The organism is Mesorhizobium sp. M0051 (genome assembly GCF_040323235.1).
Taxonomy (GTDB): domain Bacteria; phylum Pseudomonadota; class Alphaproteobacteria; order Rhizobiales; family Rhizobiaceae; genus Mesorhizobium.
The window spans coordinates 220,996-332,724 of the sequence record NZ_JAMYUT010000003.1; the positions used below are offsets into that span (position 1 = coordinate 220,996).

General features: G+C 62.1%; 112 protein-coding genes, 2 tRNA genes and 1 pseudogene (2 of these 115 cut by a window edge). 50 read left to right on the top strand and 65 right to left on the bottom strand.

Going from position 1 to position 111,729, the window contains the following annotated elements; all coding sequences use genetic code 11:
• On the top strand, positions 1-514 hold the 3' portion of the coding sequence (locus NKJ90_RS04885) for an AraC family transcriptional regulator (protein WP_352485745.1). 371 nt of this gene lie to the left of the window's left edge; the window shows 514 of its 885 coding nt (coding positions 372-885); its start codon lies beyond the left edge, outside the window; its stop codon occupies positions 512-514.
• A gap of 178 nt (positions 515-692) precedes the next feature.
• Here NKJ90_RS04885 and NKJ90_RS04890 read toward each other — a convergent pair whose 3' ends face one another.
• From NKJ90_RS04890 to NKJ90_RS04915, 6 genes are all read right to left on the bottom strand, one after another.
• A complete protein-coding gene (locus tag NKJ90_RS04890; RefSeq protein ID WP_023759845.1) occupies positions 693-1,040 on the bottom strand; it encodes a cupin domain-containing protein in 348 nt (115 codons plus the stop codon).
• Between the two features lie 95 nt (positions 1,041-1,135).
• Entirely contained in the window at positions 1,136-2,416 is a 1,281-nt protein-coding gene (locus tag NKJ90_RS04895) for an O-acetylhomoserine aminocarboxypropyltransferase (protein ID WP_352485747.1), read from the bottom strand.
• Positions 2,417-2,575: 159 nt separating this feature from the next.
• Positions 2,576-3,097 (bottom strand): CoA-binding protein, encoded by a 522-nt coding sequence (locus tag NKJ90_RS04900; RefSeq protein ID WP_023759847.1) that lies wholly within the window; start codon positions 3,095-3,097, stop codon positions 2,576-2,578.
• Positions 3,094-3,876 (bottom strand): AAA family ATPase, encoded by a 783-nt coding sequence (locus NKJ90_RS04905; protein WP_023759848.1) that lies wholly within the window; start codon positions 3,874-3,876, stop codon positions 3,094-3,096. The genes NKJ90_RS04900 and NKJ90_RS04905 overlap by 4 nt, the downstream gene beginning before the upstream one ends.
• Positions 3,876-4,298 (bottom strand): VOC family protein, encoded by a 423-nt coding sequence (locus NKJ90_RS04910; RefSeq protein WP_023759849.1) that lies wholly within the window; start codon positions 4,296-4,298, stop codon positions 3,876-3,878. The genes NKJ90_RS04905 and NKJ90_RS04910 overlap by 1 nt, the downstream gene beginning before the upstream one ends.
• Positions 4,299-4,308: 10 nt before the next feature.
• Positions 4,309-5,130 (bottom strand): enoyl-CoA hydratase, encoded by an 822-nt coding sequence (locus tag NKJ90_RS04915; protein ID WP_023759850.1) that lies wholly within the window; start codon positions 5,128-5,130, stop codon positions 4,309-4,311.
• A 154-nt stretch (positions 5,131-5,284) separates the two neighbouring features.
• On the opposite strand from NKJ90_RS04915, the gene NKJ90_RS04920 reads away from it, so the two are divergent.
• The 4 genes from NKJ90_RS04920 to rpsI all read left to right on the top strand — a co-directional run bounded on the left by NKJ90_RS04920 (position 5,285) and on the right by rpsI (position 8,011).
• The gene (locus NKJ90_RS04920) at positions 5,285-5,737 is read left to right on the top strand and encodes a PaaI family thioesterase (RefSeq protein ID WP_023759851.1); all 453 of its coding nucleotides are present in this window, start codon (positions 5,285-5,287) and stop codon (positions 5,735-5,737) included.
• A 146-nt stretch (positions 5,738-5,883) separates the two neighbouring features.
• Complete coding sequence (locus NKJ90_RS04925; protein ID WP_023759852.1) at positions 5,884-6,717, top strand: class I SAM-dependent methyltransferase; 834 nt, start codon at positions 5,884-5,886, stop codon at positions 6,715-6,717.
• Positions 6,718-7,062: 345 nt separating this feature from the next.
• The gene (rplM, locus tag NKJ90_RS04930; RefSeq protein ID WP_023759853.1) at positions 7,063-7,527 is read left to right on the top strand and encodes a 50S ribosomal protein L13; all 465 of its coding nucleotides are present in this window, start codon (positions 7,063-7,065) and stop codon (positions 7,525-7,527) included.
• A 1-nt stretch (position 7,528) separates the two neighbouring features.
• Complete coding sequence (rpsI, locus tag NKJ90_RS04935; RefSeq protein ID WP_023759854.1) at positions 7,529-8,011, top strand: 30S ribosomal protein S9; 483 nt, start codon at positions 7,529-7,531, stop codon at positions 8,009-8,011.
• A 99-nt stretch (positions 8,012-8,110) separates the two neighbouring features.
• On the opposite strand, the gene NKJ90_RS04940 is transcribed toward rpsI, so the two are convergent.
• Positions 8,111-9,010, bottom strand: coding sequence for a LysR family transcriptional regulator (locus tag NKJ90_RS04940; protein ID WP_023759855.1), 900 nt, complete (start codon positions 9,008-9,010; stop codon positions 8,111-8,113).
• A gap of 91 nt (positions 9,011-9,101) precedes the next feature.
• Here NKJ90_RS04940 and NKJ90_RS04945 point away from each other — a divergent pair, with 91 nt between their 5' ends.
• Positions 9,102-9,974: an aldo/keto reductase family oxidoreductase gene (locus NKJ90_RS04945; RefSeq protein WP_023759856.1), complete on the top strand. Its 873-nt coding sequence runs from the start codon at positions 9,102-9,104 to the stop codon at positions 9,972-9,974.
• A gap of 225 nt (positions 9,975-10,199) precedes the next feature.
• Here NKJ90_RS04945 and NKJ90_RS04950 read toward each other — a convergent pair whose 3' ends face one another.
• The 3 genes from NKJ90_RS04950 to NKJ90_RS04960 form a co-directional block, all read right to left on the bottom strand.
• Positions 10,200-11,258, bottom strand: coding sequence for a glycerophosphodiester phosphodiesterase family protein (locus tag NKJ90_RS04950; RefSeq protein ID WP_023759857.1), 1,059 nt, complete (start codon positions 11,256-11,258; stop codon positions 10,200-10,202).
• A gap of 353 nt (positions 11,259-11,611) precedes the next feature.
• Positions 11,612-12,250 carry an FMN-binding negative transcriptional regulator gene (locus NKJ90_RS04955; protein ID WP_023759858.1) on the bottom strand — a complete coding sequence of 213 codons (639 nt, stop codon included), beginning with the start codon at positions 12,248-12,250 and terminating at the stop codon, positions 11,612-11,614.
• Between the two features lie 48 nt (positions 12,251-12,298).
• Entirely contained in the window at positions 12,299-12,943 is a 645-nt protein-coding gene (locus NKJ90_RS04960; RefSeq protein ID WP_023759859.1) for a helix-turn-helix domain-containing protein, read from the bottom strand.
• Between the two features lie 543 nt (positions 12,944-13,486).
• Here NKJ90_RS04960 and speB point away from each other — a divergent pair.
• Both speB and argC read left to right on the top strand, forming a co-directional pair.
• Positions 13,487-14,497, top strand: a complete 1,011-nt coding sequence (speB, locus tag NKJ90_RS04965) for an agmatinase (RefSeq protein WP_023759860.1) — start codon at positions 13,487-13,489, stop codon at positions 14,495-14,497.
• A 30-nt stretch (positions 14,498-14,527) separates the two neighbouring features.
• Complete coding sequence (gene argC, locus NKJ90_RS04970; RefSeq protein WP_023759861.1) at positions 14,528-15,457, top strand: N-acetyl-gamma-glutamyl-phosphate reductase; 930 nt, start codon at positions 14,528-14,530, stop codon at positions 15,455-15,457.
• Between the two features lie 18 nt (positions 15,458-15,475).
• On the opposite strand, the gene NKJ90_RS04975 is transcribed toward argC, so the two are convergent.
• Positions 15,476-16,720, bottom strand: a complete 1,245-nt coding sequence (locus NKJ90_RS04975) for a serine/threonine-protein kinase (RefSeq protein ID WP_023759862.1) — start codon at positions 16,718-16,720, stop codon at positions 15,476-15,478.
• Between the two features lie 244 nt (positions 16,721-16,964).
• On the opposite strand from NKJ90_RS04975, the gene NKJ90_RS04980 reads away from it, so the two are divergent.
• A complete protein-coding gene (locus tag NKJ90_RS04980; protein WP_023759863.1) occupies positions 16,965-17,282 on the top strand; it encodes a hypothetical protein in 318 nt (105 codons plus the stop codon).
• Between the two features lie 91 nt (positions 17,283-17,373).
• On the opposite strand, the gene NKJ90_RS04985 is transcribed toward NKJ90_RS04980, so the two are convergent.
• Positions 17,374-18,465: a COX15/CtaA family protein gene (locus NKJ90_RS04985; RefSeq protein ID WP_023759864.1), complete on the bottom strand. Its 1,092-nt coding sequence runs from the start codon at positions 18,463-18,465 to the stop codon at positions 17,374-17,376.
• Positions 18,466-18,665: 200 nt separating this feature from the next.
• Here NKJ90_RS04985 and NKJ90_RS04990 point away from each other — a divergent pair, with 200 nt between their 5' ends.
• Positions 18,666-18,881 (top strand): DUF2842 domain-containing protein, encoded by a 216-nt coding sequence (locus NKJ90_RS04990; protein ID WP_023759866.1) that lies wholly within the window; start codon positions 18,666-18,668, stop codon positions 18,879-18,881.
• 23 nt (positions 18,882-18,904) lie between these two features.
• Here NKJ90_RS04990 and NKJ90_RS04995 read toward each other — a convergent pair whose 3' ends face one another.
• Positions 18,905-19,963: a polysaccharide deacetylase family protein gene (locus NKJ90_RS04995; RefSeq protein WP_023759867.1), complete on the bottom strand. Its 1,059-nt coding sequence runs from the start codon at positions 19,961-19,963 to the stop codon at positions 18,905-18,907.
• A 91-nt stretch (positions 19,964-20,054) separates the two neighbouring features.
• Here NKJ90_RS04995 and NKJ90_RS05000 point away from each other — a divergent pair, with 91 nt between their 5' ends.
• The gene (locus NKJ90_RS05000) at positions 20,055-21,284 is read left to right on the top strand and encodes a GNAT family N-acetyltransferase (protein WP_352485752.1); all 1,230 of its coding nucleotides are present in this window, start codon (positions 20,055-20,057) and stop codon (positions 21,282-21,284) included.
• A 3-nt stretch (positions 21,285-21,287) separates the two neighbouring features.
• Here the strand turns inward: NKJ90_RS05000 and NKJ90_RS05005 are convergent, their stop codons facing one another.
• Positions 21,288-22,001 (bottom strand): GntR family transcriptional regulator, encoded by a 714-nt coding sequence (locus NKJ90_RS05005; RefSeq protein ID WP_023759869.1) that lies wholly within the window; start codon positions 21,999-22,001, stop codon positions 21,288-21,290.
• A 262-nt stretch (positions 22,002-22,263) separates the two neighbouring features.
• Here NKJ90_RS05005 and NKJ90_RS05010 point away from each other — a divergent pair, with 262 nt between their 5' ends.
• The 6 genes and pseudogenes from NKJ90_RS05010 to NKJ90_RS05035 all read left to right on the top strand — a co-directional run bounded on the left by NKJ90_RS05010 (position 22,264) and on the right by NKJ90_RS05035 (position 28,095).
• Positions 22,264-23,352, top strand: a complete 1,089-nt coding sequence (locus NKJ90_RS05010) for an ABC transporter ATP-binding protein (protein WP_023759870.1) — start codon at positions 22,264-22,266, stop codon at positions 23,350-23,352.
• Positions 23,353-23,385: 33 nt separating this feature from the next.
• Complete coding sequence (locus NKJ90_RS05015) at positions 23,386-24,675, top strand: ABC transporter substrate-binding protein (RefSeq protein WP_023759871.1); 1,290 nt, start codon at positions 23,386-23,388, stop codon at positions 24,673-24,675.
• A gap of 181 nt (positions 24,676-24,856) precedes the next feature.
• Positions 24,857-25,684: pseudogene (locus NKJ90_RS05020) on the top strand (ABC transporter permease); the annotation flags it as partial.
• A 1-nt stretch (position 25,685) separates the two neighbouring features.
• A complete protein-coding gene (locus tag NKJ90_RS05025) occupies positions 25,686-26,504 on the top strand; it encodes an ABC transporter permease (protein WP_023759873.1) in 819 nt (272 codons plus the stop codon).
• 2 nt (positions 26,505-26,506) lie between these two features.
• Positions 26,507-27,253 (top strand): aspartate/glutamate racemase family protein, encoded by a 747-nt coding sequence (locus NKJ90_RS05030; RefSeq protein WP_023759874.1) that lies wholly within the window; start codon positions 26,507-26,509, stop codon positions 27,251-27,253.
• 5 nt (positions 27,254-27,258) lie between these two features.
• Positions 27,259-28,095: a GNAT family N-acetyltransferase gene (locus tag NKJ90_RS05035; protein ID WP_023759875.1), complete on the top strand. Its 837-nt coding sequence runs from the start codon at positions 27,259-27,261 to the stop codon at positions 28,093-28,095.
• Between the two features lie 42 nt (positions 28,096-28,137).
• Here NKJ90_RS05035 and NKJ90_RS05040 read toward each other — a convergent pair whose 3' ends face one another.
• Complete coding sequence (locus NKJ90_RS05040) at positions 28,138-30,408, bottom strand: GumC family protein (RefSeq protein ID WP_023759876.1); 2,271 nt, start codon at positions 30,406-30,408, stop codon at positions 28,138-28,140.
• 258 nt (positions 30,409-30,666) lie between these two features.
• Between NKJ90_RS05040 and NKJ90_RS05045 the strand changes: the two genes are divergently transcribed.
• The 4 genes from NKJ90_RS05045 to NKJ90_RS05060 all read left to right on the top strand — a co-directional run bounded on the left by NKJ90_RS05045 (position 30,667) and on the right by NKJ90_RS05060 (position 35,233).
• Positions 30,667-31,230 (top strand): polysaccharide biosynthesis/export family protein, encoded by a 564-nt coding sequence (locus NKJ90_RS05045; protein WP_023759877.1) that lies wholly within the window; start codon positions 30,667-30,669, stop codon positions 31,228-31,230.
• A gap of 8 nt (positions 31,231-31,238) precedes the next feature.
• Positions 31,239-32,369 carry a glycosyltransferase family 4 protein gene (locus NKJ90_RS05050; protein WP_352485753.1) on the top strand — a complete coding sequence of 377 codons (1,131 nt, stop codon included), beginning with the start codon at positions 31,239-31,241 and terminating at the stop codon, positions 32,367-32,369.
• 81 nt (positions 32,370-32,450) lie between these two features.
• Complete coding sequence (locus NKJ90_RS05055) at positions 32,451-33,986, top strand: undecaprenyl-phosphate glucose phosphotransferase (RefSeq protein ID WP_023759878.1); 1,536 nt, start codon at positions 32,451-32,453, stop codon at positions 33,984-33,986.
• Positions 33,983-35,233 carry an O-antigen ligase family protein gene (locus NKJ90_RS05060; RefSeq protein WP_023759879.1) on the top strand — a complete coding sequence of 417 codons (1,251 nt, stop codon included), beginning with the start codon at positions 33,983-33,985 and terminating at the stop codon, positions 35,231-35,233. Before NKJ90_RS05055 ends, NKJ90_RS05060 begins: the two co-directional genes overlap by 4 nt.
• Positions 35,234-35,298: 65 nt before the next feature.
• Here the strand turns inward: NKJ90_RS05060 and NKJ90_RS05065 are convergent.
• From NKJ90_RS05065 to NKJ90_RS05075, 3 genes are all read right to left on the bottom strand, one after another.
• Positions 35,299-35,375 (bottom strand) — tRNA-Pro (locus NKJ90_RS05065).
• A 109-nt stretch (positions 35,376-35,484) separates the two neighbouring features.
• Positions 35,485-35,946: a YbaK/EbsC family protein gene (locus tag NKJ90_RS05070; RefSeq protein ID WP_023759880.1), complete on the bottom strand. Its 462-nt coding sequence runs from the start codon at positions 35,944-35,946 to the stop codon at positions 35,485-35,487.
• Positions 35,947-36,129: 183 nt separating this feature from the next.
• A complete protein-coding gene (locus NKJ90_RS05075; protein ID WP_023759881.1) occupies positions 36,130-36,414 on the bottom strand; it encodes a helix-turn-helix domain-containing protein in 285 nt (94 codons plus the stop codon).
• 306 nt (positions 36,415-36,720) lie between these two features.
• On the opposite strand from NKJ90_RS05075, the gene NKJ90_RS05080 reads away from it, so the two are divergent.
• Positions 36,721-36,924, top strand: coding sequence for a hypothetical protein (locus NKJ90_RS05080; protein ID WP_031260354.1), 204 nt, complete (start codon positions 36,721-36,723; stop codon positions 36,922-36,924).
• A gap of 143 nt (positions 36,925-37,067) precedes the next feature.
• On the opposite strand, the gene NKJ90_RS05085 is transcribed toward NKJ90_RS05080, so the two are convergent.
• The 7 genes from NKJ90_RS05085 to NKJ90_RS05115 form a co-directional block, all read right to left on the bottom strand.
• On the bottom strand, positions 37,068-37,370 hold the full coding sequence (locus tag NKJ90_RS05085; RefSeq protein WP_023759883.1) for a hypothetical protein: 303 nt from the start codon (positions 37,368-37,370) through the stop codon (positions 37,068-37,070).
• A 179-nt stretch (positions 37,371-37,549) separates the two neighbouring features.
• The gene (locus tag NKJ90_RS05090; protein ID WP_023759884.1) at positions 37,550-38,089 is read right to left on the bottom strand and encodes a MerR family transcriptional regulator; all 540 of its coding nucleotides are present in this window, start codon (positions 38,087-38,089) and stop codon (positions 37,550-37,552) included.
• A gap of 126 nt (positions 38,090-38,215) precedes the next feature.
• The gene (locus tag NKJ90_RS05095) at positions 38,216-38,539 is read right to left on the bottom strand and encodes an integration host factor subunit alpha (protein ID WP_023759885.1); all 324 of its coding nucleotides are present in this window, start codon (positions 38,537-38,539) and stop codon (positions 38,216-38,218) included.
• A gap of 103 nt (positions 38,540-38,642) precedes the next feature.
• Positions 38,643-39,614 carry a beta-ketoacyl-ACP synthase III gene (locus tag NKJ90_RS05100; protein WP_352485755.1) on the bottom strand — a complete coding sequence of 324 codons (972 nt, stop codon included), beginning with the start codon at positions 39,612-39,614 and terminating at the stop codon, positions 38,643-38,645.
• Positions 39,615-39,623: 9 nt separating this feature from the next.
• On the bottom strand, positions 39,624-40,694 hold the full coding sequence (plsX, locus tag NKJ90_RS05105) for a phosphate acyltransferase PlsX (protein WP_023759887.1): 1,071 nt from the start codon (positions 40,692-40,694) through the stop codon (positions 39,624-39,626).
• A gap of 113 nt (positions 40,695-40,807) precedes the next feature.
• On the bottom strand, positions 40,808-41,356 hold the full coding sequence (locus tag NKJ90_RS05110) for a YceD family protein (protein WP_023759888.1): 549 nt from the start codon (positions 41,354-41,356) through the stop codon (positions 40,808-40,810).
• A gap of 3 nt (positions 41,357-41,359) precedes the next feature.
• A complete protein-coding gene (locus NKJ90_RS05115; RefSeq protein ID WP_023759889.1) occupies positions 41,360-41,902 on the bottom strand; it encodes a ubiquinol-cytochrome C chaperone family protein in 543 nt (180 codons plus the stop codon).
• Positions 41,903-42,016: 114 nt separating this feature from the next.
• Here NKJ90_RS05115 and NKJ90_RS05120 point away from each other — a divergent pair, with 114 nt between their 5' ends.
• Complete coding sequence (locus NKJ90_RS05120) at positions 42,017-42,532, top strand: outer membrane protein assembly factor BamE (protein WP_023759890.1); 516 nt, start codon at positions 42,017-42,019, stop codon at positions 42,530-42,532.
• A gap of 290 nt (positions 42,533-42,822) precedes the next feature.
• On the opposite strand, the gene NKJ90_RS05125 is transcribed toward NKJ90_RS05120, so the two are convergent.
• Complete coding sequence (locus NKJ90_RS05125) at positions 42,823-44,964, bottom strand: sodium-translocating pyrophosphatase (RefSeq protein ID WP_023759891.1); 2,142 nt, start codon at positions 44,962-44,964, stop codon at positions 42,823-42,825.
• On the opposite strand from NKJ90_RS05125, the gene NKJ90_RS05130 reads away from it, so the two are divergent.
• The 3 genes from NKJ90_RS05130 to NKJ90_RS05140 are packed head-to-tail and all read left to right on the top strand — an operon-like array spanning position 44,942 to position 45,731.
• Positions 44,942-45,328, top strand: coding sequence for a hypothetical protein (locus NKJ90_RS05130; protein WP_156938563.1), 387 nt, complete (start codon positions 44,942-44,944; stop codon positions 45,326-45,328). The two genes, NKJ90_RS05125 and NKJ90_RS05130, sit on opposite strands and share 23 nt — an antisense overlap.
• Positions 45,325-45,528 carry a type II toxin-antitoxin system HicB family antitoxin gene (locus tag NKJ90_RS05135; protein ID WP_023759892.1) on the top strand — a complete coding sequence of 68 codons (204 nt, stop codon included), beginning with the start codon at positions 45,325-45,327 and terminating at the stop codon, positions 45,526-45,528. The genes NKJ90_RS05130 and NKJ90_RS05135 overlap by 4 nt, the downstream gene beginning before the upstream one ends.
• Positions 45,525-45,731, top strand: a complete 207-nt coding sequence (locus tag NKJ90_RS05140; RefSeq protein ID WP_023759893.1) for a type II toxin-antitoxin system HicA family toxin — start codon at positions 45,525-45,527, stop codon at positions 45,729-45,731. Before NKJ90_RS05135 ends, NKJ90_RS05140 begins: the two co-directional genes overlap by 4 nt.
• A 6-nt stretch (positions 45,732-45,737) precedes the next feature.
• Here NKJ90_RS05140 and NKJ90_RS05145 read toward each other — a convergent pair whose 3' ends face one another.
• The 18 genes from NKJ90_RS05145 to NKJ90_RS05225 form a co-directional block, all read right to left on the bottom strand.
• Positions 45,738-46,487 (bottom strand): ABC transporter permease, encoded by a 750-nt coding sequence (locus NKJ90_RS05145; RefSeq protein WP_023759894.1) that lies wholly within the window; start codon positions 46,485-46,487, stop codon positions 45,738-45,740.
• Positions 46,484-47,422: an ABC transporter ATP-binding protein gene (locus NKJ90_RS05150; protein ID WP_023759895.1), complete on the bottom strand. Its 939-nt coding sequence runs from the start codon at positions 47,420-47,422 to the stop codon at positions 46,484-46,486. Before NKJ90_RS05150 ends, NKJ90_RS05145 begins: the two co-directional genes overlap by 4 nt.
• On the bottom strand, positions 47,419-48,582 hold the full coding sequence (locus NKJ90_RS05155) for an ABC transporter permease (protein WP_023759896.1): 1,164 nt from the start codon (positions 48,580-48,582) through the stop codon (positions 47,419-47,421). The genes NKJ90_RS05150 and NKJ90_RS05155 overlap by 4 nt, the downstream gene beginning before the upstream one ends.
• A 313-nt stretch (positions 48,583-48,895) precedes the next feature.
• Positions 48,896-49,807 (bottom strand): glycine betaine ABC transporter substrate-binding protein OsmF, encoded by a 912-nt coding sequence (osmF, locus tag NKJ90_RS05160; protein WP_023759897.1) that lies wholly within the window; start codon positions 49,805-49,807, stop codon positions 48,896-48,898.
• A gap of 178 nt (positions 49,808-49,985) precedes the next feature.
• Positions 49,986-51,203: an MFS transporter gene (locus tag NKJ90_RS05165; protein ID WP_023759898.1), complete on the bottom strand. Its 1,218-nt coding sequence runs from the start codon at positions 51,201-51,203 to the stop codon at positions 49,986-49,988.
• Positions 51,200-51,700 (bottom strand): transcription antitermination factor NusB, encoded by a 501-nt coding sequence (nusB, locus tag NKJ90_RS05170; RefSeq protein ID WP_023759899.1) that lies wholly within the window; start codon positions 51,698-51,700, stop codon positions 51,200-51,202. The genes NKJ90_RS05165 and nusB overlap by 4 nt, the downstream gene beginning before the upstream one ends.
• Positions 51,697-52,191 (bottom strand): 6,7-dimethyl-8-ribityllumazine synthase, encoded by a 495-nt coding sequence (locus NKJ90_RS05175; protein WP_023759900.1) that lies wholly within the window; start codon positions 52,189-52,191, stop codon positions 51,697-51,699. Before NKJ90_RS05175 ends, nusB begins: the two co-directional genes overlap by 4 nt.
• An 80-nt stretch (positions 52,192-52,271) precedes the next feature.
• The gene (locus NKJ90_RS33470) at positions 52,272-52,493 is read right to left on the bottom strand and encodes a hypothetical protein (protein ID WP_502904887.1); all 222 of its coding nucleotides are present in this window, start codon (positions 52,491-52,493) and stop codon (positions 52,272-52,274) included.
• A 10-nt stretch (positions 52,494-52,503) separates the two neighbouring features.
• Positions 52,504-53,121: a riboflavin synthase gene (locus NKJ90_RS05180; protein ID WP_023759901.1), complete on the bottom strand. Its 618-nt coding sequence runs from the start codon at positions 53,119-53,121 to the stop codon at positions 52,504-52,506.
• Between the two features lie 11 nt (positions 53,122-53,132).
• Positions 53,133-54,248 carry a bifunctional diaminohydroxyphosphoribosylaminopyrimidine deaminase/5-amino-6-(5-phosphoribosylamino)uracil reductase RibD gene (gene ribD, locus NKJ90_RS05185; RefSeq protein WP_023759902.1) on the bottom strand — a complete coding sequence of 372 codons (1,116 nt, stop codon included), beginning with the start codon at positions 54,246-54,248 and terminating at the stop codon, positions 53,133-53,135.
• A gap of 2 nt (positions 54,249-54,250) precedes the next feature.
• Positions 54,251-54,730 carry a transcriptional regulator NrdR gene (gene nrdR, locus NKJ90_RS05190; protein ID WP_023759903.1) on the bottom strand — a complete coding sequence of 160 codons (480 nt, stop codon included), beginning with the start codon at positions 54,728-54,730 and terminating at the stop codon, positions 54,251-54,253.
• Positions 54,731-55,201: 471 nt separating this feature from the next.
• Entirely contained in the window at positions 55,202-55,792 is a 591-nt protein-coding gene (locus NKJ90_RS05195) for an invasion associated locus B family protein (RefSeq protein ID WP_023759905.1), read from the bottom strand.
• 81 nt (positions 55,793-55,873) lie between these two features.
• Positions 55,874-57,187: a serine hydroxymethyltransferase gene (gene glyA / locus NKJ90_RS05200; RefSeq protein ID WP_023759906.1), complete on the bottom strand. Its 1,314-nt coding sequence runs from the start codon at positions 57,185-57,187 to the stop codon at positions 55,874-55,876.
• Between the two features lie 177 nt (positions 57,188-57,364).
• The gene (locus tag NKJ90_RS05205; protein WP_352485758.1) at positions 57,365-59,011 is read right to left on the bottom strand and encodes a Na+/H+ antiporter; all 1,647 of its coding nucleotides are present in this window, start codon (positions 59,009-59,011) and stop codon (positions 57,365-57,367) included.
• Positions 59,012-59,150: 139 nt separating this feature from the next.
• The gene (locus tag NKJ90_RS05210; protein ID WP_023759908.1) at positions 59,151-60,404 is read right to left on the bottom strand and encodes a L,D-transpeptidase family protein; all 1,254 of its coding nucleotides are present in this window, start codon (positions 60,402-60,404) and stop codon (positions 59,151-59,153) included.
• 350 nt (positions 60,405-60,754) lie between these two features.
• A complete protein-coding gene (ldtR, locus tag NKJ90_RS05215) occupies positions 60,755-61,270 on the bottom strand; it encodes a transcriptional regulator LdtR (RefSeq protein ID WP_008875359.1) in 516 nt (171 codons plus the stop codon).
• A gap of 238 nt (positions 61,271-61,508) precedes the next feature.
• On the bottom strand, positions 61,509-61,931 hold the full coding sequence (locus NKJ90_RS05220) for a DUF6163 family protein (protein WP_023759909.1): 423 nt from the start codon (positions 61,929-61,931) through the stop codon (positions 61,509-61,511).
• The gene (locus NKJ90_RS05225; protein ID WP_023759910.1) at positions 61,928-62,971 is read right to left on the bottom strand and encodes an enoyl-CoA hydratase/isomerase family protein; all 1,044 of its coding nucleotides are present in this window, start codon (positions 62,969-62,971) and stop codon (positions 61,928-61,930) included. Before NKJ90_RS05225 ends, NKJ90_RS05220 begins: the two co-directional genes overlap by 4 nt.
• A gap of 310 nt (positions 62,972-63,281) precedes the next feature.
• Here NKJ90_RS05225 and NKJ90_RS05230 point away from each other — a divergent pair, with 310 nt between their 5' ends.
• From NKJ90_RS05230 to NKJ90_RS05245, 4 genes are all read left to right on the top strand, one after another.
• Complete coding sequence (locus NKJ90_RS05230) at positions 63,282-64,109, top strand: DUF2066 domain-containing protein (RefSeq protein ID WP_023759911.1); 828 nt, start codon at positions 63,282-63,284, stop codon at positions 64,107-64,109.
• Between the two features lie 99 nt (positions 64,110-64,208).
• Complete coding sequence (gene hemB / locus NKJ90_RS05235) at positions 64,209-65,240, top strand: porphobilinogen synthase (protein ID WP_023759912.1); 1,032 nt, start codon at positions 64,209-64,211, stop codon at positions 65,238-65,240.
• 48 nt (positions 65,241-65,288) lie between these two features.
• A complete protein-coding gene (locus NKJ90_RS05240; RefSeq protein ID WP_352485760.1) occupies positions 65,289-65,585 on the top strand; it encodes a nucleotidyltransferase family protein in 297 nt (98 codons plus the stop codon).
• 513 nt (positions 65,586-66,098) lie between these two features.
• Positions 66,099-66,746, top strand: coding sequence for a dihydrofolate reductase family protein (locus tag NKJ90_RS05245; protein WP_023759914.1), 648 nt, complete (start codon positions 66,099-66,101; stop codon positions 66,744-66,746).
• 24 nt (positions 66,747-66,770) lie between these two features.
• Here NKJ90_RS05245 and ppk2 read toward each other — a convergent pair whose 3' ends face one another.
• On the bottom strand, positions 66,771-67,691 hold the full coding sequence (gene ppk2, locus NKJ90_RS05250; RefSeq protein WP_023759915.1) for a polyphosphate kinase 2: 921 nt from the start codon (positions 67,689-67,691) through the stop codon (positions 66,771-66,773).
• Between the two features lie 279 nt (positions 67,692-67,970).
• Here ppk2 and NKJ90_RS05255 point away from each other — a divergent pair, with 279 nt between their 5' ends.
• Entirely contained in the window at positions 67,971-69,014 is a 1,044-nt protein-coding gene (locus tag NKJ90_RS05255) for an aldo/keto reductase (RefSeq protein WP_023759916.1), read from the top strand.
• A 33-nt stretch (positions 69,015-69,047) separates the two neighbouring features.
• On the opposite strand, the gene NKJ90_RS05260 is transcribed toward NKJ90_RS05255, so the two are convergent.
• On the bottom strand, positions 69,048-70,019 hold the full coding sequence (locus NKJ90_RS05260) for a glycosyl transferase family 90 (RefSeq protein ID WP_023759917.1): 972 nt from the start codon (positions 70,017-70,019) through the stop codon (positions 69,048-69,050).
• A gap of 349 nt (positions 70,020-70,368) precedes the next feature.
• On the opposite strand from NKJ90_RS05260, the gene NKJ90_RS05265 reads away from it, so the two are divergent.
• The gene (locus NKJ90_RS05265; protein ID WP_023759918.1) at positions 70,369-70,521 is read left to right on the top strand and encodes a hypothetical protein; all 153 of its coding nucleotides are present in this window, start codon (positions 70,369-70,371) and stop codon (positions 70,519-70,521) included.
• An 85-nt stretch (positions 70,522-70,606) separates the two neighbouring features.
• On the opposite strand, the gene NKJ90_RS05270 is transcribed toward NKJ90_RS05265, so the two are convergent.
• Both NKJ90_RS05270 and NKJ90_RS05275 read right to left on the bottom strand, forming a co-directional pair.
• Positions 70,607-70,867 (bottom strand): DUF982 domain-containing protein, encoded by a 261-nt coding sequence (locus NKJ90_RS05270; RefSeq protein WP_023759919.1) that lies wholly within the window; start codon positions 70,865-70,867, stop codon positions 70,607-70,609.
• Positions 70,868-70,957: 90 nt separating this feature from the next.
• A complete protein-coding gene (locus tag NKJ90_RS05275) occupies positions 70,958-71,623 on the bottom strand; it encodes a GntR family transcriptional regulator (RefSeq protein WP_023759920.1) in 666 nt (221 codons plus the stop codon).
• A gap of 176 nt (positions 71,624-71,799) precedes the next feature.
• Here NKJ90_RS05275 and NKJ90_RS05280 point away from each other — a divergent pair, with 176 nt between their 5' ends.
• On the top strand, positions 71,800-73,059 hold the full coding sequence (locus NKJ90_RS05280; RefSeq protein ID WP_023759921.1) for a multidrug efflux MFS transporter: 1,260 nt from the start codon (positions 71,800-71,802) through the stop codon (positions 73,057-73,059).
• Positions 73,060-73,088: 29 nt separating this feature from the next.
• Entirely contained in the window at positions 73,089-73,460 is a 372-nt protein-coding gene (locus tag NKJ90_RS05285) for a DUF423 domain-containing protein (RefSeq protein ID WP_031260359.1), read from the top strand.
• A 51-nt stretch (positions 73,461-73,511) separates the two neighbouring features.
• On the opposite strand, the gene NKJ90_RS05290 is transcribed toward NKJ90_RS05285, so the two are convergent.
• Complete coding sequence (locus NKJ90_RS05290; protein ID WP_023759923.1) at positions 73,512-73,661, bottom strand: hypothetical protein; 150 nt, start codon at positions 73,659-73,661, stop codon at positions 73,512-73,514.
• Positions 73,662-74,016: 355 nt separating this feature from the next.
• Here NKJ90_RS05290 and NKJ90_RS05295 point away from each other — a divergent pair, with 355 nt between their 5' ends.
• The gene (locus NKJ90_RS05295) at positions 74,017-75,096 is read left to right on the top strand and encodes a LacI family DNA-binding transcriptional regulator (RefSeq protein ID WP_023759925.1); all 1,080 of its coding nucleotides are present in this window, start codon (positions 74,017-74,019) and stop codon (positions 75,094-75,096) included.
• 14 nt (positions 75,097-75,110) lie between these two features.
• On the opposite strand, the gene NKJ90_RS05300 is transcribed toward NKJ90_RS05295, so the two are convergent.
• Positions 75,111-76,301, bottom strand: a complete 1,191-nt coding sequence (locus NKJ90_RS05300; RefSeq protein ID WP_245266659.1) for an OpgC family protein — start codon at positions 76,299-76,301, stop codon at positions 75,111-75,113.
• A gap of 253 nt (positions 76,302-76,554) precedes the next feature.
• Here NKJ90_RS05300 and NKJ90_RS05305 point away from each other — a divergent pair, with 253 nt between their 5' ends.
• Positions 76,555-77,223, top strand: a complete 669-nt coding sequence (locus NKJ90_RS05305; RefSeq protein WP_023759927.1) for an alpha/beta hydrolase — start codon at positions 76,555-76,557, stop codon at positions 77,221-77,223.
• A 26-nt stretch (positions 77,224-77,249) separates the two neighbouring features.
• Here the strand turns inward: NKJ90_RS05305 and sthA are convergent, their stop codons facing one another.
• Complete coding sequence (sthA, locus tag NKJ90_RS05310; protein ID WP_023759928.1) at positions 77,250-78,638, bottom strand: Si-specific NAD(P)(+) transhydrogenase; 1,389 nt, start codon at positions 78,636-78,638, stop codon at positions 77,250-77,252.
• Positions 78,639-78,840: 202 nt separating this feature from the next.
• Here sthA and NKJ90_RS05315 point away from each other — a divergent pair, with 202 nt between their 5' ends.
• The 3 genes from NKJ90_RS05315 (at position 78,841) to NKJ90_RS05325 (ending at position 81,240) form a co-directional block, all read left to right on the top strand.
• Complete coding sequence (locus NKJ90_RS05315) at positions 78,841-79,311, top strand: RDD family protein (RefSeq protein WP_023759929.1); 471 nt, start codon at positions 78,841-78,843, stop codon at positions 79,309-79,311.
• 140 nt (positions 79,312-79,451) lie between these two features.
• Entirely contained in the window at positions 79,452-80,216 is a 765-nt protein-coding gene (locus NKJ90_RS05320; protein WP_023759930.1) for an arginyltransferase, read from the top strand.
• A gap of 127 nt (positions 80,217-80,343) precedes the next feature.
• The gene (locus NKJ90_RS05325; protein WP_352485763.1) at positions 80,344-81,240 is read left to right on the top strand and encodes a DMT family transporter; all 897 of its coding nucleotides are present in this window, start codon (positions 80,344-80,346) and stop codon (positions 81,238-81,240) included.
• A gap of 120 nt (positions 81,241-81,360) precedes the next feature.
• Here the strand turns inward: NKJ90_RS05325 and NKJ90_RS05330 are convergent, their stop codons facing one another.
• From NKJ90_RS05330 to parC, 3 genes are all read right to left on the bottom strand, one after another.
• Positions 81,361-81,762, bottom strand: a complete 402-nt coding sequence (locus NKJ90_RS05330) for a hypothetical protein (protein WP_023759932.1) — start codon at positions 81,760-81,762, stop codon at positions 81,361-81,363.
• Positions 81,763-81,856: 94 nt separating this feature from the next.
• The gene (locus NKJ90_RS05335) at positions 81,857-83,062 is read right to left on the bottom strand and encodes an AI-2E family transporter (RefSeq protein WP_023759933.1); all 1,206 of its coding nucleotides are present in this window, start codon (positions 83,060-83,062) and stop codon (positions 81,857-81,859) included.
• A 319-nt stretch (positions 83,063-83,381) separates the two neighbouring features.
• Positions 83,382-85,634: a DNA topoisomerase IV subunit A gene (parC, locus tag NKJ90_RS05340; RefSeq protein WP_023762214.1), complete on the bottom strand. Its 2,253-nt coding sequence runs from the start codon at positions 85,632-85,634 to the stop codon at positions 83,382-83,384.
• 327 nt (positions 85,635-85,961) lie between these two features.
• On the opposite strand from parC, the gene NKJ90_RS05345 reads away from it, so the two are divergent.
• A complete protein-coding gene (locus NKJ90_RS05345) occupies positions 85,962-87,152 on the top strand; it encodes an aq_1923 C-terminal domain (RefSeq protein ID WP_023762212.1) in 1,191 nt (396 codons plus the stop codon).
• Between the two features lie 114 nt (positions 87,153-87,266).
• On the opposite strand, the gene aspS is transcribed toward NKJ90_RS05345, so the two are convergent.
• Positions 87,267-89,057 carry an aspartate--tRNA ligase gene (aspS, locus tag NKJ90_RS05350; protein ID WP_023762211.1) on the bottom strand — a complete coding sequence of 597 codons (1,791 nt, stop codon included), beginning with the start codon at positions 89,055-89,057 and terminating at the stop codon, positions 87,267-87,269.
• 84 nt (positions 89,058-89,141) lie between these two features.
• Between aspS and NKJ90_RS05355 the strand changes: the two genes are divergently transcribed.
• From NKJ90_RS05355 to rnd, 3 genes are all read left to right on the top strand, one after another.
• Positions 89,142-89,693, top strand: coding sequence for a hemin receptor (locus NKJ90_RS05355; protein WP_245266831.1), 552 nt, complete (start codon positions 89,142-89,144; stop codon positions 89,691-89,693).
• Between the two features lie 113 nt (positions 89,694-89,806).
• Positions 89,807-91,051, top strand: coding sequence for an MFS transporter (locus NKJ90_RS05360; RefSeq protein WP_352485765.1), 1,245 nt, complete (start codon positions 89,807-89,809; stop codon positions 91,049-91,051).
• Positions 91,052-91,126: 75 nt separating this feature from the next.
• Positions 91,127-92,278, top strand: coding sequence for a ribonuclease D (rnd, locus tag NKJ90_RS05365; protein WP_023762208.1), 1,152 nt, complete (start codon positions 91,127-91,129; stop codon positions 92,276-92,278).
• 49 nt (positions 92,279-92,327) lie between these two features.
• Here the strand turns inward: rnd and NKJ90_RS05370 are convergent, their stop codons facing one another.
• The 3 genes from NKJ90_RS05370 to guaB are packed head-to-tail and all read right to left on the bottom strand — an operon-like array spanning position 92,328 to position 94,849.
• On the bottom strand, positions 92,328-92,747 hold the full coding sequence (locus tag NKJ90_RS05370) for an MAPEG family protein (protein ID WP_023762207.1): 420 nt from the start codon (positions 92,745-92,747) through the stop codon (positions 92,328-92,330).
• Between the two features lie 25 nt (positions 92,748-92,772).
• A complete protein-coding gene (locus NKJ90_RS05375; RefSeq protein ID WP_084025682.1) occupies positions 92,773-93,396 on the bottom strand; it encodes a hypothetical protein in 624 nt (207 codons plus the stop codon).
• Positions 93,347-94,849, bottom strand: a complete 1,503-nt coding sequence (gene guaB, locus NKJ90_RS05380) for an IMP dehydrogenase (RefSeq protein WP_023762205.1) — start codon at positions 94,847-94,849, stop codon at positions 93,347-93,349. The genes NKJ90_RS05375 and guaB overlap by 50 nt, the downstream gene beginning before the upstream one ends.
• A 546-nt stretch (positions 94,850-95,395) precedes the next feature.
• Here guaB and NKJ90_RS05385 point away from each other — a divergent pair.
• Positions 95,396-96,817, top strand: coding sequence for an MFS transporter (locus NKJ90_RS05385; RefSeq protein WP_352485766.1), 1,422 nt, complete (start codon positions 95,396-95,398; stop codon positions 96,815-96,817).
• A 5-nt stretch (positions 96,818-96,822) separates the two neighbouring features.
• Here the strand turns inward: NKJ90_RS05385 and NKJ90_RS05390 are convergent, their stop codons facing one another.
• Positions 96,823-97,569, bottom strand: coding sequence for an RlmE family RNA methyltransferase (locus NKJ90_RS05390; RefSeq protein WP_023762204.1), 747 nt, complete (start codon positions 97,567-97,569; stop codon positions 96,823-96,825).
• A 31-nt stretch (positions 97,570-97,600) separates the two neighbouring features.
• Positions 97,601-98,956 (bottom strand): Ppx/GppA phosphatase family protein, encoded by a 1,356-nt coding sequence (locus tag NKJ90_RS05395; protein ID WP_023762203.1) that lies wholly within the window; start codon positions 98,954-98,956, stop codon positions 97,601-97,603.
• Between the two features lie 402 nt (positions 98,957-99,358).
• Between NKJ90_RS05395 and NKJ90_RS05400 the strand changes: the two genes are divergently transcribed.
• The 3 genes from NKJ90_RS05400 (at position 99,359) to NKJ90_RS05410 (ending at position 101,330) form a co-directional block, all read left to right on the top strand.
• Positions 99,359-100,291 (top strand): lysylphosphatidylglycerol synthase domain-containing protein, encoded by a 933-nt coding sequence (locus tag NKJ90_RS05400; protein ID WP_023762202.1) that lies wholly within the window; start codon positions 99,359-99,361, stop codon positions 100,289-100,291.
• Between the two features lie 167 nt (positions 100,292-100,458).
• Positions 100,459-100,532 (top strand) — tRNA-Gln (locus NKJ90_RS05405).
• Positions 100,533-100,655: 123 nt separating this feature from the next.
• Positions 100,656-101,330, top strand: a complete 675-nt coding sequence (locus tag NKJ90_RS05410; RefSeq protein WP_156938621.1) for a hypothetical protein — start codon at positions 100,656-100,658, stop codon at positions 101,328-101,330.
• Positions 101,331-101,484: 154 nt separating this feature from the next.
• Here NKJ90_RS05410 and NKJ90_RS05415 read toward each other — a convergent pair whose 3' ends face one another.
• Positions 101,485-101,778 carry a hypothetical protein gene (locus NKJ90_RS05415; protein WP_023762200.1) on the bottom strand — a complete coding sequence of 98 codons (294 nt, stop codon included), beginning with the start codon at positions 101,776-101,778 and terminating at the stop codon, positions 101,485-101,487.
• A gap of 165 nt (positions 101,779-101,943) precedes the next feature.
• Between NKJ90_RS05415 and NKJ90_RS05420 the strand changes: the two genes are divergently transcribed.
• Complete coding sequence (locus NKJ90_RS05420; RefSeq protein WP_023762199.1) at positions 101,944-102,564, top strand: hypothetical protein; 621 nt, start codon at positions 101,944-101,946, stop codon at positions 102,562-102,564.
• A gap of 33 nt (positions 102,565-102,597) precedes the next feature.
• Here NKJ90_RS05420 and NKJ90_RS05425 read toward each other — a convergent pair whose 3' ends face one another.
• Positions 102,598-103,284, bottom strand: a complete 687-nt coding sequence (locus NKJ90_RS05425) for a D-lyxose/D-mannose family sugar isomerase (protein WP_023762198.1) — start codon at positions 103,282-103,284, stop codon at positions 102,598-102,600.
• Positions 103,285-103,563: 279 nt separating this feature from the next.
• Here NKJ90_RS05425 and NKJ90_RS05430 point away from each other — a divergent pair, with 279 nt between their 5' ends.
• Positions 103,564-104,622, top strand: coding sequence for a D-TA family PLP-dependent enzyme (locus tag NKJ90_RS05430; RefSeq protein WP_352485768.1), 1,059 nt, complete (start codon positions 103,564-103,566; stop codon positions 104,620-104,622).
• A 147-nt stretch (positions 104,623-104,769) separates the two neighbouring features.
• Positions 104,770-105,060 carry a hypothetical protein gene (locus NKJ90_RS05435; RefSeq protein ID WP_023762197.1) on the top strand — a complete coding sequence of 97 codons (291 nt, stop codon included), beginning with the start codon at positions 104,770-104,772 and terminating at the stop codon, positions 105,058-105,060.
• A 57-nt stretch (positions 105,061-105,117) separates the two neighbouring features.
• Here NKJ90_RS05435 and NKJ90_RS05440 read toward each other — a convergent pair whose 3' ends face one another.
• The 3 genes from NKJ90_RS05440 to NKJ90_RS05450 all read right to left on the bottom strand — a co-directional run.
• Positions 105,118-105,876: a heme ABC transporter permease gene (locus NKJ90_RS05440; protein WP_023762196.1), complete on the bottom strand. Its 759-nt coding sequence runs from the start codon at positions 105,874-105,876 to the stop codon at positions 105,118-105,120.
• A 185-nt stretch (positions 105,877-106,061) separates the two neighbouring features.
• Positions 106,062-107,843 carry a glucan ABC transporter ATP-binding protein/ permease gene (locus tag NKJ90_RS05445; protein ID WP_023762195.1) on the bottom strand — a complete coding sequence of 594 codons (1,782 nt, stop codon included), beginning with the start codon at positions 107,841-107,843 and terminating at the stop codon, positions 106,062-106,064.
• Between the two features lie 510 nt (positions 107,844-108,353).
• A protein-coding gene (locus NKJ90_RS05450) for a glycoside hydrolase family 94 protein (RefSeq protein WP_352485769.1) crosses the window boundary here: on the bottom strand, positions 108,354-111,729 show its final stretch. It continues 5,228 nt past the right edge of the window; 3,376 of the gene's 8,604 nt are visible here — the last part of the coding sequence; the start codon falls outside the window, past its right edge — the gene reads right to left on this strand; it ends in the stop codon at positions 108,354-108,356.

The window sequence follows — 111,729 nt, forward strand, 5'->3', positions numbered from 1 at the left end:
CCTCGAAAAAGCAAGGAACACGCTCATGCAGATAATCTTTGAACACGACGACGTGACGATCCGCAATGTGCCTCCGACGCCGGTGGCGATCATGGAGCATCGCGGAGACCGGGCGACGCTCCAGGACACCATCCAGCGGTTCATCGCCTGGCGTAAGGCCGCGGGCTTGTCGCCCGAGACAAGCCCGACCTTCAACGTCTTCCGTTCCGAACGGGAGCCCGCTGTCCCGGCTGACTATAGCATGGACATTTGTGCCGGGACCGACCAGCCGATCGAGGCGAATGACGCGCAGATGAAGGCTGGCGTGATCCCCGGCGGGCGCTGTGCGGTGCTGCGCTACCCCGGCAACACCAACAATCTCGAGCCCGCAGCACTTTACCTTTATCGTGAATGGCTTCCGGCGAGCGGCGAGGAAGCACGCGACTTTCCGATCTATTGCCAACGGCATCTGTCCCATTTCCCGGAGGGGCCGCTACGCGAAGTGGTCGTTGAACTCTTTCTGCCTTTGAAATAACTCGGCAGGACAGCGGCTTGTCCCTTCCGCTCGCGAGAAGCGGACAGGTTGCTGTCCATCACTCCCGTCATGCCGCATTGATGAGTTCACGGCCCGCTCGGTCGGCAGGCCGCCAATGTCTGCTGTACCGCGGCGCGGAACCGCACCGGCATTTCACCAGAATCGTTGCGACGCGAGATCAGAGCTTGATCACATACTCCTTGCGCGTCGTTTCAAGCACTTCCCAGCTGCCATTGAAGCCGGGCCTCAGCACAAAGCTGTCGCCAGTCTTGACGGTGCGCGCCTGCCCACCGTCCTCCGCGATCACCGAAACGCCGGACAAGATGTGGCAGAACTCCCACTCGTCATAGACGATGCGCCACTTGCCGGGGGTCGATTCCCAGATGCCGGCATAGAGCCCGCCGTCGCGCTCCTCGACGTTCCAGGTGCGGAATTTGGGATCGCCCGAGATCAGCCGATCCGGTGCCGGCGAGCCAGGCTCGGCCTCGACGCTGTCCGTCGATATTGTCAGGTAATGCGCCGACAAGACTTGCCTCCATGAAAAGAGCCGGCGCTGCGCCCGGCTCACCCCCACCCCGGCGCTGCGCGCCGACCCTCCCCACAAGGGGGAGGGTAAAAAGATCAGACCTTGGCAAGCGCCTGTTCGAGGTCGGCGACGATGTCGTTGACGTCCTCGATGCCTATGGAAAGCCGCACCGTGTCCGGTCCCGCGCCGGCCTTGACCTTCTGCTCGTCGGAAAGCTGGCGGTGCGTGGTCGAAGCCGGATGGATGACCAGCGACTTGGTGTCGCCGACATTGGCCAGGTGCGAGAACAGTTCGAGCGCCTCGACGAATTTGACGCCGGCGTCATAGCCACCCTTCAGTGCGAAGGTGAACACGGCGCCGGCGCCCTGCGGCGAGTATTTCTTCTGCAGCGCGTTGTTCTTGTCGCTGGGAAGGCCGGGGTAGTTCACAGACGCGACCTTGGGGTGGTTGGACAGCCAGGCTGCGATCGTCACGGCGTTGTCGCAGTGGCGCTGCATGCGCAGCGGCAAGGTTTCCAGGCCGGTCAGGATGAGGAAGGCGTTGAACGGCGAGATCGCCGGGCCGAGATCGCGCAGGCCGAGCACACGCGCGGCAATGGCGAACGCGAAATTGCCGAAGGTTTCGTGCAGGACGAGGCCGCCATATTCAGGGCGCGGTTCCGACAGCATCGGGTATTTGCCGGACTTCGACCAGTCGAAGGTGCCGCCATCGACGATGGCGCCGCCGATCGAATTGCCGTGGCCGCCGATGAATTTGGTCAGCGAATGCACGACGATGTCGGCGCCATGCTCGATCGGCCGGATCAGGTAGGGCGAGGCCAGCGTGTTGTCGACGATGAGCGGCAGACCATGCTTGCGCGCAATGTCGCCGATCTTCTCGATATCGACGAAGGTGCCGCCCGGATTGGCGAGGCTCTCGATGAAGATCGCCTTGGTCCTGTCGTCGATCTGGCTTTCGAAGGTCGAGATGTCGTTGGTGTCGGCCCAGCGCACCTCCCAGCCATAATTCTTGAAGGCATGGCCGAACTGGTTGATCGAACCGCCATAAAGCTTGTTGACGGCAACGAAATTGTCGCCCGGCTGCATCAGATTGTGGAACACGATCACCTGCGCGGCGTGGCCGGAGGCGACCGCAAGAGCCGCCGTGCCGCCTTCGAGTGCCGCCATGCGCTCTTCCAGCACCGCCTGCGTCGGATTCATGATGCGGGTGTAGATGTTGCCGAAAGCCTTCAGTCCGAACAGTGAGGCGGCATGGTCGGCGTCGTCGAAGACGAAGGAGGTCGTCTGGTAGATCGGCGTGGCACGAGCGCCGGTCGCCGGGTCGGGCTTGGCCCCGGCGTGGACGGCGAGCGTATTGAAACCTGGCGTGCGGGTCACTGAAAACCTCCCTGAAAAACCTTCTGAAATTCGCCGGGCATTCTTGGCGAAGCCCGGCCTCGAATGCAAAGAAGAAAATACCCTTCCGTGCGGGACCTTCTATCAAGTGGCTGGAAAATATGGCGTTTGCCGGAATAATTTTGCGCTGTTGCCCCTCGCCTACTTCTGGCGCACGCCGAAACTCTGGAATCCCGACCGCATCAGCGGCTTCTTCGACGACAGCACGCCGGAGTTGACGCCGGTCCAGCCGATCTCGCCGGACAGTTTGCCGTATTCGATCTTGGGGCAGCGGTTCATCACCACCTTGATGCCGGCGGCCTCGGCGCGGGCGGCTGCCTCGTCGTGGCGCACGCCAAGCTGCATCCAGATCACTTTCGGCAAGGGGTCGAGCCGCAACACCTCGTCGATGATGCCGGGCACCGCTGCTGGCGCGCGAAAGATGTCGACCATGTCGATCGGCTCCGGAATGTCGGCCAGCCTGGCATAGGTCATCCGGCCGAGGATCTCCTTGCCGGCCTGGCCGGGATTGATCGGAAACACCGAAAACCCCTTGGCCAGCAGATATTTCAGCACGAAATAGCTAGGCCGCACATCATTGGCGGATGCGCCGACCATGGCGACGGTCTTCACCGAGTTGAGGATGCCGGCGATGTAGGTGTTGTCGTAGCTATCGTGGTTCATGGCTCGTCCTCATACAACGCCTCGTCGAGAAAGCCATCCGGGTCATTGCTGAAATCGCGCATCATGCGGAAATGGTCGGTATCGCGAAAATCGGAGGGTTCCAGCCCGAAGCGGCTGATGCGGAACAGCCGCGCCCCGGGACAGGCCATCAGCAACGGCGAATGCGTCGCCATGACCACCTGCGCGGTGCCCGACTGGTCCATGCGCCGCAGCATCTTGAGCAGCTCGATCTGGCGCGATGGCGAAAGCGCGCTCTCCGGCTCGTCGAGGATGTAGATGCCTTGCCTGCGGCAGCGTTCCTCGAAAAAGCGGATGAAACCCTCGCCATGCGACCAGGACAGGAAGTCCGGCGGCGGCGGCTTGAACGGATCTTCCAGCGCCGCCTGGTCGAGATAACGAGCCACGGAGTAGAAGGATTCGGCACGAAAGAACCAGCCGGCGGTGACCTTCGGCAGCCAGTGGCCGCGGAATGTGTTTGCCAATGCTGAGCCACTCTTGTCGATGGCGCTGGAATGGTCGACCGGCCGGTAGCCCTTGCCGCCGCCGGCTTCGTCATAGCCGGCCAATGCGCCGATCGCCGCGAGCAGCGTCGATTTGCCGGTGCCGTTCTCGCCGACGATAATGGTGATCGGCGTGGTGAATTCGAGTTCGAAGTCGTGGCCGCGAAACAGCGGCAGGTTCCAGGGGTATTTTTCCCAATCCTCGACCCGTGCGGGGTCGAGCAGGATGCGCTTGAGATAAGGTGCCTTGAGCCGCGTCAGCTGCTTGCGGTAGGCCATCAATCGGGCAGCGAGATCGTGCCGTCTTCCGCGATCGGAAAGGCCGGATTGTGCGCCACTTCCCAGACATGCCCGTCGGCGTCGGCGAAATAGCCATACCAGCCGCCCCAGAAGGCGCGCCCGGCCGGCTTGACGATGCGGCCGCCGGCTTTCTCGGCCCTGGCGAGGACTTCATCGACCTCCGTGTCGGAACGGGTGTTGTAGGCGAGATAGACAGCGGACGGTGCGCCGGAAAAGGCAACACCCGAATCCTCCTCGGCGCTGGCGCGCGGGAACAGGCCGAGAATAACGCCGCCCATCTGGAAAAAGGCGACACCCTCGGTGATCCCGGTATGACGGGTCAGGCCCATCGCTTCGTAGAAGCGAACGGCGCGGTCGAGATCGTCTGTGGCGATGGTGACAATGGAGATGCGCGGTTCCATGGTGCTGCCCCTATTCGTCCGTCCATTCCGGTTTGCGCTTGCCGATGAAGGCGCCGATGCCTTCCTCGGCGTCACGTGCCAGCATGTTCTCGACCATGACGCGGCCGGTAAGGGCATAGGCATCCGCCAGTCCCATTTCGGCCTGCGCGTAAAAGGCTTCCTTGCCGGTCTTGACCACCAAAGATGATTTGGCAGCAATGGTTTGCGCGTATTTGGTGACAATCTGATTCAGATACTCACGCGGCACGACGCGGTTGACCAGGCCGAATTCTTTGGCGGTCGCGGCATCGATCGTTTCGCCAGTCAGCAGCATCTCCATCGCATGCTTGCGCGAAACGTTGCGCGACAGCGCCACCATCGGCGTCGAGCAGAACAGACCGATGTTGACGCCTGGCGTGCAGAAAGTCGCCTCATGCGAGGCAATCGCCAGATCGCAACTGGCGACCAGTTGCAGCCCGGCGGCGGTGGCGAGGCCGTCGACTTCGGCAATCACGGGCAGCGGATGACGCACAATCGCCTGCATCAGCGCGGCACAAGCCGCAAACGTCTCTTCGAAGAAGGCCCTGCCACGGTCGGCATCGGAGCGCCTCGCGGTCATTTCCTTGAGATCATGGCCGGCGCAGAACACCTTGCCGGACGCCGACAGAACGATGACGCGAACGGCCTTGTCGGCCTTGGCGCGTTCGAGTTCCGCCGTCAGCGCCGCCATCACCGCCAGCGACAGGGCGTTAGCGGGCGGATTGGCAAGCGTCAGGCGCAGCACGCCCTTGTCCAGCCTTGCGGCAACCGGACCGTCAACGGCAACAGGCTTGATGGCAAGGATTTCGGCCATGGATATAGTCTCCGCGATTCCGCTCGGGGCTGGCAGAGTATCTAATACCGGATCGGGTTTCGTCCAACACCGATCGCTTGCGCCAACGGACGAAGGTGTTGCTAGAAACGCCGTGCTGCGCTCATACAGGCCTGGCCCGAAACGAGAGGCCGATATGCCCGCCCAGACCAACCTCAAGCCGGTGCTGACCGCGGCACAGGTCAATGTGCTGATGGAAACTGTCTATCCGCAGCTCAACGAGCAGTTCAGATATTACGAGGCGATCGAGGTGTTTCCGGGCGGTTGCACCGTGCGGCTCAATGCAGGCGAGCGGCATCTGCGTCCCGGCGGCACGGTATCCGGCCCCTCGCTGTTCACGCTGGCCGACATTGGTGGGTATGTCTGCGTGCTGTCGCATGCCGGACCGGATGCGCTCTCGGTGACCACCAATCTCAACATCAATTTCGTCCGCAAGGCCGAGGCCGGACCGATCGATGGTCACTGCCGCATCCTGAAGCTCGGAAAGAGCCTGATGGTGTTCGACATCGACATGGTTGCCGGCCCGGAAGCCCACACGGTGGCTCACGCCACCGGTACCTATTCGATCCCGCCGAAGCGTAACACATAGTGCCGGACAAGGCGCAGCAGGATGACATGATGGTCCTTGGTTTGGGCAAGAGCAGTCGGACCGGGGCAACAAGAAAGCTTTCCGCCGGACAAGCAACCGACTAATCTTGGCCAGCATCCACGGTCGGAACCAGAGAGACTGAGCCCTTGGCAACGAACTCCACCTCTACGGGACACGAAGCCAGCGATGCGGGGTGGCTTGACTTGCACTTCGAGTCGTCGCGTCCTGAATATGAACAGGCGCTGCGTGCGATAGGCATTCAGCCGGGTTGGGCGGTTCTGGACGCTGGCTGCGGCAGCGGCAGCTTCTTGCCTGTCCTGCGTGACTTGGTAGGGCCGAGCGGAACGATCGATGTGATCGACATGGCACCCGAGAACATCGCGCGGGTGAAGGGCTGGATACCGGACCTTGGGCAGGAGCCGACAATCCACGCCCAAACTGGCAACGTTCTGGAATTGCCCTTTATCGACGCTTCCTTCGACTGCGTCTGGTCGGCCAACGTCATGCAATACCTGACCCCGGCCGAGTTCGCCCAAGCGGTCCGGGAAGCTTGCCGTGTCCTGAAGCCCGGCGGGATGCTTGCCATCAAGGACTTCGACTCGACTCTGTTGCATATCCTGCCGATCGACCGGGGCGTTCTCTCGCGTTTCATGGCGATCCGCCTGCAGGCATTCCGCGACAAGGGGGTATTGGGAACGGATTGCGGATCGACGCTGCCCGCTCGCCTTCGAGCCGTCGGCATCACACCTTTGTGGCGTAAGGGTTGGCTCGTGGAGCGCTGGGCGCCCGTTTCGTCTTTCACGCGCGCTTATGTCGCCGATCTCCTGGCTTACTTCGCATCCGTTTCAACCACTTACGACCTCAGCCAGGCCGACCGGAGCTATTGGCAGCGCCTGGGCCAAAATCCGGGCGAGCTGCTCGACCAGCCCGACTTCTGTTACCGAGAACTTTTTGTCCTTACGGTCTGTCGTACGACGTAGAGGCGTCACATTGGACCGGGATAGGCGACGCGCTACCGAGTCGATCCCAATTCACCGCCGCCTTGGCAGAAGGCAGCCACCTTGTCTCGGTTCCGTTCCTGTCGAACCATTTCGATGTGGTAAAATAATACCTTTTTGCTAAGCGATTGTTTTTGCTGCTTTTTTGCGTACAAACCTGCTTTTCCTATGCCTTGACGCCACAACCACCCTCGCCTATAAGCCCCTCACGAAGCAGCGGCCCGCAAAGGCCGCCGTTTTGTTATTGGCGGCGGGCAAGCGCTTTTCGCCAATCCAAGCAACAAGAAACGCCTTCCCTCGTGAAGGTCAGAACCGAGAGCAGAAAACATGACAACCTTTTCGCAGAAGCCTGCGGATGTGGTGAAGAAGTGGATCCTGATCGACGCCGAAGGTCTCGTCGTCGGTCGTCTCGCCACTGTCATCGCCAATCATCTTCGCGGCAAGCACAAGCCGACCTTCACCCCGCATGTCGACGACGGCGACAATGTCATCGTCATCAATGCCGACAAGGTGGTGTTCACCGGCAAGAAGTTCACCGACAAGGTCTATTACTGGCACACCGGCCACCCCGGCGGCATCAAGGAGCGCACCGCGCGCCAGCTGCTCGAGGGCCGTTTCCCCGAGCGTGTCGTCGAGAAGGCCGTTGAGCGCATGGTGCCGCGTGGCCCGCTCGGCCGTCGCCAGATGAAGAACCTGCGCGTCTATGCAGGCGCCGAGCATCCGCATGTCGCCCAGCAGCCCCAGGTTCTCGACGTGGCCAAGCTGAATTCCAAGAACAAGAAGGTCGCATAAGATGGCTGAGCTTTCCTCGCTCGCAGAACTGGGCGCCGCCACCGGCAACACCAATACGCAAGCCGCGGCCCCCGTCCACGTCCAGAAGCTCGACAAGTCGGGCCGCGCCTATGCCACCGGCAAGCGCAAGAACGCCATTGCGCGTGTCTGGGTGAAGCCCGGCTCGGGCAAGATCATCGTCAACGACAAGGAATTCGCGACCTATTTCGCGCGCCCGGTCCTGCAGATGATCCTCAACCAGCCGATCATCGCCTCGAACCGTTCGGGCCAGTACGACATCGTCGCCACCGTCGTCGGCGGCGGCCTCTCCGGCCAGGCCGGCGCCGTGCGCCACGGCATCTCCAAGGCGCTGACCTACTACGAGCCGACGCTGCGCGCCGTGCTCAAGAAGGGCGGCTTCCTGACCCGCGACAGCCGCGTCGTCGAGCGCAAGAAGTACGGCAAGGCGAAGGCCCGCCGCAGCTTCCAGTTCTCGAAGCGCTAATCGCACCGCCGCTTCAGACAATCGAAAGGCCGCCTCCGGGCGGCCTTTTTGTTTGCGGCTCACCAATCACTCCATCCATGCCTTTGGCGTCACGACAGCTCAGGACTTGCCGGACCTGATGAAATCGATGAACGCCCGCAGCGGGGCCGGCACCAGGCGCCGGCCGGGATAATACAGAAACGGTCCGGGAAAACTCGGCCACCACGGTTCGAGAATGGGCTCAAGCGCGCCGCTGTCGAAGTAAGGGCGTAGCCAGCCCTCGAAGAGGCCGATGATGCCGGTGCCGGCGATGGCCGCATCGACGGCAAGGTCAGTCGCCCCGCCGATCCGCACGATCAAAGGCCCCGTTGGATCGACCCGGACCACCTCCCCGTCGCGCTCGAATTCCCATGGCAGCATCGCACCGCTGGCAAAGCGGCCGCGCACGCAGGAATGTCCAAGCAGGTCGCTCGGGTGTTCCGGCCGTCCATGGCGATCGAGATAGGCAGGGCTGGCGGCGGTGGCGAAATGCTGCACGCGCGGCCCGATAGGCACCGCGATCATGTCCTGCTCCAGCCGCTCGTCGTAGCGGATACCGGCGTCGCACCCGGCCGCCAGCACGTCGACAAAGTTCTCGTCGGCGATCACCTCCAGCCGGATACCGGGATAGGCGGCAAGAAAACCCGGGACGATGTCGGGCAATATCAGCCGCGCCGCGCTTACCGGCACGTTGAGCCGCAACGAGCCCGCCGGCCTGTCGCGAAAGCCATTCACCACGTCCAGCGCCGCCTCCACCTCCGACAGCGCCGGGCCAAGCCGTTCCAGCAAGCTGAGGCCGGCCTCGGTCGGCACAACGCTGCGCGTGGTTCGGTTGAACAGCCTGACACCCAGCTGTGTCTCGAGGCGACGCACCGCCTCGCTCAAACCGGAGGCGCTGCCGCCGCTGGCTCGCGCCCCGTCGCGGAAACCGCCGGCGCGCGCCACAGCCACGAAGGCGTTCAGATCACTGAGGTCCATCATTGTTCGCCATTCCGCACAGCCTGTGTGGATTGTACCTGATTATCACGAGGTTGAGCAGCGTCTATCTCTGCCTCATCAAAGGAGATCAATCATGTCCGATATTCAACAGGCCGGCACTTTCACCCTTGGCAGCCATACCGTGAAGCGGCTCGGCTACGGCGCCATGCAGCTCGCCGGACCCGGCGTGTTCGGGCCGCCCAAGGATCATGACGCGGCATTGGCCGTGCTGCGCGAAGCGGTTGCACAAGGCGTCGACCACATCGACACCAGCGACTTCTATGGTCCGCACGTCACCAACCGGCTGATCCGCGAGGCGCTGGCACCCTACCCCGACGATCTCGTCATCGTCACCAAGATCGGCGCACGCCGCGGTGCGGATGGTTCATGGCTGCCGGCCTTTTCTCGCGAAGCCCTGACCCAGGCGGTACACGACAATCTAAGCAATCTCGGGCTCGAAGTGCTCGACGTGGTCAATTTGCGCGTCATGTTCGACACCCATGGCCCCGCCGAAGGGTCGATCGAAGCGCCGCTCACCGTGCTGGCCGAGCTTCAACGAAAGGGCTTGGTCAGGCATATCGGACTGAGCAACGTGACGGCTGCGCAGATCGCGCAAGGACGCCGGATCGCCGAGATCGTCTGTGTGCAGAACCAGTACAATCTGGCGCATCGCGGCGACGACTCCCTGATCGACGACCTCGCCCGCGACGGCATCGCCTATGTACCGTTCTTTCCGCTCGGCGGCTTCAACCCGCTGCAGTCGTCGACGCTGTCCGATGTGGCCCAGCGCCTCGGCGCCACCTCGATGCAGGTCGCGCTCGCCTGGCTGCTGCGTCGCGCCCCCAATATCCTGCTGATCCCCGGCACATCGTCTGTCGGGCATCTCAGGGAGAACCTAGCGGCTGGCGAACTGGTGCTTTCGGACAACGTGCTGAGCGAATTGGATGGCATAGCGATGGCTGCTTGAGGGTGGGACCCACTGGGGAGCAAGGCCTTCCAGTTAGGGCTCGGCAGTCACCCACCCGGCGCTTCGCGCCGACCTCCCCATCAAGGGGAGGTAGGGTGGCGCGCTCCAGCACTTGCCAGGCCTTGCGAGACACTCGATGGGTGGGAATCTGCCGTGACCTTCTACCTCCCTCGATGGGGAGGTCGGCGCGGAGCGCCGGGTGGGGTGCGGCGCCAGCGTTCCTAACTAATTGATACTCGCCGTGTTCGCCGGCTCAACCGGCCGCGCCTCGATGGCATAAGGCACGCGAAAACCGTTCGCCGCCAGCCAGCCGATGGCTGCCTTCGGCTCATCGGTCTGGATGATAGTGGCGCCGCGATCGGCCCAGAAGCCCCAGGCTTCGCGCGGCAGGCTGGCCTGGACTGCCAGTTCATCGCCGCGGCCGCCGGCAAGGAAGCCGCCCGGCTTGTTGACGATGGCGTAGGTGTCGGCCCAGATGTGCCAGTTGCCACGTACGGCAGCCGCGCGCATTCGCGTGCTGAATAGCGGCCCGCCGGTCTCGGTCAGCGTCTCAGCGCCCGCCCGCCAGTTGATCAGTTCGATCGCGCGCGGCGACAAGGCACGGTCGACCGTTTCGGCGAAACCGGCATTATGCACCGCGTCGTCGGCGATGATCGGCATGAACTGAAAGCCGCCGTTGATGGCGCTCATGGCGGCCTTGACCGTGGAAATCCTGTTCTGGTTCCACAGGTTCTCCTTGACGATGACCTGCTCGGCCATGCCGAGATCGCGAGCGACAGCGATCATGCCCGAGAGATCGCCGACGTCGAGCTTGTTATCGAGATTGATGAGAATCCTGTCTCGCGTTGCCGTCAGCATCTCGCGCAGCGTCGAGACCGTCTCATCGGTAACGATGCGGGTACCTTCGATCACCAGCCTACAGGTCCTGAGTTCCGCCAGCGTGTATTTGACCACCTCGCCCTTGCAGGTCGTGGTGCGATCAAGCCAGCTGTCATGCATGACGACGAACTCACCATCCTTCGAACGCCGGATGTCGACCTCGACGATCTCAGCGCCCATGGCGATCGAGCCTTCGACCGCGGCAATCGAGTTTTCCGCATAAAGCGTCTTGCCGGCCTGCATGCTGCCGGCGCGATGCGCGGCCACCATCACGTGGTCGCGCCACTGGTTGGCATGGTCGAAGCGGTCGAGAATCTGGCTGGCGCGGGTCTCACCGGCCAACGACTGGCCAGAGAAGACCGCAAGTGCCGAGGAAAAGAATAGGCTGAGCCAGATGGTCCGCATCGAGAATCGCTCCTTGCCGGGACGAAATCGAGATAAGCGATGCCCGTGACAGGGAGGTGAACGCAGCCGGCTAGGATGCGTGGACACTTGTCTGAATCCAGAGGACGGTTGCCGCGATGTGACGGCAAGATAGTTTCTCGAATTGTGTGGCGAGGGCGTAGGAACTGCTTGAGCCTGGGAAAAGCGACATTCGATCAGGTGACGTTGGGCATAGCGGCGCTTGTCGATCGGGTATTTGCGGCGCAACAGATCGGCATCTTAGCCCGCGTCGGCCATGACGACGAATGCAGGTCGCGTTCCCCGCGAGCCGAAGCATTTGTCTCTCAGGGCCACCTGTCGGGACAAGACTGATGCTATTGGGATTTGGCCGCCGCAGCCGCGAGCATCGCTTCTCCTATCCCATTGACGCCTTGGGCATTCAGCATTTCACCAGCGTTCTGAATATCGCGCACCTCTTTGTTCTGGCTGAGTTTTGATTTCCCAACCAGGCCGGTGATCTCGATCTCCAGGGCGACGATCGCCTTAACCATCGTGTCTATGAAGTCCCTCGGCGCGTCGCCCATCTTCCACGGGGCAAGCTGCGAGGCTTCTTGTATATGAGTGAGCTTCGCCACGTTACGGCGTACATATCGCTCATCATCCCGGACAGTGATGCGTCCGTGGGCGTGGACGACGAGATAGTTCCACGTCGGCACCTGCTTGTGGAGTTCGTGCTTGCTTGGATACCAGTTCGGCGAGATGTAAGCGTCGGCCGCACGGAAGATAACGAGGACTTCATCGCCATTGGCGACTTCCTGCCAGACTGGATTCTTGCGGGCAACATGACAATTGAGGACGCCCTTGTCTCCCTTCGAGCGGTCGAGCTCAAAGGGGACGTGGTTCGCGTCGAGGATGCCTTTGCTTTGGGTGACCAGGATACCGAGCGGGTGTCTCTCGATAAGGTCGAACTGGGCGTTCTGATCGGGAACGGCAAAATGGGGCGGAACGTACAACGGTATTTCTCCTGTCGTGAGTGGCGGCTGTTAGTGATCGGCGAAATCTTACGGAACGGGCCCGGGCATCTTCGTTGCGGTCGACGAGCGCCCCGCATCTCGCTGTCCACCACGCTCAAGGACGGCCATCGAGAAGTGGGCGGGCACATCAGATACCGCCGCGTATGTGTGCGGTTGATCAGTGACAAGCCGCGCACTCTCGCCCTGGCTCAAAATTACTGCATGGGTACCCACCAGGACACTCAGGGACCCCTGAGTCACCGAGATCAGCTCGCGCGTATCCGGACTATGAGCATCTGCGGAAAACACGTCGCCCGGCATAATGACCCAGCTCCACAATTCGAACATCGTGCGTCCCGAGGTCGATGAATGAAGTTGTGCAAAGCTTCCTTTGGCGCTTGTCCAAAGCGTCCTCGTCTCTGTCCGCTCAATGGGAAGGCGAACTGTGGAAGGATCGTCATTCAGCAAATCGGCCACGGAGAGCGAAAACGCCGCCGCCAGTCGGCAAAGTATGCCGATACTGGGGTTCGCCTTGCCTTGCTCAAGCGAGACGACGGTTCCCTTGGACAACCCGCTCAGTTTTGCCAGTCGATCCAGGGTCAGATTTTGGTCGCGCCTCAAGTCTCGGATTCGAACCGCTATCGCTTTGCCAAGCATCTGCTCGGAATCCATCGCTGTCGTAACATCGGTCATTATATTGACTTAGTGCCTCGGCTCATCTATTGCGGTCAATATAATGACCGACGCGAATTTGCAACTGCGCCGTAGCGAGGAAATCATCGATGCGCCAAGGCGCCAGCCGGATTGCTACGAATGTCCGTGGGACTTGAGCATCCTCAGGACATTATCAACGAACTGATGCAGGCCCTAGGATGAGTGGACACTTGTCGATCGGGTATTTGGCATCGTAGGCCGCGTCGGCCATGACGACCTTTGCGGGCAACCCCTCGATCGAGGTGACCCAGCGGTGCCGCGATACCGAAATCATTGTCGCCCGCCAGGCAGACGAAAAGCACGATAACCGCCCTCATCACGATCTCGGCGAGGGTCCAGTCGGTCCTGGCGAGGACCTGTCGCGCCCCTGCAATGGAATCATGCTGAAATCAGGCCCGCAAGGCGACAAATCCTGCCTTGGAGTGGCACTCGCGCAGCACCATTCCGTCTCGCCAAGCTGTGACTGGTATCTTCCCTGCCGCTTCTGTAGTTGTTGCACCCCGATGAAAACGAGGATCCGCAATGGCGAACAACAACATCGACAACGCCTTCACCGCCCGTTCCAAAATGGGCGCCGCGTTCGAGCCGACCTATTCCGGCGCGCTGTCGTTCATGCGGCGTAAATACACCAAGGACGTGAAGGGCGCTGACGCGGTGGTGTGGGGCATTCCGTTCGACGCCGCCGTGACCAACCGGCCTGGCGCTCGTTTCGGGCCGCAGGCTATACGCCGCGCCTCGGCGATCCTCGACAACGACCCGCAATACCCGTTTTCACGTGATCTATTCGAGCATCTGGCGGTCGTCGACTATGGCGATTGCCTGCTCGACTCAGGCAACCACCAGAAGACGCCCGGCACGATCGAGCGTGAGGCGGCGAAGATACTCAAATCAGGCGCCTTCCTGCTGACGCTCGGCGGCGACCATTTCGTCACCTGGCCATTGCTCAAGGCGCATGCCGCCATCCACGGTCCCCTCGCCCTGGTGCAGTTCGACGCGCATCAGGACACCTGGCCGGATGATGGCAAGCGCATCGACCACGGATCCTTCGTCGGCCGCGCCGTCAAGGAGGGCATCATCGATCCAGATCGCTCGATCCAGATCGGGATCCGCACCCACGCGCCCGACACGTTCGGCATCAAGATCCTCCACGGCCATGAAATCGAGGAAATGCGGGCATCCGATATCGCCTACGCCATCGTCGACCGCACCGGCGGCAAGAAGACCTATCTCACCTTCGACATCGACTGCCTCGATCCGGCCTATGCGCCGGGAACAGGCACGCCGGTAGCCGGCGGACCGTCCTCGGCGAAGATCCTTTCGACGCTGCGTCAGCTCAACCAGATCGACATTGTCGGCGCCGATGTCGTAGAGGTTGCGCCGGCCTATGATCACGCCGATATAACGGCGATCGCCGGCTCGATGGTGGCCATGCAATATCTCGGCCTGCTGGCGGAGCGAAAGGCACGGCTCGAAGAGCTGAGCAACAACGGCAGCCACCAGGGTGCCGCAGTGAATCAAGGACAGGACATATAGTCCTGAATTAACAGGGAATTTGATCAGTCCATGAAACCGAAAATCTTCATCGACGGCGAACACGGCACTACCGGTCTGCAGATCCGGGCGCTGCTTGCCGAGCGCGGCGACCTGGAAATCATCTCGGTTCCCGCCGAGCGTCGCAAGGAAACAGCTGCGCGCGCCGAGTTCCTCAATGCCGCCGATGTCGCGATCCTGTGCCTGCCCGACGATGCGGCGAAGGAGAGCGTGTCGCTTATCGCCAACGACACCACCAAGGTCATCGATGCGTCGACCGCGCATCGCGTGGCGGAAGGCTGGGCGTATGGTTTCGCCGAGATGGACAAGACGCAGGCGAAGACAATTGCCTCGGCAAAACGCGTTGCCAACCCCGGCTGCTGGCCGCAGGGACCGATCGCCACGCTGCGGCCGCTGGTCACCGCCGGCCTGCTACCCGCCGATTTCCCGATCACCGTCAACGGTATTTCGGGCTATTCGGGCGGCGGACGGCCGATGATCGAGGACTATGTCGCCAAGGGCGAGGACGCCTCGGAATTCCTCCCTTACGGCCTCACCTTGCAGCACAAGCACGTGCCGGAACTCAGGGCCTATGCCAAGCTATCGCATGATCCGATCATGCAGCCGGCGGTCGGCAATTTCGCGCAAGGCATGATCACGGTCGTGCCATTGCAACTGGGCGGTCTCGACCATGTGCCGACGGGTGCGGAGCTGCATGCGGCGATTGCCGACCATTTCGCTGCCATCAAGGGCGGCGTGGTCGAGGTGGCGCCCTATGCGCATTCGGAGCGCATGCCGGAGATCGATCCGGAGGTCTACAATGGCACCAACCGGATGAAGGTCTACGTCTTTGCCAACGACAAACGCGCGCAGGCCCTGCTGCTGGCGGTCTATGACAATCTCGGCAAGGGTGCCTCGGGTGCCGCCGTCCAGAACATGGACTTGATGCTCGGGCTGACCTAGGTCACCTTCACACCGGGTTTATATTCTTAAACTCCCGTTGACGCGGAGGCGCCTTTCTTCCGCCTCCCTTTCTCGCTTAAGTTGTTCGATCTGCTGCATTTCCTTTTGGCGCGCCTTCGCTGTAAGCCGCTCCCTCAAAATAAGGGTCGTTCTCGGAAGCCACTGTTTAAAATGATCTATTGCAGCTTGGGCAGAGTGCTCTGGAACTGAAGCGGACGCTTCCGCCCCTATGAACCGAAACGAATGAGGTTCTACCCCCATAATCGAGCTATAACTTCCCATATTGTTAAGCGCCTCAATCCATTCTGGCGTTACAGGACGATCAAGCGTCAGCCGGAGTATCCCGTCATCCCAATTTGCACCAATTAACTTTGGTGGCTCATGGGCGAGAGGATCATCGATCTCTCCCATTTTCACCACGGTATTTGTGATCGCGCTCAGTTTCTGCAACGAAACCGACTCGGCATGATACTTCTGAACAAGCATCTTAATCGCCGCTATGGATTCCGGCCTGTCACTAGGATTTTGCTTGATCATACTTGCCACAACACGGTCCAAGTATGCGAATTCTGTCGCAATACCTTCTATAGAGCTGTAGTCGGTCCCATGGGGTACGCTGCCGGTAAACATCTCATTCAACATTAGGCCCAACGCGTAGATATCGGCAGATGGTAGGACTTTCTTGCCAAAACCGCGCTGCTCGGGTGCAGCGTAAATGAAATTTGCCATCCGTTGAGTTGGCCCAGTCTCTACCATCGTGGCCAAGGTATCTTCTGAAAAGTTTGCAATGCCAAAATCTGCAATAGCTGGGACATCCGTTCTGTTGTCGAATAGTATGTTTTCTGGTTTCAAATCGCGATGTGTTACTCCGAGAAGATGCGCCGCTTCGACGCCATCTAAAATTTGGGAAAATAGTTTTAATACGTTGCTGGGTTGAATGCCTTTGCTTAATTCGTCGCGAAGGCTACCGCTATATAGACGCATCACGTAAAATGGACCATTGAACTTTTCTGTAGCAGCAATTCCAAAATCGATTACGGTTACTATATTTTTATGCTTATTTCGCATCAGGAAAGCAATTTCGTTTTTAAATCTTCTTCTTTTGTCCGATGAGGATTGAGTAAGAACTTTTACTGCTACCGATTCGCCAGCATTATCTTTCCCGGCGTAGACACGACCGGCGCCACCTTCACCTATCTGCTCGTCTATGGTGTAGTCGTTGAACGCCGTATTTAGCGAGATCGGCTGCTTGAGTTTCGACATTGGATCACTGTGGCCCTTCTCACTCCGGAACTCCGCAACTTAAACGTTGTGCATTTGGCTTTCATCAAAAATTGGAACCAACGCACAGATATCGAAGGGTCGAAGTGCTAGCTGGGACAGATGCCGTTTTGACAAGCAGGCGCATCTTCTGAACGGCGAATGAACTATGCAAGGGCAGCGCAAGTAACCGCCTGTTCACCACGATGGGCTACTGACTGGTCCCGGCTCCATTCTGGGATTTGTCATGGTCAGCGCGATTTCGGGGCCCTCCCAGGTAACCCAGTATTCCTCGTCCAGCTCGTCGAGCAATGCAGCCCAGGAGGCCGCGCTCGAGAAGCAGATCCAGGATCTGGAAGATCAGGCCAAGGCGATCACGGATCAGGTCAAGGCCGCGCATGTGCAGCAAGATATCGCCGTGGCCCAAGCCAGACTTGATGCACTCAAGGCCGCCGACAAGGCTGCCAAGGCCGATCAGGGCCAATCCGCGCCATCAGCCGCCGCGTTGCGTCAGGCGGAATTCGACGGCGAGAAGACGACATCTTCAAACGAATTCTGGATGTAACTGGCCGATCCATCTTTTTGTTGTGACGCAATTCCCTAAGGGAAAGCGCTATGCGCGTTCCCGGGAAAACCGTTTCACACTTTTCCTGGGATCAGCTCCTGAGCGCGATTTCGTGCGGCAAGGGATAGGCGCCCTTGGTGCCGCGCCAATGCGCCGCGGCAAAGCCCAGCACGATGAGTGCAAAACCCTGATGCGTCAGCGCCATGTGCAGCGGCACATGCATCAGCAGCGTGCCGATGCCGATCGAGGCCTGCACCAGCACCAGCAGAAACAGCAGCGTCGCACGGCGAGCGTGCGTTGAGCCTGGCAGCCGCCGGCGCGTGGCGATCATGTGCCACAAGGCCACGATGAACACCGTATAGGCGCCGAGCCGGTGGACGAATTGCACCGTCTTCGGACTTTCGAAGAAGTTGCGCCACGCCGGCTCGAGCAGCAAGAGATCGCCCGGGATGATCTTGCCGTCCATCAGCGGCCAGGTGTTGTAGCTCAGGCCCGCGTCGAGCCCAGCGACCAGGCCGCCGAGATAGATCTGGACCAGCGCCAGAAGCACGATGAAACCGGCCAGCCTCTGCGTCGACCGATCGGCGGCAGGCTCGGAATGCGGCGCCAGCCCGCGTGCCACGACCATGGTCGCGGTGAAGATCAGTGCGGCGAGTGTCAGGTGGGTCGCCAGCCGGTACTGACTGACGGAGACCCGATCGACCAGGCCGGAGGCCACCATCCACCAGCCTATGGCGCCCTGCAGGCCGCCGAGCAAAAGGATGCCCACGAGTTTCAGCCCCAGACCGTGCTCGATGCGGCGTGTCGCCCAGAAGAACAGCAACGGCAAGGCAAAGACCAGGCCGACGCTACGCGCCAGGATGCGGTGCGCCCATTCCCACCAAAAGATCGACTTGAACGCCTCGATGCTCATGCCCTTGTTGAGCTCGGCATATTGCGGGATCTGCTGATAGAGCTGGAATTCCTCTTGCCACTCGGCGTCGTTGAGCGGCGGGATCACGCCATGGATAGGCTTCCACTGCGTGATCGACAGGCCGGACTCGGTAAGCCTGGTGGCGCCGCCGACCAACACCAACGCAAACAGCACCAGCACCACCATATAGAGCCAGCCGCGCAACAGCGCCCGGTTGCGCAGGTCGCGGTCGCGGGCCACAAATGGTGCGGCAGCTGATATGGCAGCCATGGTCTTGTCCCGGCAGGTTGGTTTGGCGGATTGGTGGACCATCGCACCCGCGCTGGCAAGGCCATGCAGCGCGGCACGCCGTCGCGCCGCGTCTCATCGGTTGCACAGCTTCGCGCCAAGGCCTATGCGAGGCCAACACTCTGAGTTTGCCCGGTGGTCCCCTGTCCGAGTTGCCGGCATCCTCGACCAGGAGACCAACCATGCCCCTGCGCCTGAAAAAGCTGATCGGAATGTTCCTGCTGATCGCGCTGGTCATCATCTATGCGCTCGTCGCATCGATCTTCGCGGTCGCCCAGCTGTCGGAGTCGGGCCCGTGGGTGCATTTCCTGTTCTTCCTGCTCAGCGGCCTGCTCTGGGTGCTGCCGGCAATGGGCATCATCAAATGGCTGATGCTGGAGCCGCGGGCGAAGCGCTAAGCGGAATCCGGGCCCCGCCGCCATCAAATCGTAACGAGCATCTTGCCGGCGTTAGCGAGCGGCGTCGTCACGCCCGACAGCATGGTGCGGATATGGGCGAGGCTCTGGTAGCGGCCGTTGACTGAAATGCGCGGCAAGGCATGCAGGAAACCGGCATGTTCGGCGCGCAGCACACCGTGGCGCGTCGTTACAGCGGATGCATAGCCCGAGTCGCGGGCAAAGCGGACTTCGCGGCAGCCAACAGCACTTGCATAGCCATAGGGGTAGGCGAAATGGCCGGGCTTTTCGCCCAGCTCCGCCTGCAACATGGCGCGCACGGCGCCGGTCTCCTGACGGGCGTCGGCTTCTGAAAGCCGCTTCAGATTGCTGTGGTTGATCGTATGAGCGCCGATCGTCACCAGCGGATGCGCGGCGATGCTGCGGATTTCGTCCCAGTTCATCAATGTCCGCAAGCGCGGGCCGTCGGCGTCAACGCCATTTGAGCGAGCCAGTTCGCGCAGCACCGCTTGCAGATTCTCCTCGCGGACTTCGGAGGTTAGATAGGCATGCAGGCGTGCATTGGCCTGCAGTTTCTTCGCAGGTGTCGAGCAATCGATCGTCAATGGACCGTTCGGTCGCGTCAGAGTGAGGCTGTCGCGCGCGTTGACGATGTCCTCGACCACATCCCACCACAGGTCGGCGGTGCCGTTGATAAGCCCGGGCGCGACATAGATGGTGATCGGTGCACCGTGCTTCTCCAGCAACGGCAGCGCCTCGGTCATGTTGTCGCGATAGGCGTCGTCGGCGGTGATGGTGGCGAACTGGCCACCTTTGCCGCCCACCTTGATGCGCTCGACGGCTTCGTCCATGGCGACGAAGGCATAGCCGCTCGCCTTCATGTCGGCGATCATGGCATCGAGGAAGCCGGGTGCTATGTTCAAATGGCGGTTGACGCTGTGCGGCTTTTCCGGCGTCGCGGTGACGCGGTGCAGCATCAGTATGGCGCCAATGCCGCCGATGAACGGCTTGGCCAGCGGTGCAAGGCCGGTATAGCGGGCGACGTTCAGCGCCAGTTTCCGGATTGCCTCCCCGCCGTCGATCATTCATTCACCTTTTGCGCCTAGGCTGATCCAAGCACGGAACGCGCCTGCGCGAAGCCCCAAATCGCGATCAATATGCCCTAAGGATTGAGGTATGGTTGACGCAACCGCGTCATTTGACGGCAATCGGCTTGCGGCGACCGAGGCGTCGCCGCGCGCCTTGCCGCAGGACCATGCCGGCCTGTTCATTTCAGTGGTGTCGGCGGACGGGCTCGCGGCCTATGCCGAGTTCTGCCGCTCGGCCCTGTTTGCGCCGGCGCAAAGTGCTGGCTGGGTCTTGAACTGGGCTGCACAGGTCAGGCCGGATTTGCTCGTCGCGACATTGAGCGCCGACGGCAAGCCGGTTTTTTCGCTGGCGCTGGAGGTCACCGCCAGCGGTCCGTTCCGCGTCGCCCGCTTCATGGGAGGTCGCCACGCCAATGGCAACTTCGTCGCCGCGGACCCTGGCTGGCTGGCCAAAGCGGATATCCGGGCCGTCCGATCGATGCTGGCGGCCATCGCCAAGGAACGTCCGGACATCGATCTCGTCGCGTTGGAACGATTGCTGCCCAATCTGGACGGCGTCGCCAATCCCTTCGCCTCACTTGACCATTTTGCCAGCCCCAATCTGTCGCTGGCCGTCGACCTTGTCGGAGGCTTCGATGCGCTGCTTTCTCGCGCCAGCGGCAAACACAAACGCAAGAAGCACCGTTCGCAGATCCGGAAATTCGAAGCCGTCGGCAGCCATCGCCGGATCGAGGCGCGCACGGCCGACGAGGTCGCAAGGCTGCTCGATGGCTTTTTCGAGATGAAGGAATTCCGTTTCCGCAAGATGGGCATCACCAACGTCTTCGGCGACGAGTTGGTGCGCAGCTTCTTTCGAGCGCTGTTCGTGCAAGCGCTTGCCGAGGACAAACCTTCTTTCGTGCTGCACGGGCTAGAGGTTGCCGGCAAGCTGCGCGCCGTCACCGGATCGAGCCGCTCGGGTAAGCGCCTGATCTGCGAGTTCGGCGCGATTGCCGACGACGACCTCGGCCATACCAGCCCCGGCGACTTCCTGTTCTTCGACAACATCCAGGAAGCCTGCGCGACCGGCTTCGAGGTCTATGATTTTTCCGTCGGCGACGAGGCCTACAAGCGGCTGTGGTGCGATATGGAGACCCAACATTTCGAAGTGCTGATACCACTGACCCTGAAGGGCCGCGTGCTGGCGCTGATGCTCAGGCAAGGCGCGCGGCTGAAAGCCTTCATCAAGAACAGCCCGACGATCTGGAAGCTGACCAAGATGCTGCGCCGCAAGGCGGCGGGACAGGCGGCATCCACTGCCGGCGAAGACGACAGCTAGCTCTCAGAAGTCGAGGGCTTCCCTCAGCGCCGGGCTGGCCCTGACGCGCAAATCCAGATCGGCCTCGATATGATCGAGGTGGTGCAGCATCAGCAGGCTCGCCCGCCCGCAATCTCCGCTCCCCAGCGCGCCGACAATTTCCGTGTGTTCGCTGTGCCCACAGGCGGATATGCCAGACCGCCCGTAGAGCGCGATGACCAGTGACGAGCGCGCCACCAGCTCCTCCATGAAGCGCTGCAGGATGGCATTGCCGGCGACGGCGGCGAGCAGCAAGTGGAAATCGCCCGACGCCCTGATTTCGGAACGCCGCGCATTCGGCCCACGCTCGGCAATGAAGCGGCCCTCCTCGTCGAGCTGCGCCTTGAATGCAGCTATGTCGGCAGCGGTGACGCGGCCGCAGGCGGCGATGGCAATGCCCGGTTCGATCAGCCGTCGCGAGGCGAACACCTGGCGCGCTTCCTCTGGCGATGGGTTGGCGACGAAGGCGCCACGGTTGCGCTCGGTGCGCACCAGCCCTTCGAAGGACAGCATCTGCAGCGCCGCGCGTGCCACCGTACGGGAGACGTCGAACAGCGTGCCGACCTCGCCTTCCGACAGTTTGGTGCCCGGCGCCAGCCGGCGGTCGACGATGGCGTCGCGTAGCTGGTCGCGGATCGCCTGGGCACGATCCTGCGTGGCACTGTCGGTGGCGGAATAGATCTGGTCGGCAAAGTTCATGGCGGCAATTCTTTCCGTCCCCTTCTAACGCGACTCTCGACGTCAGCACGAGAGGCAAAGTGGACACGAAGGCAAAAAAGATTGCATACGATTTGTGTATAGATCGCAGACAATCGCCCATAATTTGTGCAACGCACAAAACGCCCGTTTGATAGGCGACACCCGAAAATCCCGATTTCCCCGACAATTCAAATGCTTGGTCGGCAGCATGGCGATTGGCATGCATGATGCTTTGGCTAATACGACCAAACGGGGATGCCTGATGTCCAAAGCCGCCGAAATCGACATTGTGTCCGTTTCGAAAATCTATGGAACGACGACCGCCGTCGAGGGCATCAGCCTCAAGATCCCGGCCGGCACCTATTGCTGCTTGCTCGGCCCTTCCGGCTGCGGCAAGACCTCGACGCTGCGCATGATCGCCGGCCATGAGAGCATTTCCAGCGGCGATGTCCGCCTTGGCAACGTGGTGGTGACGGACTTGCCGCCGGCCAAGCGGGGCACGGCGATGATGTTCCAGTCCTATGCGCTCTTCCCGCATCTCGACCTCATCGACAATGTCGCCTTCAGCCTCAAGATGAAGGGCATCGACAAGGAAAAGCGTCGTGCCAAGGCGCTCGACATGCTGAAGCTGATGCAGATGGAGGCCTATGCGACGCGCCGGCCCGCACAGCTTTCCGGCGGCCAGCAGCAGCGCGTCGCGCTGGCGCGCGCGCTGATCACCGATCCCGAGGCGCTGTTGCTCGACGAGCCGCTTTCCGCGCTCGATCCGTTCCTGAAGATCCGCATGCGGGCCGAGCTGAAAAAGCTGCAGACGTCACTCGGCATCACTTTCGTCCACGTCACCCACAGCCAGGAGGAGGCGATGGCACTCGCCGACCTGATCGTGGTGATGAATGACGGCCTCATCGAACAAGCGGCGCCGCCGCGCGACGTTTTCGAGCGGCCGGCCACCGCCTTCGTTGCCCGCTTCATGGGCGACCACAATGTCATCTCCGGCCGGGTCACCGGCGAACGCGGCGCCATGGTCACCTTCGACGTGAATGGCGGCGGCTCGCTTGCCGCCAGCGGCCAACCACGGGACGTGGGAGCGCCGATCGATATCGCCATCCGCACCGACCATGTGCGCATCGGCGAGGCGCCCTCGCCCGGTCTCGGCTTCACGGGCATCGTCTCCAACATCGAATATCGCGGCGCCACGGTGAAGCTGTCGGTCACCGGCGCCGGCATCGACGATTTCACCGTCATCGTCGACGATTCCGACTTCTTCGCCAAACCAGTCGCCATTGGCAACGCCGTGCCGCTCGCCTGGGGTTCCGAGGATGCCATCATCCTCGGCCGCCTGCATTCATGACGTCAACCAAGCAAAACAAGATAGGGGAATAGGATGACAAACACTACGCAAACCAAGGCGGGCATTTCGCGCCGCTCGCTGCTCAAGACGGGTGCCGCTGCCGTCGGCCTTGCCGCCGGCTCCGGTGCCATATCAGGCTTTCCGACCATTTGGGCGCAATCCAACATCACGCTGCGCCAGTTCGGCACCGGCGTGTCGAACCTCAACGCCATCGCCGACAAGTGCAAGGCCGATCTCGGTATCACGCTGGAGATGACGGCGACAGATTCCGACGCGGCCGCCCAACGTGCAGTGACCCAGCCCGACAGTTACGACATCGCCGACATCGAATACTGGATCTGCAAGAAGGTGTTCCCGAGCGGCGTCCTGCAGCCGATGGACGTCAGCAAACTGAAGTACTACGACGAACTGGTGCCGCTGTTCAAAACCGGCAAGCTGACGCCCGACAGCGTCATCGCGCAGGGCACGGCGCCGCACACGGTCGGGTATGTCGACGCGCAGGACTCAAAGACCTTCGCCAAGGCACCGACCAACTGGTTCACCATGGTGCCGACCATCTACAACGCCGACACGCTGGGCATCCGCCCCGACCTCGTCGGCCGCGACATCACCACATGGGCCGATATCATGGACCCGGCCTTCAAGGGCAAGACCGCAATCCTCAACATCCCCTCCATCGGCATCATGGATGCGGCGATGATCATGGAAGCCACGGGCAATATCAAATATGCCGACAAGGGCAACATGACAAAGGACGAGATCGACAAGACGATCGACTTCCTGATCAAGGCCAAGCAGGCCGGCCAGTTCCGCGCCTTCTGGAAGTCCTTCGACGAGAGCGTCAATCTGATGGCGTCGGGCGAAGTCGTCATCCAGTCGATGTGGTCACCCGCCGTCGCCGCCGTGCGCTCCAAGGGCATCGCCTGCCGCTTCCAGCCGCTCAAGGAAGGCTACCGCTCATGGGGTGGCGGCCTCGGTCTTGCCGCCCACCTCAAGGGCGCCGAGCTCGACGCTGCTTACGAGTACATAAACTGGTACACTTCGGGCTGGGTCGGCGGCTATCTCAATCGCCAGGGCTACTATTCGGCCAACATGGTCTCAGCCAAGAAATTCATGACCGAGGACGAATGGGGCTACTGGATTGAAGGCAAGCCAGCCAAGGGCGAGATCAAGGCACCGGACGGCACGGTCATGGAGAAGGCCGGCGCGGTGCGTGACGGCGGCTCGTTCGAGGAGCGCATGGGCAAGGTCGCCTGCTGGAACTCGGTCATGGACGAGGACCGCTACATGGTGAAGCGCTGGAACGAGTTCATCGCGGCTTGATCTAGTCAGCGCCCCTTCTCTTCCCCTTCTCCCCTTGTGGGAGAAGGGGATTGGCGCGCAGCGCCCGCACCACAAACCTGCACCGAGAGCATTAATGACAGTCGCGCTCGACCGCCCCGCAATTGCCGCCGCCGCGAAACCAGCCCGACGACGACGCTTCGCGTTCGGCGGGGTCACGCCCTATCTCCAATCGGCGCCACTGGCGCTGATCCTCAGCGCATTCCTGCTCCTGCCCATCATCATGATCGTCGTCGTGTCCTTCTGGGATTACGACTTCGCCGCCATGTATCCGGATTTCCTGACCACCAACTATTCCGACGTTCTGGGCTCGTGGGTTACCTGGAAGACCTATCTCAACACCATCAAGTTCGCCGCCATCGTTTGGGCGCTGACCTTGTGCATCGGCTTCTGGGTCGCCTATTTCCTCGCCTTCCACATCCGCACCACGGCCATGCAGATGGTGCTGTTCCTGGTCTGCACCGTGCCTTTCCTAACCTCCAACATCATCCGCATGATCTCATGGATTCCGGTGCTCGGCCGCAACGGGCTGATCAACTCGACGCTGGTGCATCTGGGGCTGGTGCCGAAACCGATTGAATGGTTGCTCTATTCCGAATTCGCGGTCGTGCTAGCCATGGTTCATCTTTACACGCTGTTCATGGTGACGCCGATCTTCAACACGCTGATGCGCATCGACCGCTCGCTGGTCGAGGCCGCGCGCGACGCGGGTGCGTCCGGCTGGCAGGTGCTGTGGAACGTCATCATTCCGCTGGCCAAGCCGGGCATGGCGATCGGCACCATCTTCGTCGTCACGCTTGTCATGGCCGACTTCTCAACCGTGCAGGTGATGTCGGGCGGCCAGAGCGCCTCCGTTGCGCTGATGATGAAGAACCAGATGTCACTGCTGCAGTATCCGGCCGCCGCCGCCAATGCGGTGGTGCTGCTGGTGCTGGTGCTGCTGATAGTCGCCGGCATCCTGCGCATTGTCGACATTCGCAAGGAGCTCTGACGTGAGCCCCGAAAAACGCACTGTCGGTTTCTACGTGCTGGCGGTCTTCTTCACGCTGTTCGTATTGTTCCTCTACGGCCCGCTGTCAGCGATCCTGATTCTCTCCTTTCAGGGCGAGACCGGCGGCCTCACCTTCCCGCTCAACGGTGTGTCGCTGCACTGGTTCGCCAATCTGTTCGAGCGCCAGGCGGTCGGCGATTTCGGCGGCAGCTTCAAGCGCTCGCTGGTGCTGGGCGTCATGGTGATGATCGTCACCGTCGTTGTGTCACTGCTGGCGGGCCTTGCCTTCCGCCAGAAATTTCGGGGCGCTACCGCGCTGTTCTACCTGGCTGTCGCCAGCCTCGTCGTGCCCTCGATCATCATTTCACTGGGCATCGGCGTGGTCTTCCAGCAGATCGGCTTTCGTCCGGCCTGGTACACGTCCGCCTTCGGCGCGCATCTGACCTGGACCTTGCCGTTCGGCGTACTGATCATGTTTGCAGTCTTCAACCGCTTCTCGCCGGCCTACGAGGAAGCCGCACGCGACCTCGGCGCCACCTCCTGGCAGACCTTCGCCCATGTCGTGCTGCCGATGATCGCGCCGAGCCTGATCGGCGTTGGCCTGTTCGGCTTCACGCTGTCCTACGACGAGTTCGCGCGTACGCTGATGACCTCAGGCACCTTCAACACGCTGCCGCTCGAAATCTATGGCATGACCACCAATGTCACGACGCCCGTGCTCTACGCGCTTGGCACGGTGACCACGGTGTTTTCGTTCCTGGTGATCCTGGCGACGTTGGGCGCCATCCTCTATGTCGGCCGCCGCCGGGCGAGAGCGTGACCGTGCAGATACTTGTGGTAAACCCAAACACGACCTCGAGCATGACCGAGACGATCGCCGCCGCAGCACGCGCGGTCGCCAGTGCCTGGACGGAGGTGGTTGCCGTCACTTCGTCCATGGGACCGGTGTCGATCGAAGGCTATTATGACGAGGCGCTGGCCGTGCCGGGCCTGCTGATGGAGATCGCCGCCGGCGAGCGTCGCGGCGCGCAGGCGGCCATCATCGCCTGTTTCGACGACACCGGCCTGGATGCGGCACGCGCCATGGCCGGTATCCCTGTCATCGGTATCTGCGAGGCGGCGCTTTCCATCGCCGCTTTCATTGCCCAGCGCTTCACCGTGGTGACAACCACCGAACGCTCGCTTGTACCTGTCGAGGGGCTGGTGCAGCGCTACGGCATGGCGGGCCGCGTCCGCGTGCGCGCTGCGGACATATCCGTGCTTGCGCTGGAGGACCCGGCATCTGGCGCGGTCGGAAAACTGCGCGACGAAATCGCCCGAGCCATCCGGGAGGATCGCGCCGAGGCCATCGTGCTCGGCTGCGCCGGTATGGCCGACCTTGCGCAGCGGCTACAGGCGGAGTTCCAACTACCGGTGATCGACGGCGTCGGAGCAGCACTCAAGCAGGCCGAGGCGCTTATCTCGCTCGGCCTGTCGACATCGAAGCGCGGCGCCTATGCAAGCCCGCTGGCCAAGCCCTATCGTGGTGTGCTGAAATCCTTCTCACCCGGAATAGCCGCTGCGGAGTGAGCGCCATGAAGCCGACCATCCGGACGCTGTCGCTGCAGGAGCTGGCTGTTCTCGTCGACTGGGCGGCCGCGGAAGGCTGGAACCCAGGCCTTGAAGACGCGGCGATGTTCCAGGCCGCGGATCCCGAAGGCTTCATCGGCGCCTTTGTCGGCAACGAAATGGTCGCGGCAATCTCGGCGGTGGCCTATGGAATCGAGTTCGGCTTCATTGGCCTCTACATCTGCCGGCCGGATATGCGCGGCAAAGGCTACGGCAAGGCGGTGTGGAACGCCGGCATGAAAAGGCTTGCCGGCCGCACCATCGGGCTCGACGGCGTCGCAGAGCAGCAGGCGAATTACCGGCGCATGGGCTTCAGCCCGGCCTACGAGACCACCCGCTACAGCGGGCGCAAGGTGGGACCCTCGGGCAGAGCCGACGGACTGCGGTTGTTGACGACAGAGCTCGTGCCCGACATCATCGCCTATGACGCACATTGCTTTCCCGCGCCCCGGCGTGCCTTCCTGCAGCGATGGCTGCAGGCGCCGCATCACGGGCTGGCGGCGATCAATTCGCGTGGCACCAGCGGCTATGGCGTAGCGCGGCGGTGTCGGTCCGGCTTCAAGATCGGTCCGTTGTTTGCCGACGATATGAAAATCGCCCTGCAATTGCTGGAACGACTGGCTGGTGCCTGCGAGGGCGGCGATCTGAGCATCGACGTTCCAGCCACCAAACGGGATTTTATCGCAGCGCTCAATGCGGCCGGTTTTGTGCCGACCTTCACCACCACCCGCATGTACAAGGGCCCGCCCCCGAAGCTCGGCCCGCAACGGTTGTTCGGCGTGACGACGCTGGAACTGGGATAGCGACGGTACGGACCTCTGACCGGCCCCCGCCAAGGAACTCCTTCAGGCGGCAGTGCGCCGTCCCGGCACCGGATTGCCGGGCGGCTCGTGGCCGAGCGGCGTCACCAGCGTCAGGTCGGGATAGCCGCTTTCGATCAGCTTGACCGCGGCCTGTGCTACTTCGTCGTCCGACTCCAGCATGGAGAGAAAGACCTCGGTGGCATCGCCGGTCAGACGGCTGATGCCTTGCGCGTCGGCTGGTCCGCATTCGACCACGACCAGATCATAAGCCGTTGTCAGCGACTGCATGATGATCGGCAGCCGGTCGGCGGCGCGCATGGCGCGGACCGGATCGGCGGTGCCGACGGGAATGACGTGACAGTCCGAGTAGAGATCGGCGTGGATGACGTCGCTGAACTGCGCCTCCGAAGCGAGCAGGTTCGTGATGCCGGGGAAAAGCCCACTGTCCAGCATCGGCCGTGAGGCCGCCCCCGACGCGGTGAGATCCAGCAACAGGACGCGCAGGCCGGCGTCGGCGACCTCGCGTGCGACCAGGACCGCGGATGCGGCGGCCTCGTCGCCCTCCGGCGAGACGAAGATGGCGCGCGCGGCACCACTGGCGATCAGCTTTTCGGCAGCCTTCTCAACGTCGATCTCACCCAGCGTCGAATGCACCGGTTCGGGCTCGACAGCCGTCTGCTTGGCTGCCGCTGCCTCGGCCATTGCGACCATATCAGGCGCTTCGGCCATGGCGGGCATCGTGGCGTAGGGCTTGGCCTCCGCCGCAGCCGGGCGGTTCCCCATCTCCGGGCGAAGGACGGGATCCCGGAGGACGGCGGGTTCCTGGCGGACAACCGGCATTGCGACCATGTCAGACGCCTGCGCCACATGGGGCATCGCGACCTCATCGATCCGTTCGAAGCGGGAACCGGTCGCCGGACGCATCGCACGGCCGGAAAACAGCTCCCGCAGAAGCGTCACGATGGCCATGATCAGCAGCGATGCGGCGAAAGCGGCGCCAACGATAGGTCCGACCTTCGGGAAATAGGCCTCGGAGGGAACCGAAGCCTTCGAGGCGATCCGGGCGTCAACCGGCAGATAGTTGCGGTCTTGGCGCGAAGCCGCTTCGCGATAGTTGGCCAGATACAGCTCGAGCTGCTGCCGTTTGGCGGTAGCGTCGCGCTGCAGCGCGTCGAGATCGACCTGCTGTTCGCCGGCTTGCGCCGAAGCCGCCTTCAACGTGTTGACGTCGGCGACAAGCTGGTTCTCGCGGGCCTTTGCCGTCTCGGCCTGCATCAACAGGCCTTTCATGATCTTCTGGGCCTCGCTGCGGATCTGCGCGTCGAGATCGGCCAGTTGCGATTTCAGCGCGCGAATACGCGGATGATTGCCAAGCAACGTGGTCGACAGATCGGCGATGTTGGAGCGCAATTCGACCTGTCGCTCGCGCAAGCGCTGGATCAGGTCCGACGACAAAACCTCCGGCACGGCATCCAGCGAACCGCCAGTCTGCAGCGCCCTGCGCACACCGTCAGCGGTCGCTTCGGCAGCGGCGCGGTTGGCGCGCACTTTCGACAGTTCGCTCGACAGTTCCGAAAGCTGCTGGGTGGCCAGCACCGAATTGTTGCCACCCATCAGAAGATCGGACTGTGAGCGGTAGGCGGCTACCTTGGCCTCGGCGTCCTTGACCTGTTTTGACAGGTCGGCGATCTCCGGTGCCAGAAAGTCAGCAGCGGCGTTGTTGGATTCGAGCTTGGCCGCCCCTTGCCCTGCTATATAAGCGGCGGCAATGGCGTCCGGTATGGCGGCCGCGAGCTTGGGATCTTCCGACGAGAACTCAATGGCAATGATGCGGGTCTTCTCGACACCATAGACGTTGAGCTTCTCGTGCATTTTCTTGAGGACGCGTTCTTCCGCCGGAATCTCCATCGGATCGCTTTTCAAGCCTACGAGGACCAGGGCGCGGCTCAACGGCGACATGTCGAGCGCGTCGTCGAACTCGGGCAATTTTTCCAGACCAAGCTTTTGTGCGACCTGCTTGAGGATTTCGTTGGAGGAAATTATCTGGACCTGGGTGGCGACGCCCTGTTCGTCGAGAATTGGCTTGTCGGTGTCATTGTTGTTGCTGGCCGGCCGCGTGTAGACAGATTCGCGTGGTGCGATCTCCACCTGCGTCTCGGCCTTGTAGTGGCGGGTTGCCAACGAAGCGAAAGCGAATGCCAGCCCTGTCACCGACAGCACGACGACGACTATGCGCAACCAGTTCCTCGCCAGGCTGGCGAAGAGTTGCCTGAGATCGACATCGACATCTGCGGCCGCGGACTGAACGGACATGCATCCCTACTCCGATACTGGGTCAGGATGCACCGTAAACAACTATGGTAACTCAGCCGTTAAGAACACGGTAAGTTTCCGTTAGGGTTTACTGGCGAGTGAAAAACAAACCTGCAAAAAAACGCAAAAACTCTTGCCGATGCGCCATGCGTCAGCCCCTCCCTTTACCGGTCATTAACCCTAACAGGATGATAACGAACCCGATCCCTGATGTTTGCTGCGACGCCGCAGCGGCAAGTCGAAGGTACCTGTCCGGTCATGAAAAGCACTGCTCCCCTGTTTCGCGCTCTGCTTGCCGTGTCGATGCTTGCTGGCTGTTCCAGCTATCGGCCGACGCCGGCAGCCTTCCACGAGGTGCTTGATCAGCCCTATCGTCTTGGCGCCGGCGACCGCGTCCGCGTCACAGTGTTCGAGCAGGACGGGCTGACCAACACCTACAGCGTCGACCAATCCGGGTACATCTCCTTCCCGCTTGTCGGCGCCATACCGGCACGTGGCCACACCGCGCAGCAGATGGAAAAGCAAATCGCCGACAAATTGCGGCAAGGCTATCTGCGCGATCCCGACGTTTCGGTCGAGATCGATCGCTACCGGCCGATCTTCGTCATGGGCGAAGTGGGTGCCGGCGGCCAATATTCCTATGTCCCCGGCCTGACGGTGCAGAAGGCGATCGCCATTGCCGGCGGCTTCACGCCGCGCGCCAACCAGGAAAGCGTCGACATCACCCGCGACATCAACGGCAAGGTGATGACCGGCCGCGTGGTCACCTCCGACCCGCTGCTGCCCGGCGATACCGTCTACGTCCGCGAACGCCTGTTCTGACGAACCACGTGGCGGACACCCTCAGGATCGTCCATTGCTTTCGCTCACCCGTCGGGGGAATTTTCCGCCATGTGCGCGACCTGACCGAGGCGCAGGTCGCCGCCGGGCATTCCGTCGGCATCGTTTGCGATTCGACAACGGGCGGCGAGTTCGAGGAAAATCTGTTCGAGCAGATGAAGGACATGCTGGCGCTCGGCATCCATCGCACGCCGATGCAGCGCCATGTCGGCCCGGGCGACCTTGCCTCGGCCTGGCGCACTTACAGGATCATCAAGGAATTGCGGCCGGACGTTTTGCACGGGCACGGCGCCAAGGGTGGCGCCTATGCCCGTCTGTTCGGCTCATTGTTGCGGGTATCAAGGTCTCGCGTAGCCCGCCTCTATTCGCCGCATGGCGGCTCTCTCCACTATGACGAGAACACGACCACCGGAAAGCTGTTCTTCGCGCTCGAGCGCTTCATGGCCCGCTTCACCGACTGCCTGCTGTTTGTCTCCGACTATGAGAGGCGAACCTATCGCCATAAGGTCGGCGAACCGCCCATTCCCAACACCCTTGTCTATAACGGTCTGCGCGCCACAGAATTCGAACCGGCGATCACCGAGCCCGACGCAGCCGATCTGCTCTATATCGGCATGATGCGCGACCTGAAGGGGCCGGATATCTTTATCGATGCCTTGGCGCTGGCCGGCCCCCAGTTCGGCCGCGCACTGACCGCGGTCATGGTCGGACACGGCGACGACCTGCCGCGCTACCACGTGCAAGTAAAACGCCTGGGGCTTGAGCGTCATGTCCGCTTCCTGCCGCCGATGCCGGCCAGGGACGCCTTTGCACTGGCGGCGCTCGTCATCGTTCCCTCACGCGCCGAAGCCATGCCCTATATCGTGCTGGAAACGCTTGCCGCGGGAAAGCCGATGGTCGCCACCGCAGTCGGCGGCATTCCGGAGATCTTCGGCACGAGTTCCCCTGCGCTGATCCGGCCCGACCCGGTCGAGCTTGCCGACAAGATAGGCCAAGCGCTGGCCGACCCTGCTGCCTATATCAACCTGATGCCCGATGGCGCGAACCTCAAGGCGCGGTTCGGCGCCGATGTGATGGCCGCCGACATCGAAAAGGCCTACTTCGCCGCGCTCGACAGATAGCCGTTTCAAAACCACAGGTTGTTTCAAGGGTTTCTTAGCTCTCTTTTGCTATTCACCGTCGGGAAGCTTGCGGAAAGCCCCATGAACGAGATCGACCCCGCGCGCCGCTTTTCAGCAGAGGCGGTGCGTAAATTCGACGGCCCGGCCGATGGCGATACTCCCATCGGCATGAACGATGTCGCCCGCCAGGTCGCTACGCAGTACAGGCGCGATACGATGTCGCCGATCATGGTCAGCGGCGTCCTGCGCATGGTCGAATTCGGCTTGCTGCTGCTGTCTGGGCTCGCCGTCTATTTCCATTTTGTCGGGTTCTTCAACTATCTCGCCTGGCAGTATCCGCTGACGATCGCCGCCGCGTCTTTCCTGGCCGTGGTTCTGCTCGACGTTACCGACTGCTACCAGGTTGTTTCGCTGATGCGGCCGATCGCTAATTTCAGCCGCATCCTGCTGGCCTGGGCTGGTGCCTTCGCCCTGATGGCGTTGACCGCGTTCGCCATGAAGATGGCGCAAGACTATTCGCGCCTTTTGTTCGGCAGCTGGTTCGTCATCGGTTTCGTCCTCATCTTCGGCCTCAGGCTGGTGATGTCGAAGTTGATCCGGCGCTGGGCGCGCGATGGCCGCATGGAACGGCGCGCCGTCATCGTCGGCGGCGGCAAGGCGGCGGAAATCCTGATCCGTTCGGTCGAAAAGCAGCCTTACAACGACATCCGCATCTGCGGCATCTTCGACGATCGCGGGGACAAGCGCTCGCCGCCCATCGTCGCCGGCTATCCGAAGCTCGGCACCATCTCGGAACTGATCGAATTCGCCCGCATCGCCCGCATCGACATGCTGATCGTGTCGCTGCCGCTGACTGCGGAATCGCGCGTGTTGCAGCTACTGAAGAAACTATGGGTGCTGCCGGTCGACATCCGGCTGTCGGCGCATTCCAACGCACTGCAATTTCGCCCGCGCTCTTATTCCTACATCGGCTCGGTGCCGATGCTCGATATTTTCGACAAGCCGATCAACGACTGGGATTCGGTCGCCAAGCGCGCCTTCGATATCGTCTTCAGTCTCATCGGCATCGTCGTGTTCTCGCCGGTGATGCTGGCGACCGCCATCGCCATCAAGCTGGACAGCAAGGGGCCGGTGCTGTTCCACCAGAAGCGGCACGGCTTCAACAACGAGATCATCGAGGTCTACAAGTTCCGTTCGATGTATACGGATAAGGCCGACCCGACCGCCAAGCAGACGGTGACCAAGAACGACCCGCGCGTCACCCGTGTCGGCCGCTTCATCCGCAAGACCTCGATCGACGAGCTGCCGCAGTTCTTCAACTCGCTCTTGGGTTCGCTGTCGCTTGTCGGTCCACGCCCGCATGCCATCGCCGCGCAGTCGCACAACCTGCTCTACAACGAAGTGGTCGACGGCTATTTCGCGCGCCACAAGGTCAAGCCCGGCGTCACCGGCTGGGCGCAGATCAATGGCTGGCGCGGCGAGATGGACACCAATGAGAAGATCCGCATGCGGACGGAGTACGACCTCTACTACATCGAGAACTGGTCGCTGCTGTTCGACTTGCGCATCCTGTTCCTGACGCCGGTCCGGCTGCTCAACACGGAAAACGCCTATTGAGCGCGATCAGCCATGATTTGCCGCGCGCGGCGGTCAACGCCAAGCTGATCGCACTGATCTCCTCATGCGCGGTCTTCCTCGGCATATTCCTGTCCGGCTTCGTCATCAGCGAACCGGCGCCTTACGAACTTTATATGGCGGGACTGATCGCCATCTGGGCCCTGTTCGGCCTCAGGGTGTCGCGTGCCGCAATGCCGCTCCTGGTGCTGCTGGTGACGATGAACATCGGCGGCATGATGGCGATGACGCAGATGTCGGATCTCGCCAACACGCCGCTCTATCTCGCCGTCTCGCTGTTTCTTGCCTTCACCGCCGTGTTCTTCGCCTCGGTGACGGCGGTACAACCCAGCCTCTACCGGCTGATCTTCGTCGCCTATGTCGTGTCGGCGGTGATAACCTCGCTGCTCGGCATTGCCGGCTATTTCCATGCCTTTCCGGGTGCGGCGATGTTCACCAAATACGACCGCGCCGCCGGCGCTTTCCAGGATCCGAACGTGTTCGGACCATTCCTGGTGCTGCCCGGCATCTATCTGCTCTATCTGCTGTTGACCGGACCGGTCGCACGCATGCCTCTGCTGGCAGTGCCGCTGCTGATCATCACGGCGGGCATCTTCTTTTCCTTCTCGCGCGGCGCCTGGGGCATGTTCGCCGTCTCCGCTGTCCTGCTCACCGGCTGCCTGTTCCTGCAGAGCGCCAGCGGCATGTTCCGGCTGCGCGTGGTGGTGATGACGATCGCCGCGCTGGCACTGCTGGTCGTCGCCATGATCGTCATCCTGCAGCTGCCCGGCGTGTCGGAAATGTTCTCCAACCGCGCCCATCTCGAGCAGAGCTACGACACCGCCCGCCTCGGCCGCTTCGCCCGCTACGGGATCGGCTTCCAGATGGCGATGGAGCATCCGTTCGGCATCGGTCCGCTGGTCTTCGGCAAGATTTTTGGCGAGGACACCCACGACATCTGGCTGAAGATGCTGATGGACTATGGCTGGCTCGGCTTCGTGTCGTTCCTCGCGCTCGTCTTATGGACGATATCAGCCGGCTTCCGCATCCTGCTGCGCGACCGTCCGTGGCAGCCCTATCTCCTGTGCGCCTATGTCGCCTTCATCGGCAATATCGGGCTCGGCACCTTCATCGACATCGACCACTGGCGTCACGTCTATTTGCTGCTCGGCCTGATCTGGGGCGCGATCGCACTGGAGTATCGCCATCAGCGACTGTTGCGGCCTGCGTCGGTACAAGCAAGAAGCTAAAGATTGGAACCTGATCTGGCTGGATTTCCAGCCAATGCGGACTCGGGGGAAGTCCTGCCTCAAAATGGTCGGAGTGGCCGGATTCGAACCGACGACCCCTTGACCCCCAGTCAAGTGCGCTACCGGGCTGCGCTACACTCCGGACCGGTCGCGATGTATCGTGATAACCCCGGTCGGGTCAACCGAAATTCGGCGCCTATCATGCCGGTACGATCGCGGCTGCCGGCGAGCCCTGCAATACCGGGCCTGACCTACCCTTGGCAGACATCGACCCACTCAGCACCAGTGAGATCGATCATGCGCTGTAGCGCGATTCGCACCGCGGCATTGGTGGCGCCTGCGGCTGGCACGACCTCGTCGAATTCGCGCAGCGATACATCACAGAAGGTCGGCAGTGGCGCCGGCAGGCCGAACGGGCAGACGCCGCCGACCGGATGGCTCGTCGCTTCGACAACCTCGGCGGCGTCGAGCATGCGCGGCTTGCCGCCGAACTGGTCCTTGAACTTGCGGTTGTCCAGCCTGGCGATACCGCTGGTCACCACCAGCATGGTGCGATCGCCGACGCGCAGGCAGATCGTCTTGGCGATCTGTGCCGGCAGCACGCCATGCGCCTCCGCCGCCAAGGTCACCGTCGCCGAACTCGCTTCCGTGACGATGACATCGATGTCGGGTGCGCGGGTGGCGAAGAAGGCACGAACGGATTCCAGGCTCATCGTCAAAATCCATGATTCAAAAGTTGATGAATGGCAGAGTGACTTCCAGCGGATTTTGGCCGCCGCGCGTATGAACACGCGCGACACACAAATCGGCAAGCCCCAGACTGAAGCGAATGCAGCGGCAGGTACAAAGAACCCGCCAAGGAGGCCTTGGCGGGTTCTTGGAACACCTGGTGCAGATTATGACAGGGATCGGCCTTGCGCGGCCGGCGTTGGCACGGCCGGAGTGATCAGGGCCTCCTGGGGAAGTCGAAGCGCGGACACAATACGACGCAGCTTCAACGGATCGGTCACCTTGCCGCTCTCGATATCCTCAATCTCGTCGACCGCCAGACCGCACGTCAGGGAAAGCTTTTCCACGCTGTAGCCGCGGGCCTCCCGCATCGCTCTGAGGGTGCTGTAATCAGGCCCGCTCCCGTTGATTGCCGATTCGGGGCGGGCTTCGCTTTTTGCATTATGGGGCATTGGCAACTCCATGACTGAAAGGTTTGATCAAATGAGGAGTGTTGCCTGAGACGACCGGGAAGATGCCCGCTCGCCAGCGATTTGCCAAGAGCCAAACGGACCGTCACGGGATCGTGAACCAGCCGCCTGCGAGGCGCGGCGTTTCGGCCCTGGCGATGATGACGCCGGCGGCCCTGGATTGCGTAGAAACAGTCCGGAAACAAGATTCTACAATCGGGAGATACTGACGAAAAAATTCAGGAGCGTAATCCCATTCGCGGCGATCGGATGACCGAGCCGATGAACCTGCTAAGAAGGAAACGATCCATGAAGAAGTCCCTCCTCTCGACCCTCGGGCTTGCAGTTGCACTTGCTTTCACGGTGCCGGTGATCGGCGCAACGAGCGCGGATGCGGCCCCGATGGCAAGACATCATCGTCATCACCACCACGCTGTTTGCCACTATGGGATGCATCGCCGCCATCACGTTCATCACCACCACATGAAGAATATGATGAGGAAGGCCTACTAACATGCCAACCAGAAGACCGGCCTTGGCTACTTGTTCAAGGCTGGTCTCCTCTTGGCACTGCGGCGCGACACGATGCGGGCGCGTCGATTTCGTCGAACGACAGCGTCGGGGATCTTCAGCATCCGAATGACCGGGCCTACTCCTCAGCGCCGGCTGAACAGCAGGCTGGCGACGAGGCCAACCACCACAAGGCCGACCGCAGCGGCTACCGCCGGATGATCGCGGGCCGACTTCTCGATCACTCTGCCCCGTTTGCGGATTGCCGGCATGGCATCGCGCAGACGTTCGGCAAGATCGGAATAGGTGTCGAGCGCGGCATCGCGACCGTCCTCGTAGTAGGCACCGCCTCGCTTGGCCACTGCCTTTCTCAGGCTGGCCAATTCCTTGGTCAGAGCCGCGACCTGTCTGTCGATATCCATGCCAGAGAGGGTCGAAGATGATGCCATGATGTGTTTCCTTCACGTTTAGAAGGAAGCGTAACGCCTCATCGGAAGACGGGTTCCGGTTTTCGAAATATCGATATCGGTTCGGGCAGCTCTATCTCTTTGTTTTTACGCAATTCCCAAAGGGAAAGCGCTGTGCGCTTTTCCCGGCAAAACCGTTTCACACTTTTGCTGGAATTGCTTTAGCGCACCTGGTCAAGCAGGCGCTTGCATTCCAGAAGATCGAACAGCGCTTCCTGCAGCAGCGCGCGATTGTCGCGCGAGAGTTTCGACGCGTCCGGCTGCACCGGACCGTCCTCGTCGCTCTTGCCGAGGCCGAAAAAGCGGCGGCTGGGTTTGACGCGCGGCTGGCCAACCAGTTCGTCGTCCATGCCGCGCGGCTGGGCCGCGGGCGTCAACGGCACTTGATCGGCCTGCTTTCGCTGCGAAATCGCCTCAACGGCCGCCATGTCGCCACTGCCGATGGCGACCAGGAAATGATTGCCGTTCTCGCGCAACAGCTTCTGCACGCCCTTGATGGTGTAGCCCTGGTCGTAGAGCATGTGGCGGATGCCCTTGATCAGTTCGACATCCTGCGGCCGATAGTAACGACGGCCGCCCCCGCGCTTCATCGGCTTGATCTGGGTGAAACGCGTTTCCCAGAAGCGCAGCACATGCTGCGGCAAATCGAGATCTTCAGCGACCTCGCTGATGGTACGAAAGGCGTCGGGGCTCTTGTCCATGGGCGAATCCTCACGCTGGACGATGATCCGGCTTTACCCTGCCGAATCGGGTCTCATTTCAGCGGTTTATGAAGCAATATTCAAGCCCGGCGTCATGGCGGCGGCGGTTTTCAACCGCGCGATGGTCTACTTGCCGCTTTTGGCCTTGCCGCTTTGGTGGGAGCGCAAGATACGGTTCTTCAGGACGTTCGACGACTTGAAGGTCATCACCCGGCGCGGCAGGATCGGCACTTCTTCGCCGGTCTTCGGATTGCGGCCGATGCGCTCGTTCTTGGAGCGAACGTGGAACGTCGCGAAGGACGACAGCTTCACCGTCTCGCCACGGACGATCGCCTCGCAGATTTCGTCCAGCACCGCTTCGACGAGTTCGGCCGATTCAGTGCGCGACAGGCCGACCTTCCGGTAAACCGCCTCGGCAAGGTCGGCGCGCGTAAGTGTCTTTCCCCCCATCCGACCGTCCCATCAGCTCAAAACATAAAATTCGGCACAACAACGATAGAGCCTAAGTAATTGATCCGGCAAGGTCAAGGACCGAAACCGGACCGTTTGGCACTTACCAGCGAACCAGGACCGCACCCCAGGTGAAGCCGCCACCCATGGCCTCCAGAAGCACCAGATCGCCCTTCTTGATGCGGCCGTCCGCGACGGCCACCGAAAGCGCCAGGGGCACGGAAGCAGCCGAGGTGTTACCGTGCAAATCGACCGTGACCACCACCTTTTGCTCGGCTATCCCGAGCTTCTTGGCGGAAGCGTCAATAATTCGTTTATTGGCCTGGTGCGGCACGAACCAATCGAGGTCATCGGCGGTGATGCCGGCTTGCGCGAACGTCGCTTGGATGACGTCGGTAATCATGCCCACCGCATGCTTGAAGACTTCGCGGCCCTCCATTCGGAGGTGGCCGACGGTGCCCGTGGTCGACGGCCCGCCGTCGACGAAAAGCTTGTCCTTGTGAGTACCGTCCGAGCGCAGGCTGGCCGCCAGCACGCCACGGTCGGCGATTGCGCCAGTCCCCTCGCCGGCTTCCACGACCACGGCACCGGCGCCGTCGCCGAACAGCACACAGGTCGAGCGGTCGCTCCAGTCGAGGATGCGCGAGAACGTCTCCGAGCCGATGACTAGGACGCGCTTGGCGAGACCGCCGCGGATGTAGAGATCGGCGGTGGCCACGGCATAGACAAAGCCCGAGCAGACCGCCTGCAGATCGAAGGCAAAGCCGTGATGCATGCCGAGCCGGTTCTGGATATCGACGGCGGTGGCCGGGAAGGTGTTGTTGGGCGTCGAGGTCGCCAGCACGACCAGATCGATGTCGGCGGGCGTGAGACCAGCATTGGCAAGCGCTGCGCGCGCCGCCGCCTCACCGAGCGAAGCCGTGGTCTCGTCATCCCCAGCGATATGGCGCTGGCGAATGCCGGTGCGCTGCGCGATCCACTCGTCGGATGTTTCGACCATGCCTTCGAAATCGGCATTCTTCATGATTCTGCGGGGCAGCGCGGCGCCCGTGCCGCGCACGACTGATCTGATCAAAGTTCTTTCCTATTCCTTTGCGTCGGTTACGACGTCGGATTTCCTGTTTGCCTGGGCATGCGGGTTGCGCGCATGGAACAGGTGGAGGTCGGCCTCGATGCGGTCGAGCAGATTGTTGCGCACCATATCATAGCCAAGCTCGATCGCCGCAGCGAAGCCGTCCGAATCGGCACCGCCGTGGCTTTTCACCACGATGCCGTTCAGTCCAAGGAAGACGCCGCCGTTGGAGCGGCCGACATCCATCTTTTCGCGCAGGCGATCGAAAGCGCCCTTGGCGAAAATGTAGCCGATCCTGGCCATCAGCGTCCGGCTCATCGCCGCGCGCAGATAACCACTGATCTGGCGCACCGTGCCTTCCGCCGTTTTCAGCGCGATGTTGCCGGCAAAGCCTTCGGTGACGACAACGTCGACCACGCCCTTGCCGATGTCGTCGCCCTCGACGAAACCATGATAGTTCATCGAGGCCATGTTGGCTTCGCGCAGCATGCGCCCGGCCTCCTTGACCTCTTCCTGGCCCTTGATCTCCTCAACCCCGACATTGAGCAGGCCAACGGTCGGCCTGGCGACGCCGAAGACCGAGCGCGCCATGCCGGTGCCCAGAATGGCAAAGTCGATCAGCTGGTGCGCGTCGGCGCCGATGGTGGCGCCAACGTCCAGCACCACGCTTTCGCCCCGCAATGTCGGCCACAGGGCCGCGATCGCCGGGCGATCGATGGTGGCCATGGTGCGCAGGCAGAATTTCGACATCGCCATCAGCGCGCCGGTGTTGCCGGCGGAAATGCAGGCGTCCGCCGTGCCGGCCTTGACCGCTTCGACCGCCTTCCACATCGACGACTTCCAGCGGCCCTGGCGCAGCGCCTGGCTCGGCTTGTCGTCCATTCTGACCGCCACCTCGCAATGGAAGAACTCGGTGACCGCGGCGAGCTTCGGAAATTTGGCTAGTTCCGGGCGCACGACCTCCTCACGCCCGAAGATGACGAAGCGGATGTCGGGACGGCGGGTCGCGACGGTCATGAGCGCCGGAATGACCACGGCTGGTCCGTGATCGCCGCCCATGGCATCGATGGAAATCCTGATCACGCGGTATTTATCTCACGGTTAGGCGGCAGGTCGCTTCAGCGACCGCGAAGGTTCGGCGAAAATAACGGTTTTGGGCTGCCGCACAACCGGCTTTTCCGTCACGGGCGAGGTTTTCAGGATTTTCCCAGCAAGGATCGCAGTTTTTGCTGAAATTCATTCTCCGCCGGTTCGGTCTCGCTGCCGGCCGCCAGCGAGGCACCCTGCTTGCGCGGATAAGGGTCGATGGCCAGTCCGAAGTACTGTTCGGCAAGTGCCCCGACATCGATCGTGTCACCGGAAAACGTTTCGGGACTGTCAGGGCCTTCGGCGTCGAGCAGGATCTCGCCGCCACCCTCGAAACCCTGCCGTCCCAGCTTGGAGTCCTCAGGCAGCAACAGCGCTTCGACCGGTTCGTCGATATGCGCCCCGATGGGCTCGAGCGTGACGATACAGGCCTGGGTGATGTCGGCTTCGACACGACCGCTGACCTTCACGCCATTGCGCTTCCATGACGCCACCAGAAGCTCGGCGCGATAGGATTCGACCGAAATCAGCCCGTGCTCCTCGGCCAGCGCCGCACGCTGTGCGGCATCGGCCTCGATAACCACCGGCAGACCCTTCTGCGGCAGGCGAGTGACGTTTGCGCGGAAGGATACCGGGCTTTGCAGGTCAACGTGCTTCATTGTTCAATCTCCCTTGGCAACGGGAAACGCCAGCGTGCCGGCGACAATCGATTCGGATGACTGCGCGGCCAGTTGATCGCGAGCATCGGTGACGTAGTTGGCAAGGAGCGATGCTTCCGGCCAGGCGCCGGAGTCGGGCCGGACATTGCGGGCAAGGGCTGCGGTGAGCCCGTTGCGGTCATTTCTTTCCAGCGCATCGTCATATGCGGCGGTTCGGCCATAAAACATCCTTGCCAACTTTTTCATGCGCTTGGGTACACCGACATCGCCAACGCCCAATTCCCGCAGCGAATGATCCACGTCGAGGAAGAACTCGTCGATCAGCACCTGGGCAACCTCTTGCGCCACGCCACCCTCGCCGCGCAACCGGTGCTGGAACAGGAACATGTGCAGCGACAGCATCTCGAAACGGCCAAGCGGCGTGTCCGGCACATTCCAATGGGAATAAAACACGGTCTGCCGCGCGGCCGCCACGATTTGTGCGTAAAGCGCCTCGGTGATAGCGCGGTTGGCGTGGCGTTCGCGGCCAAAAAGGCGCTGGAACATTGGGGATGGTCTCCTGGGGACCGTTTGTTGAAGTGGCCTTGTTGCATCGGCAAGCAAGCTGGTTTACCGGTTTCGCGGCCCAGCGCAAGTTGCGGCCAGCTAATGGAGTTGTTGTTGCGCGCCCTGAATTTCAAGTCGACCTACTCGTCCAGGCCCGCCGGCGCAATCTCGCTGCTGGTTATCATTTCGGCGCTATCCGCCTGCCACACCTCCAAGATGATCGGCGACCTCAGCCCGAGCGAGACGCTGACGCAAGGGTATGTCATCGACCAGCAGGCAATCGATTCGGTGCCCGTCGGCTCTAGCCGCGAGCAGGTGCTGCTGGCGCTCGGCACGCCGTCGACGACGGCGACCTTCGACAATGAGGCGTTCTACTACATTTCGCAGACGCGCAAGCGCTACGTGGCCTTCGACAAGCCGAGGCTCGTCGACCAGAAGGTGCTGGCGGTCTATTTCGGCGCCGACGGCCGCGTCACCCAGATCGCCAAATATGGCTTGAAGGACGGCAAGATTTTCGACTTCATCTCGCGCACCACACCGACCGGCGGCAAGGACCAGAACTTCCTCAGCCAGATCATCAACGGCGCCAGCAAGCTGGCCCCCGGCGTTCCCGGCGGCGGCACTCCCTGATCTCAGACCGCCCGGAGAGGGCAGCACCATCTCAGGCGACCAAAAACCCGCGGGAGCGATCCTGCGGGTTTTTGTTATGGCCACGGTCAAGGCGAGGCGGCGGAATGCTCGCCAAACAGAATTAGAGTGGCCGACAGTCGAGACGCGGGCCAGGCCTGGGCGCTTGCGTTATCGCGAACGCCGCGAAGGCTGGGCCGAAGAGAAGCACTGAGGGATCGACGTCGTTATCGTTCAATAGCAAAACCCGCGGGATCGCTCCCGCGGGTTTTGTTTCGACCAATGCTCTTCGATCAGCCGTGCGCGAGCACGGCCAGCAGCAGGAGAGCCACGATGTTGGTGATCTTGATCGCCGGGTTGACGGCCGGGCCGGCGGTGTCCTTGTAGGGATCGCCGACCGTGTCGCCGGTCACCGAAGCCTTGTGCGCCTCGGAACCCTTGCGATGCTTGACGCCGTCCTTGTCGACAAAGCCGTCCTCGAAGGACTTCTTGGCGTTGTCCCAGGCGCCGCCACCGGAGGTCATCGAGATGGCGACGAACAGGCCGTTGACGATGACGCCGAGCAGCGAGGCTCCCAGCGCTGCAAAGGCGGACGCCTTCGAGCCCGAGATCAGCAGCACGCCGAAATAGACGACGAGCGGCGCCAGCACCGGCAGCAGAGACGGGATGATCATTTCCCGGATCGCCGCCTTGGTCAGAAGATCGACCGCGCGGGCGTAGTTCGGCTTGGAAGTGCCGGCCATGATGCCCGGATCCTCGCGGAACTGCTTGCGCACCTCCTCGACGATGGCGCCGGCAGCACGGCCGACAGCCGTCATGGCGATGCCGCCGAACAGATACGGGATCAGGCCGCCGAAGATCAGGCCGGCAACGACGTAGGGGTTGGAGAGATCGAAGGAGATCTCGCCCATGCCCTGGAAGTAGGGATATTTGTCGCCATTGGCGGCAAAGAACTTCAGGTCGTTCGAATAAGCGGCGAACAGCACCAGCGCGCCGAGGCCGGCCGAACCGATGGCGTAGCCCTTGGTCACCGCCTTGGTGGTGTTGCCGACCGCGTCGAGCGCGTCGGTGGAGTGGCGCACTTCCTTGGGCAGGCCGGCCATTTCAGCAATGCCGCCAGCATTGTCGGTGACCGGGCCGAAGGCGTCGAGCGCAACGATCATGCCGGCAAGGCCGAGCATAGTCGTGACCGCGATCGCCGTGCCATAGAGCCCGGCGAGCTGATAGGTCGAGATGATGCCGCCGACGATGACGATCGCCGGCAGTGCCGTCGATTCCAGCGAGACCGCAAGGCCCTGGATGACGTTGGTGCCGTGACCGGTCACCGACGCCTGGGCGATGGAGTTGACCGGGCGCTTGTTGGTCCCGGTGTAGTATTCGGTGATCACGACGATGAGACCGGTCACCGCGAGGCCGATCAGGCCGCAGATGAACAGGTTCTTGCCGGTGATGACCATGCCCGCGACAGTGCCGACCTCACCCCAGCCAAGACATACGGAGGTGGCGACGCCGAGACCGACGACGGACAACAGGCCGGTGACGATCAGGCCCTTGTAGAGGGCGCCCATGATCGAGCCGTTAGAGCCGAGCTTGACGAAGAAAGTGCCGACGATCGAGGTCAGGATGCAGGCGCCGCAAATGGCGAGCGGATAGAGCATCGCAGCACCCAGAACGGCGGTGCCGCCAAAGAAGATGGAGCCGAGAACCATGGTGGCGACAACGGTCACCGCATAGGTTTCGAACAGGTCGGCGGCCATGCCGGCGCAGTCGCCGACATTGTCGCCGACATTGTCGGCGATGGTGGCGGGGTTGCGCGGATCATCCTCGGGAATACCGGCTTCGACCTTGCCGACGAGATCGCCGCCGACATCGGCGCCCTTGGTGAAGATGCCGCCGCCGAGACGGGCGAAGATCGAGATCAGCGACGCGCCGAAGCCGAGCGAGACCAGCGAGTCGATGACGATGCGGTCATCGGGCTGAAGGCCCAAGAAGTGAGTCAGGACAAGGTAGTAGATCGACACGCCAAGCAAGGCCAGGCCAGCAACGAGCATGCCGGTGATGGCGCCCGACTTGAACGCGATGTCGAGGCCGGCAGCGAGGCTGTTTGATGCGGCCTGAGCCGTGCGAACGTTGGCGCGAACGGAGACATGCATGCCGATGAAGCCGGCGGAGCCCGAAAGCACTGCACCGATCAGGAAGCCGACCGCGGCGGTGATGGACAGCAACCACCAAGCGAGCACGAGGACGACGACGCCAACGATGGCGATGGTGGTGTACTGACGCGCCAGATAGGCTTGTGCGCCCTCGCGGATGGCCGCGGAGATTTCCTGCATGCGTGCATTGCCCTGATCGGCCGCAAGGACCGAACGTGTCGCCCAGATGGCGTAAAGGATTGAAAGCAGGCCGCAGGCGATGACGGCGGAGATAATTGTCATTGCCGGATTATCCTCGATTGATGGCCCAAAAGAACCCCTCCCTGGGCCGTTGAGACAAAGACCGGATTCCGCGCACGGAATCCGCCTCTTCGCAGCGGTGTATGCGAAACAGGGCTGCGAACGTCAAGATATTGTTCGGTTTTTGCCCGGCTTTCGCCCAAAAGTGGAAAGCGGCGCCATTCTCATCGGCGCCATTACTGAATTAGATCGATTGAATGAGAACGATTTCGTCTGGTTGCCGGCGATAGGGTCGGACGCTCTGTCTGATCCAAACCGACGCTGCGGAGTAGGCCGCACGATCGCCTGCTTTGCAAATGCTCATCGCGAGCATATCTTCTGGACCAAGGCAGGAGTTGATCGATGAAATTCAAAGCTATTGTCCACGAAGCCGAGGAAGGTGGATTCTGGGCCGAAGTCCCCGCCATTCCAGGGTGCGCAACGCAGGGAGAAACCCTGGACGAGCTGTTGGCAAATCTGCGCGAAGCCATTGAGGGCTGTCTTTCAGTCGACCTTCCGTCGTCCTTGACTTCGGAACCCGGCAGGATCGTGGAAGTCGCAGTTTGAAGCCCATTTCCGGCAAGGAACTCTCGCGGGCAGTCGAGCGACGCGGTTGGGAGCTTCTGCGTGTCGCCGGAAGCCATCATATCTACGGAAAGCAGGGAAGCGTCGTACGTCTGTCGATTCCGATACACGGCAATACGCCGCTCAAGACTGGCCTGTTGCGTCATCTTATGAAGATGGCGGAAGTTGGCGAAGATGAAATCTGAAACCGACTACTCTGCCTCCCGGCCCATGCGACGCGCCGTGTAGCGCTCGATCGCCGACAGGCCGTCATAGATCAGCACGGCCAGAGCCGCCACGATCAGGCCGCCCTGAAGGACGAAGGCGAGGTTGTTGGACAACAGCCCGGCGATGATCACTTCGCCGAGCGTCCTGGCGGCCACCGTCGAGCCGATGGTGGCGGTGGCAAGGCTGATCACCACCGACAGTCTGATGCCGCCGAGGATGATCGGGGCGCTGAGCGGCAGTTCGACCTTGATGAGCCTTTGCCAGCCGGTCATGCCGGCACCGCGCGCCGCCTCGACGACATTGGCCGGCAGCGTCGTCAGGCCGGTCAGCGCATTTTCGAAGATCGGCAACAGCCCGTAGAGGAACAGCGCGATCAGCGTCGGCCTCTCGCCGAATCCGACGGCCGGCACGGCAAGCGCCAGCACCGCCACCGGCGGAAAGGTCTGGCCGATGTTGACCAGGCTGCGCGACAGCGGCAGGAATTCGGCGCCGGCCGGCCTTGTGACCAGGATGGCAAGCGCTACAGCGACAATGGTCGCGGCCACGGTGGCGATCAGGACGGTGCGCAAATGCAGCAATGTCAGCGTCAGCAGGCTGCCCTGGTTGTAGATTACCGGCGCGTTGTTCTCCGTCAGCGGCTTCAGCAGCGGCTCGAACCAGCCGGGATTGGTGACGAAAGCAACGAGCAGCACCACCAAGGCTAGCCTGAGCAGCGATGGAAGCCAGGGCTTCATGCCGGCCTCGCCGCGCGTTTCACCAGACCGTCGACCGTGACGCGGCCAAGCGACTTGCCGTCGGCGCCTTTGACGGGCAGCGCCGGCCTGCCTGACCACAGCAATTCAGCCAGTGCATCGCGCTGGCTGGCGTCGCCGGGGATCGCTTCGCCTTCGGCGGAGCCCTTCTCCACGGCATCGCGCACGCGGCCGAGTGAAAGCAACCGGAATGGCCTTTCGCTGGCGCCGACCAGGGTCTCGACGAAGGCGCTTGCAGGCTTCGCCAGGATCTCGGCGGGCTTGGCGTATTGCACCAGCTTGCCGGCATCCATGACCGCGATCTTGTCGCCCATATGCACGGCCTCTTCCATGTCGTGGGTGACGAGGATGATGGTGGTGCCGAAGCGCTTCTGGATCGCCAGCAGATCCTCCTGCGCCTTGGTGCGGATGATCGGGTCGAGCGCGCCGAACGGTTCGTCCATCAACAGCACGTTGGGCTCGGCGGCAAGCGCGCGGGCAACGCCAACGCGCTGCTGCTGACCGCCCGACAGTTCGTGAGGATAGCGCGGCCCGAATGCTTCGGGATCAAGCTGATAGAGCGTCATCAACTCGTCGACCCGGGCCTTGATGCGGGCCTTGTCCCAGCCAAGCAGCACCGGCACGGTGGCGATGTTCTGCGCTACCGTGCGATGCGGAAACAGGCCGTGGCCCTGGATAGCGTAGCCGATGCTGCGGCGCAGTTCGTAACCGGGCAGCGAACGATTGTCGGCGCCGTCGAGTTTGATGATGCCCGCGGTCGGCTCGACCAGCCGGTTGATCATGCGCAGCAGCGTCGTCTTGCCGGAACCGGAGGTGCCGACAATGACGGCGATGGTGCGCGGCTCGATGACCATCGAAACGTCATCGACCACTGTTGTCGCGTCATAGCGCTTGGTAATGCCTTCGATCTCGATCATGCCGTTTCAACCCTGCGCTTGGTGGCAGTCATTTCGATCACCGCATCGAGAATGATGGCGGCGGCAAAGGCGAGCGCGACCGTCGGCACGGCGCCGAGCAGCACAAGGTCCATCGCCGTCTGGCCAACGCCCTGGAAGACGAACACGCCGAACCCGCCGCCACCGATCAGCGCGGCAATGGTGGCAAGGCCGATATTTTGCACCAGAACGATGCGGATGCCTGTGAGGATGACAGGAAAAGCCAGCGGAAACTCGACGCCGAACAGGCGCTGCCTGTCGGTCATGCCCATGCCGCGCGCAGCGTCGTTGGCGGCGCGCGGTACGCCAGCGAGACCGACCACGGTGTTGGCCACCACCGGCAGCAGCGAATAGAGGAACAGCGCGACGAAGGCGGGTGCTGTGCCGATGCCGCGAATGCCGAGCGCGGCAGCCCCCGGCACATGCGTGGCAACCCAGCCGAGCGGCGCGATCAGCAGGCCGAACAGCGCGATCGAGGGAATGGTCTGGATGATGTTGAGCACGTTGAGAACGCCGGCGCGCAGCCTTTCGACGTGATGGCAGAGAATGCCGAGCGGCAGACCGACGATCACCGCAGCCGCCAGCGAACCGAGCGCCAGCGTCACATGCTTGGAGCCCTCGGCCCAGAAACTGTCGGCGCGGTTGAAATATTCCTTCAGGATCGACAGATTGTCCCAGCTTCCCGAAATCAACAACAGACCGATCGCCAAAGCCGCGACCACGAGCGCGCCAACCCTCGCCCAGGGCGACAGATTCAGCCGTGTCAGCACGTCGGCGAGCAAGAGCGTGAAGGCAAAGATGAGACTCCAGAAACCGGAGGCCGGCGAAATTCTCGCAAAGGTGTTGCCCGCCGGCGTAAGAAATGTGCCGGCGACGCCGATCAGCAGCGCGAGTGCGGCAAGCGCCACCGCGCTGGCTGCCAGGCGCAGCGCGAGCGGTGTCCTGAACAGCGCGACAAGTGCCGCGGCGACTATGATGGCGAGCAGCATCGGCCCGGTCGCTGCCGGCAATGCCTCGATAATCGAGCGCGCCTGACCGGGGACGATGCGGTTGGCACGGAACGTGGCAAAGGGCGCCGCAAAAGCCGCGTAGGCTGATATCGCGGCGATCACCACGCCGAGCTTGTCGAAGCGGAGGGTCATGGCTGCCCCTCATGAGGAGCGATTTGCCACGTCTCGCAGCTCTCTCTGGGGATTAGCGAAAGCCGACGCGATATCCAATCTCCCCCCTTGCGGGGGAGATGGCCGGCAGGCCAGAGGGGGGTGTGAAGGATCGCCAACTTTCGAGCGGCTTGTTCAGAAGCAACCCTGTCGAGGCACGCACCTTTGACGGTTTGAGAGGTCGGCGGGGCAGCACCCCTCTCTGTCCTGCCGGACATCTCCCCCGCAAGTGGGGAGATCAGCAGCTTCCAGAGGGAGGTGCCTTGCACCGGTGTCACTATGAGCTAGGTGCAGACTATTTCAAAAACCCGTTCTTCTTCAGGAAGTCTTCGGCGACGCCCTTGACCGGCTCGCCGCCGACCTGCACGCGCCCGTTCAGTTCCTGCAGCGTGACGAGGTCGAGCTTGGCGAAGACCGGCTTCAGCAGCGTCTCGATCTCGGGGTGTTGTTTCAGCACCGCTTCGCGGATGATCGGCGCCGGCTGGTAGACCGGCTGGACGCCCTTGTCATCATCGAGCACGACGAGGCCAGACGGCGCGATGCCGCCATCGGTGCCGTAGACCATGGCCGCGTTGGCGCCGTTGGTCTGGTTGGCCGCCGCGGCGATGGTCGCCGCCGTGTCGCCGCCGGAGAGCGTGATCAGCTGGTCCGGCTTCAGTGTGAAGCCATAGGTGGTCTGGAACGCCGGAAGTGCTGCCGCCGAATTGACGAACTCGGCGGAAGCCGCCAGCACCACCTGACCGCCGCCCGCGACGTACTTGCCGAAGTCTGAAAGCGTGGCGAGCTTGTTGGTCTCGGCGACCTCCTTGCGCAGCGCAATCGCCCAGGTGTTGTTGGCGGGCGACGGCGACAGCCAGACGATCTTGTTGGCGTCATAGTCAAGCTTCTTGGCCGTCTCATAGGCCTTGGCGGCATCCTTCCACACAGGATCGTTGGCCTTCTCGAAGAAGAAAGCGGCGTTGCCGGTGTATTCGGGATAGATGTCGATCTCACCGGCGGTGATCGCCTTGCGCACCACCGGCGTACCGCCGAGCTGAATGCGGTCTGTTGTCTTGATGTTGTTGGCGTTGAGCACCAGCTGGATGATGTTGCCGAGCACGCCGCCCTCGGTGTCGATCTTCGAGGAGACAACCACCTGAGCACTGGCGGAAGCCGCCGTGATGCCGAGCGCCAATGCCGCGCCGGCCAGAACCTTGACTGAAAGCATCGTGAAAACCCCTTGCTAAGAACCGTAATGCGGTGGCCGCATATGAGCATGGCTTCAACGGCCAGTCGGGGCATACGGTTTCATAACAATACGCGCTGACGCAATATTTTTGTTGCGGTGCGGCAGATGCGGCCGGCCTTATGCTGACAGCGCTGTGTCAGGTGAAGCGGCGAAGGGATCAGACTTCGACTTTGCGCAAGCCGGTGAGCTTGAGTGCGCCTAGCGCCACGAAACACAGAACGGTGACCGGGAATATCATCCAGTTCAGCATCTCCCAGCCCCAGGCGTTATAGACCATGCCTGACATCAGCGAAGCGCAGGCGACGGAGCCGAACAGGACAAAGTCGTGGAAGCCTTGCACCTTGCCCTTTTCGGACGACCGGTAGCTGGCCGACACCATCGCCGTGGCGCCGATGAAGCCAAAATTCCAGCCAAGGCCGAGCAGGATCAGCGACGTCCAGAATTGCCACAACGCCAGGCCCGACAGGGCGACAATGGCGCAGCCAATGAGCAGGATCAGGCCGGTCGCCACAATGCGTTCGGGGCCGAAGCGATGGATCAGCGAGCCGGTGAAGAAGCTCGGCGCGAACATCGCCATGACGTGCCAGGAGATACCGAGCGTCGCGTCGTTCTCAGACAGGCCGCAGCCAACCATGGCCAGAGGAGCGCCGGTCATGACGAAGCTCATCAGCGCATAGCTGCCGACCGCGCAGAACAATGCCGCTACGAAACGCGGCTGCGTCACGATTTCGGCCAATGGCCTGGCGTCGCTGTCGGTGATCTCTACCCTGCTGGATGCCTTTGCCGGCAGCCGCAGGAACGACAGGATGATGGCGCCGACCGCGGCCAGCGGCAGGATGGCGGCGAACGAACCGGCAAACATCACCGGCGCCAACAATTCGCGGGTGAAGATGACGATCTGCGGCCCGAGGATGGCGGTGACGATGCCGCCGGCCAGTACGAAGGAGATGGCGCGCGCCTTGAATTCCGGCGGCGCATTGTCGGCGGCGGCGAAGCGGAACTGCTGGACGAAGGCACCCCCGACACCGATCGTGAGCAGGCCAAAGGCAAACAGCCAGAAGCTGCCCTGATAAAGCGCCAGCGTGGCGACCAAGCCGCCCAGCGCCGTGACGATCGTGCCGATCATGAAGCCGTCGCGCTGCCCCATGCCGCGGATAATGGCCGCTGCTGGCAGCGCGCCGAGCGCCACGCCGATGTTGAAGCCGGTGATCGGCGCCGTCGCCAATGATTTGTCGGGGCCAAGTAGATATTGCCCGGCCAGCGCCCCCATGGAGATGGCGATGGGGGCCGCCGAGCCGATGATCGCCTGCGAAGCGGCGAGGATCAGCGCGGTGCGACGCGCTTCCTTGCCTGCCTCAACGGCAATTGCCGTCATGATGCGTCCTTGCCGCGCCCCTCGCCTCGCACCCGGCGCGACACGCGGTCGAGCACGGCATTGACCAGCTTCGGCTCGTCTTCCTCGTAAAAAGCCTTTGCGATGTCGACATATTCGGAGACGATGACGGCGACAGGAACATCCTCGCGCTTCATCAGTTCATAGACGCCGGCGCGAAGAATGGCGCGCAGCGTCGAATCGAGCCGGGACAGCGGCCAGTCCTCGGTCAACGCCTGGCGGATGATGGGATCGATGGTCTTCTGGTTCTCGACGACACCCGCCAGGATGGCGCGGAACCATTGCGCATCGGCCTCGCGGTAAAGCGCCCCGTCGACTTCCTTGCCGAGGCGAAAGGCCTCGTATTCGGCCGTGATCTCGAAGACGCCGCTGCCAGCCACATCCATCTGATAGAGCGCCTGCACGGCGGCCAGACGGGCAGCTCCGCGCTTGTTGGCGTGGCGCACCGCGGGCTGGCCGGGCGAAGCGGGGTCGCTCACGACAGCGCTCCCAGTTGTTCTTTGAGGGCAATCATGGTCAGCGCCGCACGCGCGGCAAAGCCGCCCTTGTCGCCTTCCGAACGCTTTGCACGCGTCCAGGCCTGGGCGTCGTTCTCGGTGGTCAGGATGCCGTTGCCGATGCAGACGGAGTCCTGCACGGAGATATCCATCAGAGCACGGCTGGATTCATTGGCGACGATGTCGAAATGATAGGTGTCGCCGCGGATGACGGTGCCAAGCGCAACAAAACCGTCGTAGTTTGTGCCGCCTTCGGCCATGCCGTCGAGCGCGAAGGAAATCACCGCGGGGATTTCGAGCGAACCGGGGACGGTGACAACGTCATAGGTCGCTCCAGCTTCATCGAGCGCGCTTGTCGCGCCATCGAGCAGCGCGTCGGCAAGGTCGTCGTGGAAGCGCGCCTCGATGATCAGAACGCGTGCCTTCTTCTTCGGACGGATAAACGCTTTGCCGTGTTGGGATGTGCCAGCCATAAAAGTCTCCGGGGATCGCCGGTGACTTAGGCCGAAGCCGGATTGATCGCAAGCAGAAGATTGCTGGAGGCGTGTCGCGCCTATAGGCTCTTTGGACATGGTGCTGAGACCTGGCCGGCGGCACCAAGGCTGTCAGCCCAGGCAGCAACGGCTTCGTGATCCACAACACGGCCAGCGTCTACATCGGCTAAGGCTTCTCGCGTAAGCCGTTCTTCCTCCTTGGAATCCCTGCTTTCCATTCCAGCTACTTCCTCAATTGAACAACGCGGCGACCTGCCTTGGAGGGCTCGCAAGTCTATCATTTGACCGCCACTATAGCCCCTCTTTCGCGGCCTCCACCAGCCGCGCCGCGTAGCGGGCCATGGTGTCGATCTCGATATTGACGCGGTCGCCGACCTTGCGCTCGCCCCAGGTGGTCACGGTCAGCGAGTGGTGGATCAAAAGCACGTCGAAGCGCGTGCCTTCCACCTTGTTGACGGTGAGCGAGGTGCCGTCGAGCGCCACCGAGCCTTTTGGCGCAATGAATTTCGCCAGCTCGCGCGGCGCCTCCAGCGTGAAGCGCACCGCGTCGCCCTCATCCTTGCGCTCGACGATCTCGGCCATGCCGTCGACATGGCCCGAAACGATGTGGCCGCCGAGTTCGTCGCCGATCTTCAGCGCCCGCTCCAGATTGATCCGCGTGCCCGATTTCCAGCCCATCGCCGTCGTCAGCCTGAGCGCCTCCTCCCAGGCCTCGACCTCGAACCAGCGCGCGTTCGAGCCGCTGTCGGGCAAGCCCGTAACCGTCAGGCAGACGCCGCCGCAGGAGATCGAGGCGCCGATGGCGATGGTTTCAGGGTCATAGGCGGTGTCGATGCGCAACCCAACCCCTTCCCTGAGCCGCTTGACGGAAGCGATAGCGCCGACATCGGTGACAATCCCTGTAAACATCGATGTTGATCCTAAATGTCTCTTATCCACTCGGCATAGCGGTCTTCGCCGAAACGCATCTCGCGCAGCTTGCGAAAACCTGCCGGGATATGGTCGAGGTCGATCGGCGATGCAATGCCGTCATCACCGATCGCTTCCGGCCCCTGGAACAGCACGATGCGGTCGACCAACCCATCGGCGAGGAAGGCGCTCGCCACCTTGGCGCCGCCCTCGACCAGCACGCTTGCCATGCCGAGCGCGGCGAGATCCTCAAGCAGTTCGGGCAGTGCGACACCGCCTTCATGTGTTTCGGTGCCGATGAAGCGCACCCCGGCGCGTTCCAGCATAGTCCGCCGCTGCGGATCGGCCTCCAGGCTAGCGGCGACATAGAGCGGTACCCGGTCCACGCCCGACACCAGTTTCGAGGCCTCCGGCAACCTGATCTGGCGGTCGAGCACGATGCGCGCCGGCGAACGGTTCTCCAGCCCCGGCAAGCGTACCGTCAGGGCCGGATCGTCTTCAAGGGCTGTGCCGATGCCGATCAGTATGCCGTCCGCCTCGGCCCGCATCAGATACACCTCGCGGCGCGCGATATCGCCGGTGATCGACACCTGCCCCTCGCCCTCCCTGCCGATCTTGCCGTCGCTGGAAAGCGCAAGCTTGAGAACCACTTCGGGGCGTTTTCTCAGCGATCGAATCAGATAGCCGGCCATCTGCTCGGCAGCTTCCCCGGCCAAGACCTTCTCGACCACCTCGACACCGGCGGCACGCAGGATTGCGTAGCCCTTGCCGGACACGCGCGGATCGGGATCGCTGGCCGCGCCGACGACGCGCGCGACGCCGGCATTGACCAGCGCATTGGCGCAAGGCGGCGTGCGGCCATGATGGGCGCAAGGTTCCAGCGTGACATAGGCGGTAGCACCACGCGCGAGCTCGCCGGCCTCGGCCAGGGCCTCGGTCTCGGCATGCGGGCGGCCGCCGACAGCGGTGACGCCGGTGCCGATGATCATGGGACCGTTGCCGTCATCGCGCACGATCAGCGTGCCGACAGACGGATTGGTCGAGGTGCGCCCGGCGTTCTTGCGTGAAAGGCGGAGCGCCGCCGCCATGAACCGGCGATCAAGGGCGGCCTGTTCGCTTGCAGTCATGCTCAGCTGGCGTCCTCTTCGCCTTTGGCTTCGTCTCCCTTGAGTTCGCCCAGCAATTCGTGGAAATCCTTGGCCTCGCGAAAATTGCGGTAGACCGAGGCGAAGCGGACATAGGCGACATCGTCGAGCGACTTCAGCGCTTCCATGACCAGGCGGCCAACCTCGCCGGAGGCGACTTCGGTCTCGCCGGAGCTTTCGAGCTGGCGCACGATGCCGGTCACCGCGCGGTCGATGCGCTCGGGATCGACATTGCGCTTGCGCACGGCGATCTCAACCGAGCGCAGCAGCTTGTCGCGGTCGAACGGCACTTTGCGGCCCGATTTCTTGACCACCACGAGGTCGCGCAACTGCACGCGCTCGAATGTGGTGAAGCGGCCGCCGCAATCGGGGCAGACGCGCCGCCTGCGGATCGCCGCGCCATCCTCGGCCGGGCGAGAATCCTTCACCTGCGTATCTTCGGACTGGCAATAGGGACAGCGCATGGAGAGCCTTTGGTTGGCGAATCTGGCGAAGCGAAAGGCTTAGAGCCTTTCCGGCCCCGATTGAAGCATTTCTGTCCCTTCGACGGCCTGCCGCATCAGAGATAGCGAGGCGCGAGGAAGATTGCCAGCGCGGCAACCAGCCAGATGGCGATGCCGCCGGCGACAGCCAGCCGGTAGTCGACACGATCGATGAACAGCAGCAGGCGCCAAGGAAAGCGAGATAGGCAGGAATGGTCTTGACGCCGGCGAGGCAGGCATCGCGAAAGCCGCCTGGTTCGCCCCTGGCGCCCACGGCGAGCAACGCGATGACGGCAAATGTCGGCGCCAGCGGCAGGATCCCGGGCAAGATGTTGCCGCGCTTGGACGCCCAGACGATCAGCGCCGTCATCAATCCGCCGACTACGCCTTTCCAGACGATATCCATTCAATGCTTCCCTCTAATGCCTGCCCAATGCCTGCCAGACAGCAGCTTCAAGGTGCGACGTCGGCTGTCGCGAAGCCACAGGACATGCCAAGGCTGCGGTAGGCCTTGGAGAAACCGTCCATCGAGATGGTCGCGACCGGCTGTTTGCCGAAGACCACGTCGAGCGTGGTCGCACGGCGCATGGCGCGCAGCAACGCCAGGCCGGTCTTGGGCTTGTTCTCGACCATCCAGGCGAGACGGCCGGCGACGGACTCGTCGGAATAGACGGTTGCGGCAACCTGACCGGCGGCGTCGCCGAATTTTGCCGCGATCTTCTTGCCGGTCGGAAGATCCTTGTTGCCGATGGCGATCGTCATCGCCGGGTAAGCATCCGGCGGCAAGGCATCACCATTCGAGATCGAAAGGGTCAACGTACCAGGATAGCCGCCGCTGTCGACGAAAGCGGTCGAGGCGACGCAGGTCTTGCGCGCATCCTGGCCCGTGTCCAGGACATCGACGATGGTGGCCCATCTGCCGAAGGTGCCGGTAGCAGGTACGTTTGGAGTGGGCTGGGTCTGCGCGAAGGCACTGCCGGACAGTGTCAGGAAAGCGACCAGCCAACCATGGGCCCCAAGGGTGGTGAGGCGGAAATTGCGCATCATCAGATCTCCTGTTCGGCGCGCCACCCAACAATGGGCAGGCGCGCCGCTGGCCGATAAGAGATGACGCCTCGCGTCAGGTCAACCGAGATAGGGATAGAGCGGGAAACGATCGGTCAGCGCCACGACCTTGGCCTTGACTGCCGCTTCCACAGTCGCATTGCCCTCGTCGGAATTGGCGACCTTGAGACCATCCAGCACTTCGGCGATCAGCTTGCCTATCTCGCGGAATTCGGCTTGGCCGAAGCCGCGCGTGGTGCCGGCCGGGGTGCCGAGGCGCACGCCCGAGGTGACGAAAGGCTTTTCCGGGTCGAACGGGATGCCGTTCTTGTTGCAGGTGATGTTGGCGCGGCCGAGTGCCGCCTCGGCGCGCTTGCCGGTGGCGTTCTTGGGCCTGAGATCGACCAGCATCAGATGGTTGTCGGTGCCGCCGGAGACGATGTCGAGGCCGGTTTCCTTGAGACTGGAGGCGAGCGCCTTGGCGTTGGCGGCGACGCTCTCGGCATAGACCTTGAAGCTCGGCTTCAGCGCTTCGCCGAAGGCAACCGCCTTGGCGGCGATAACATGCATCAGCGGGCCGCCCTGCAGGCCGGGGAATACCGCCGAATTCATCTTCTTGGCGATGTCCTCGTCATTGCACAGGATCATCCCGCCGCGCGGGCCGCGCAGCGACTTGTGCGTGGTGGTCGTCACGACATGCGCGTGCGGCAGTGGCGACGGATGCACGCCGCCAGCGACCAGGCCAGCAATGTGCGCCATGTCGACCATCAGATAGGCACCGACCGCATCGGCGATCTCGCGAAAACGCTTCCAGTCCCAGACGCGCGAATAGGCAGTGCCACCAGCCAGGATCAGCTTCGGCTTGGTCTCATGCGCGGTCTTCTCGATGGCGTCCATGTCGAGCAGATGGTCGTCCTTGCGCACACCATACGACACGACCTTGAACCATTTGCCGCTCATGTTGACCGGCGAACCATGGGTCAGGTGGCCGCCCGAATTGAGGTCGAGGCCCATGAAAGTGTCGCCGGGCTGCAAGAGCGCCAGGAACACCGCCTGGTTCATCTGGCTGCCGGAATTCGGTTGGACGTTGGCGAAGTTGCAGCCGAACAGCTTCTTGGCCCGCTCGATGGCCAGTTCCTCGGCTATGTCGACGAACTGGCAACCGCCATAATAGCGCTTGCCTGGATAGCCCTCGGCATATTTGTTGGTCATGATCGAGCCCTGCGCCTCCAGTACAGCGCGGGAAACAATGTTTTCCGAGGCGATCAGCTCGATCTCATGGCGCTGGCGGCCAAGTTCGTTGCGGATGGCGCCGAAAATCTCCGGATCGGCATCTTCCAGCGTGGTTTCGAAGAAAGATTCGAACTTGTTCGACACTGCCGCTGCTGTTGCCATGGGCTGAAATCCTCGGGGGTTCGGGGGCAATTTTGTCTATGCATGTCGTTGCACCATAACCGCTGCACACTTCTGGGCGACATGCATTTGCCGGGCCATTAACACAGTTGTTTTCGCCCCGCCACGTTTGCGGCGCGAAATTTGCTGGCCGGTTTGCGCCAGCGAGGCAACAAGAGACTATTTCCTCGTCTTCCGACCTTTCAGCAAGGCTTCGGTGAGCGTGATCTCGGTAAACAGCGCCTGCGACGTATGGTCATTGATCTCGCCGGCGCGAAACATGTCACGCACGGCCGCGCGCTCGGCGTCGATGCCGGCGAGCCGCAGTTCCAGCTCCAGCCTTCCGGATTCGCGGGCCTCGGCGCGGGCCTCATCGGCTTCATCCGAGGCGGCGATGCGACGCCGGTAACCGGCGACGATGTTCTCGGCGGCGGCAATCCTGGCGCCGGGCACCTCGCCTTCGCCCTCATCCTCCGCCGCCGCAATGCTCTCGATGCGCGCGATTGCCGCCTTGGCAGCACCGACACGCGCCAGGCGTTCCTCGGCGGCACCGGCCTCCTCGCCCGGTTCGACCAGCCCCCTGGCGATCCTTGGCAGAGCGAGACTGGCGAAGACCAGCGAGCAGATGATCACGCCGGCGGCGAGGAAGATAACCAGATTGCGCGCCGGAAACGGCGAGCCGTCCGGCATGGCGAGCGGCAGCGACAATATGCCGGCCAGCGTGATCGCGCCGCGCACACCGGCCACGGAACCGGCGAGCCGCACGCGCAGCCCGAACGGCTCCGCCTTGCGCTTGCCCAGACGCGCGGCGATACCGGCCGCGATATCGCCGATCCAAATCCACAGGAAGCGTAGCGCGATCAGGCACAGCGTCAGCGCAATAACAGTCGCGATCGGTTGGATGATCGGATGCAGGCTCATCAGTTCCGGCGGCACATGGCGGATGATGTCGGGAAGCTGCAGGCCGAGCACGATGAAGAGAGCGCCGTTGAAAACGAAGGAAAGCGTCATCCACAGCGACATCGTCTGCATGCGCGCCGAGACGCCGAGGAAGCGGAACACGCCGGAGCCACCGGCGAGCAGGCCGGCGGCGACCGCCGCCAGGATGCCGGACGCTCCGACGTGCTCGGCGCCGAGATAAGCTATGAAGGGCAGCAGGATCATGACCAACACCTGCGCCTCGGCTGGCACGCCGCCGATGCGGTTGAGCACTTGCAGCAGCTTGGCGGCGACGAACAACGCCGCGACGCCGATCAGGATGCCGATCGCCACGGCGTAGAGGAAACTCAGTGATGCCGCGGCAAAGGAAAAGCTGCCGGTCAGTGCTGCTGCCACGGCGAAGCGGAACATGACGAGGCCCGACGCATCGTTGAGCAGCGACTCGCCTTCGAGAATGTGCATCAGCCGCGCCGGAACGACATTCTTGTCGACGATCGAAGACACAGCCACAGCATCGGTCGGCGACAGCACCGCGGCCAGCGCGAAAGCGACAACCAGTGGGATGCTCGGCACCAGCCAGTGCAAGGCGTAGCCGAAGCCGACGATGGTGAAGAAGACGAGCCCGATGGCAAGATCCAGGATCGGTCCGCGCAGAGCCACCAATTCACGCTTCGGCGCGCCATAGGCATCGCCAAACAGCAGCGGCGGGATGAACACCAGCAGAAACAGTTCCGGATCGATCTCGACATGGATGCCGCGCACCGGCCATGCGAGTGCGGCGCCCATGGCAATCTGCAGCACCGGTAGCGGCACCCGAACCAGGCGCACCAGCGCGCCGGAAAGCGCGACGAAGGCGAGCACAACCAGAATGAAGACGGCGACTTCCATGGTCCGGTTCCAGACTTGTCCGCCGACCATGCGCAAAGCCGGCCAATCCGTCCAGCCGCCCTCCCATGAAACTGCGGCGAGACCGAGTAACGAAAAGGCCGCCTTGAACGGCGGCCTTTTTAATAAAAGATTCAGTTACTTAAAGCGACGACGTGATCTGCAGCTCGTTGGCGCCGTCGAGCGCGTAGACGTCGTCGCGGAACTGCACGACGCCCGGACCCGTCGACCAGGCCGAGAGATAGAGGAAGTGGACCGGCACCGGGTTGGTGACCTGGATCGGCGTGTTTTCACCAGTCTTGATCGCCGCCTCGAAATGCTGGCGGTCCCAGCCGGGGGTGTCGCGCAAGATCCAGGTGACGAGGTCACGCACATTCTGCACGCGCACGCAGCCCGAGGAATCGAAACGCATCATCTTCCCAAACAGGCTCTGCTGCGGGGTGTCGTGCATGTAGACGCCGTCGGGGCTCGGGAAATTGATCTTGACCGAAGCCATCGCGTTGCCCGCACCCGGGTCCTGGCGGAAGCGATACTTGGCGGCATCGTCGGTCGACCAGTCGACATTGAGAGGATCGACCTCGCTGCCGTCCGGCGCGAACAGGCGGATGTGACTGTCCTTCAGATAATCGGGATTCTTCCGCATCAGCGGAATGATGTCCTTGCGCACGATCGAAACCGGCGCATTCCAGTACGGATTGACGATGATCTCGTTGATCTTGGAATTGACGATCGGCGTCTGGCGATCGATCTTGCCGACGATGGCGGTGTGGCGGAGCACGACGCGGTCGTTCTCGACGGCTTCGATCTGTGCCGCCGGAATGTCGACCAGCACATAGCGGTTGCCCAAAGTGCCGGCCTTCTCGCGCAGCCGCTGCAGATTGGTCTGCAACTGGCCAAGCCTGATCTGCGCCGAAATGTTCATCGCCGCGTAGGTGTATTTGCCGAGCGAACCGTCGGCAGGCAGACCGTGGCGCAACTGGAAGCGCTTGACCGCAGAGTCGACATAGGAATCGAATGCCGTCGAAATGCCGGCGCCTTGTGCCAGGTCGCCGGAAACCATCAACCGCTTGCGCAACGGCACCACGTCGGGATCATCGACGCCGAGCTGCAGTTTCTTGGTCGCGGGAACCTCTACCCAGCCGCCCTGCCCGACGATATTCTGATATTGCGCGACCGCCTGTTCGGTAAAGGCGACGGTCTGCAGGCTGAAGATCGGCAGCGTCGAGGCCACCTTGCCGCCCTCGCTGGCGCGGGCATCGAACTGATCGTCCCAATTGCCGCGCGCCGAGGACTTCAAGATATCACCGATCACATCCTGCGCATTGGCGCCGCCGGCAACCAGCGCAGCTGCGAGCGCGGAGGCCCCGGAGAGGAAAAAACGACGGCTGGTCTTCATGGACGTTCCAGACATTTGTAGCAGTTCGATCACTTGCTGCGTTGATCACCGGGCGATCTCGCCCGCACTCTAAAATTGGCAATCTTAACAATTAGCCAACCATGCTCCGCATCACCTTGGTGCAACGCACGAGGCGCGATACGGATTGCGGGTGAACGCAGGGTCTTCACCACAGCATCACTGCCACTCTCGGTTCCATTGGAATATGGCGGCAACGTGGCCTGGCGTCCAAATCCGACCGGCTGGCATCCCGAAAAGAAATGGACCGATGCTTTTCGGCACCGGCCCTGACTGAAGGTCGATATTTCGGCCGCGCTTCTGTGGCGCGGGCCGGATACGATGTTTGCGCCTTACATCCGGTAGGCGATCGTATCATTCCAGAAGCGGTCGAGCCGCTGCAAAGCGCGGTTCATCTGCTTGAACTCGTCGGTGTTGATGCCGCCGACCTGCTCGATCGAGCCGACATGGCGCTCGTAGAGACCGGCGACGACTTCCGCGACCTCGTTGCCCTTCGGGGTCAGCGAGACGCGGACCGAACGGCGGTCGATGCGTGAGCGCTGGTGATTGATGAAGCCGAGATCGACCAGCTTCTTCAGATTGTAGGAGACGTTGGAGCCGAGATAGTAGCCACGCGAGCGTAGCTCTCCGGCTGTCAGTTCGGAATTGCCGATGTTGAACAGCAGCAGCGCCTGGATGGCATTGATGTCGGAACGGCCGTTGCGGTCGAACTCGTCCTTGATGACATCAAGCAGGCGGCGGTGAAGCCGTTCAACAAGCTGCAGCGATTCCATGTACAGGGAACGGATAGCCTCGCGGCGATCGTCGGATACGTTGGCGGTCTTCGCCGCCGGACGCGAATTGATCATTGTCTTTGCCTCTCGTTTGTCGCCCTGGTGATTTTTTGTTTTTCACCTTGATCGCGACACTATCGAATACTCATAAAATTCGACTTAAACGCTAGGGCTAACAAGAGCTTACCGGTAATAGGTTTCGAAAGAGGCTTAACGAACGGTCACCCGAGCAAGGATAATTAACCTAAAGATTTCGGCAGTGATTTCGGGGCTGAATTCAGGCAGCCGCCAGGTCGCCAATGTGCTCAAGGGCTTAGTGGCGGACGGGGCGCTTCTGCAGGTAGATGATGACGCGGAAGACGATGTAAAGCACCGCCACTGCGGCATGCGAGACGACAATCAGCAGGTGATGGCCGAAAAGCTCGGGAAACCCGGCATACATCACTGTCTCGGTCGCCGCGCAAATGAACCAGATCACCGGGCCCCAGGACGCCAGCATCCACAGGCCCGCAGCGGCGAAGGGAAAGAAAACGGCGAGCACCACGGCGGCGACTTGCCAGTGCACGGGCATCAGGTCGAAACGCCACAGCGGGCCCGGATAGAAGCCGATCAGCTTGATCCAGTACAGAATGCCGAACAGCAGGCAGTAAGCTGATATGACCCGCTGAAACCAGGCAAAGATCACCTCCACCCCGGAAGGCTGCAGCACGACGCGTCTTGAGGTCACATCGCTCAAAGCACGAGCTCCCGTTCCCCAAGCGGAGCGAAATAGGCGTCGACATCCGCCTCGCTGATCGCATCGAGGCTAGCCGGACGCCATTGCGGTTTTGCGTCCTTGTCGATGACGGCGGCGCGGATGCCCTCGTAGAAATCGTGGCCGGCAAGCATCCTGTTGAGGATGCGGAACTCCATTTTCATGCAAGCGTCCATGGACAGCGTCAGCCCGGCGCTGATCTGGCGCCAGGCGACGCGCAGGCTGGTCGGCGAGCGAGTGCGGATCGTCGCCAGCGTCTTAGCGGCGAACTCGTCAGTGTCCGCCGCGCGCTCCAGGCTGTCGATGACGCGTTTCAAGGATGGTTGCGAAAAATGGCGAGATATCGCCTCCAGCGTCGGCCTGTCGGTCTCTCGCCCTGCGTGAGAGAAGAAGTCGCGCAGCACCAATTCCGGATCGCCGGTCAACGTCAGCCGTTCGAGGAAGGTGCCCTGATCCTCGGCCTTGATGGTGTGGGTAGCCAGCCCCGACCACAGCGCATCGCCATAGCGGATACGATTGCCCGTCAGCGCCAGATACATCCCGAACGAGCCACCGAGATCGGGCAGCAGGTGGCTGGCGCCGACATCCGGGAAAAAGCCGATGCCGACCTCCGGCATGGCGAACTGGGCATTTTCGGTCATCACCCGGTGCGAGCCGTGGAACGAGATGCCGACGCCCCCGCCCATGACGATGCCGTCGATGAGCGCGACATAGGGTTTCCTGAAGCTGCTGATGCGGGCGTTGAGCCGGTATTCGTCGGCGAAGAAATCGACCGGCGGTTTTCCCGCCCGGCCGGTCTCATAGATATGCAGTATGTCGCCGCCTGCCGAAAAGGCCCTGCACTCGGCCTTGACGACGACGATATCGACGCCCTGGTCGGCTTCCCAGGCGGAAAGGGCAGCGTCGAGCGCCCTGATCATGCGATGCGTCAAGGCATTGAGCGCCTGCGGCCGCGTCAGCGTAATGACGCCGGCCCGGCCCAGATGTTCGAAGCGGATCTCGTCGCCGCCGCCAAAATCCATCGTGAAAGAATCCCTTCTCCCGCGCCGCCGGGATTGAAGTGCTAGAGCGTGGCGCATGGGCGCGTCAATGCCAAGCCCTGCCGGTCGGGGTCAGTTTGGATCTCGAGGGCAGAAAGAGGCCATCCTTTGCGGCCCAGCCAAATTGGTGCGCATCAGCATTGGACCCTCCAACCGACTTCAGGACATTCGTCGAAGACGCAGCCGTGTCCGGATCCAGGATAAGTTAAAACTGGGCCGCCAGCGTCGTCTTGGCCACCGGCGGCAGCCGATGCTAGAGAGTGGCTGACAGCCTCGAACCGGACGGTAAGACATGCGGCGGTTTTTGCGCCTTGCCCTTGTTCTGGGTGGCCTGCTGGCCATCTGCGCCGCCAACGGTCTGGCCAAGGCGGCTGATATCGACGATCTCTATAAATCCCAAACGATCGTCACTGGCCAGGGCGAGCCAAACCGCCAGGCAGGTTTCAAGATCTGCCTCGATGAGGTCCTGGTCCGGGTTTCCGGCGACCAACGCCTGCTGGAAAAACCAGAGATGACGGCACTGCGCGACAAGGCCGGCAGCTTCGTCACCGGCTTCCGTTACCGCGACCGCATGGAAGGCATTCCGGTTCATGACGAGCAAGGTACTCATGACCGGCCGCATGACCTTTATTGCCAGTACACGCCGGCGACGATCGACCCGGTTCTGGCTTCGCTCGGCAGCAAGCCCTGGCTGACCGAACGGCCGGCGCTCTCCATCGTCCTGGCTGTAGACGACTCGCGCCGACATTTCGTCCTTGCCAGTGATGGGAACGAAAATCCGTACATGATAGAGTCTTTTCAATCGGCCGCCGGCTCCATGGCGATGTCGATTGTCGTTCCGAACAAGGCCACGCTCGCCAAGGCCGGACTCACTTTCGAAGAGGTGGGTCCTATCTCACCCGAACTGCTAGGCAATGTTGCAAGAAGTATCGGCAGCCGCCAAGTCTTGGCCGGCAGCATCGTGTGGAGCGACAAGGACCTCGGCTGGATCGCCGATTGGCGGCTTAAAGCGGACGGGAAGACCTATCATTGGCAAGTGCGCGGCGTTAGTTTCGATGAAGCGTTTCGTGTCGCCATGCGGGGTGCTGCTCAGATCCTTTCGGGCAATGGATCGCCTTGACAGGCCGTGCTGCCCTCCGGGCGATCTGCTGGCACAAACGTGTCGCATTGGTCAGCGGCAAGGGCTCGTGATAAAAGCCGCCGATCTGGAGTTTTGGCGATGAACAAATTCACCCCCGCAAAGCCAGCCGGCGCTCGCAGCGTCGACGACATCACCGGCAGCCGCCGCTTGCGCCGCATGCGCAAGGCCGACTGGTCGCGCCGTCTGGTGCAGGAGAACAGGCTCTCGGTCGATGATCTGATCTGGCCGATCTTCGTCGTTGACGGCAGACAAGTGCGCGAGCCGATCGCCGCCATGCCGGGCGTCTTCCGGTTGTCGATCGATCTCGCGGTCAAGGAGGCCGAACGCGCGGCAAAGCTCGGTATTCCCGCACTCGCCACCTTCCCGAATGTCGACATCTCGCTGCGCGACCAGACCGGCTCGCACATCCTCGACCCCAACAACGTCATCAACCGCGCCACCCGCGCGATCAAGGACGCGGTGCCGGAGATCGGCATCATCACCGACGCCGCGCTCGACCCGTTCACCAGCCACGGCCATGACGGCATCCTGCGCGACGGCATCGTCGTCAACGACGAGACGGTGGAACAGGTGACCGCCGCGGCCGTCATCCAGGCGGCGGCCGGCGCCGACATCATCGCACCGTCCGACATGATGGACGGCCGCATCGGCGCTATCCGCGACGCGCTGGACGCCAACGGTTTCCAGGACGTGGCGATCATGTCCTACGCGACTAAGTTCGCCTCGGCCTTCTACGGCCCCTATCGCGAGGCGGTCGGCACCGCCGGCCTGCTCAAGGGCGACAAGAAGACCTATTACATCGACCATGCCAATTCCGACGAGGCGGTGCGCGAGGCCGAACAGGACGTCGCGGAAGGCGCCGACATGCTGATGGTCAAGCCCGGCCTGCCCTATCTCGACATCATCCGGCGGCTGAAGGACGAATTCCAGATGCCGACCTTCGCCTACCAGGTGTCCGGCGAATATTCGATGATCAAGGCCGCTGCCGCCAATGGCTGGATCGATGGCGAGAAGGCGATGCTTGAAAGCCTGCTGGCCTTCAAGCGCGCCGGCTGCGACGGCATCCTCACCTACTTCGCCCCCGAAGTGGCGAAGCTGTTGAAGGGATAGACCGCTAAGTCGTTTTGGAATTTTAACGCAATCCGTTAGAATGAATTCATGAGCAGGAATGAGGTCATAGAGCGGTTGCAGAGAAATGCAGATGCCATCAAAGGCATGGGCGCGACTTCGCTTTATCTCTTCGGATCGACTTTGCGGGGCGACGCAGGGCCCGACAGCGATCTCGACCTCTTCATCGATTATGATCCTGCAAGGCACTTTTCGCTGATCGATCTGGTCGGCATCAAGCAATTTCTTGAAGAGAAGATGTCAGCGGAGATCGATATCACCACCCGTGACAGCCTTAATCCCATGTTGAAGGCCGATATCGAACGATCTGCTGTGCGCATATTCTGATGGCAGTGCGCCGGATCGACCGATTCTAGCCGAAATCATAGAAGCCTTGTACGGCATCGCAGCTGCCACCGCAGGCAACATTTTGCGTCACGAATATCACAAGCCCTCCGGAAGGATAGTGTGGGCTGTAGTGACCGACAGCCTGCCGCCACTACGTCTTGCTGTCGAACGCATGCTCGAAGCATCGCGGCGCCAATAATTGTGGCCAGCAGCCAGGCTGCGGGGGCATCCTGTTTCGAGTCGGGGAAGTGTGAGATTTATCTCGTCATACGCTATCGCATCCAGAAGGAGCATTTTTGCGCAACGTGACCGCCGGATCTTTCTTGTCTGCACATGTAACTACCGCGTGTAACTAGCGCGGCAGCAACGACCGGTTCTCGCCAGCGAGGCCGCTGGCTTGTCTTCAGAGCCGACAGTCCGATCGTCGCCCTAGAATACCATTTGCACTTCACAATCAGTTTGCTATAAGAAAACTGATTGTGAAGTGCAACTGGTTATTGAGAGGAGGCTCGCATGCCCAAACTTCGTGTCAACGCTTTCACCCTATCGCTCGACGGCTATGGCGCCGGTCCCGATCAGGATCTGCAAAATCCGCTCGGCGTCGGTGGGGAATCCTTGCACAAGTGGTTTGTCGACACTCGCACCTTCCGTGAGATGGTGCTCGGACAAGATGGCGGCACCACCGATATAAACGAGGCGTTCGCGGCGCGCAGTTTCGAGAATGTCGGCGCATGGATCCTCGGCCGCAACATGTTCGGACCGATCCGCGGCGAATGGCCCGATGACAGCTGGAAGGGCTGGTGGGGCGATAACCCGCCCTACCATGTGCCGGTTTTCGTGTTGACCCATCACAAGCGCGAACCGATCGTCATGGAGGGCGGCACGACCTTCTATTTCATCACCGACGGCATCCATTCGGCACTTGAACAGGCAAAAGCAGCGGCTAATGGCAAGGACGTGCGGGTGGGCGGCGGCGTCGCCACCATCCAGCAATATCTCCAGGAGAAGCTGATCGATGAGATGCATCTGGCGATCGCGCCGGTGCTGCTCGGTACGGGCGAGAACCTTTTTGGCGGCCTGGACATGGTCAAGCTCGGCTATGTCTGCAGCGAGCAAGTTGCGACGCCGCTCGCCACGCACGTCACCATTAAGCGGGCTTAGGTGGAGAGCCAATCTCCCCCTATCTCAATACTTCTCCGGCACGTAGAGTTCGCGCGGTAGCGTCTGGCGCTCGTATTCGGGGTTGAAGACGCGCTCGGGCAGCGTGATCTCCTCGTGCGGCACCTCCTCATATGGCATTTGCTTGAGCAGGTGGTCGATGCAGTTCAGCCGCGCCCGCTTCTTGTCGTTGCCCTCGACGATGAACCAAGGGGCTTCCGGGATGTTGGTCCGGATGAAAGTTTCTTCCTTGGCCTTGGTGTACTGTTCCCAGCGCACACGCGACTGCAGGTCCATCGGCGACAGTTTCCACTGCTTCATGGGATCGTGGATGCGCATCAGAAAGCGCATCTGCTGTTCCTCGTCGGTGATCGAGAACCAGTATTTGACGACGGTGATGCCCGAGCGGACCAGCATGCGCTCGAACTCCGGCACGTCGCGGAAGAATTCTTCGACCTGATCGGGCTGGGCAAAGCCCATTACCCGTTCGACGCCCGAGCGGTTGTACCAGGAGCGGTCGAACAGCACGATTTCGCCGCCGGCCGGCAGATGCGGGACATAACGCTGGAAATACCATTGCGACTTCTCGCGCTCGGTCGGCGCCGGCAGTGCCACGACACGGCAGATGCGCGGGTTGAGCCGCTGGGTGATGCGCTTGATGACGCCGCCCTTGCCGGCCGAATCGCGTCCCTCGAAGATCACCACCAGCTTTTTCTTGTGGTAGGCGACCCAGGACTGCAGCTTGATCAGTTCGGACTGCAAGGTGATCAAGTCGCGAAAATACTGCATGCGTTCAATCGAGGGCGGATGCGCGTTCTTGTAGATCTTGGCGATCTCCATCGACAGCGCCGGCTCCGATATTTCGAGCTCATAGTCCTCGTCGAGCGTGTCGGCGAGCTCGGCTTCAAGCCAGTCCCTGGCAGGAGAATTCTGCTTTAGCTCGGTCATATCAGTTGCTCCGCTTGCAAGCTCTGTCGGTCCACGTCGGCGCCCCTAGTTGCTGGCTTGCGTCTCGGAGCGGCAACACCTGAGCCGACTTCAATATAGGCCGGCAATGACGGTTTTATTGCAGCCTGGAACGTGACGTCGCCGCTGCAAATCCCGTGAGGCATGATCGATCCGTCGTCGTGGCATGGCGACAAGCCGCTCAAATTGTCCTACAAATAGCAGTCACATTCGGGGCACCCCTCCCCAGCCCCTTTCCCAATGCAATCACGAGGATCTGACATGGAATACCGCACTCTCGGCCGTTCCGGCTTGAAGGTTTCGACGCTGACCATGGGCACCATGACTTTCGGCGGCGCCGGCGCGTTTTCGGCGGTCGGCAAGACCGACCTCGACGAGGCGCGCCGGATGATCGACCTCTGCATCGATGCCGGCATCAACGTCATCGACACCGCCAATGTCTATTCGAACGGCATTTCGGAAGAGATCATTGGCGAAGCCCTCGGCGGCAAGCGCAAGGGCGACGTGTTGATCGCATCGAAGGCACGGATGCGGATCGGCAAAGGTCCCAACGATGAGGGCCTGTCGCGCCATCACCTGATCCGCGAATGCGAGAAGAGCCTGAAGCGGCTCAAGACCGACGTCATCGACATCTACTTCCTGCACGAATGGGATGGCGTGACGCCGCTGGAAGAAACCATCGCCGCGCTCGACACGCTGGTTGCCCAGGGCAAGATCCGTTATGTCGGCTGTTCCAACTATTCCGGCTGGCAGGTGATGAAGGCGCTCGGCATCAGCGACAGCCATCACCAGCCGCGCTTCGTCACCCAGCAGATCCACTACACGCTGGAAGCGCGCGAGGCGGAGTATGAATTGCTGCCGATTTCCGTCGACCAGGGGCTGGGCGTTCTGGTCTGGAGCCCGCTTGCCGGCGGATTGCTGTCCGGCAAATACCGCCGCGACAGCCCCACCGCCCGCCAGCTCGCCGGCTGGTCCGAACCGCCGATCCGCGACGAGGACCGGCTGTGGCGGATCGTCGACGTGCTTGTCGAGATCGGCACGCAGCGCGGTGTGTCGGCGGCGCAGGTGGCACTGGCCTGGCTGCTCGGCCGGCCGGCGGTCAGTTCGCTGGTGATCGGCGGCAGGACCGAAGCGCAGTTCAGGGACAACATCGCGGCGGCGAGCCTGGTGCTCACCGGCGACGAACGCGGTCGCCTCGACGCGGTCAGCCGGCCGCCCTTGCTCTATCCCTACTGGCACCAGCAGCTGACGGCAAAGGACCGCTTCGGCCCCGCCGATCTGGTGATTGACCGAAGCGGCATCTGACGAGCGAAATTCGGCGCCAAAGCCCGCGACGCTCTAACTCTGGATAAAGCGCCAGACCTCGGGATCAGGCTCGATCTGGCCGCTGAGGACAAAATATTTGTAGAGCACGAGCAGCGAGATCGCCTGCTCGTGCTGCTGGTTGGAGAATTGGCGGCAATAGGCATTTGCCGCTGCGATAATGCGTTGCGCCTCGGCCGGGTGTCGTTCGAAATAACGCACCTTATCGGCGACATCGGCGAAATCCGGGTCGAGCGGCACATAGTGGACACCAGCCTCAAGTTGCCTTTCCGCAAACCATGTCTCGTATGTCGGCGGCGGCATCAGGCAGAGCGAATTCGAATTCAGGATCCATTTGAGGTTGGTCGCCACGTCGTTGCCTTCGATCGAGACAATGTAGCGGTAAAGCAGCTGCTGGCTGACGCTGAGAAAAGGCTTGCTGTATTCGGCCGGCGCGTTTGGCTTGTGCGAGCCGGCGTCGCAGAACGGCAAGTCACGCACAGCGTCGATAAATCTTGTCCGTTTGGGATTGTTGAGATCGCCGCGCCAGACCACGGTCGGGCGCTTGTCGGCGAATGCTGTTGTATCGGCCGGCATGTGGAAGTGCCGGAACTTGTTGAATTTCATGATCACCGCATTTTTGTCGTCAGCGCGGATCGGCCGATCCTTGACGAGCGACGGCACCTTCGGCACCTCGATGACGTCGCCGAATTCGCTGTCGACGAGCAATGCCGGATCGAAATAGCGGGCAAATTCCTTGAGGTCGTAATAGTACATGGTCGGCGTGGACGGCAGCTTGTCGATCCGCACCGCGGCAGGGCTGGGCGTAAACGCGTCGTACAGCTTGTTGTAATAGTTCAGCCGCCGCTGCACCACCTCATCCGTGAGTCTGGCCTGTTCGAGACGGCCCGCCAACCGTCGGCGGAAGAGTGCCTGTGGAGCGATGTCGCGCAAGACGTTTCGCGCGTAATAGAAAACCTTCGCCGTCGTTCGGGGAATCGTGGCCATAGTTCACTTGATCAAAACAAACGGGCAGCGCTCAATATGTTGGATACCTTGGCATCCCGGCTCTCCCTACATCATCGTGCCGCGCATCTTGCAAGCCCCGCATCTTGCAAGCCCCGGCCATCATCGACGCGAACGGCCCGGGGACTATCGCTTCAGCTGTTGTGTTTGACGGCTAATGCTCCTAGGCAGGACCAGAGCCGCTAAAAGCAATTCCAGGAAAAGTGTGAAACGGTTTTCCCGGAAAAAAGCGCGTGCGCTTTCTCCTAGGGGATTGCGCCAAACAAAGAGCTGGAGCGCTTCTGCGTTTCCGTGAAACGACGAACCGGTCCAGCAGTGAAAAGGAGCCGATATGGCGCGACCACCAAATTACGATCAGGAACGCAAGGAACGCGACCGCCAGAAGGCGGCCAAGAAGGCCGAGAAGCTGGCGGCCAAGGTTGCGGCGAGAGAACGTTCGAAGCCCGAGGACGAGACCGAAACCGAGACCGACACCGAAAAGTGACGGCAAGCGGCCCGCGAAAGCGGGCCGCGCCACACTCCAGATTGTCTGCCTAGATTATCGCGCTCGTATCAGGGGCGCTTGCATATCAGGCTGGCGCCTTGTCGCTGACAAAGACATCCACTTCGCGCGCTGCCGCAATGAAGGCGCGCCTGGCGTTCATGGCCGGCTTGTCACCCGCCAGCGCATCGTGGCACGCCTGCAGCGCCGCGCGGTGCTTGGGGCTGCGCTTGCCGGGCCAGCTGTTGAGGAGGTAGTCGGAAGCCTCACGCACCGTGCGCAAGAGCTGAGTGCTTCCCGCTGCGGCTGACTTCACAGTCACAGGTGTTTCAAATCGGTTGTTTTCCATCGCCGCTCCTTACGCCATCGGCGTCTGTGAAGCGAGGCCGAAAGTGCGCATAGGTCCAGACGCCGCTTTTTGCGTCCCCTACCCCACGCCTTAAGCGGGGACGACGGCAAAGCCTCTGGCACGAAGACCGCGGCGATCGTTGGCCAGCGACGTCACCAGTCGCTCGCGGCTGCCGACGATATGGCCCGAAAGCAGGCGCGCGGCTTCATCGGCATCGCCAACACGTGCCGCCGCCAGTATGGCGCGATGTTCGGCCCAGGCGCGGCTGAGTGCAGCTTCGTTGCGAACCTCCAGCCAGCGCGCCCGCGAGAGGCGCGTCATGGCATCGCGGACCGCCCGGAACAGGAAATCATTGCCCGACAGACGCGCCAGTTCGATGTGGAAATCCATGCCGACGCGATGCCATTCCTCGCGTGGCGTGTCTTTGTCGCAGGATTCGAGCATCGCCTCGATGACATCGACGGCGCTGCGGTCCACCAAGCCGCATGACAGGCGAAGTGCCGCGACCTCGACAGCCTCCCTATAGACGGCGATCTGCTCGAGTTCAGCCAAATTGATCGGAGACACCGTCCAGCCACGCCCGTCCCTGCCGACCAGGCCCTCGGTCTCGAGCCGCAGAAGTGCTGCCCTGACCGGGGTTCGCGACGCACCGAAGCGGCTTTCGATCCAGCGCTCGGTCAGCTTCTCGCCGGGGCCGATCTCGAGGCCCAGGATCATCTGTCGAAGCTGTTTTTCGACGCTCTGCATCTGCGACATTGTCGTTTCCATTTTCTGGCCGCTTCGGACCGCTTGCCAATTGCTGTTCCCGATCACTGTGGACAGGTTGCATTGACAGCGGCCAGGCTTGCGTCCATGACGAGTACCATATTGGTATCCCAACTTGGTATCCGCAGCAACCCGTAACTCCGCGTTGCTCGGACAGGACATATGTCATGCCTCAGAACGCGCCCCCGGCGACCGACAGCACCTACAACATCCACTGGCGGCGCAATCTGTTCGTGTGTTTTGCCGGTTCGTTCTCCACACTCGTCGCCATGACGCTGCTTCTGCCGTTCCTGCCGCTCTATATCGAGCAGTTGGGCGCCGAGGGTCACGCGGCAATCGTGCAATGGTCGGGGATTGCCTATGGAGCGACGTTCCTCGCTGCGGCGCTGGTAGCGCCGCTCTGGGGACGTCTCGGCGACCTCTACGGCCGCAAGGTGATGCTGGTTCGCGCCAGCTTCGGCATGGCCATATGCATGTCGCTGACCGGTATGGTGCAGACGGTCTGGCAATTGGTGCTGCTGCGGCTGCTGATCGGTTTTGCCGGCGGCTATTCCTCGGGGTCGACCATCCTCGTCGCCATGCAAACGCCGAAGGAGCGCTCCGGCTGGGCCTTGGGCCTGCTGTCGGCCGGCATCACCGGTGGTGCATTGGTCGGCCCGCTGGTTGGCGGCGCCCTGCCGCCGGTGATCGGCATTCGCGCGACCTTTCTCCTGTCAGGCGGCGTCATCTTCCTGGCGTTCCTTGCGACCACGTTTCTGATCAAGGAAAATCCCCGGCCGAAACCAGCAGACGCAGCTGCGAAGCAGAAGCCGAAAGGTGGCTGGGCGCAAATACCGGACAAGCGTCCTGTTATCGCCATGCTGGCGACCGGCATGCTGTTGAGTTTCGCCACCATGTCGATCGAGCCGATCATCACCGTCTACGTGCAGCAGCTCGTCGAAGACCAAAGCCGCGTGACGTTGATATCAGGCGTCGTCATGTCTGCGGCCGCGCTTGGCGCCATCCTGTCGGCTTCGCGTCTTGGCAAGCTCGCAGACCGCATCGGTCACTGGAACGTCGTCATCGGCGCGCTTGCCGTGTCCGCGCTGCTGCTGATCCCGCAGGCCTTCGTGACGCAGAGCTGGCAACTCATCGGCCTACGCTTCCTGATGGGCCTGGCGCTGGGCGGCCTCTTACCCTGCATCACCAGCGTCATCCGCCACAATGTTCCCGATGGTGTCGGCGGCAATGTGCTCGGGCTGTCGATCTCCGCCCAGTATGTCGGGCAGGTCGCCGGTCCCTTGCTTGGCGGCTTTGCCGGTGGCCATTTCGGCATGCGCTCGGTGTTTCTGGGCACATCGGTCTTGATGGCCGGCGGTGCGGTGTATAATTGGCTGGCGCAATCGCGCCGCGAGCAGGACATGCTTGCCGATGCCGGCAAGCCCTGACGGGGTTGGCGCATCACGGAGCCCTGGACATGACAGCCGAGCAGTTTTCCGGCAACAGCAGCCGTATCCTCGTCCTGGCCGGCGGTCTCTGTGGCGCCGCCGGAGTGGCGCTGTCGGCCGCGGCGGCGCATCTGGGCGGAGCCTTCGTCGGCACCGCCGCATCCTTCCTGCTCATGCATGCGCCGGTCTTCCTCGCCGCTGGATTGCTTGGCGCGAACCGGATCCTGCGAATGGGAAGCCTGACCCTGCTGGTTGGCCTGCTCTTGTTTTGCAGCGACCTGCTGGCCCGCGACTTCCTCGGCTCACGGCTATTCCCGCTGTCGGCGCCGATCGGCGGCACCTTGCTCGTCGTCGGCTGGCTAACAATCGCTGCATCGGCGCTAGCGCGCGCGCGTTCCTGACGCCCCTGGCCCCTGCCCGATACCAGGCCTGCGCCAGCGTCTGCGCAGCAATTAGTCCTGCCGGCGTTCGGGCTGGATGAGCAATTCGCGATTTGGGCGTCGCAGCCTCGCCAACCGACGCGCCGCCGGCCGCTCGGACGCCGGCGCGATGCCCCAGTAGTTGCGGTAGATGTCTTCGAACAGATAGCTCACGGGATGCATGATGTGCACTCCTTTCAACGCTTGAATCGATCCAATCGGTCGCCACGAAAATGTAGCGCCGATCAGCTCCGCTTGCGCTCCACAAGGAACCGCAACTCGCGAACCCATGGGCTGGAGGTGGCACGGCGCCTCCGCCTCGCTGCGTCTGACGAGACGCTCCAGTCGTTGCGGTAGATGTCTTCGAATAGAAAATTGACGGGATGCATGACACACCTTCCTACTTGAATCGATCCAATCAACAGCAGCATCATTCATTGGATCGATTCAAACATACACTTCGTCTGGCCTGCCATCAAGCCAAAATTTGAACCGATCCAACGAAAGTGTTAGATGGGATGAATTCAGGGAGACGGAGATGGCGCCATTGACCTCTGCAAAGACAAGACCGGTGCGGCTGGCAGACATTGCAAAGGCGGCCGGCGTGTCGCACGGCACCGCCTCCAATGTGTTCGCCCGCCCGGAGATCGTGCGCGAGGAGGTTCGCGATCGGGTCAAGGCGGCAGCCGAGGCAATGGGATATGGCGGACCTGACCCCAAGGGTCGGCTGCTGCGCGCCGGCAAGGTGAACGCCATCGGCGTCGCCACCGCGGAACCGTTGTCCTATTTCTTCGAAGACCCTTTCGCCCGGGTGATGATGGCCAGCATCTCGCAGGCCTGTGACGCGACCGGTGCGGGGATCTCGCTGGTCTCGGCCGCCAACAGCGAACAGCTTGCCTGGAACATCCAGAGTGCGCTTGTCGATGGCTTTATCGTCTTCTGCGTCGAGGGCGGTTCAAAGCTGGTCGAACTGGCGCGCGACCGCAAACTCCCCTTTGTCGCACTCGATCTCGATTCAGACGACGACGAGGCGGTCGCGGCGATCGGCGTGGACAATATCGCCGGGGCAAGCCTGGCGGCGCGCCATCTGACCGAGCTCGGGCATCGTCGCTTTGCCGTGCTTGCCCTGCCATACGCCGATTCCGGCTTCGGTCCGACCACGCAGGAGCAGATGGAGAAGGCTCTCTATTCCGGCACGCGCGACCGCCTGCGTGGCTACTTCGCGGAACTCTCGCGCGTCGACATCGACGTCTCGCGCGTGCCGATCTACGAGACGGAAAATAACGAGGAGAGCGTTTGGGCGGGCCTCGATCATATTTTCGCCGCCGCCGAGACACCGACTGCCATCCTGGCCATGTCGGACAGGATAGCGCTCCATGCGCTGGACTGGCTACGGCAGCATGACATGACTGTACCGGGCGATGTTTCGATCGTCGGCTTCGACGGCGTCCCGGAAGGAGCGGTTTCCAAGCCGCCCCTGACCACAATCGTCCAGCCCATCGCCGAGATGGGCCGCCTTGCCGTCAAGGCGATCCTTGAAAATGACGGCTCGTTCAGCCGGCAATTGCTGCCGGTCGACCTCGTGGTGCGGGCCTCATCCGGCCCCTCACCCGCCTGACGCCTCAACGCCCATCACCGGCCCATTCTTGCCGCCATCGACATACTGAAGGACGGATGGAGGGGCGGTGCCACGTTGCGAGCCGGCCTGCTTTTGCCGGACCAGCCAAGGCCCGAAATCCATTCGAGATAGTAGGCGAGCGCGAACTGCATGGCGATGCCGGCTGATATCAGCAGGCTGTCATAGGCAAACCCGCCGGGATTGATCAGCTTCAGCACCTGCGCCGCCATTGCGAGCACCGTGCCGGCAATGAAAACCGGCAGCGATCTTTTGCCCAGTATGGCAAGCGGATGATCGCGCCCGGCGCGGAACAGGTTCGAGATGGCCGGGAATGCCACGATCAGGTAGCTCACCGCCAATATATGCAGCAGCCTCGGCAGTGACAGGAACGTCTTGTCGAAGCCGGTCAGCACCGGAGGCAGGCCAAACCAGGAGAGATGCCCCCAGAGCGGGCTGTGCACCCAGACCAGCGCCACAGCAGTGTAAGCCAAGGCGGCACCGACCAGCCAGCGATTGACCGGGATGGTGCCACCGCGACGCACATGCAGCGTGCCTGCCAGGCCGATGTTGAAAAGGAACTGCCATGACAGCGGGTTGAGGAACCAGAAGCCGGGCTCGGGATAGTTAGGCGGAGCAATCTGGTAAATTCCCGCGACCAGCCACAGCGCGCCGGAAGCAACCAGTGCCAAGACCGGCCGATAGCTGACGAAGAGCAGGAAAAGCGGCGCCAGCAAGAGCAGCACCGTATAGACCGGCAGGATGTTGTTGTAGCCGAGCTGGTGGCCAAGCGTCACGATGCCGATCAGCACTTGCGGCGCATTCTTGATCAACGGCTCGATGTTGATCATCGTCAAAAGCTCCGGTCGCCTGGCGAACACCGCCGCGGCGCAGAAGATCGCCATCACCACCATGGTGGTGACGATGTGGGCGGCGTAGAGCACACCGGCGCGGCGCCACATCTTCAACGTTGCCAGCAGCCGGTTTCCAGGCTGGAATTTCTTCCCGTAAGCGAGCGCGACCGAGATGCCGGAGATCAGCACGAAGACCTCCGCCGCATCCGAAAAGCCGAAATTCTTGTAAGTCAGATACTCGAAGGCGGTACCCGGCACATGGTCGACAAAGATGGTCAGCAGAGCGAGAGCGCGGATCACATCGATACGGGTGTCGCGGTCCGGGACACGCATTTCGCGGTCCGGGACACGCATTTCGCGGTCCGGGACACGCGAATCGCGGTCTGGGGAAATCTGGGTGGTCATCGACAAAAAGGCCTCAAAGCTGGTTGTTCATACCGGCAATGCGACCCCCGGCGCACCGCTTCGATTCCTCCCGAAGGACTATTATCGGCGAAGAAACGGACTGTAGTGCGCCCGGTTCAATCAACTTTCGCGGAGCTTGAAAATATTACGTTTTGAAGCCGGCAAACTGACCGAAGTCATCATGAAATCAAAAGGATGAGGCATGACTGAAGAGACCTCACAAGATGGTGCGTTACAGCGTGATCTCGCCTTCCCCTATCGCCTTTACTGCCCGGCGGATTCAACCGGCGAATGCTTCTTCCTGCTGCATGGTTCGGGCGTCGACGAGACGACATTGGTACCGCTGGCACGAGAGACAGCGCCGCGTGCCATGCTGATCGCGGTGCGCGGCCGCGTCGTCCAGGAGGATGGTTTCCGCTGGTTCTCGCGCATCACGCCGACGCGCTTCGAACAGCAGAGCATCCGCACCGAAACGGATGCCTTTGCGGGCTTCGTCACCGACGTGGCCGCGCGCCACAACCTCGACCTTTCCCGCACGACTTTCCTTGGCTATTCGAACGGCGCCAATCTGGTTTCGAGCCTGATGCTGCTGCATCCCGGCCTGGTCGAACGCGCCGCACTGCTGCGGCCGATGCCGGTGCTCGATGGCGTGCCGGCGACGGATTTGTCAAAGGTACGGGTACTGATGATCGCCGGCGCGGCGGATCTCACCTACGCGCCCTTCGCGCCGGCACTCGTCACGCTGCTCAGCCAGCACGGCGCCGAGATCGATGCCCGGATTGTTCCATCCGGTCACGAATTCGGCAGCGCCGACGCGGTGATCGTCCGGCAATGGCTGTCGGGATCGGCGGCGGCGGCGCAGGCAGGCTGACTGCCTCACCAGCATGACCAGCCTGCCTACCCTCGTCCCATCCTGTTCCAGGCGTCCAGCCCGGCGATCTTGTAGGCTTCGGCGAGCGTCGGATAATTGAAGGTGTTGTTGACGAAGAAGTCGACGGTGCCACCGAGATTGATCACCGCCTGGCCGATGTGAATGAGCTCGGTGGCGCCCTCGCCGACGATATGCGCGCCGAGCAGGCGGCGCGTTTCGATCGAGAACAACAGCTTCAGGAAACCGGTGTTGACGCCCATGATGTGGCCGCGCGAGGTCTCGCGAAAACGCGCCACGCCGACCTCATAGGCGGCACCGCTCTCGCGCACCTGTTCCTCGGACTGGCCGACGGTCGAGATTTCCGGCACCGCATAGATGCCGTAGGGAAATGTTTCCGGTGGCGGCGGCAAGGGCACGCCGAACGCATGGCAGGCCGCCACCCTGCCCTGCTCCATCGAAGTCGAGGCGAGGCTTGGAAAACCAATGACGTCGCCGGCGGCATAGATGTTGGGCACGCTGGTCTGGAAGGATTGCGGATCGACCTTGATACGTCCTCTGGAGTCGGCGTCGATACCGACGACATCCAGGCCAAGGCTGCCGACATTGCCGGTGCGGCCGGCCGCGTAGAGCACGACCTCGGAACGGATGGTGCGGCCATCGGCCAGTTCCACCTCGGCGGTATCAGGCTTGGAGCGTATTTCCTTCACCGCGCTGCCCAGCCGGATGGTCATGCCGCGATCGCGCATCTGGTGGATGAAATCGTCGACGATCTCGCGGTCGACGAAATCAAGGATGGAATTGCGCGGTTCGACCAGCGTCACCGGCACGTCGAGCGCGGAAAAGATCGTCGCATATTCGACACCGATGACGCCGGCGCCGATCACGGTCAGTGTGCGCGGCAAACGATCCAGCTCCAGCATCTCATCGCTGTCGAAGACGCGGGTCTTGTCGAAAGGTATTTCGCTCGGCCGGTGCGGCCTTGTGCCAACCGCGATCAGTGCGTTGGCAAAACCGACCTCGCTGTAATCGCCGGTGTCTGATGTCAGGCTGACCTTGTTGGGGCCGAGAAATTTCACCGCGGCGCGGGCGCTCTTGACCGTGTTGCGCATGAACTGGTGCTGCAGCACCTCGACCTCGTGGTCGAGCGTCTTGTGCAGGCGCTCGACCAGATCGCCGACCGAGATATCCTGCTTGACCCGGTAGCCGCGCCCGTAAAAACCACGCTCGCGCCAGCCGGACAGGTTGAGCACTGTTTCACGCAGCGTTTTCGACGGGATCGTGCCGGTATGCACGGAGACACCACCCAGGCGCCGGCCGCGGTCGACCACCAGAACCGATTTGCCAAGCTTGGCCGACTGCACCGCGGCGCGGCGGCCGGAAGGGCCGCTGCCGATGACCAGCATGTCGTAGTCCATCTTGCCCCGTCCCCTGAGCGCTTTGTTGCGCCGCAGCAAGCTAATGCCATCCGCACCGCAAATTCAACCGATTCGGATTGTATCTGACGCGTATGGGCTTGCGCCTCGCAAAAAGGCCGATCTTGATTCCGTTACAAGTCTTCACCATTTCATTGCTGAGCGGCCCGCATCCTATGCCGGGCCCCTGTTACGAGGAAATGACATGAACGCCCGCGTTCTCGACGGCGAAATCATCACCACCAGGCTCGACGATGTCAGGGCCTATGACGGCGTGCGCACGCGGCGCATCCTGGCCTTCGTGATCGACTATGTCATCGTCGCGCTGCTCACCATTCCGTTTGCCATCCTGGTGTTCTTCCTCGGGCTTTTGACCCTCGGGCTTGGCTGGATGCTGTTTGGCGTCCTGGTGCCGGCCGTCGCCATCCTCTACATCTGGAACACGCTTGGCAGCGCCGATCAGGCCACCACGGGCATGAAGCTGATGGGCATCCGGCTCGACCGGCTCGACGGCAGGCCGATCGACGGCCTCACCGCGGTCGTCCATTCGGTGCTGTTCTGGGCCGGCAACGTCATCCTGTCGCCGCTGGTGCTGCTGGTGACGCTGTTTTCCGACCGCAAGCGCACCTTGCACGATCTTTTGCTCGGCACGGTCGTCAGCCGCACCGACCGCTGAAACGGCCCTCTGAAGAGCAGTCGCAGCCGATAAAGCGCAAATGTGAAGGCGTCGAGTCGACCACGTCCTCACAATCCTGTTGAATTTTTCGCCGTCCGCGCCAAAGGTAGAGCGATTCGAAGGAGTGTTTCCAAGGCTCGATGACGCAGCATCCGACCCAGTCGCCGCAATTCTTCCTGACCGCGCCATCGCCGTGCCCCTATCTCGACGGCCAGTTCGAGCGCAAGGTGTTCACGCATCTGGTCGGCGACAAGGCCGCGGAGATGAACGACCTCTTGACGCAAGGCGGCTTCCGGCGCTCGCAGAACATCGCCTACAGGCCGGCATGCGAAACCTGCCGTGCCTGTGTTTCGGTACGCATCCTCGCCCAGGAATTCGTCGCCAGCCGCAACATGAAGCGCGTGCTGCACCACAATTCCGATCTCGTCGGCTACATGCACAACGCAGAGCCCTCGACCGAGCAATATTCCCTGTTCCGCAGCTACCTCGATGCCCGCCACCGGCGTGGCGGCATGTCCGACATGACGGTGCTCGACTATGCCATGATGGTCGAGGATACCCATGTCGACACCAAGGTGATCGAGTATCGGCGGCGCGGGCCCGACACGTTCATCACCGGCAAGGGACAGGGCGAGCTGATCGCGGTTGCGCTCACCGACAAGATGGCCGACGGCCTGTCGATGGTCTATTCCTACTTCAATCCCGATTTCGAGGAGCGGTCGCTCGGCACGTTCATGATCCTCGATCACATCGCCCGCGCCAAGGCGATGGGCCTGCCCCATGTCTACCTCGGCTACTGGGTCAACGGCTCGCGCAAGATGAATTATAAGATGCGCTTCATGCCGCAGGAGCATCTCGGCCCAAAAGGCTGGGAGCGCTACACCAACGAAGCGGTTTTACGCTGAGTTTTCCACGATCCGCTCTTAAACTGTTTCAAGGCAGGAGATGCTGGTCTTTCAGCCGGTCGGCTGGAGAGGGTGCGCCATTGCGCCGGCCGGCCGCCAGCCTGCTCTTCATTGCGAAAGTTCCTCCATGTTCTCTCACCATGATCACCAGAAGGGTCTTTTGATAACCGCCATTGGCGGGCTGACGCTGACTGTCGACATACCTCTGATCCGCCTCGCCGACGGTGGCGCTTGGACGATCATGCTGCTGCGCACCGGCACCACATTCGTCGCGGCGATGGTCATCTGGTCGGTCTGGCGCGCTCTGAGCCGGAACGCCCCGCCACTTATCCCCGGCTGGTCCGGCCTGATCGTGGCGACCTGCTATGGGCTGACCGGGATCACCTTCGTCACCGCTGTCTATCACACCTCGACCGCCGATCTGGTGTTCATCCTGGCCTTCAACACCGTGTTCGCGGGGTTGCTGTCCTGGATATTCCTGCGGGAGAGGCCGCGGCTAGTGACGATAGCCGCAATGCTGATCATGATCCTCGGCGTGCTGATCATCGTCGGTGGTTCCGTCGGCACCGGAAAGTTGTTCGGCGATTTCATGGCGCTGTGCTCGGCCTTCTTCATCGCCGTGGCCATCACCATCTCGCGCGGCAGCGGCAAGGACATGGGATTCACCTCGCTCGTCGGCGTCCTTCTGCCGCTTGGGCTGGCAGCCTTCATGGTGACAGGCGAAGGCTTCCATGTGAACGCGCCATGGTGGATCATCCTCAACGGCGCCGTCATCATGCCGATAGCGTTCTTCTGCCTCGCCAATGGGCCGAAATACATATCAGGGCCTGAAGTGGCGATGTTCTACCTGCTCGAAACCGTGCTGGCGCCGGTCTGGGTGTGGATGATCTTTGCCGAGACACCGACCCGCAACAGCCTGATTGGTGGTGCGATCCTGATCGTGACGCTGATCGCACATTCGGCCTGGCAACTGCATGACGGGCGCAAGCGCCGTAGCGACTTTGCGGTGCATCATCCGGTGTAGCGCACTCTGAGCCGCGCCAAGGCACTCTGGAGTCAAAACCAATCAACGGGTTGCCACAAACGGCCGAGATGGTTGGAAAGCTGTCATTCCTAGGATTGTGGCGCATGCGGCCAAGTGCGATCAACCAGTCGGCGAATCTGAAAAAGGCTCAGCAACTATCTGGTATTCGTCCTCGTACACGACATAACCCAGACGAGCGCTCTTCATGACCTCGACATGATGCCCGTGATGCGCAAGGAGCCCCGTGAGATCAAAGGCCCTTGCCAAATGTTCCGTTGCTGTTGGCTTGAACCAGCTCAATCCTTGGGTCGTTTCTCTCCGGTAAAAACCCTTCGATCTTGAGAGGTTGAAACGCGGCGGTATTGCGAGGTTCTGTCGAAACCAGGCAAGATTATCTTCCAGCTGGTCCAACGTATGTCGATCGACATCCGGTTGACCCCGCAGTTCGTAGGCAGCGCCAAAGAAACCTTCGCGCGCATGCGTTCCCTTGATGATTTTTGATCGAACAAATCGCAAAAACATACGCAGGATATTATTTCTGATCGGGAATGGATCAATAGTCGCTCAGGGTAGCTGCTGACAGTTCAGTGAGCGTTGAATTTCACAGCCTGGATCTTCAGGCGCTGGCCTTTTTATCGGCGACAATCTCGATCTGCGGCGGACTACCCTCCAACTCCATAGGTGCCGCGGCCCCAAGCTCGTCGGCCAGTTCCACCTCACGCAACCATTCGCGCCAGATCGCGACTAGCAGCGCCATCAGCACCGGGCCGATAAACAGGCCGAGAAACCCCATGGTCTTGACGCCGCCGATCAGGCCGAAAAAGGTCGGCAGGAAGGGCAGTTTTATCGGCCCGCCGACCAGTTTCGGGCGCAATGTCTTGTCGACGATGAACAGTTCGACCGCGCCCCACAGGAACAGCGCCAGACCGGCCATCGGCGATCCGCTGGCGGCGAGGTAAATCGAGACCAGCGTGAAAGACAGCGGCGCGCCGCCGGGGATCAGCGCCATGACGCCGGTCAGGGCGCCGAGCGTTACCGGCGACGGCACGCCGGCCAGCCAATAGGCAATGCCCAGCACCAGGCCTTCGCCGATGGCGATGACGGTCATGCCGGTCACGGTCGAAGAGATCGTCGCCGGCACGACGCGCGAAATCCGCTCCCACCTGGTCGGCAGGATACGTTCGCCGAGGCGGTCGACCTGGCCGGCAAAGTGTTCGCCGTCGCGATAGGCGAAGAACAGCGCGATCATCATGAACAGCAGCGTCAGGAGCAGGCCGAAGGCGCTGCCGCCGGCGGCCAGTACTCCGCGGTAGATGCTGCCGATGTTGGCGCCGCTGACCAGCTGGATCAGTTCACCAATGCCGCCGGGATGGCCGAAATTGGTCGTCCATTGCTCGTTCAGCCACTCGCCCACGACAGGCATGGTGGCGATCCAGTGCGGCGTGACCGCGCCATGCCGGTTGGTCTCGATCGCCCACGCGACCCACTCGCGGACCTCGTTGATCGCGTAGGTGCCGGCGAGAGCGATCGGTATCACCAGGAAGGCGAGGATGAAGAGGATGGCAAAGGTCGCGGCGATGGTGCGGTTGCCGCCGACCGCGACAAGCAGGCGGCGGTAGAGCGGCCAGCTGGCGAAGGCGATGACGAGCGCCGCCAGCACAGGAAACAGGAAGCCGTGGAAGAAATAGACGCCGGCGGCGACGATCAGCACCAGCAGCCAGCGCGCCGCCGACAGCGGCGGAATGACGGCGGCCCGCAGCGGCGTCGACAGGCCGAACAAGCGCTGCTGTCGTTCCGGTTTCTGGATTTTTGATTCCTTCAATCGCCTGCCTCTTCCAAACACCCTTCCCGCTTATGCACTGATATAGTGCAGCAATCGTGACGATAGTCCAAATGGTTGGGTGGAGCTGCGCGCGCCATTGGCGCCGCCGCGGGCCAGCACCCCCCTCTGTCCTGCCGGACATCTCCCCCGCAAGGGGGAGATTGGCTGTCATGTCGGCTTTCGCAAATCGCCAACATTGGAAAGCGGGCAGAAAGGGCGAAGCTTCCGATCTCCCCCCCTGCGGGGGAGATGTCCGGCAGGACAGAGGGGGGTGTGAAGGATTGCTAGCGCCTGAGATTTTCAAACCTGAAAACTGCCGCTACCCAAACTTCCCCGTCCTCGGGAACCCTTTCGGCACCATCCGTCCAGCTGACGCACGCGCGCCGATCCATTCGGCCAGTTCCTCGCGCGACCTTGTGAAGGTGCGGTCGGCTGAATCCTGCCAGGAGAGGCCGTTTTCCAGCGTGAACGGCTTGAGGTCGAGAAGGCCGCCGTCCTTGTATTTCTGCAGCCGCACGCCCTTGCCGCGGCCCATCTCCGGAATTTCGGAGAGCGCGAATACCAGCATCTTGCGATTCTCGCCGACGATGGCGAGGTGATCACCTGTAACCGGGATGCAGCGCTTGGCCTCGTCCGGCGCCTTGACGTTCATCACCTGCTTGCCCTTGCGGGTGTTGGCGACGACTTCCTCCTCAGGCACGATGAAGCCGTTGGCGTCATGCGAGGCCAACAGCAGCTTGCGCTTCGGATCGTGAACGAAGGCAGTGACGATGTCCTGGTCATTGTCCATGTCGACGATGATGCGGATCGGCTCGCCATGGCCGCGCCCGCCGGGCAGCCGGTCGGCACCGATGGTGTAGAACTTGCCGCCGGTGGTGAAGACCAGCACCTTGTCGGTGGTCTGGGCATGGAAGGCGAGCTTAAGGCTGTCGCCCTCCTTGAAAGTCAGCGTCGAGAGATCGGCCAGATGCCCCTTCATCGCCCGCAGCCAGCCCTTTTCCGAGACGACCACGGTGACCGGCTCGCGCTCGATCATGGCGTGCGCAATGTCGGTCAGATCATGCTCGGGCGCATCGGCGAACTGGGTGCGGCGCTTGCCGAGCTCGGTCTCCGGGCCGAACTTGTCGCGGATGTTGGTGACTTCCCACTTGATCGTCGCCCACTGCTTCTCGTTTGATGCAAGCAGTGCCTCGATCTGCTTCTTCTCGGCGCTCAACCCGTCGAATTCCTTGCGGATCTCGAATTCTTCCAGCTTGCGCAGAGCGCGCAGCCGCATGTTGAGGATGGCTTCAGCCTGGGTGTCGGTGAGCGACCAGCGGGCCATCATCACCTGCTTTGGCTCATCCTCCTCGCGGATGATGCGGATCACCTCGTCGATGTTGAGGTAGGCGATCAGGTAGCCGGCGAGTATCTCCAGCCGTCTTTCGATCTCGCCGAGGCGGTGTTTCGAGCGGCGGACCAAAACGTCGCGGCGATGCTCGAGCCATTCCTGCAGCACGCCCTTCAGCGACAGAACGTTGGGCACCTTGCCGCGCGACAGGACGTTCATGTTGAGCGGGAAGCGGCTTTCGAGCTCGGTGAGCTTGAACAGCGATTCCATCAGGATGCCGGGGTCGACTGAGCGGCTCTTCGGCACCAGCACGACGCGGATGTCTTCCGCGCTTTCGTCCCTGATATCCTCGAGCAGCGGCAGCTTGCGCGCCATCAGCAGCTCGGCGATCTTTTCGATCAGCCGCGCCTTCTGCACGCCATAGGGAATTTCGGTGACGACGATGCTCCAGGTGCCCCTGCCCTGGTCCTCCTGGATCCATTTCGAGCGGACGCGAAAGCCGCCCCGGCCGGTTTCATAGGCTTCGAGGATCGAGGCGCGGCTGTCGACGATGATGCCGCCGGTCGGGAAATCCGGGCCCTGCACGAAATCCATCAGCTTCGCCACCGGCGCGTCCCGATGCTCGATCAGGTGAAGCGCCGCGTCGCAAAGCTCGGCCGCATTGTGGGGCGGGATCGATGTCGCCATGCCGACGGCGATGCCGGACGAGCCGTTGGCCAGCAGGTTCGGGAAAGCGCCCGGCAAAACCACCGGCTCTTCGTCTTCTTCATTGTAGGTCGGTCGAAAGTCGACGGCGTCCTCGGTGATGCCGGACAGCAGTTCGGTCGCGACATCGGTCATGCGCGCTTCGGTGTAACGCATGGCGGCGGCGTTATCGCCATCGATGTTGCCGAAATTGCCCTGCCCGTCGACCAGGGGGTAACGCATCGAAAAATCCTGCGCCAACCGCACCAGCGCGTCATAGATCGACTGGTCGCCATGCGGGTGGAACTTGCCCATCACCTCGCCGACGATGCGGGCGCATTTGGCAAAGCCCTGATCGGGGTTGAGGCGCAGCAGGCGCATCGCGTGCATGATACGGCGATGGACCGGCTTCAGTCCGTCGCGCACGTCGGGCAGCGCCCGGTGCATGATGGTCGACAGCGCATAGGCAAGATAGCGCTCTTCCAGCGCCTTCTTCAGATCGACCGGCTCGATATGATCGCCACCGCCATTTTCAGGCGGCAAAAGCCTTTTTCCCATGGGCTGGGACTAGCCGAGCGGGTGATTCGCGGCAAGAGGCAGACGGCTATGCCGGCCCTTCTGCAACACGAAACCGTACGCCAAGGGATATCGACCAACATCAGCCTGTTACATGCGGGTTCTAAGGCCAAGCGCGATGATATCGCCCACCGGCTCTTCATGATAAATTAGCCGGTTCGCACGTAGACGGTGGCATCGGGTTTGCCTTTCGCCGTGATTTTCGACCATTGTGCCGGGACACGCCTTTTTCCCGTCCAGTTCGTCACGGAATGGTGATGGCGCAAAGAATTGAAAAAACAATTTCAGGACACTCTCAGGGACCTTGCGATGACAATCAAACGCTCAACTCTCAAGAAATTCGCATTTTCTACCTTTTTGCTCACACTGCCGCTGAACGCCGCCCTCGCCCAGGATGCGGCGGTTGCCGACCGGCTGAAGGCGGCACTTTCCGCCCAGGGCGTCGACATCACCTGGACCGGCGTGACCGGTGACAACACCAGCATGGTGCTGCAGGGCGTTGCCATCAAACCGGCTGCGGAAAAGGAAGCCCTCGCCATCGGCGACGTCAAACTCGAAGGCGTCACCGAGGCCAATGGCGGCTATGACATCGCCACCGTGTCGACCGCTGCCTTCCAGCACAGCAAGGACGGCGTCACCCTCGATCTCAGCCCGTTCGTCATCCACGACATGTCCGTTCCGGCCGACGGCGCGACCAGCCCCTTGGGCTCGCTGATGATGTACAAGTCTGCCGAACTCTCGAACATGACCGTCAAGGTCGCCGACAAGACCGCCTTTTCGATGGACGGGCTTGCCATCGAGATCACGCCGCCGGCGGACGGCAAGGCGATGGAATTCAGCGCCACCACGGAAAAGTTCAACGCCGACCTGACGCTGGTCGACGATCCCAAGTCCAAGGAAGTGATCAACGCACTCGGCTACCAGAACATCGCGGGCAATCTCGAGATGGCCGGCACCTGGCAGCCCACGGACGGCAAGATGGAACTGTCGAAATACGACATCTCCGTCGAGAATGCCGGCACGTTCGGAATGACCTTCGATCTCGGCGGCTACACGATGGACTTCATCAAGTCGCTGCAGGAAATGCAGAAGAAGATGGCGGCACAGCCGGAAGGCGCCGACAATTCGGCACAAGGCATGGCCATGCTCGGCCTGTTGCAGCAGCTTTCGTTCAACGGCGCCTCGATCCGCTTCGACGACGATTCGCTGACCAACAAGGTGCTGGACTATGTCGGCAAGCAGCAAGGCATGTCCGGCAAGGACATCGCCAACCAGGCCAAGGCGATCGTGCCATTCGGCATGGCGCAGCTCAACAACCCGGAACTGACGGCGCAGGTCACGGCCGCGGTCGGCAAATATCTCGACGATCCGAAGAGCCTCGAGATCTCGGCCGAACCGCCGGCATCGGTGCCGTTCGCGCTGATCATGGCGGGCGCCATGTCCAATCCGCTCGACCTGCCGAAGACGCTCGGCGTCACCGTCAAGGCCAACGAGGACTGATCGAAGCGACCTCAAGATGCGAAAAGCCCGGCAGCGATGCCGGGCTTTTTATTGGGATTAGCGAATCGAAAGAATCGGTTCGGTCGGTTTTTTAAAGTATCGCCCGAAGCGCGATCAGGCGTCCTTCTTGGGCGCAGCAACGCGCAGCGACAGTTCGCGAAGCTGCTGCGGGCTCGCTTCCGAGGGCGCGCTCATCAACAAATCATAGGCCTGCTGGTTCATCGGGAACATGGTGACCTCACGCAGGTTCTTCGCCCCGACAAGCAGCATGACGACGCGGTCGATACCGGCAGCCATGCCGCCATGCGGCGGCGCGCCGTACTGGAAGGCGCGGTAGAGGCCGCCAAAGCGCTCCTCGACCGTGGCGCGATCCAGCCCGACCGTCTCGAACGCCTTGACCATGGTTTCTGGCAGATGGTTGCGGATACCTCCGCTAGCGATCTCGAAACCATTGCAGACCATGTCGTACTGGAACGCCTTGATGCCGAGCAGATCCTCGCCATTCAGCGCATCGATGCCACCTTGCGGCATCGAGAACGGGTTGTGGGCGAAGTCGATCTTCTTCTCTTCCTCGTTCCATTCGAAGAACGGGAAATCAACGATCCAGCACAGTTCGAAACGCTCGCGGTCGACAAGGTTCAACTCCTCGCCGGCGCGCGTGCGCGCGGCACCCGCGAAGGAAACGAACTTCTTCGGATCGCCGGCGACGAAAAACGCGGCGTCGCCATCGGCAAGACCGAGCTGCTGCCGGATCGCCTCGGTGCGCTCCTCGCCGATGTTCTTGGCGAGCGGGCCGGCGCCTTCGAGCTTGTCGCCCTCCTTGCGCCAGAAGATATAGCCCAACCCCGGCTGGCCCTCGCCCTGCGCCCAGGAATTCATGCGGTCGCAGAAGGCACGGCTGCCGCCGGTCTTGGCCGGAATGCCCCACACCTCGGCCTTCGGATCGTTGGCCAGGATGTTGGCAAACACCTTGAAGCCGGAATCGCGAAAATGGTCGGAGACGGCTTGCATCTCGATCGGGTTGCGCAGATCCGGCTTGTCGGTGCCGTATTTGCGCATGGCGACATCGTAAGGGATGCGCTGGAAGTTCTGCGTCACCGGCTTGCCATTGGCGAAGGTCTCGAAGACCTCGCGCATGACCGGCTCCATGGTCGACAGCACGTCGTCCTGCTCGACGAAGCTCATTTCGAGGTCGAGCTGGTAGAATTCGCCGGGCAGACGGTCGGCGCGCGGATCCTCGTCGCGGAAGCAGGGCGCGATCTGGAAGTAGCGGTCGAAGCCCGACACCATGATCAGCTGCTTGTATTGCTGCGGCGCCTGCGGCAGCGCGTAGAAGGTGCCGGGATGGATGCGCGACGGCACCAGGAAATCGCGCGCGCCTTCCGGCGACGAGGCGGTGAGGATCGGAGTCGAGAATTCGGTGAAACCAACCTCGCCCATGCGCCTGCGCATTTCGGCGATGATTTTCGTCCGCGCAATGATGTTCTTGTGCAGCGTCTCGCGGCGCAGGTCGAGGAAACGGTATTTCAGCCGGATATCCTCGGGATAATCAGGCTCGCCGAACACCGGCAACGGCAATTCCTTGGCCGCCGACAGCACTTCGATCTCGCGGGCGAAAATCTCGATCTCGCCGGTCGGCAGGTTAGCATTGGTTGTCTCGGGCAAGCGTGCCTTGACCTCGCCGTCAACGCGGATGACCCACTCGCCACGCACGGTCTCGGCAACCTTGAAGGCCGGCGAATCGGGATCGGCGACGATCTGGGTCAGGCCATAATTGTCGCGCAGGTCGATGAACAGCAGGCCGCCATGATCGCGCACGCGATGCACCCAGCCCGACAGGCGAACGGTCGAGCCGACGTCGCTCTTCCTCAACTGGGCACAGGTATGGCTGCGGTAACGGTGCATTGTCATTGGTACAGTCCGGGGTGCTGGGTTGCGGCCGACGGGCCGGCTCGAAAATTTGCGCGAAAAGCGCATGAGAGGCCGCCTTTGTCAAGGCAAGCGGCTTTGGTTGCCTGTTGGTTCGACCTTGAGGGATCCAAGTCTCTGCCGGTCTTCATGCATTGCCGTCAGAAGCATTTCTTGCAACGATGCAGCCATCACGATTTGGGAGATGCTTTGTGCCGAAACGCTCTTCGCAAAAAGGGCATCGGGCCACATAATGGCCGCGAGTTGGAACTGATGCTGCGGGGCGACAAGCCGATGGCGTTGTTCGCGGCAGAACCAGGCGTGGACGCCGAAGATATTGGTGAAGCGCATTTCAAGCAGTTTGTCGACGAAGGCCGAATTCTGAAGTTCTCCCAGGTTGATCCCAAAACGTCCGTGGAAGAACGCAGCTACTGCCTGCCGACAGAGGAGTGGCGCTGCAAGCTCAGCCTGCTGATCGCTCGCATGTGCCGCAGCGGAGAAGCCTTTGACGTCTTCACATCGAATGATCTGGCGAGACTGGAGGGTGCTCTCCTTGGCTATTCAAAGGAGAGTGTTGAAGCGTTCGTTGCACATGCAGCGTCGCTGAAGCTGCAGAATTCCAGCACGGATTGAACGGCCTACCCATTCCCGACCCAGGCCGAATTCGAACTATGCCACCAGGATTGCCGCTGGCAATAACTAAGGCGATAGTTCAAGAAGGGTCACCGACACGTGATCACCCCTTCATGTCCTCCATCCGTCCGCTGATCCCGCTCCTGCTCGCCGCCGGCATTCTGCTTGGCGGCAATGGGCTGCAGAGCACGCTCATCGCGCTGCGCGGCGCGCAGGAAGGTTTTTCCGCCTCCGTCATCGGCCTGATGGGCACGTTCTATTTCGCCGGTTTCCTGCTCGGCTGCCTGGCCATCACCCGCATCATGAAGGCCGTCGGCCATATCAGGGCATTTGCGGCACTGGCGGCAATCGCCTCGGTCGGCACCCTTTTGCTGGTGCTGGTTCTCAATCCGGTAATGTGGTGCGCGGTACGCTTTGCCGGCGGTTTCTGTTTCGCCGGGCTGTTCACGATCGTCGAAAGCTGGCTGAATTCCGGCGTCAGCAATCGCGACCGCGCGCGTGTGCTGGCGATCTACCGGATGGTCGATATCGGCTCGGTGACCGGCGCCCAGTTCCTGATCCCGATCTTCGGCGCCGGCGGTTTCGCCATCTTCGCCATCATGTCGATGATGATCACGTTCTCGGTTGTGCCGGTCTCGCTCGGCGACCGCTCCAACCCGACGCCGCCCGAGGACGTCAAGCTTGACCTGGCGCGTGTCTGGCGGATTTCGCCGTTGGGCTGCTTCGGCTGCATCGCCGTTGGCGTCACCAACAGCGCCTTTCGCACGTTGTCGCCGGTCTATGCCGAGCAGATCGGCATGTCGGTCGCCGACGTCGTCACCTTCGTCAGCGTCGGCATTTTCGGCGGCGCCATCATCCAGTATCCGCTGGGTTACCTCTCCGACCGCTGGGACCGGCGCCGGGTGCTTTTGATGACGACCTGCTGCGCGATGCTTTCAGCATTGGCGCTGGCGTTCATCGCCGGCAGCAATCCGGCGCTCAACTTCGTCCTCGTCTTCATCTTCGGCTGTTTCGCCATGCCACTCTATTCGCTGTCAGCCGCGCACTCCAACGACCGCGCCGATACCGGCGAATTCGTGCTGATCAACGCGGCGCTGATGCTGTTCTATTCCTTCGGCGCCATTGGTGGGCCGTTCGCCGCCTCAGCCGTGATGCAATATTTCGGACCGAGCGCGCTGTTTGTGTTCAGCGCCGTGGTCTATGCGATCTTCATTGCTGTTATTCTCTATCGGATGCAGGCCCGTTCCGGCGTGCCGGCAGGCAGGCGCCGCCGTTTCACCGCGCTGTTGCGCACCTCGACGGTATTCGCACGGCTGGCCAGAAGAAACAGCGATTCCGACGGGCCGGCTGGCTCGTGAAGATGGCGCCAAAGCTTGACGAAAGCCCCGCCGGCTGAAATCTAGGAAAACCTTACTCCTGCCAAAAGCGATTTGATGCACGTCATCACCACCCAGAAAGAACTCGAGACCGCTCTCGCCGCTTTCGAAAAGTCGGCGTTCGTCACCGTCGACACCGAATTCATCCGGGAAACGACCTTCTGGCCGATCCTGTGCCTGATCCAGATGGCCGCACCCGGCGTGACGGCGCTGATCGATCCGCTGTCGCCCGATATCGATCTGAAGCCGTTCTTCAAGCTGATGGCCAACGAGGCGGTGATCAAAGTCTTCCACGCCGCGCGGCAGGACATCGAAATCATCGTCCATCTCGGCGACTTGGTTCCGCACCCGGTGTTCGACACGCAAGTCGCGGCGATGGTCTGCGGCTTTGGCGACAGCGTTTCCTACGACCAGCTGGTGCAGCGGATCACCGGTGCGCGGCTCGACAAGTCGTCGCGCTTCACCGACTGGCGTCACAGGCCGCTTTCCGACAAGCAGCTCGACTATGCGCTGGCCGACGTAACCCATCTGATCGAGGTCTATCAGCACCTCAGCGCCGAGCTGGAGCGGGAGAACCGTGCCCATTGGCTCAACGAGGAAATGGATGTCCTGACCTCGCGCGAGACCTATGATCCGCATCCCGAGGACGCTTGGAAGCGGTTGAAGATGCGGCTGCGCAAACCGCAGGAACTGGCGATCGTGCAGGCCGTGGCCGCGTGGCGCGAGCGCGAGGCCCGCGAACGCGACGTGCCGCGCGGCCGCGTGCTCAAGGACGATGCGATCTACGAGGTGGCGCAGCAGGCGCCGCGCGACGCGACAGGCCTTGGCAAGCTGCGCACCACGCCGAAGGGTTGGGAACGCTCCTCGACGGCCACGGCGCTGCTGGGCGCGGTCAATACTGCCCTTGCCTTGCCCAAGGAGCAGATGCCGAAACTGCCGAAGAGTTTTCAGCCGCCGGAGGGTTCGAACGCTGCCGCGGAACTGTTGAAGGTGCTGCTGCGGATCGTCGCCGAAAGGGAAGGCGTCGCCTCGAAAGTGCTGGCCTCAAGCGACGACATCGATCGCATCGCAGCCGAAGGCGAGGATGCCGACGTACCGGCCCTGCAGGGCTGGCGGCGCGCAGTGTTCGGCGAGGCAGCGCTCAAGCTGGTGCGCGGCGAGATCGGCATCAAGTTCGACAAGCGCAAGATTGCACTGTTTGATCTTTAGCTTCAGTTTCGTCCTCCTCCTCCGATTTGGGAAAGGCAGTTGTCCCGGCTCAAACCACTCCGAGCAGATGCAGCGCAAGCCAGATCCATCCCAGCAAAAGGACCACCGCGCCGAACGAGAAAGAGCGGCTGCGCAGCAGCAGATGGTTGCTGGTCAGGTGAATCCAGGCATGGAAATACCGCGACGCGACAAAAATCCACATCAGCGCCAGAGTCAGATAGTTTACGCCGTTGGTCAGGTGCAGCATCAGGCACAGCACATAAAACAGCACCGGCAGCTCGAACTGATTGATGAGATTGGCGGAAACGGTAGAGCTGGAACTCGGCTCGGTCGAGCGCGCCTTGTACTGGTCGGGCTTGGCCTCGCCTGACCTGACCGCGCCGTATCTGCGACGACCCAGGACGACATAGACGATGTAGATCAGCAGCACATGCGCCAGAACAGGCCAGAAGATCGTGGTCTGGTTCATGAAGTGCCCCCTGCCCCGTCTGGCATCAAGGTTGGTGTTTCTGGCCTGTCAGCCAGAAGGCGGCAATGACAACCACCGGAATGGCGAAAAGCGCGAATTTGGTGACGATAAGCGCAGAGGCGAAAGACAGCGAGTCCGGGTTGGCCGACAGGAAATCCGACAGCAGCCGCGCCACCGCGATGTTCTGGGCGTAGTCGGCAAGCGTGTAGGGCAGCACCAGGATCAGCGCGAAGATCGATTGCAGCTGCCCCGGCAGCACGCGGAAGTTCTTCAATCGCCGGCCCGTGGCCAGGATCAGGCTGATCAGCGTCACCGACAGCAGCGCCGGGAACAGGAGATCGAAGGTCAGATAGTGCCAGACGAGAATGATCTCGCCGCCGCGCCGGCCGAGCGCCGTCAGCCAGGCCATGCCTTCGTCGGGCGTGAAGCCCAAAACGCGCATGTCGAGTGACGACAAGCCGCCGCTCAACCGCCGGAAGTAGAAGAATTCCATCGCCGTCATGGCTATGAAAACCGCCGCCGACAGAAAACATAGCGCGGCCGCGTGACGCGACAGCCGCAGGATCGATGCGGTCAGGTTTCGTCCAATCCCGTACTGGTCAGGCTCCGCCCGGATAGTTCGGGCTTTCGCGGGTGATCGTGACGTCATGGGCGTGGCTTTCACGAAGTCCGGCGTTGGATATACGCACAAAAGTGGCGCGTTCGCGGAAATCGGCAAGATCGCGACCACCAACATAACCCATAGCGGCTTTCAAGCCGCCTGCAAGCTGGTGCAGCACGCCAGACACAGGTCCTTTGTAGGGAACCTGCCCTTCGATGCCTTCCGGGACCAGTTTCAGCGTGTCGCGCACCTCAGCCTGGAAGTAGCGATCGGCGGAACCGCGGGCCATGGCGCCGACCGAGCCCATGCCGCGATATGCCTTGAAGGAGCGGCCCTGGTGCAGATAGACCTCACCGGGGCTTTCGTCGGTTCCGGCCAGCAGCGAACCGATCATGGCGGCACTTGCACCAGCGGCGAGCGCCTTGGCGAGATCGCCGGAGTACTTGATGCCGCCATCGGCGATCACCGAGACACCTGATTTGTGCGCCGTTTCGACCGCCGACATGATCGCCGAAAGCTGCGGCACGCCGACGCCCGCAACGATGCGCGTGGTGCAGATGGAGCCCGGACCGATGCCGACCTTGACGGCGTCCGCGCCGGCATCGATCAGCGCCTGCGTGCCTTCGGCGGTGGCGACGTTGCCGGCCAGGATGCGGACCGAGTTGGAAAGCTTCTTGGCACGCGTCACCGCGTCCAGCACGCGCTGCGAGTGGCCATGCGCGGTGTCGATCACCAGAAGATCGACACCAGCATCGATGAGGCGTTCGGCGCGCTCGAAACCGTCATCGCCGACGCTGGTGGCGGCGGCGGCGCGCAAGCGGCCCTGCACGTCCTTGGTGGCATGCGGGTTGAGCTGCGACTTCTCGATGTCCTTGACCGTGATCAGCCCGACGCAATTGCCCTGCCTGTCGACGACGACCAGCTTTTCGATCCTGTGCTGATGGAGAAGCCGCTTGGCCTCGTCCTGGTCGACGTTCTCCTTGACGGTGATCAGGTTGTCGCGGGTCATCAGTTCATGGACCTTCTGCGCCGGATCGGACGCAAAGCGAACGTCGCGATTGGTCAGGATGCCGACCAGTCGCCCGACCTTGTGGCCGCCGCTGCCGCCATTTTCGACCACTGGAATGCCCGAGATCGAATAGCTGCGCATCAGGCCCAGCGCGTCAGCGAGCGTCGCGTCGGGGCCGATGGTGACGGGATTGACCACCATGCCGGATTCGAACTTCTTGACCTGCCGCACCTGCTCTGCCTGTTCAGCCGGCGAGAAATTGCGATGGATGACGCCAATGCCGCCGGCCTGGGCCATGGCGATGGCAAGCCTCGCCTCGGTGACGGTGTCCATCGCCGCCGATAGGATCGGCACGTTGAGGTCAATGTCGCCGGCGATGCGGGTGCGGACATCGGTCTCGCCAGGCATGACCTCGGAGTGACCGGGCTGCAACAGCACGTCGTCAAAGGTCAGCGCCAGTGCGCCGGTGGACGTTTCGATGATTTTTGCCATGGCCAGTCCTCGGAATACAAAAAAGCGCTTGACCGGAATGGACAGCGCCGACTCGTCTTCTTCCCTTTCAGGATTGGCGCTGGCTCGTAACACGTCCCGGCGCCGATGAAAAGCCGATGATTTCACGCCCCAGGCTCCGAAGTCAGGTTAACAAAAGACCTGACGACAGCCAGTTCAGTGTCGGCAGCTTTTGTGCCGGCAGCTTTTCAGGATAGGAATTTTTTCTTGATTTCGTGACCTCAGCTATGGTATGTATTTATTTATAGTGCTGATTAGCGCCAGTAGCCCGCCGCGCAGGCGGGTTTTTCGTTTGATGCTCCGTCAGCCGACGCGCCGGGCAAGGCTGCGAAGGAACCCGTCAACCCGAGTTCGTTGCCGTGTTTCACGCTCCCGGAAAGCTGACGTTTCGTCCAGAGAATGCCACCTGTGGTTGCCGGTCGCATAAAAGTGACAGCAATTAATGCGACATCCCGGCGAAGGCATGATAACCGCCGCCTGAAGCCGACATGCTAGCGGCGACGCAACATTCACGTCTGGACGCGTTCCTTGAACCGCACCATTCCGCTCATACTGGCGGTCGCTCTTTTCATGGAAAACATGGATTCGACCGTCATCGCGACATCGCTGCCGGCGATCGCAATCGACATCCACACCAGCCCGATTGCGCTCAAGCTGGCGCTGACCGCCTATCTGGTGTCGCTGGCGATCTTCATTCCGATCAGTGGCTGGATGGCCGACCGTTTCGGCGCCAAGAACGTCTTTCGTGCCGCGATCGCGGTCTTCATCGTCGGCTCGATCGCCTGCGCCCTTTCCCGTTCGCTGCCGGCCTTCGTCGTGTCGCGCTTCCTTCAAGGCATTGGCGGCGCCATGATGACGCCAGTCGGGCGGCTGGTGCTGGTGCGCGCGACCCCGAAAAGCGAACTCGTCGCGGCAATGTCCTGGCTGACCGTTCCGGCACTGGTCGGGCCGCTGGTCGGGCCGCCCGTCGGCGGCTTCATCACCACCTACTTCACCTGGCACTGGATCTTCCTGATCAATGTGCCGATCGGCGTGGTCGGCATCTGGCTGGCGACGCGCTTCCTGCCGGAGACCGAACCCGCGCGGACACCACCGCTTGATTTCATCGGCTTCGTGCTGAGCGGGCTGGCGGCATCCGGCGTGGTGTTCGGCCTGTCGGTGGTCAGCCTGCCCTATCTGCCGCCAATCGTCGGTGTCGTCACCGTGACGGTTGGCCTGCTGTCGGGCGCGCTCTATCTGCTGCATGCGCGCCGTGCCAAAAACCCGCTGCTGGCGCTCGAACTGTTCCGCAACCGGGCGTTCCGCTCCTCGGTGCTTGGCGGCGGACTGTTCCGCATAGGCATTGGCGCCGTGCCGTTCCTGCTGCCGCTGATGTTCCAGATCGGCTTTGGACTGACGCCGTTCCAGTCCGGCATGATCACCTTCGTCTCGGCGATCGGCGCCATCGGCATGAAATTCGTCACCGCACTGATCTTCCGCGTCGCCGGCTTCCGCCGTGTGCTGGTAATCGGTTCGCTGGTCGCCGCGGCCTCGATCGCCATCAACGGCCTGTTCACACCAGACACACCCTATCTGCTGGTGCTGGCCATGCTGCTGGTCGGCGGCTTCATCCGCTCGATGTTCTTTACCGGCGTCAATGCGCTCGCCTATGCCGAGGTTTCGCCTGAAGACACCAGCAAGGCGACGCCGATTGCCGCGGTCTTCCAGCAGCTGTCGATCGCGCTTGGCGTGGCGGTGGCCGGCGGCATCCTGGAAGTGTCCACGAGCCTGAATGGCAGGTCACTGACGCTGGCGGATTTCCACATCGCGTTTTTCGTCGTTGCGGCGATTTCCGCCGCCGCATCGCTATCATTCATGCGGCTGGCGCCCGATGCCGGCAACGCCGTCTCCGGACATGGCCGGTTGACGGCGCCCAAGACGCTGGAAACGGTAAGCCCGCCCGGCAACTGAACGAGTTACACTTCGGGCTCGCCCTCTGGAGGTTCCGATTCACCTGACGGCGGCTCTCGCCCCTTGAAGTCCTTGGCCAAGAGATAGAGTTCGACCGATTCGTCGCGTGACGCTGGCGGCTTGACGTGATGGACGGAGCGAAAATTCCGCTTGAGCATCGAGAGCAGCTCGTTTTCGGCGCCACCCTGGAAAGTCTTGGCGAGGAAATGCCCACCCGGCTTCAGGACCGACAGAGCGAAATCAGCCGCCACCTCGCACAGATGCATGGTGCGGATATGGTCGGTTCGCTTGTGGCCTGTGGTGGGTGCCGCCATATCGGACAGCACGATATCGGGGTCGCCTCCGAGCGCCTCGGCCAGCTTTTGCGGAGCCAGCGGATCGAGGAAATCCATCAACAGCACCGGTGCGCCGGGCACGGCGTCCATTTCCAGATAGTCGATGCCGACGACATGCGGCTTGTCGGCCGTCGATTTCGTCCGCGCTGCCGCGACCTGGCACCAGCCGCCGGGGGCGGCACCGAGATCGATCACCTTCATGCCGGGCTTCAACAGATGATGCTTGTCGTCGATCTCGATCAGCTTGTAGGCCGCGCGCGAGCGATAGCCGTCAGCCTTGGAGCGCTGGACATAGGGATCGTTGATGTGGCGCTGCAGCCAGCGGCGCGACGATTCCTTCAGCCCACTCTTCTTCTTGATCCGCGTCTTCAGCACGCGAATGCTGGCAGATCCTGGTTTTTCCGGCTTCTTGGTCATTACCTGATTTCTTGTTCGTCACTTTTCGGGATCATGCCCTGCCGCGCCCATCGTAGCGCCAGACGCCATCATCGGCCATCAGCTCGCTCAATATGCCTTCGCGCAGGCCACGGTCGGCGACGCGCAATCGTTCCGACGGCCATACCGCGCGGATCGCTTCCAGGATAGCACAGCCGGCCAGCACCAGATCGGCGCGATCCGCACCGATGCAAGGGTTGGCGCAGCGCTGCTGGAAATCCCAGCCGACCAGTCGTTCGACCATGCGGTCGACGCTGTCGCGATCCATCCACAACCCGTCGACGCGGCGGCGGTCGTAGCGCTCGAGGTCGAGGTGAACGCCGGCCAGCGTCGTCACCGTTCCGGACGTGCCGAGCAGATGGAAATTCGGGCTGGCCTTGAGATGGCTCAGCCGATCGCGCCCATCGAAGCTGGCCAGCCGACCGGCGACGTCGTCGACCATGGCGGCGAAAACCTCGCGCGTCACCGTGCGGCCGCCGAAACGCTCGGCCAGCGATACGACGCCGACCGGCAGCGACGTCCACGAGACGATATGGTTGGCGAGCCTTGGCGAGCGGCGGCCGGCGAGATCGATCAGCGCGATTTCGGAGGAGCCGCCGCCAATATCGAACAGCACGACGCCTTGCGTATCGCGCTCGACCAGCGAGCCGCAGCCGGAAACCGCGAGCCGCGCCTCGGTCTGGCGATCGATGATCTCGAGCTTCAGGCCGGCTTCGCGCTCGACGCGGTCGAGGAACTCGAGGCCGTTATCGGCAGTGCGACAGGCTTCGGTGGCGATCAGCCGGGCTTTCCGGATCTTGCGGTTGCGCAACTTGTCGCCGCAGATCTTTAGTGCCTCGACCGCGCGGTCCATCGCCGGCTGGCCGAGCCGACCGTTGGCGGTGAGCCCCTCGCCCAGCCGGACGATGCGCGAAAAGGCATCGATGACGCGGAACTGGCCATGCCGCGTCGGCACGGCGACCAGCAGCCGGCAATTGTTGGTGCCGAGGTCAAGCGCCGCAAAGACGGGAAGTTCATGCACTGGCGGCCGGCCGGCGCCCTGTTCCAAGCGCGCCGGCGCAGCCGCGGGCGAGGCCGCCAATTCCGCCGGTCTGTGCGCCTCCGCCACCGGGGCACCGGTCTTGCCTGGCGCCGGAGATCGATTCTGCGTGAGACGCGCGTCATCGCGCGCAAAAACCTTGCGCCCGCGCCTTCGCTTGCGTCGCTTCTTGGGCTTGCCCTTCTGGGTCGCGTCGCCCGCCTGCCCATCTGCTGAGCGGGACTCCGTCGGACGGCGCTGCTGCCAGCTGGCGGTCCCGGGAATTGGCCCTGGGGAAGCGCTGGACGCGCCCACCTCCGGCGCGCTGGCGCCGGTGTCGCGGTCTTCCACTGTCGTTCCTTCCGGCACCGCGCGAACCGGTGACGGACGCTGCAGGCGCTTCAGTGTTTTAAGTTGCCGCCAGACTAACAGCGCCGCGCCCGATCACCAAGAGCCGCGTGCTGAATTTTGCCGGCTGGGCCCGCAAACCGCCGTTCCGGCCACGCCGCGCAATTTTTCTGCAGGCCTGGAGTGGTACGCTCAATGCCTGTCGGTGCCCTCTTGAGCCGCTTGCAAGACGGACAAATCGGCCGGGTTGTCGGCGCGCAAAAACGTTCGCGGTTGAATAGCCGGCTTCAATGAGGCATTTCTGAAATGGGCGGAAGGATCCGGCGCGGCCGACCTCCTCGCACCACCAGCAGAAGAGCAAGCGGACCCGCAACGCATGGCAATCCGGCAATGAATTGGCAGGCAATGAACTGGAGACGCTATTTCTGGCCGGTGGTCGGCATCGCGGCGGTGATCTTCTCGCTGCTGCTGCTCTGGCACGAACTGCGTGGCATTTCGCTCGACGATGTCTGGGACGGCATATCGGCCATTTCGGCACCCGGCTGGATACTCGCCGCACTGTGTTCGGTCATCGCCTATGCCTCGCTCGCCGGCTACGACCACATCGCGCTGCTGCATATCGGCAAGAAAGTCTCGTGGCTGTTCGTCACGCTCTGCTCCTTCACCACCTATGCGCTGTCGCACAACATCGGCGGCTCGGTATTTTCCGGCGCCGTCATCCGCTACCGCGCCTACGGCACCAGAGGCCTGAGCGGCCAGGATGTCGGCGTGCTGGTGGCGATCTGCTGGATCACCTTCGTGCTGTCGACGATTCTCGCCTCCGGCCTCGTATTGGTCTTCGAGCCTGAGATCCTCGACCGGTTTTCCGGCATTGCCCATCACGGCCTGTCGAAGGCAGCCGGCATCGCCATGCTGATCGTGGTCGCCGCCTACATCTTCGGCAGCTGGCTGCACCTGCGCCCGCTGAAGATCGCTGGCTTTCAGCTGCACTATCCGGCGCTGCCGATCGTCGCCAGGCAATTGCTGATCGGCCCGATCGAACTGCTGGCGGCCGCCGCGATCATCTTCTTTGCCCTGCCCGCGGCCCACAATCCCGGCTATTTCGTCGTGCTGGGCGTCTTCCTCGTCTCCTTCTCGATCGCGCAGATCTCGCACGCTCCGGGCGGCCTCGGCGTGTTCGAAGTGGTGTTCCTCGCCGGCCTGTCCGACATGGACCCGGTCGGCGTGCTGGCGGCGCTGCTGGTGTTCCGGCTGTTCTACCTGATCATCCCGCTGTTCCTCGGCCTGGGCATCGTGCTGCTCTTCGAGCGCTCGCAGTTCAGCCGGACTGAGAGCTGAGGCGTGGGGATTGAATTCGCGACATCTGAAGTGGGGCGTCTCAAACCGGCCGACAAAACGTAGCGAATGAGCCACTCAGCAGGCTTGACTATTTTCCGCGGGCGGCTACAAGGCAGCGCTCACAGCGGCTTGGCCGCTCGGCCCGCACGGTTCATGACCGTGCCTGCTGGGGAATAGGTTAACGGTAGACCCACGGACTCTGACTCCGTTAGTCCTGGTTCGAATCCAGGTTCCCCAGCCAAACAAAATCAAGCACTTAGCTACAAAAATCACCAAAAACCATGTCGCTAGCGCCCGAAATCGGTAGCAACATAAGCCATTGATTTGTAAGGCGTGGTAACGGGCGGAGGCTGCGAATAGCAACATGGAAAAATCATCGAGTGCTTCCGAACAATACGTTCCGGAAATCGGACATGTGGTGCGGATGGCTCCGAAGCTGAATGAATGGGCTTCAATGGCAGCCCATTCATATGGACTCTACTCTGGAATCAATGCTGCCATCAGCCGTGCTCACGACAAGAGCGCTCCAATCGTCACCCATGCGGACCATCTGCGCACTGAAACGGCGTTACTGTGTATCGTTCGACTATTTGCGACGATCGATCGCGACAGTCAGATTTCGCTCCAATCCGTGAACAGGTTCCTTAAACTGCCTAACTCGCCACACGAGCTGGCGACAGCCTACGCCGCCAGCAATGATCGAGCACAAATCGAAGCAGCCATGAAGGCTTGCAAGGCAGGCATCGATCGCTTCAACAAGTATTATTCTACCATTGATTGGAACGCCATCGGGCGCATGCAGAGTTTTCGCAATTCCGCAATAGCACACATTACCTGGGGAGAAGTAAGGAAGTTTGTGACACATGGCGAACTAGAGACGCTAGTCGAGATTGTGGGGCGTCTGGCTGGTGAGACGACGTTGATGACCAGCGGGCTAAACAACTGGCCGCATGAGCATCAAGAAATAGCGCACGATGACGCAAAGCATAAATGGGACGCTATTTTTGCCGCAGATCATCGTGACGTTATCGACTATTGAATGCAGCTAGCCATCCCTATCGACCCCATCTTATCAGTCCTCAAAAAGCCCGCCGAAGCGGGCCTTGGTGGTGGACGCGGCGGCCATTGCTAACGCTCATCAGGCGGCGCGCTAAGGAGCGGGGAACCAAAGTCAAACCTGGGACGAGTGGTTTTCAGCGGGTTTCGACCCAAGCGGTCACTTCCCGGTCGAAGCGCCACGTTAGCATCATTCCGGGCTGCTCCGGGTAGCCCTCGATCTGAACTTCGACTGCAATGTTTTCTGCTGCGATCTTTTCGCCACCCAGCTTCGCGTCCGCCAACTCGCGAAGGAACGTCAGATCGGGAACCGGCTTGTCGTCGGCCAATACGGAATATTTCATAAACGCGTCCTCCGTGTAAACGTAGTGAGCATATCGGTGCCAACCGCGTTCTTCGCAAGCCGAATTGAGACTGAAGCGGTCGAGCATCGCCCTTAGTCCTCCCGCCAAACAGGCACGCGTTGAAATTTTGAGCGCGACTAGGCGCCGAATGCGCAGGCCGACGGCTTCACTCCCGGAGCGAAAAAGATTGTTGGCCGCTGATGCGTGCTACTGGCTAAGCTTCGTCAAAGATTCCTGCACGAGGCGTGCGTAATGCCCACCGATAGCCAGTTCATTCTCGAAAGCATCAGCCAAGGCTGCGTGATGCTTGCCGATGACGAGTTCGTCATCGACAGGCTGGTGAAGTATTTCGGCAACGGGAGGATCCGATGGCACGTCGAATTCCGTGGGCATCGCATCGAGCTGACCACAGGCCAGCTTAAGAAGCAGCCTACCTTCCGCCGGAAGATGCTCGAAGAGGCTGGTGTGCTGCCGCCCCAGCGTGCCGGGACCAACTACAGGCGATGGGCACTCGATCTGAGGAAGAATGCCATCGAGCTTCCTTGGCGGGATAGGCCGGTCGATGTCGGTTTCGCCATCGACAGGCTCACCAGCCATGGGGATGAGCGCTGGACGGTCGAATACCAAGGCAAGGCAATCAAATTCACGACGACCAAACTCCGCAGGCAGGTCAGTTTCCGCAAACGCATGCTGGCCAAGGCCAAGGTGCTGCCGCCCCAGTTGGACCCGGTTGCCTATCGGAAGTGGATAGACTGGCTCATTCAAAACGCCACCGACCCGCAGGCCGGCGATGCCTTGATGACGGAGAAAAGTTGGCTTGACGACCTGCCAGAGCTAGCCGGCTGGCAAAACGGGAACGGCCCGACATCCTAGTTGCCCGCGCGATTCCCGCGCCGGCGTTGCCGCTTATCCCAGCCACTTCTCGTAGTCGGACACCAGCAGGTGCACGGGGGCGACATCCTCTTCGATGTCTGCGAAGCGGCCGATCGGATCGCGAAAAACGTTGTCGGTGAGATCGTCGTTGACGGTCGACACTTCGCCGATCAGCACATCCTTGCCCTCGGCCCAGAAAGCGTGCCAGACGCCGGGCAGCAGTGTGACGCTCTGACCTGGGTCGAGCTTCAACAGCCCGCCCGCCGGCAGCCTGTGGATGGTTCCGTCTACAGGCACCGACACTTCGGCCTTGGAATCGATGCCGCCATCGCGATCGTGCATGAACAGTTCCAGCACCAGCTTGCCGCCACCACGGTTGATGATGTCCTCGGCCTTGATATTGTGGCGGTGCATCGGCGACAGTTGGTCCTTGCGCGAGATCATGATCTTCTCGGCATAGAGCATGCCCATGCCCTTCTTCATGTCCTCATAGCGGCCGTTGCGGACGGTGAACAGGAACAGGCCGAGATCCTTGAACTTGCCCTGCCCGTAATCGGTGATGTCCCAGCCAAGCCGAGAGCTGAAAACGGCCGAGGAATCCAGCTGACGCGCCTTCGCCTCCTCGGGTGACCAATAGGCGAAGGGCGGCATGATGTAGCCGAACGAGCGGATGAACGCGTCGGCTTCGCGGATGATGTCGTTGATGGCGGAGCGTTTCATGATCATGACCCTTCGTGTCGATTTTGCTAAAGCGCCTCGCGTTCGACGGGGCTCACGCGACGCGCCTTGGTTTGTTGGCACGCATGTCGTGATCCCAAAACCGCTACACACTTTTGGGCGACATGCTTTGGTAAATCGCATAGCCCAACGCCGATCCGGTGTCGATCCTGCCAGGCCCTTCGCCTCGAGCACATGGACCATAGACCGGGTCCGCTGGCAGCGTGACATCGTGTCCGTTCAGGGTCATAACCGCTGCGGATTTCCACAGAGTGACAGCTGATGCCGACCATCCACGACCTCGACACGCCGTCGATCCTGATCGACGCCGCACGCGCCGAAGCCAACATTGCCCGCGCCCAGGCCCATGCCGACAAGAACGGGCTCAAGCTGCGGCCGCACATCAAGACGCACAAGCTGCCCTACTGGGCGAAGAGGCAGGTAGCGGCGGGTGCGGTCGGCATCACCTGCCAGAAGATCGGCGAGGCGGAGGTGATGGCCGATGCCGGTCTCGCCGACATTTTTCTTCCCTACAACATCCTTGGGCGCGCCAAGCTGGAACGGCTTCTGGCGCTGCACAGGCGTGTCATCCTCTCGGTGACCGCGGACAGCCTGGAGACGATTGAGGGGCTGGCCGCCACCTTCACCGATGCCGGCCATCGCCTGTCGGTGCTGGTCGAATGCGATACCGGCATGGGCCGCTGCGGCGTGCAGACGGCCAACGAAGCGGTTGCGCTAGCAAGACAGATCGACAGAGCCGGCGGCCTCGCCTTCGGCGGGCTGATGACCTATCCGGCCGCCGGTCGCGCGGCGGAGGCCGAGGCCTGGCTCGCTGGCGCCAAGCAGACGCTTGCCGCATCGGGTCTCGCCTGCGAACGCATCTCGAGCGGCGGCACGCCGGACATCTGGCGCTCCAGCAAGGCATCGGTCGTCACCGAATATCGCCCTGGCACGTACATCTATCTCGACCGCTACCAAGTCGCGAAAGGCGTCGGCAGTCTCGACGATTGCGCGCTGACGGTGCTGTCGACTGTGGTCAGCCATCCCACTGCAACGCGCGCCATCCTCGATGCCGGCAGCAAGGCGTTGTCCAGCGATACGTTGGGGCTCGCCGATTTCGGCGAGCTGCTCGGCATTTCGGGAGCGCGGGTCACCGGCTTGAGCGAAGAGCACGGCACCGTCACGCTTTCAGGCGACAGCAAGCTGCGCATCGGCGATCGGGTGCGTGTCGTCCCCGATCATTGCTGCGTGGTCACCAACCTGTTTGACGAGGTCAATCTGATCGACGGCGACACGGTGCTGGAAACACTGCCGGTGGCAGCGCGCGGCCGCACCGGCTGACGCGAATATCCAAAGGCGTGTCCAGGGCATAGTGCATGGTCGACCCCTGTCTAAGGTCCTGCTTGCCCCTGGTGTTCCCTTACGTCAATCTGCCTTCAGCAAGCTGGCCATTGGATGGTTTGCGGCTTGTTCGGGAGGAAAACGAAAATGGCTTACGCAATCGCGCATTATTTTCCTGGCGGCACGAAGGAGCAATACGAGGCGTCAATCGCTGCGGTGCATCCAGCAGGCGGGAAAAGCCTGCCAAAAGGCCAGATCTTCCATGCTGCCGGCCCGTCGGCCGGTGGCTGGTCAATTGTTGCGGTTCACGAGTCCAAGAAGAGTTGGGAGCAATTCCGGGATGACATTCTGATGCCTCAGATGAAAACGGGCATCAAGGGTGGGTTCACCTCGCCGCCTCAGGAGACCACGTTCGAGGCTCACAATCTGCAGAAATGACAAGCTGTTCAGAGACGACGAACGCTTGATCTGTCGATGCACCGCTGCGATGGCGCCTTAGATCCGCTCGGCCTGCCTGGCGGCGACGCGACGCATTGCAATGACCCTGCGGCGGCGGATTTCCGTGCGCATCGCCATCAGATGCAGCGCGAAGAACAGCACGGTGAAGCCTAGAGCCATCACCAGCAAAGGCCACAGCAGGCTCGGATCGATGGTTGGCCCGCCGAGCCGGAACACTGACGCCGGCTGGTGCAGCGTGTTCCACCAGTCGACCGAGAATTTGATGATCGGGATGTTGATGAACCCGACCAGAGTGATGATGGCGGCGGCCCAGGCGGCGCGGCTTGCGTCGTCGAGCGCGCGGCTCAGCGCTATGATGCCGAGATACATCAGGAACAGCACGAAGACCGAGGTCAACCGCGCATCCCAGACCCACCATGTGCCCCACATCGGCTTGCCCCAGATCGAGCCGGTGATCAGCGCCAGCGCGGTGAAGACAGCGCCTATGGGTGCGGCCGATTTCAGCGCGACATCGGCCAGCGGATGCCGCCAGACGAGGGTGCCCAGCGCCGAGACCGCCATCAGCGTGTAGCACATCATGGCGAGCCAGGCGAAAGGCACGTGGATGTACATGATGCGAACGGTGATGCCTTGCTGGAAATCCTCGGGCGCGGCGAAGCTCATGTAGAGCCCGAGGGCCAGGATGAGTGCGGCGATGGACGCCAGCCACGGTACGATCCGGTCGACCAGCCCGACGAAGCGCGTCGGGTTGGCAAGATCCATCCAGCCGGTCAGGCGTGAAGTCGTGTCGCTCATGCGGTCTACATAGACCGCCGGCGCGTTCGGGGCAATCGAGCGGTGGTGTCGCAGGCTTCTTACCCTCCCCCTTGTGGGGAGGGTCGCTGCGAAGCAGCGGGGTGGGGGAGCGGCGATGGCGCCCGTACCCCCCACCCGGACCTACGGTCCGACCTCCCCACAAGGGGGAGGTAGAAGAAAGAAGATCAGGCCGCGGCTTCCTGCTGTTGCTGCACGGAGCGGCTGAGGCGGCGAACCTCCTCGTCGTTGAGCAGGCCGCCGGCGCGCAGCAGGCTGGCAAAGCGGCCATTGCGCAGCGACAGCTCGGTGAAGCCGCCCATCTCGATCACCCTGCCCTTATCCATGAACACGACCAGATCGGCGTCGCGAACGGTGGTCAGGCGGTGGGCGATGATGAAGGTGGTGCGGTCGCGCCGCAACTCGTCGATCGCTTCCTTGACGCGATCCTCGGTCTCGACGTCGAGCGCGCTGGTCGCCTCGTCGAGCACCAGGATCGGTGCGTCCTTCAGCACGGCGCGGGCAATGGCGATGCGCTGGCGTTCGCCGCCCGATAGCTGGCCGCCACGTTCGCCGACCAGCGTGTCGTAGCCATTGCTCTTCGACAGGATGAAGTCCTGCGCGGCAGCCGCATTGGCGGCGGCATGGATCTCGTCATTGCTCGCATCGGCACGGCCGACGCGGATGTTGTCCTCGATCGAGCGGTTGAGCAGGCCCGCATCCTGGAACACGGTGGCGATCGAATGGCGCAGCGACTTGCGGGTCACGGTGCGGGTGTCGATGCCGTCGATCAGGATACGGCCTTGCGATGGCGAGAAGACGCGCTGCAGCAAGTTGATGAGCGTCGTCTTGCCGGCGCCCGTCGGGCCGACAATGGCGACGGTCTGGCCAGCCTGGACCTCGAAGGACACGTCGTCGATGCCATGGCCAGAATTGGCGAATTCGAAACCGACATTCTCGAAGCGGACATGACCGGTGACGTTGGCGAGATCGCGCAAGCCGTCCGGCTCGGCGGCGTCGGCCGCGGAGTCCTCGAGATGGTAGAAGTCCTCGAGCTTGGCACGGGCCTCCGAAATCTGGTTCGCGAACGCCGACATCTGGTCGAGCCTGGCGATCAGCAGCGTGGCAAAGCCGGTGAAGGCGATGACGTCGCCGATGCGCAGCTGACCGTGGGTGACCAGATAGGCGCCGATCAACAGTACGACCATCATCGAGATCGTCGAGGACAGGCGATGCAGCGCATTGGCCATCGCCCACCAGTCGAGCACCGGGTTCTGGGCGTCGAGCAGGTTCTTGACATAGAGGCGCAGCGTATCGGCCTCGTGGCCGAGACGATTGTAGCTCTGCAACACGGCAACATTGCTGACCGAGTCGGTCACGTGCGCGAACACCTTATGGTAGTGGCGCTCCACGGCGGCCTGACCCGCCTTGGTGCGCTTCATCACCAGCCGGCCGATACCGACATAGAGCGCACCGAGCGCCAGCAGCACCATAGACATGCGCAGGTCCATGCTGACCGCGGTCGGGATCAGCAGGAACAGCGCAACCACCGTCGACAGGTGCTGACGCATGAATTCGAGCCACAGGCTGAACAGCGTCTCGACCGCGCGCAGCAGGGTGTGCAGGGCGTTGGAGGTGCCGCGCTGGTGGTGCCAGGCAAGCGGCATGGTGATCACGCGCTCGAACGAGTCGCAAAGCACCTCGCTACGGCGCTTGTGGGCAAAGCGGTCCGCGCCGCGCGCCACCAGCACGAATGCCACGATGTTGAAAGCGCCGAGGCCAGCCCACAGGGCAAGTGTCGTAAACACCGAGCCGCGTTCGGAAATCGCATCGATCACCCGTCCGAACATGATCGGCTCAAGAATGGCGATGATGGCGAGAGCCACATTGGCCGAACAGATCAACGCGACGCGCTTCCTGTCCTGGGCGAGATATCCGAGCGCTCGCCAGTAGATTTGCAGAAGGGTCACCCCAGTTACTCCGCCATGCTGTTTATTGTGCACTGCATCATTTGACTCGTATCGGTTGATACGTCGCAAAACAATGGCCGTGTACCTCTTCAGTTCCCTCAGAGCGAACAAAAGATGGCGACGTTCCGAAATCTGCCGTGATCACCTAACGGTTTGAGAAGACAGGTAAAATGTCAGGCATACGGCGAAATCATGGCAGTTGGCACACGCTGCCACAATTTTAATCAGCGGCAATGTCGGGCGCATGACCAAGGCCGAAATCTCCTTCTGCGCAGTATAGGCCAAAGCCAAGTGCGCTTGCGCCCCGCCTAGCGACGGGGACTACGTCTCGTCGATCGAGGCGACCGTTACGGCGCACCCCAAGCCTTTGATTTCATGTGCTTCTCAGAGGCATCGCCTTCAGCCGGGCCGACGGCAACGCCGGACGGCATGGCGCCGCGCATCTCGTCATGGCCCAAAAACCGAGCCCCCGGGGCTAGGTCCGGGAGCACGCTTTTGGGGCAACATGCATCAGGCCGGGATCCTGACGATGACGTCGGTAACTTCGCCAGCCCTCAGTTCGAGCGCCGAAGCCTTGGTCTTTGCCCCGTTCACCTCCAGCGTCACGGCCTTGGCCTTATTGTCGCGGATGACGCGAACCTTGAGTTCCGCCCCCAGCATCTTGAGGGTTGCCGAATAGCCGTCCCAGTGAGTGGGTAGTTTCGGCTTGAACTGGACACGCTTGCCGCGCCGTTCGATGCCGAGGATGCCTTCTACCGCCGCCCTGTAGAGCCAGCCGGCGGAGCCGGTGTACCAGGTCCAGCCGCCACGGCCGCCCTTGTTGTTGCCGGCATTGCCGTCCCCGGCATAGATATCGGCCGCCACGACATAAGGTTCGACGCGATAGTGCTCGGCCGAGGCCTCGTCGATCGCATGGTTGACGGGGTTCAGCATCGAGAAACAGCGATAGGCCTCGTCGGTCCGCCCCATCTCGGCAAGCGCGATGACGAACCATGTGGCGGCGTGGGTGTACTGGCCGCCATTCTCGCGCACACCGGGCGGATAGCTCTTGATATACCCTGGGTCTTTATCCGTCTTCGAGAAGGGCGGCGTGAACAGCTTGACGATCTTGAGCTTGTCGTCGACGAGCAGCTTGGTCGCCTGCTCCATCGCCGTCGTCGACCGCGCCGGATCGCCCTCTCCCGAAAGCACGCTCCAGGACTGGGCGATCGAGTCGATCTTGCATTCCTGCGATGTTCGCGACCCCAGCGGGCTGCCATCGTCGAAGCTGCCGCGCCGATACCACTCGCCGTCCCATGCCGTGCTTTCAAGCGCCCGCTTCAGCACGTCGGCATGTTTCGCCCAGGCCTGTGCACGCTTGGCATCGCCCTCGACCTTGGCAACGGGAGCGAAGTCACCCAGAGTTTTCAACAGGAACCAGCCGAGCCATACGCTCTCGCCCTTGCCGTGCCCGCCGACGCGGTTCATGCCGTCGTTCCAGTCGCCGCCGAGGATCAGCGGCAGGCCCGCAGGGCTGCTGCGCTTGATGGCGAGATCGAGCGCGCGCGCGCAATGGTCGTAGAGCGACGCCGTCTTCTTCGAGATTTCCGGAGTGAAGAAGGCATCGTGCTCATCATCGCCCAGCGCCTGCCCGTCGATGAAGGGCAATTGCTCCTTCAGTATGGTGACATCACCGGTGACCAACAGGTAGCGCGCCGTGGCGTGAGCCAGCCAGACCACGTCGTCGGAGATCAGGGTGCGCACGCCGGCACCGGTGCGCGGCAGCCACCAGTGCTGCACGTCGCCTTCGGGGAATTGCCGCCGCGCCGCGTTGAGTATCTGGTCGCGCGCCAGTTGCGGATCATGCGCCAGCAACGCAAGCGTATCCTGCAACTGGTCGCGGAAGCCGAACGCACCACTGGCCTGATAGAAGGCGGAGCGGGCACGGATGCGACAGGTCAGGCTTTGATAGGGCAGCCAGTGATTGACCATGGCGTCGAGCGCCTTGTCCGGCGTCTCGACCTGGATGGTGTCGAGGAAACCACGCCACTCGCGCTCATTGTCGGCCAGACGCTGGTCGAAATCCTTGGCTCGGTGCTTCCGCACCAAGGCACTCGCCTCCTCGGCGGATTCGGCGTCACCGAGCAGCCAGAGCAGCGTCACGTCGCCGCCGGCCGGAATCTCAATATCGCGGGCGATCGCCGCGCACGGATCGTCGCCGGCCTCGACACGGTCCGACAGTCCAGCACCGCTTAGCACCGCCTGCGGAAGCTCGCTGGAGCCATGCCGGCCGAGGAACTCCGAGCGGTCGGATGTCACCGAATGGACGCCGCCATCAGCGGCGAGGAAGGCCACCCGCTCGCCGAAATCGAGACCATAGGGATTTTGCGCCAGCAACGCGCCGCTGGCAGCGTCCCGCGCCGGAACGATGGTTGCCGCCGTGCGCGACCGATGCCCGCCGAGCACCCATTCGGCATAGGCATACACGCGCAGCCGTGCCGGCACCGAACCGGCATTCTGGATACGCAGCCGCGAAATTTTCACCGGATTGACCGGATCGACGACATGGGTAAGATCCATCGACAACGGCCCGCGCCTCGAACGGAAGGTCGAGAAACCCTGGCCATGCCAGGCCTCGTACGTCATCGAGGGATCGCGCACCATGGCGGCGAGCGGCGAGAACGCCTTGCCGCTGGCCTGATCGTAGATGTAGAGGCCCTCGCCCGGCCGGTTCGAAACCGGATCATTCGACCATGGCGTCAACTGGTAGTCGCGGCTGTTTCGGCTCCAGGTGAATGCAGCACCCTCGGCCGAGGTATGGAAGCCGAACGAGGCGTTGGAGACGACGTTGATCCACGGCTGCGGCGTCGTTCGCCGGCCGGCCAGGCGCACGACATAGTGCCGCCCGTCGCCATCGAAACCGCCAAACCCGTTCCACTGGCTGAGCCCACTTCCATCGGCGCTGACATTGGCCACCGCCTGCGAGGCGAATGCATGCGTCGTGGGCGTCGGCGACGGCAGGTCACGCGGAACCGGAAATGCTGTCGGCAGCAGGGCGTCACGCGCCTGCAAGGCGGCTGCTTCAGCCCGCTCAATCTGGTCGAAGATGGTGCCGTTGCGCGTGTGCAGGACGACGCGGGCCACGGCGAGCAGCGTCTTGTAGGTCGTGTCGTCCATAAGATCGCGGCGCACCGCGAAAATGTGCTGGCGAGGTCCGAGCTCCTTGCCGCGCAAACGGCTGTTTTCGCATAGCGTCTCGACCGCCCGTTGCAGGTCCTGGACATAGGAGGACGCCTGCTCGTTGACGACGACGAAGTCGATCATCATGCCACGGCTGCGCATATATTCCTGGAAACGCAACGCCTGGGCGACGATTTCCAGATCGGCCACGTCACCGATCCTGACCAGGAAGATCGGGAAATCGCCGGAAATGCTGGTCGGCCACAGGCTCGACTGCTTGCCCAGCCCCGTGGAAATGGACTCGGCGGGGAGACGCAGGAACGGATCCGGATAGATCAGGTAGCGCGCCAGCTTCTGCACATTGGCGGCATCGGTCAGGCTGAGGCCCATATGACGCGTCTGGACCTGGCTGCGCGTCCAGGCGAGCATGGCCTGGCGGGCAAAACTCTCGGGATGATCGAGCCGGGCGATAGCCTCGTCCAGTTCGGCACGGCCGGCGCCGACCACGGTCCAGAAAGTCAACGATATCTTCTTGTTGGCCGGCACCCGCACTTGCCGGCGCAGCGAGGCGACGGGATCGAGCGTGAAGCCTGAATGGCCGCCGAGCCTGGCGCCCGGATCGAACGCGGCTGCGTCGACAATGGTACGGCCACGGCCGATGAAGGCGCGCCTGTCGGTCTCGGCCTCGGCATCGCGCGCCGACCCTGACGGATCGGTGACGAAATGC

What these genes read in the sequence shown, in the direction of transcription:
- NKJ90_RS04900 (WP_023759847.1), bottom strand. Translation starts at nt 3,097, where the DNA reads ATGAACCACGATAGCTACGACAACACCTACATCGCCGGCATCCTCAAC.
- NKJ90_RS04905 (WP_023759848.1), bottom strand. Translation starts at nt 3,876, where the DNA reads ATGGCCTACCGCAAGCAGCTGACGCGGCTCAAGGCACCTTATCTCAAG.
- NKJ90_RS04910 (WP_023759849.1), bottom strand. Translation starts at nt 4,298, where the DNA reads ATGGAACCGCGCATCTCCATTGTCACCATCGCCACAGACGATCTCGAC.
- NKJ90_RS04915 (WP_023759850.1), bottom strand. Translation starts at nt 5,130, where the DNA reads ATGGCCGAAATCCTTGCCATCAAGCCTGTTGCCGTTGACGGTCCGGTT.
- NKJ90_RS04920 (WP_023759851.1), top strand. Translation starts at nt 5,285, where the DNA reads ATGCCCGCCCAGACCAACCTCAAGCCGGTGCTGACCGCGGCACAGGTC.
- rplM (WP_023759853.1), top strand. Translation starts at nt 7,063, where the DNA reads ATGACAACCTTTTCGCAGAAGCCTGCGGATGTGGTGAAGAAGTGGATC.
- rpsI (WP_023759854.1), top strand. Translation starts at nt 7,529, where the DNA reads ATGGCTGAGCTTTCCTCGCTCGCAGAACTGGGCGCCGCCACCGGCAAC.
- NKJ90_RS04940 (WP_023759855.1), bottom strand. Translation starts at nt 9,010, where the DNA reads ATGATGGACCTCAGTGATCTGAACGCCTTCGTGGCTGTGGCGCGCGCC.
- NKJ90_RS04945 (WP_023759856.1), top strand. Translation starts at nt 9,102, where the DNA reads ATGTCCGATATTCAACAGGCCGGCACTTTCACCCTTGGCAGCCATACC.
- NKJ90_RS04950 (WP_023759857.1), bottom strand. Translation starts at nt 11,258, where the DNA reads ATGCGGACCATCTGGCTCAGCCTATTCTTTTCCTCGGCACTTGCGGTC.
- NKJ90_RS04960 (WP_023759859.1), bottom strand. Translation starts at nt 12,943, where the DNA reads ATGACCGATGTTACGACAGCGATGGATTCCGAGCAGATGCTTGGCAAA.
- speB (WP_023759860.1), top strand. Translation starts at nt 13,487, where the DNA reads ATGGCGAACAACAACATCGACAACGCCTTCACCGCCCGTTCCAAAATG.
- argC (WP_023759861.1), top strand. Translation starts at nt 14,528, where the DNA reads ATGAAACCGAAAATCTTCATCGACGGCGAACACGGCACTACCGGTCTG.
- NKJ90_RS04975 (WP_023759862.1), bottom strand. Translation starts at nt 16,720, where the DNA reads ATGTCGAAACTCAAGCAGCCGATCTCGCTAAATACGGCGTTCAACGAC.
- NKJ90_RS04980 (WP_023759863.1), top strand. Translation starts at nt 16,965, where the DNA reads ATGGTCAGCGCGATTTCGGGGCCCTCCCAGGTAACCCAGTATTCCTCG.
- NKJ90_RS04985 (WP_023759864.1), bottom strand. Translation starts at nt 18,465, where the DNA reads ATGGCTGCCATATCAGCTGCCGCACCATTTGTGGCCCGCGACCGCGAC.
- NKJ90_RS04990 (WP_023759866.1), top strand. Translation starts at nt 18,666, where the DNA reads ATGCCCCTGCGCCTGAAAAAGCTGATCGGAATGTTCCTGCTGATCGCG.
- NKJ90_RS04995 (WP_023759867.1), bottom strand. Translation starts at nt 19,963, where the DNA reads ATGATCGACGGCGGGGAGGCAATCCGGAAACTGGCGCTGAACGTCGCC.
- NKJ90_RS05000 (WP_352485752.1), top strand. Translation starts at nt 20,055, where the DNA reads ATGGTTGACGCAACCGCGTCATTTGACGGCAATCGGCTTGCGGCGACC.
- NKJ90_RS05005 (WP_023759869.1), bottom strand. Translation starts at nt 22,001, where the DNA reads ATGAACTTTGCCGACCAGATCTATTCCGCCACCGACAGTGCCACGCAG.
- NKJ90_RS05010 (WP_023759870.1), top strand. Translation starts at nt 22,264, where the DNA reads ATGTCCAAAGCCGCCGAAATCGACATTGTGTCCGTTTCGAAAATCTAT.
- NKJ90_RS05015 (WP_023759871.1), top strand. Translation starts at nt 23,386, where the DNA reads ATGACAAACACTACGCAAACCAAGGCGGGCATTTCGCGCCGCTCGCTG.
- NKJ90_RS05035 (WP_023759875.1), top strand. Translation starts at nt 27,259, where the DNA reads ATGAAGCCGACCATCCGGACGCTGTCGCTGCAGGAGCTGGCTGTTCTC.
- NKJ90_RS05040 (WP_023759876.1), bottom strand. Translation starts at nt 30,408, where the DNA reads ATGTCCGTTCAGTCCGCGGCCGCAGATGTCGATGTCGATCTCAGGCAA.
- NKJ90_RS05045 (WP_023759877.1), top strand. Translation starts at nt 30,667, where the DNA reads ATGAAAAGCACTGCTCCCCTGTTTCGCGCTCTGCTTGCCGTGTCGATG.
- NKJ90_RS05055 (WP_023759878.1), top strand. Translation starts at nt 32,451, where the DNA reads ATGAACGAGATCGACCCCGCGCGCCGCTTTTCAGCAGAGGCGGTGCGT.
- NKJ90_RS05070 (WP_023759880.1), bottom strand. Translation starts at nt 35,946, where the DNA reads ATGAGCCTGGAATCCGTTCGTGCCTTCTTCGCCACCCGCGCACCCGAC.
- NKJ90_RS05075 (WP_023759881.1), bottom strand. Translation starts at nt 36,414, where the DNA reads ATGCCCCATAATGCAAAAAGCGAAGCCCGCCCCGAATCGGCAATCAAC.
- NKJ90_RS05080 (WP_031260354.1), top strand. Translation starts at nt 36,721, where the DNA reads ATGAAGAAGTCCCTCCTCTCGACCCTCGGGCTTGCAGTTGCACTTGCT.
- NKJ90_RS05085 (WP_023759883.1), bottom strand. Translation starts at nt 37,370, where the DNA reads ATGGCATCATCTTCGACCCTCTCTGGCATGGATATCGACAGACAGGTC.
- NKJ90_RS05090 (WP_023759884.1), bottom strand. Translation starts at nt 38,089, where the DNA reads ATGGACAAGAGCCCCGACGCCTTTCGTACCATCAGCGAGGTCGCTGAA.
- NKJ90_RS05095 (WP_023759885.1), bottom strand. Translation starts at nt 38,539, where the DNA reads ATGGGGGGAAAGACACTTACGCGCGCCGACCTTGCCGAGGCGGTTTAC.
- NKJ90_RS05110 (WP_023759888.1), bottom strand. Translation starts at nt 41,356, where the DNA reads ATGAAGCACGTTGACCTGCAAAGCCCGGTATCCTTCCGCGCAAACGTC.
- NKJ90_RS05115 (WP_023759889.1), bottom strand. Translation starts at nt 41,902, where the DNA reads ATGTTCCAGCGCCTTTTTGGCCGCGAACGCCACGCCAACCGCGCTATC.
- NKJ90_RS05130 (WP_156938563.1), top strand. Translation starts at nt 44,942, where the DNA reads ATGACGGCGGAGATAATTGTCATTGCCGGATTATCCTCGATTGATGGC.
- NKJ90_RS05125 (WP_023759891.1), bottom strand. Translation starts at nt 44,964, where the DNA reads ATGACAATTATCTCCGCCGTCATCGCCTGCGGCCTGCTTTCAATCCTT.
- NKJ90_RS05135 (WP_023759892.1), top strand. Translation starts at nt 45,325, where the DNA reads ATGAAATTCAAAGCTATTGTCCACGAAGCCGAGGAAGGTGGATTCTGG.
- NKJ90_RS05145 (WP_023759894.1), bottom strand. Translation starts at nt 46,487, where the DNA reads ATGAAGCCCTGGCTTCCATCGCTGCTCAGGCTAGCCTTGGTGGTGCTG.
- NKJ90_RS05150 (WP_023759895.1), bottom strand. Translation starts at nt 47,422, where the DNA reads ATGATCGAGATCGAAGGCATTACCAAGCGCTATGACGCGACAACAGTG.
- NKJ90_RS05155 (WP_023759896.1), bottom strand. Translation starts at nt 48,582, where the DNA reads ATGACCCTCCGCTTCGACAAGCTCGGCGTGGTGATCGCCGCGATATCA.
- osmF (WP_023759897.1), bottom strand. Translation starts at nt 49,807, where the DNA reads ATGCTTTCAGTCAAGGTTCTGGCCGGCGCGGCATTGGCGCTCGGCATC.
- NKJ90_RS05165 (WP_023759898.1), bottom strand. Translation starts at nt 51,203, where the DNA reads ATGACGGCAATTGCCGTTGAGGCAGGCAAGGAAGCGCGTCGCACCGCG.
- NKJ90_RS05175 (WP_023759900.1), bottom strand. Translation starts at nt 52,191, where the DNA reads ATGGCTGGCACATCCCAACACGGCAAAGCGTTTATCCGTCCGAAGAAG.
- NKJ90_RS33470 (WP_502904887.1), bottom strand. Translation starts at nt 52,493, where the DNA reads ATGATAGACTTGCGAGCCCTCCAAGGCAGGTCGCCGCGTTGTTCAATT.
- NKJ90_RS05180 (WP_023759901.1), bottom strand. Translation starts at nt 53,121, where the DNA reads ATGTTTACAGGGATTGTCACCGATGTCGGCGCTATCGCTTCCGTCAAG.
- ribD (WP_023759902.1), bottom strand. Translation starts at nt 54,248, where the DNA reads ATGACTGCAAGCGAACAGGCCGCCCTTGATCGCCGGTTCATGGCGGCG.
- nrdR (WP_023759903.1), bottom strand. Translation starts at nt 54,730, where the DNA reads ATGCGCTGTCCCTATTGCCAGTCCGAAGATACGCAGGTGAAGGATTCT.
- NKJ90_RS05195 (WP_023759905.1), bottom strand. Translation starts at nt 55,792, where the DNA reads ATGCGCAATTTCCGCCTCACCACCCTTGGGGCCCATGGTTGGCTGGTC.
- glyA (WP_023759906.1), bottom strand. Translation starts at nt 57,187, where the DNA reads ATGGCAACAGCAGCGGCAGTGTCGAACAAGTTCGAATCTTTCTTCGAA.
- NKJ90_RS05205 (WP_352485758.1), bottom strand. Translation starts at nt 59,011, where the DNA reads ATGGAAGTCGCCGTCTTCATTCTGGTTGTGCTCGCCTTCGTCGCGCTT.
- NKJ90_RS05210 (WP_023759908.1), bottom strand. Translation starts at nt 60,404, where the DNA reads ATGAAGACCAGCCGTCGTTTTTTCCTCTCCGGGGCCTCCGCGCTCGCA.
- ldtR (WP_008875359.1), bottom strand. Translation starts at nt 61,270, where the DNA reads ATGATCAATTCGCGTCCGGCGGCGAAGACCGCCAACGTATCCGACGAT.
- NKJ90_RS05225 (WP_023759910.1), bottom strand. Translation starts at nt 62,971, where the DNA reads ATGGATTTTGGCGGCGGCGACGAGATCCGCTTCGAACATCTGGGCCGG.
- NKJ90_RS05230 (WP_023759911.1), top strand. Translation starts at nt 63,282, where the DNA reads ATGCGGCGGTTTTTGCGCCTTGCCCTTGTTCTGGGTGGCCTGCTGGCC.
- hemB (WP_023759912.1), top strand. Translation starts at nt 64,209, where the DNA reads ATGAACAAATTCACCCCCGCAAAGCCAGCCGGCGCTCGCAGCGTCGAC.
- NKJ90_RS05240 (WP_352485760.1), top strand. Translation starts at nt 65,289, where the DNA reads ATGAGCAGGAATGAGGTCATAGAGCGGTTGCAGAGAAATGCAGATGCC.
- NKJ90_RS05245 (WP_023759914.1), top strand. Translation starts at nt 66,099, where the DNA reads ATGCCCAAACTTCGTGTCAACGCTTTCACCCTATCGCTCGACGGCTAT.
- ppk2 (WP_023759915.1), bottom strand. Translation starts at nt 67,691, where the DNA reads ATGACCGAGCTAAAGCAGAATTCTCCTGCCAGGGACTGGCTTGAAGCC.
- NKJ90_RS05255 (WP_023759916.1), top strand. Translation starts at nt 67,971, where the DNA reads ATGGAATACCGCACTCTCGGCCGTTCCGGCTTGAAGGTTTCGACGCTG.
- NKJ90_RS05260 (WP_023759917.1), bottom strand. Translation starts at nt 70,019, where the DNA reads ATGGCCACGATTCCCCGAACGACGGCGAAGGTTTTCTATTACGCGCGA.
- NKJ90_RS05265 (WP_023759918.1), top strand. Translation starts at nt 70,369, where the DNA reads ATGGCGCGACCACCAAATTACGATCAGGAACGCAAGGAACGCGACCGC.
- NKJ90_RS05270 (WP_023759919.1), bottom strand. Translation starts at nt 70,867, where the DNA reads ATGGAAAACAACCGATTTGAAACACCTGTGACTGTGAAGTCAGCCGCA.
- NKJ90_RS05275 (WP_023759920.1), bottom strand. Translation starts at nt 71,623, where the DNA reads ATGTCGCAGATGCAGAGCGTCGAAAAACAGCTTCGACAGATGATCCTG.
- NKJ90_RS05280 (WP_023759921.1), top strand. Translation starts at nt 71,800, where the DNA reads ATGCCTCAGAACGCGCCCCCGGCGACCGACAGCACCTACAACATCCAC.
- NKJ90_RS05285 (WP_031260359.1), top strand. Translation starts at nt 73,089, where the DNA reads ATGACAGCCGAGCAGTTTTCCGGCAACAGCAGCCGTATCCTCGTCCTG.
- NKJ90_RS05290 (WP_023759923.1), bottom strand. Translation starts at nt 73,661, where the DNA reads ATGCATCCCGTGAGCTATCTGTTCGAAGACATCTACCGCAACTACTGG.
- NKJ90_RS05295 (WP_023759925.1), top strand. Translation starts at nt 74,017, where the DNA reads ATGGCGCCATTGACCTCTGCAAAGACAAGACCGGTGCGGCTGGCAGAC.
- NKJ90_RS05300 (WP_245266659.1), bottom strand. Translation starts at nt 76,301, where the DNA reads ATGCGTGTCCCGGACCGCGAAATGCGTGTCCCGGACCGCGACACCCGT.
- NKJ90_RS05305 (WP_023759927.1), top strand. Translation starts at nt 76,555, where the DNA reads ATGACTGAAGAGACCTCACAAGATGGTGCGTTACAGCGTGATCTCGCC.
- sthA (WP_023759928.1), bottom strand. Translation starts at nt 78,638, where the DNA reads ATGGACTACGACATGCTGGTCATCGGCAGCGGCCCTTCCGGCCGCCGC.
- NKJ90_RS05315 (WP_023759929.1), top strand. Translation starts at nt 78,841, where the DNA reads ATGAACGCCCGCGTTCTCGACGGCGAAATCATCACCACCAGGCTCGAC.
- NKJ90_RS05320 (WP_023759930.1), top strand. Translation starts at nt 79,452, where the DNA reads ATGACGCAGCATCCGACCCAGTCGCCGCAATTCTTCCTGACCGCGCCA.
- NKJ90_RS05325 (WP_352485763.1), top strand. Translation starts at nt 80,344, where the DNA reads ATGTTCTCTCACCATGATCACCAGAAGGGTCTTTTGATAACCGCCATT.
- NKJ90_RS05330 (WP_023759932.1), bottom strand. Translation starts at nt 81,762, where the DNA reads ATGTTTTTGCGATTTGTTCGATCAAAAATCATCAAGGGAACGCATGCG.
- parC (WP_023762214.1), bottom strand. Translation starts at nt 85,634, where the DNA reads ATGGGAAAAAGGCTTTTGCCGCCTGAAAATGGCGGTGGCGATCATATC.
- NKJ90_RS05345 (WP_023762212.1), top strand. Translation starts at nt 85,962, where the DNA reads ATGACAATCAAACGCTCAACTCTCAAGAAATTCGCATTTTCTACCTTT.
- aspS (WP_023762211.1), bottom strand. Translation starts at nt 89,057, where the DNA reads ATGCACCGTTACCGCAGCCATACCTGTGCCCAGTTGAGGAAGAGCGAC.
- NKJ90_RS05360 (WP_352485765.1), top strand. Translation starts at nt 89,807, where the DNA reads ATGTCCTCCATCCGTCCGCTGATCCCGCTCCTGCTCGCCGCCGGCATT.
- rnd (WP_023762208.1), top strand. Translation starts at nt 91,127, where the DNA reads ATGCACGTCATCACCACCCAGAAAGAACTCGAGACCGCTCTCGCCGCT.
- NKJ90_RS05370 (WP_023762207.1), bottom strand. Translation starts at nt 92,747, where the DNA reads ATGAACCAGACCACGATCTTCTGGCCTGTTCTGGCGCATGTGCTGCTG.
- NKJ90_RS05375 (WP_084025682.1), bottom strand. Translation starts at nt 93,396, where the DNA reads ATGACGTCACGATCACCCGCGAAAGCCCGAACTATCCGGGCGGAGCCT.
- guaB (WP_023762205.1), bottom strand. Translation starts at nt 94,849, where the DNA reads ATGGCAAAAATCATCGAAACGTCCACCGGCGCACTGGCGCTGACCTTT.
- NKJ90_RS05390 (WP_023762204.1), bottom strand. Translation starts at nt 97,569, where the DNA reads ATGACCAAGAAGCCGGAAAAACCAGGATCTGCCAGCATTCGCGTGCTG.
- NKJ90_RS05400 (WP_023762202.1), top strand. Translation starts at nt 99,359, where the DNA reads ATGAACTGGAGACGCTATTTCTGGCCGGTGGTCGGCATCGCGGCGGTG.
- NKJ90_RS05410 (WP_156938621.1), top strand. Translation starts at nt 100,656, where the DNA reads ATGGAAAAATCATCGAGTGCTTCCGAACAATACGTTCCGGAAATCGGA.
- NKJ90_RS05415 (WP_023762200.1), bottom strand. Translation starts at nt 101,778, where the DNA reads ATGCTCGACCGCTTCAGTCTCAATTCGGCTTGCGAAGAACGCGGTTGG.
- NKJ90_RS05420 (WP_023762199.1), top strand. Translation starts at nt 101,944, where the DNA reads ATGCCCACCGATAGCCAGTTCATTCTCGAAAGCATCAGCCAAGGCTGC.
- NKJ90_RS05425 (WP_023762198.1), bottom strand. Translation starts at nt 103,284, where the DNA reads ATGAAACGCTCCGCCATCAACGACATCATCCGCGAAGCCGACGCGTTC.
- NKJ90_RS05430 (WP_352485768.1), top strand. Translation starts at nt 103,564, where the DNA reads ATGCCGACCATCCACGACCTCGACACGCCGTCGATCCTGATCGACGCC.
- NKJ90_RS05435 (WP_023762197.1), top strand. Translation starts at nt 104,770, where the DNA reads ATGGCTTACGCAATCGCGCATTATTTTCCTGGCGGCACGAAGGAGCAA.
- NKJ90_RS05440 (WP_023762196.1), bottom strand. Translation starts at nt 105,876, where the DNA reads ATGAGCGACACGACTTCACGCCTGACCGGCTGGATGGATCTTGCCAAC.